The sequence below is a fragment of the Ramlibacter albus genome, from assembly GCF_014297445.1.
Taxonomy (GTDB): Bacteria; Pseudomonadota; Gammaproteobacteria; order Burkholderiales; family Burkholderiaceae_C; genus Ramlibacter; species Ramlibacter albus.
In genome coordinates, this window is the sequence record NZ_JACORU010000007.1 from 1 (window position 1) to 111,128 (window position 111,128).

Genomic DNA, 111,128 nt, shown 5'->3' on the forward strand with positions numbered 1-111,128 from the left:
CCGGCAAGCCGTTCGATCCTGGACGTCATAGCGCTTGACTTGAACGACAGCATCTGCGCGATTGGCGCGAACGCCAATCGCTCCGCTCAAACAAATGGCGCGAGTCAGAGCACGTACGCGTTGCTCGATATGCGCGCCTGCGGCACGCGCTCGTAGCAACGCTGGGCCGCAAGGCCAGCCACCGTGGGCGTCTGGGCTTGATTCGCGCCGCGAACCGGCCGGGCGCGGCGTTGCAGTGACACGGTAGCGCAGCACCAGTCGCGCACCAACATTGCGTCAGCAAATCCGCGCGTGGGCAGGCTGTGGCGCGGACGAGCGACATGCGAGCATGGATCCCGGGTCAAGCCCGGGATGACGCTCTGCGCGCTGCGCTACTCGTACACCACCTGCGCCGCGCCCTTGTCAGCCTGCGCCATCCAACTCGCCAAGGCAGCGTCGCTCGGATAGAACTTCGCCTGCTCGCCCAACTGCAGCTCGGCAACAGCTTCCGCGCGCTGCACCAGCAGGCGCACCGTCAAGCCGCGCACCAGCTCACCCTGCTCGCTCATCTCGCGCTTGGGCGGGAACTCCTTCACCAGCCGACCGATGTCCGGCGCAACCCCGTTGACCGCCACCTTGAGGTACTTGCCGAAACGGCAGCGCGCCGTCGCCAGGTCCCAGACCTGCTGCACGTTCAGCCGGAAGCCGCCCGAGAACCGGTCCGGCTGCAGCTTCGCCATCACGATGACCAGCTCGTCGTCCTTGATCCACGCACGGTGCGGTCCGAACACGTTCTCGTCGGCTGTCGCCTCGATCACGTCCGTCTTGTCGTCCAGCTTGAAGAGCGCGAGCTTGCCGCGCTGCCCATTGATGACGCGCCAGTCGCCGACGATCCCCGCCAGCAGCAGCGGCTCGCGCGTGTCCACCAGCTCGCCGATCTCGCGCTTGACGAAGCGGCGCACCTCCATCTGCACCTCGTCGAACAGGTGCCCGGAGAGGTAGAAGCCGATCGCCGTCTTCTCGAACGACAGCCGCTCCTTCACGCCCCAGGGCATCACGTCCACGAGGTCCGGCTCCTGCGTGCTCGCGGCGTGCGAGTCGCCCATGTCGAACAGGCCGCCCTGGTTGGCGTTGGCCTCCTGGGTGCTCGCGAAATCGAACGCGCGGTCGATCGACGCGACCAGCGACGCGCGATTGCGCTGCAGTGAATCGAAGGCACCCGCCTTGATGAGCGCTTCGACCGTGCGCTTGTTGATGCGCGTGCGGTCCACGCGGCAGCAGAAGTCGTACAGGCTGGTGAACGCGCCGCCCTCTTCACGCGCCGCGACGATGGCTTCGATCGCCGACTGCCCGGTGCCCTTCACCGCGCCCAGGCCATAACGGATCACCTTGTCCGAGATCGGCTCGAAACGGTACGTGCCGCGGTTGACGTCCGGCGGGTCGAACGTCATCCCGAAGTTCTTCACCGCGTCCTCGAACAACACCTTCAGCTTGTCGGTGTTGTCCATTTCGATCGTCATGTTGGCGCAGTAGAACTCCGCCGTGTAGTGCACCTTCAGCCACGCGGTGTGGTAGGCCAGCAGCGAGTACGCGGCGGCGTGCGACTTGTTGAAGCCGTAGCCCGCGAACTTCTCCATCAAGTCGAAGATCTCGTCGGCCTTGCCTTCGTCGATACCGTGGGTCTTCTGCGCGCCCTCGCGGAACTTGACGCGCTCCTTGGCCATCTCCTCGGGCTTCTTCTTGCCCATCGCTCGGCGCAGCAGGTCCGCACCGCCCAGCGTGTAGCCGCCCAGGATCTGCGCGGTCTGCATCACCTGCTCCTGGTAGACCATGATCCCGTAGGTCTCGCCCAGCATCTGCGCCACGGCCGGGTGCGGGAACTCCACCGGTTCGCGCCCGTGCTTGCGCGCGACGAAGGTGGGGATGAGGTCCATCGGGCCCGGGCGATACAGCGCGTTCAGCGCGATCAGGTCCTCCAGGCGCGTCGGCTTCGCGTCGCGCAACATGCCCTGCATGCCGCGCGATTCGAACTGGAACACCGCTTCGGTCTTGCCGTCGGTGAAGAGGCGGTAAGTGTGCGGGTCGTCGAGCGGCACATCCTCGAAGCGGAAGTTCTCCTGCCCCTTGTGCCGCGCCACGATGAACTTGCGCGCCAGCTCCAGGATCGTCAGCGTGGCGAGCCCCAGGAAGTCGAACTTCACCAGGCCCGCGGCCTCCACGTCGTCCTTGTCGTACTGGCTGACGGCGGAGTCGCTGCCCGGCTGCTGGTACAGCGGCGTGAAGTCGGTGAGCTTGCCCGGCGCGATCAGCACGCCGCCCGCGTGCATGCCGACGTTGCGCGTCATGCCTTCGAGCTTCTGCGCCATGTCCAGCAGCGTGCGGACCTCGTCCTCCTTGCGGTAGCGCTCCTCCAGCAGCGGCTCCTGCTTCAGCGCATCGGCAATCGTGATGTGCGTGCCCGGCTTGTTGGGGATGAGCTTGCTGATGCCGTCGCAGAACGTGTAGCTCATGTCCATCACGCGGCCCACGTCGCGCACGGCGGCGCGCGCCGCCATCGTGCCGAAGGTGGCGATCTGGCTCACCGCGTCGCGGCCGTACTTCTCCTTCACGTACTCGATCACGCGGTCGCGGTTGCCCTGGCAGAAGTCGATGTCGAAGTCGGGCATCGACACGCGCTCGGGGTTGAGGAACCGCTCGAACAGCAGGTTGTAGGCAAGCGGGTCGAGGTCGGTGATCTTGAGCGCGTACGCCACCAGCGATCCCGCGCCCGAGCCGCGGCCCGGACCCACGGGGCAGCCGTTGTCCTTGGCCCAGTTGATGAAGTCGCCCACGATCAGGAAGTAGCCGGGAAAGCCCATCTTCAGGATCGTGTTCAGCTCGAACTCGAGGCGCTCCTCGTAGCGCGGGCGCTGCTTCTCCCGCTCGGTGGGGTCGGGGTACAGGTGCTCCAGCCGCTCCTTCAAACCCTCATGCGACGCGAACCGGAAATACTCCTCGATCGGCATCCCGTTGGGCGTCGGGAAGTTCGGCAGCCGCGGCTTGCCCAGCTCCAGCACGAGGTTGCAGCGCCGCGCGATCTCCAGCGTGTTCGCCACCGCGGAAGGGACATCCGCGAAAAGCGCCTCCATCTGCGCCGCCGGCTTGAACCACTGCTCGCGCGTGAACTTGCGGATGCGGCGCTGGTTGCCGAGGATCTCGCCTTCGGAAATGCACACGCGCGCCTCGTGCGCCTCGTAATCGTCTTCGGCCGTGAACTGCACCGGGTGCGTCGCCACCACGGGCAGCTTCAGGCGCGCCGCGAGCTGCACGGCGGCCGCGACATGCAACTCGTCGTCGTTGCGGCCGGCGCGCTGCAGCTCGATGTAGAACCGGTGCGGGAAAGCGCCCGCCAGTTGCAGCGCGATCTCGCCCGCCTTGCCCTCGTCGCCCTGAACCAGCGCCTGGCCCACGGGCCCGGCCTGCGCGCCCGCGAGCACGATCAGCCCTTCGCCCAGCTCCTGCAGCCACGCGAACGCGACGACGCCCTGCGCCTTGACGACGTTGCGCGTCCACGCGCGCGCCAGCAGCTCGCAAAGGTTGAGGTAGCCCTGGCGGCTTTGCACCAGGACGACGATGCGGCTCACGGCGGCCGTGTCCTGCCCGAAGCCCTGAACCATCAGCTCGCAGCCGATGACGGGCTTCACGCCCTGGCCGCGCGCCTCCTTGTAGAACTTGATGGCGCCGAAGAGGTTGTTGAGGTCGGTGACGCCCAGCGCGGGCTGGCCGTCCGCGGCCGCCGCCTTGACGATGTCCTCGATCCGGTTGGTGCCGTCGACGATCGAGAACTCGGTGTGCAGGCGCAGGTGAACGAACATCACCCGATTTTACGAGGCGGTCACGGGCGTTTCGGCCAGCGCGGCCGCCGGCATCGGCTGCAAATAAACGATACGTTTGCGGTAATCCAGCGCCAGCGCGGCCTGCTTGAGCTCGCGCAGCAGCTCGGGCATCGGCGTGTCGGCGATGCGGCGGCGGCTGCAGGCCATGCGCAGGTCGAAGTCGCTCACCAGGTTCAGCGGCTGCGCGATGCGCGAGCAATGCGCGAGCACCTGCGTGGCGCAGTCGGCGAGTTCGATGGGCGTGAGCGGCCGCAGGCTGATCGCGGCGAAACGCGTGCGGCTCACGCGCGCCACCGCCCACTTCTGGCCCAGCAGCCCCTGCAGCGTGGCCGCGAAACGCACGAGCGCGCGCTCGGTGGCAGCCGAGCCGTACTGGATCGCGGCGTTGTCCAGCCCAGGCAGCGCGAAGAGGATCACCGACGACGTCCCCTGCCCCGCCGCCTCGCGCAGCGCTGCCTCGGCATGGCGCTGCTGGAAGCCGTCGTAGGACCACAGCGCGGTCAGCGGGTCGCGGTTGGCGGCCGTGGCGGCGCGGCCCAGCACGTCGCGGCCATAGCGGTCGCGCAGCATCAGCGCCTGCCGGATGAACAGCAGCGCCACGTAAAGCGAGGCCGCGAGCACCGCGGCGCGCAGGTCGAGGTTGGCCACCTGGTCCGGCGCGGCGAATGCCACGAAGGGCGCGATGGCCATCGACGCGATCGCGCCCGCCACCCAGCCCGCGTGGCGGCCGCCGCGCAGGTGGTTGACGGCGCACAGCGCGGCGGACCCGAGGACGGAGATTGCCGAGGCCACCACGATGGCGGGCACGCGCCACGGCGTGGGCAACCAGGCCACCTGCACGATGGCGTAGACGAGCGCCACCACGGGCGCGGCCAGCGCCAGCAAGCGCTCGAAGCGGCGCACGTGCAGCGCGTCGAGGGCTTCGGTGCACAGCAGCAGCATGAGGCCGGCGAGCACGATCCCCGCGAAGCTGCGCGACCAGTCGTTGAAGGCGGGCCACTCGCCGGTGAACCACACCGTAAGGTAGCCGTTGGCCGCCACGATGCCGAACAGCGTCCACAGCGAAACGCCCGCCAGCATCCAGCGCGAGCGCCCGCCGTAGCCGATGGCGCCGAGCACGCACACGATGGCGACCATCGCGCCCAGGCCCATCATCACGCCGGACAAGCTGGCGCGGCGCACGAGGTTCTCGCGGAACTCGGAATCGGGCAGCAGCGTGACCGGCGCGCGCAGGAAGGCGTCGTTCTCCACGGCAAGCACCACGTCGATGGGCTCCACGCCCACGGACAGCAGGAAGGCCGGGAACGGGTTGGCGAAGGGCCAGCGCGAGAGCGGCACGCGGTCGCCGGCTTCGGCCATGCGCCATTCCCCGCCGCTGCTGCGCCACCAGATGCGCACGTGGTCCACCTGCGGCATCGGCACCTGCACCACGTACTCTTCCACGCCGCGCGAGCCGCCCAGGCTCATGCGGCCCACCCAGCGCTCGCCGGCGCGCAGGTCCCAGGCGGCGGCGTCCTTCAGCCGCATGCCGCCGGGCGCGGACCACAGCGCCTCCGGGTCGAGCGGGCCGGAGACGGGCAGGCGCACGGTCTCCATCTCGCGCGCGATGTTCATCGGCGCCATGCGCGGCTCGCCCCGCACGACAGGCGTGGCCGCGCCCGCGCCGGCTGCGCAAAGCACGCACAGGACCAGGGCCCAGAAGGCCCGCACGATAATCACCCGCCCCGCTCCTTCGTTACAACTGCAGCCCCTATTGTGCGCATGTTGCCGCCCCATGCCCCCCGTCCTGAACGTTGCCGCCTACCGATTCGTCCGCATTGACGACACGCCCGCGTTGCGCGAGGCCTTGCTGCACGAGGCCGGGCGGCGCGGTTTGCGCGGCACGATCCTGCTGGCGGGCGAAGGCATCAACCTCTTCCTGGCGGGCCAGGAGGCGCCGCTGCGCGAGTTCATCGCGCTGCTGCGGCAGGACGCGCGTTTCGAAGGGCTCGAAGTGAAGGAGAGCTGGTCGGCCGAGGTGCCGTTCGGGCGCCTGCGCGTGCGAATCAAGCGCGAGATCATCCGCATGAACCACCCGGCGATCCAGCCGGCGCAGGGCCGCGCGCCGGCGATCGACGCGCCGACGGTGAAGCGCTGGCTCGATGCGGGCCATGACGATGCGGGCCGGCCGGTGGTGATGCTGGACACGCGCAACGCGTTCGAAATGGAGCACGGCACGTTCGAGGGCGCGCTCGACTGGCACCTGTCGAAGTTCAGCGACTTTCCCGACGCCTTGCAGGCGCACCGTGCCGAGCTCGAAGGCAAGACCGTCGTGAGCTTCTGCACCGGCGGCATCCGCTGCGAGAAGGCTGCTCTCTACATGGGCGAGCTGGGGTTGCGGAACGTGTGGCAGCTCGAAGGCGGCATCCTCAAGTACTTCGAGGAGGCCGGCGGCGCGCATTTCAACGGCACCTGCTTCGTGTTCGACGAGCGCGAAGCGCTCGATCCGGACCTGAAGCCTAGGACTTCGGCTCCGGAGGCGTAAAAGGCGTCGGCGGCAGCGGGATGAACTCGTCGTCGCCCGGCACCTTGCCCATGCGCCCCGCGCGCCAGTCCTCCGCCGCCTGCTGCACACGGTCCTTTCGGCTGGACACGAAGTTCCACCACATGAAGCGCGGCACTTCGAGCGCGTCGCCGCCGACGACGACGAAGCGCGACTCGCGTTGCGCGGCGATGCGCGCAGTACCGCCACCGAGGTAGCCCATGGTGCGCGCCGGCAGCGGCTCGCCGTCGACGGTGAGGTCCGCATCGACCGGGTACACCGCCATCTCCTGCGCCAATGCCGGCAACTCGAGCGCACCGCCCGCGGGCAATTGCACATCGAGGTACAGCGTGTTCGACAAGGCCGCCACGGGCGACTTCGCGCCGAACGCCTCGCCGACGAGCACGCGGACCTGCACGCCGCCCACGTCCACCTGCGGCAGCGCCGACGCCGGCGTGTGCGCGAACGAGGGCTCGTCCTCCTCGTGAGCGAGCGGCAGCGCGACCCACAGCTGCAGCCCATGGTTGGTGTATTCGCGGTCCCGCAGGTGGTCGGGCCGCCGCTCCGAATGCACGATGCCGCGGCCGGAAGTCATCCAGTTGATCGCGCCCGGCTCGATGAGCTGCCCGGACCCCAGGCTGTCGCGATGCATCATCGCGCCTTCGAAGAGATAGCTGACCGTGGCCAGCCCGATGTGCGGGTGCGGCCGCACGTCGTGATCGACGCCGGGCTTTTCGGTGGCGGGCCCGAAGTGGTCGAAGAAGATGAACGGGCCCACGCTGCGCCGCTTCGCATCCGGCAGCAGGCGCCGCACGAGGAAGCCGCCGCCCAGGTCCTTCTGGTGACCGGTGAGGGTTTGCATGTCAGGGCCTCACGTTTTGAGTTTCGCGGCGAAAGCGGCGACACGCTCGCCGAACAAGCGCGCCGTCTCCAGGTCGCCGGGCGACATCGCGTCGGCGCCCGCATCCGACGGGGCCTGCGCATACGCACCCGCGTAGGAGGCGAGGTAGTTCACGTCGTCGCGCCGCGACGCGCGCATCTGGCTGGGCATCAGGCCCTGGCTCACCCACACCATGCCGTGCTGCATGGCCAGCGAGAACATCGCGGTGATCGAATTGAACTTGTCGCCGTCCATGCCGGAGCTGCAGGTGAAACCGGCCGCCAGCTTGTCCTTCCAGTCCTGCACGTACCACTGCTTCGAGGAGGCGTCGGCGAATTTCTTGAACTGCCAGCTGGGGCTGCCCATGTAGGTGGGCGCACCGAAGATGATGGCATCCGCGGCCTTGAGGTGCTCCCAGCCGCCGGGCGGCAGGTTGCCGTCGGCGTCGATGGCGAGTAGCCGCGCGCCAGCGCCGGCGGCCACCGCCTGCGCCATGCGCTGCGTGTGGCCGTAACCGGAGTGGAAGACGACGACGATGTCGGTCATCTCCCAATACTAACTTCAGGCCTTGTTGCGGCGCCCGTCGAGGCTGAACGCACCGGCACCGAAAGCGGTGAGGACCAGCAGCCCGCCGACCACGGCCAGGTTCTTGTTGAAGGCCTGCTTCTGCATCATCACCTGCGCTTCCGGCAGCGCCCAGTAGTTGTGGAAGATGGGCGTGATCACCGCGACGAAGATCGCGAGGCCGAGCGCCGCCCAGCGCGCGCGCCAGCCGACCAGCAGCATCAGGCCGAGGCCGAGTTCGGCGGCGATGGCGATCGCTGCGCAGACCTCGGGGAACGGCACGCCCTTGGACGCGATGTAGCCCGCCACGCCGGAGAAGGCCATCAGCTTGGACCAGCCCGCCGGCACGAACAGCCACGCGAGCAGCACGCGGCCGATCAGCGCCAGCGTGTTCTGGCCCGGGGAAAGCGCCGCGGAAGGCGAGTTGAGGTTGAGGACAGCGGTGTTCATGGTTTTTCCTTCAATGGTTGGGGTTCAATTCATTCGCCGAGGTCGAACACGAGCACCTCGGCCGCTTGGCCGTTGGATACCGTGACGCGCGATTCGTTTTCCAGCAGGGCCGCGTCGCCGCCGCCGAGCTTTTGCCCGTTGACCTGCAATTCGCCCTTGACCAGGTGCACATACGCCTTGCGGCCTGCATCCAGATGCAGCTCGGCCGTTTCGGCGCCGTCGAAGAGGCCGGCGTAAACACGGGCGTCCGCGTGGATCTTCACCGAGCCCTGCGCCGCATCCGGCGAAGCGACCAGGCGCAACTTGCCGCGCTTCTCGCTTTCGGGGAACGACTTCTGCTCGTAGCTCGGCTCGATGCCGGTCACGTTGGGCTCGATCCAGATCTGCAGGAAGTGCGTCTGCTGCTCGGGCGCGTGGTTGAACTCGCTGTGCATCACGCCGCGGCCCGCGCTCATGCGCTGCACGTCGCCCGGCGGGATGCCTTTGACGTTGCCCATCGTGTCCTTGTGTGCCAGCTCGCCCGACAGCACGTAGCTGATGATCTCCATGTCGCGGTGGCCATGCGTGCCGAAGCCGGTGCCCGGCGCGATGCGGTCCTCGTTGATCACGCGCAGGTTGCCCCAGCCCATGTGCTTGGGGTCGTAGTAGCCCGCGAACGAGAAGCTGTGGTAGCTCTTGAGCCAGCCGTGGTCGGCGTAACCTCTGTCCTGGGATTTGCGCAAGGTGAGCATCGCGTGTTCCTTTCGTCAGCAGCGAATGTAGGCGCCCCAAGGGGTTTCGACAGTCAGCCGCCATTGATGGCATCATTCAAATCGTTTGAATGAAAGCCGCCCCACCGTGCAAACCCACCGCGAGGCCCTGACCCCCGACACGCTCGGCCTGCTCAAGTCCGTCGCCCAGAGCGGCAGCTTTGCCGCCGCGGCGCGCGAGCTCGGCCTGGTGCCCAGCGCCGTGACCTACCGCGTGCGGCAGGTGGAGGACGCGCTGGACGTGCTGCTGTTCGACCGCAGCTCGCGGCAGGCCAAGCTCACCGCGGCCGGCGCCGAGCTGCTGCGCTCGGGCGAGCACCTGCTGCAGGAGATCGATGCGGTTGCGCATCGCGTCAAGCGCGTGGCGACGGGGTGGGAATCGCAGCTCACCATCGCGGTGGATACGGCGCTGTCGTTTGGCACGGTGATGGAGCTGGCCGACGCCTTCTACCAGCTCGCGCCGACCACGCGGCTGCGGCTACGCGAGGAGTCGCTGTCGGGCACGCTCGACGCGATGCTCGCGGGCCATGCCGACCTCGCGCTCGGCGTGATCGTCGAGCCGGGCAACACGCCCGGCGTGCACAGCCGTGTGCTCGGCGACGTGCAGTTCGTCTACTGCGTGGCGCCGCACCATCCGCTGGCCGCGGCGAAAGAGCCGCTGCACGACGACCAGCTGCGCACGTGCCGGCAGGTGGCCGTGGCCGACTCGACGGATCACGGCACGGGGATCACGCGCGGTATCCTCGCCGGCCAGGACGTGCTCACCGTGCCCACGATGCGCGCCAAGCTCGACGCGCAGCTGCGCGGCATGGGCGGGGGCTTCCTGCCCGAGCCGATGGCGCGGCCCTATGTCGAGACCGGCCGGCTGGTGCTGAAGAAGGTCGAGCGGCAGAACCGCCACGTGCGCCTGCACTATGCGTGGTGCGCGCCGAGCGGCGGCGGCGGGCGCGCGCAGCAGTGGTGGCTCAAGCAGCTGGAGAGCCAGGCCACGCGCACGGCGCTGCTCGAGCGGCACCGGATGACATGACAGGTCCCGACGCCATCCACGGCGCGGCGCACAGCGGCTACCGCGGCCGCTTCGCGCCCTCTCCCACCGGGCCGCTGCACGCAGGCTCGCTCGTCGCTGCGCTGGCGAGCTGGCTCGACGCGCGCGCGCACGGCGGCACGTGGCTCGTGCGCATCGAGGACGTGGACGCGCCGCGCTGCGTGCCGGGCGCGGACGAGGAAATCCTGGGGCAACTGGCAGCGTGCGGCCTCACGCCTGACGAGCCGCCGGTGTGGCAGTCGCGTCGCACGGCCCTCTATCAATCCGCGCTCGACAAGCTCGTCGCGCAGCACCGCGCCTACCCCTGCGCGTGCTCGCGCAAGGACATCGAGGAAGCGTTGCGCGCACTCGGGCGCGAGCGCGCGCGTAACGAGGAGCTGGTCTACCCCGGCACCTGCCGCGACGGCCTGCACGGGCGCGAAGCGCGTGCATGGCGATTCCGCGTCGAACCCGGTGTCGTCGAATGGCACGACCGCCGGCTCGGCGCGCAGCGGCAGGACGTGGCCAGCGAAGTCGGCGACTTCGTCCTGAAGCGGGCCGACGGCCTCTTCGCCTACCAGCTCGCTGTCGTGGTCGACGACGCCGACCAGGGCATCACGCACATCGTGCGCGGCGAAGACCTCGCGGACAACACGGCACGGCAAGTGCTGTTGCAGCGCGCCCTCGGGTTCGCGACGCCCAGCTACCTGCACACGCCCCTCGTGCTCGGTGCCAACGGCGAGAAACTTTCCAAGCAGAACGGCGCGCAGGCCTTGGACCTCTCCGATCCCGTGGCGGCTCTGCGTGGCGCGGCCCAGGTGCTGGGTCTGTCCGTGCCTGCGGCCGCGAGCGTGGACGACTGGCTGCGCGGCGCGGTGGCGGCCTGGGCTGCAACGCCACGCGCTTGACGCCCGCATCGGCTGCGACGACACGCGCTTGACACCCGCCGCGGGCTGGGACAATACGCCCCATGACGTCCGCACCCGAGAAGAACACGCCCGAGAGCGTGCCGCACTACCGTGCCATCCGCAGCTACGTGCTGCGCACCGGCCGCCTTACCACCGGCCAGGCCCGTGCCATCGAGTCGCTGGGCCCTCGGTTCATCCTCCCCTACGAGCCGCGCGCCCTCGACCTCACCCAGGTCTTCGGCCGCGAAGCCCCCCGCGTGCTGGAGATCGGCTTCGGCATGGGCGAAAGCACGGCGCACATCGCCTCCGTGCTGCCCGACCACGACTTCATCTGCTGCGAAGTGCATACGCCCGGCGTCGGCGCGCTGCTGATGCGCATCGCCGAACGCGGCCTCACGAACGTGCGCATCGTGCAGCACGACGCCGTCGAAGTCGTGGACCACATGCTCGCGCCGGGCTCACTCGACGGCGTGCACATCTTCTTCCCCGACCCCTGGCACAAGCTGCGGCACCACAAGCGCCGCCTCGTGCAGCCGGCCTTCGTCGCGAAACTCGTCGAGCGCCTCAAGAGCGGCGGCTACATCCACTGCGCCACCGACTGGGAGAACTACGCGCAGCAGATGCTGGAGGTGCTTACGGCGGACCCGCACCTGCGCAACACCGCCGAAGGCTACGCGCCCAAGCCGCACTACCGGCCACTGACGAAATTCGAGAACCGCGGCCTGAAACTGGGCCACGGGGTGTGGGACCTCGTGTTTCGAAAGGCCTAGGCCGCGCCGCCGGGCCGCCCCAAGGCGCGGCAGCCCCCTCGGGGGGCAGCGAACCTCGCGAAGCGGGGAGCGTGGGGGCTCTAAACCTCGCGGGCGCGGATCGTGTACTTGAACAGGTCCGGCGTGTAGGAGTCGAAGCGGCCTTCCTTGTCCTCGCCCGTGGGGTACATGAGGAAGCCCAGCGGGCCTTTCTTCGAGCCGGGCAGCTTGACGTCGTGCGCGGTGTTCCACGCGACCCAGTTGCCCTCCCAGCCACCGAACAGGCCCTGCCGCACCGGCGTGATCAGCGGGTGGTTCAGGTCGCGTATCCACTGCGGCGTCTCCTGCCGCATCACCTTGGCCACGTCGGCCGGGTCCATGGCGGTCCAGCCGTGGGCCTTGAGGTACACCTCGGCGCGGCAATGCTGCGCGCCCTTGAGGTTGAGCGGGTTCCCGCCCAGTTCCTTGTAGCCGAACGCCGAAGGCGCCAGCCGCAGCCCATACACGTCGCGCGCGGGCACGCCCACCGAGCGGCAGAGCCCGACGAACAGCGCGTTGAGGTCGGCGCACTTGCCGCCCAGGTTGCCCGTCTCCAGCATGGTCTTGATGTCGCCCTCGCCGCAGCCGCGCACCTCGGGCTCGCGCCACGCGTTGGCCACCACCCACTGGTAGATGCGCTCGGCCTTCTGGTGATCGGCCGTGGCATTGCCGATGGCCTTGAGCGCCGTCTTGCGCACGATGCCGTCGGTGGGGATCAGCGTCGTCGGGCGCAGGTAGTACGCCAGCGTGTCGGGCGACTCGGCAACCGGCGTGCTCTTGTCCCACGTGGTGGCCCGGTTGCGCGTCTGCACCCGGCTCGTCACCTCGGCCCAGCGGTTGGCGCCCGGCGCGAACTCCACGTGCACCATGCGCGCGCCCTCGGCGGAATCGCCCGCGATGCGCGCCTCCCCGCTGCTCGCATACGTGCTGGACAGCGACAGCTGCCACCCGGTGTTGACCGAGGGGATCGGCAGCCACAGCTGGGTGGGGCCGTCGCCCTGCTCCAGGTCGACGCGCGTCGTCACCTCGAACGTGCGCCACGCGCCCGGCTGCGGATCGAACCGGCGCGAGGCCTCGGCGGCGAAGGACCACGGGGCCGCACCGGCGGCGGCGAGCGATGCGGAAGCCTGCAGGAGGTGGCGGCGGGTGGTGTTCATGGCGGCGATTATCGCCAAAGGCCCTCCACCAGCGCCAGCGCTTCCTTGCCGGTCCAGTCCATCTCGCCCTGCACGCGCCAGCGCGGGCGGCCCGCCGCGTCGATGAGGATGGTGGTGGGGAAGACCTTGACCTCCCAACGCTTCGCCACGTCGCCGTCGGGGTCAAGCGCGATCGGCAGGTCGAAGCCGCCCTGCCTGGCGAACCGCTGGGCCGTCGCGGCCCGCTCCTTGAAATTCAACGCGACCACGGCGAGCTTGTCGGCGTAGAACTCCGAGAGTTGCTGCAAGGTGGGCATCTCGCTGCGGCAGGGCTCGCACCAGGTGGCCCAGAAATTCACGGCCAGCGCCTTGCCGGCCCCGGGCGCGGACCAGCGCCGGCCCTGCAGGTCCGTCACGTCGAAAGCAGGCGCTGCACGCCCCGCCGGCCATGCGCGCACCTGCGCGCCCTGCTGGGCCATGGCCGCGGAAACGGCCACGGACAGGGGATATGCGAGCAATGCGCGGCGGGCATGACAAACGTGCATGGATGGACGGTCGAACGGCTGCATACCCGGATTGTCGGGCCTGCGCGAGTCGCGTATCGTCCGCAGCGGCTGCCAAGGCCCATCAGGAGTTGAAGTCAATGCATCGCGAGCGCAGGAAATTTTTGGGTGCGGCAGTTGCCGCTGGTGTGGGTAGTTTGGGTTACGGCGGCGCCTGGGCGCAGGCCAAGGCGGGGCGCAAGATCGTGCTGGGCCAGTCGGTGCCGCTCACCGGCGCGGCCGACCAGATCGGGCTGGCATTCGCCGGCGGCTCCAAGCTGTACTTCGATTCGTTCAATGCCCGCAAGGACAACCCGGGCTGGAGCTTCGAGCTGCGCCAGATGGACGACGGCTACGTGCCGGCCAAGGCCGCCGAGAACGCGAAGAAGCTGGTGTCCGAAGGCGCCGACGTGCTCTTCGGTTTCGTCGGCACCGGCAGCGGCGACGCGGCCGCGGAAGTCGCGGCCAAGGAAAGCACGATCTTCTTCGCGCCCTTTGCCGCTTCGGACAAGCTGCGCGACACCGCGCACGCCAACGTTTTCCACGTGCGCCCGAGCCTGGCGGACGAGGCCTTCCGCATCGTGCGCCACTGCGCGACGCTCGGGCAGACGCGCATGGCCGTGGTCGCGGAGGACGACGCGATGGGCCGCGCCGGCCTCGCCGCGATCCAGCAGGCCCTGGCCGAACAGAAGCTGCCGCCGCTGGTGGCGCAGGCTTTCGTGCCGGTCAACAGCGACAAGGTGGACGCCGCCGTCACGCAGCTGATGAAGGCGCCGCCGCACGCGGTGATCCAGGTGTCGCTCTTCAACACGACGGCCGCTTTCATCCGCAAGATGCGCAAGGCGGGCTACGCGGGCGCGTTCCTGAATTTCTCCGTCGTCGGCATCGACCCGCTCTTCACCGCGCTGGGCAAGGAGATCGGCGGCGTCGTCGTTTCGCAGGTCGTACCCCCGCCCAAGAAGACGACCGTGCCGATCGTCAAGGAATACAACGCCGCGATCGACAATTCCGACCAGACGCCCTCCTACGAGAGCCTCGAGGGCTTCATCGCCGCCAAGGCCTTCGCCGAGGCCGTGCGCCGCGCCGGCAAGAACTGGGACCGCGCCGGCCTGCAGAAGGCGATGGCGTCGATGACGGACTACGACGTCGGCGGCTTCCGCATCAACCTGCGCGCCGGCGTGCGCGACTCGGTGCGGGCGATCGACCTGGTGACGATCACGGCCGACGGGAAGGTCGTGCGCTGAACTCGACCAGGTAGTCCACGAAGGCGCGGACCTTGGGCGGCATGAACCGCCGGTTCGCCCACACGGCGAACAGGTCGGCGTCGATCGTGCGCCATGCCGGCAGTACCTGCACCAGCTTCCTGGCGCGCAGCATGTCCGCGGCCAGGAAGTCCGGCTCGTAGCAGACACCCAGCCCCGCCACGGCCGCATCGAGCAGCATGCGGCCGCTGCTCGCGCGCATGTTGCCCTTGACGGGGATGGCATGCGACTCCTTCCCGCGGCTGAAGTGCCAGGTGTTGCCGATCGGCGTGTGCGGGTGCCAGATGCAGTTGTGCGCGTGCAGGTCGGGCGGCGTGCGCGGCGTGCCATGGGCCTTGAGGTAAGCGGGCGACGCGAACGCCACCATCGAGAAACGCATGACGGGCCGCGCGATCAGCCCCGGGTCCACCTGCCGCGCGATGCGCAGCGCGAGGTCGAAGCCGCCTTCCACCAAGTCCACGATGCGGTCGTTCAGCTGCACGTCGGCCTCCACCTGCGGGTGCCGCTTCAGGTAACCCGCGATCGCCGGCGCGAGCACCGGCGCGAGGATGGCCGGCGCCGTGAGGCGCAGCAGCCCGCGCGGCGCGGCCGCCTCCTGCGCCACCGCCCGCTCGGCTTCGTCCACCGCCGTGAGGATCTGCGCCGAGCGCTGCAGGTACTCGTTGCCCGCGCCGGTGAGCGAGAGCGAACGCGTGGTGCGATGGAGCAGCCGCACGCCCAGGTGCGACTCCAGCTGGGCCACGTAGCGCGTTGCCATGCCGCGTGACAACTCCAGCCGGTCGGCCGCGCCGGCAAAGCTGCCCGCGTCCACGACCGCGTGGAACACCCGCATCGCCATCACGAGGTCGATCGCCATTGTTCGATAAAAGTCGACAGTGCATGGCGATTCTGTCCGTTGATGGAACGGCTTGCAACGGCTTCAATGCAGGCACCAACCACCCGCAAGGAGCAGATGCGATGAACAGGCAACCGATCGTGGTCTTCCCCGACAGCTACCCCGCCGCGCTCAACGTCGTGGGCGAGCGCATCACCGTGCTGGCCTCCAGGCACGACACCGGCGCGCACGAGGTCTTCCTGCAGCAGGGCCCCGAGGGCAGCGGGCCGCCACCGCACAGCCACCCGTGGGACGAGGTGTTCTACGTCACGCAGGGCGAGATCGCCTTCGGCCTCGGCGCCGACCAGCTCGTGGCCGTGCCGGGCACGATGGTGCAGATCCCCGCGGGCACGCCGCACTGGTTCCGCTTCGGCGCGGGCGGCGGGCAGATGGTGTCGTTCACCGGCAAGGGCAATGCGTCGGCGATGTTCGCGCATTTCGACCGCGAGATCGCGCCGGATGCGCCGGACCTGGGCAAGCTCGTGGCCATCGCGCAGGCCCACGGCGCGAAGCTCGAAGTGCCGATGCCCGCCTAGACGCGCTCGGCCACCCAGCCCTGCACCGACTGCAGGGCACCGGGCAGCTTGCTCGCGTCGTTGCCGCCGGCCATGGCCATGTCGGCCTTGCCGCCGCCCTTGCCGCCCACCTGCTGGGCGACGAAGTTCACCAGCTCGCCGGCCTTGACCTTGCCCATGCTGTCGGCGGTGACGCCGGCGGCGAGCTGGACCTTGCCGCCATCGACGCTGGCCAGCACGATTGCCGCGGACTTGAGCTTGTCCTTGAGCTTGTCCATGGTCTCGCGCAGCGTCTTGGCGTCGGCGCCTTCGAGACGCGCGGCAAGGACCTTCACGCCCTTCACGTCCACCGCCTGCGCGAGCAGCTCGTCGCCCTGCGAGGAAGCCAGCTTGCCCTTGAGCGCCGCAACTTCCTTCTCGAGCGACTTCACCTGCTCCTGCACCTGCGCGATGCGCGCCTGCAGCTCGGTGGCGGGCGCCTTCAGCGCGCCGGCCGCACGGTTCACGGTGTTCTCCAGCTGCTGCAGGTAGGCCAGCGCATTGGCGCCGGTGACGGCCTCCACGCGGCGGATGCCCGCGGCCACGCCGCCTTCGCTGGTGATCTTGAACAGGCCGATGTCGCCCGTGCGCGAAACGTGCGTGCCGCCGCACAGCTCGCGCGAGCTGCCGATGTCCAGCACGCGCACGGTGTCGCCGTACTTCTCGCCGAACAGCATCATCGCGCCGGTGGCCTTGGCGGCCTCGATCTCCATCACGCGCGCCTGCGTCGGCTGGTTCATCAGGATCTCGGCGTTCACGCGCTGTTCGATGTCGCGAACCTGCTCCTCGGTGACGGGCGCGTTGTGCGTGAAGTCGAAGCGCGTCTTGTCGGCGTCGACCAGCGAGCCCTTCTGCTGCACGTGCCCGCCCAGCACCTCGCGCAGCGCCTTGTGCATCAGGTGCGTGACGCTGTGGTTGCGCATCGTGGACTGGCGCTTGGCCATGTCCACCTTGGCCGCGACGCTGTCCCCCACCTTGAGCGAGCCCGCGGTAACCATGCCGTGGTGGCCGTACACGTCGGACTTGATCTTCTGGGTGTCCTCGACGACGAACTTCGCGCCCTGCGACTCGATCACGCCCTGGTCGCCGACCTGGCCACCCGACTCCGCGTAGAACGGCGTCGTGTCGAGCACGATCACGCCCAGCTCGCCGGTCTTCAGCTCGTCGACTTGCGCGCCCTCGGCGTACAGCGCCACGACCCTGGCCTGCTCCTCCAGCTTCTCGTAGCCGGTGAAGATGTTGGAAACGCCGGCGTATTCCAGCCCGCGGTCCATCTTGAACTTGCCGGCGGCGCGCGCCTGCGCCTTCTGCTTGTCCATGGCGGCGTTGAAGCCCGCCTCGTCCACCGTCACGCCGCGCTCGCGGCACACGTCGGCCGAGAGGTCCAGCGGGAAGCCGTAGGTGTCGTGCAGCTTGAAGGCCACGTCGCCGGGCAGCACCTTCGCGTTGCCCGCGAGCGCCGCGTCGAGGATCTCCATGCCGTTGGCGAGCGTTTCATAGAAGCGCTCTTCCTCGGCCTTCAGCACCTCCATCACGCGCTTTTCGCTCTCGCGCAGGTTGGGGTACGCATCGCCCATCAGCTTGACGAGGTCCGGCACCAGCTTGTGGAAGAAGGGCTGCTTCTGGCCGAGCTTGTAGCCGTGGCGGATGGCGCGGCGGATGATGCGGCGCTGCACGTAGCCGCGGCCTTCGTTGGACGGGATGACGCCGTCGGCCACCAGGAAGGACGTGGCGCGGATGTGGTCGGCGATGACGCGCAGCGACGGGTTCGACAGGTCCTTCGTGTGCGTCTCGCGGGCCGCGGCCTTGATCAGCGTGTCGAAGATGTCGATCTCGTAGTTGCTGTGCACGTGCTGCAGGATGGCCGCGAGGCGCTCCAGGCCCATGCCGGTGTCCACGCAGGGCGCGGGCAGCTTCTTCACGCTGCCGTCCGGCTGCATGTCGAACTGCATGAACACGTGGTTCCAGATCTCGATGTAGCGGTCGCCGTCGGCGTCCGGGCTGCCGGGCGGGCCGCCGGGGATGTGCGGGCCGTGGTCGTAGAAGATTTCGCTGCACGGGCCGCAGGGGCCGGTGTCGGCCATCATCCAGAAGTTGTCGCTCTGGTACTTGCCGCCCTTGTTGTCGCCGATGCGCACCACACGCTCGGGCGGCAGGCCGATCTCCTTCGTCCAGATGTCGTAGGCCTCGTCGTCGTCGATGTAGACGGTGGCCCAGAGCTTGTCGGCCGGCAGCTTGTAGACCTGCGTGAGCAGCTCCCAGCCCCACTTGAGCGATTCGCGCTTGAAGTAGTCGCCGAAGCTCCAGTTGCCCAGCATCTCGAAGAACGTGTGGTGGCGCGCCGTGTAGCCCACGTTCTCCAGGTCGTTGTGCTTGCCGCCGGCGCGCAGGCAGGCCTGCACCGAGGCCGCGCGCACGTACGGGCGCTTGTCGGTGCCGAGGAACACGTCCTTGAACTGCACCATGCCGGAGTTGGTGAACATCAGCGTGGGGTCGTTGCCGGGCACGAGCGGGCTGGAGGGCACGACCGTGTGCGCCTTGTCCTTGAAGAAGTCCAGGAAGGTCTGGCGGATGTCGGCGACGGTGAATTTCGGAGTGCTCATGGGGTCCTGCAGACTGAACCTTCAATTATCTCACTGCAGCCAATGGCCCGCGTCCATGGCCATGTGCAGCACCCGCCAGACATCGACCTCGTGCGGCTTCTCGAAATAGAAGACGAGGTACGGGAACCGGTTGAGAGGCCACGACCGCAGGCCCGGGATGCCGAGTTCGTGGCCGAGACGCGGCGAACCCATGGCAGGGTTGCGGCTGATATGCCGCAGCGCCACTTCGACAGCCTCGACGAAGGCAAGGGCGACAGGTACACCGGCTTGCTCGCGGTAATAGTCGATGGCCGACTCGACGTCGCGTTCCGCCAGCGAGAGCCGGACGACGGGTCTGGCAGCCACCGCCGCCTACTTTCGACCTGGGGACTTCCTGGCCGCGGGAGTGGCGCGCGGGGTCTTGCCGGCGGCACGCTGCCGCAGCTTCTCGAAGTAAGCGGGATCCGCCTCGCCCACGCGGGGCGATGCCATGCCTTCAAGGATGAGGCTGCGCAGGTGCTGCCTGTCCTGCTCCTTGCGGATGAGGTCGCGCAGGTACTCGCTCGTGGTGCCGTACCCGCGCTCGCTGACCTGCTGGTCGATGAACTGCTTCATGTCGTCCGGCAGGGAGATGTTCATCGTGCCCATGCGGAGCATGCTAGCGTATTTGCCATTATTTGGCAAAACCCGCGCATGCAGTAGATTCGCTGCCGATGAATCCCGATTCCCCCGCGCCAGCCATCTCCCTTGCCGACCTCCTGCCCAAGCTGCAGGGCTCCGGCCTCGAAGCCACGCTCGAAGGCAACGCGATCACCGCGAACCACGGCCCCTACGCCGTGCGCGCTGAGGTCGTGCCGGGCGAAGGCCCCACGCACCCCGGCCGCGAGATCGCGGGCGTGGTGCGCATCACGAGCGGCATGCCGCACGAGATCTCGCAAGGGCTCTCGACCCCGGAAGCGGCCCTCGCGGCCAACCGCCTCGCCACCTTCGGCGCGCTCACGCTCGACGAAGGCCACGGCTTCGTCGGCTCGCGCCTGACCATCTACAAGGGCGAGGAGCACGCCTGGCCCACGCTGCACCTGCCGCTGGTGCTGTTCGCGATGCTGATGGGCGCGGAGCCGATCCTCGGCGGGCTGCGCCGGCAGGCCGCGGGCGCGGCCGGCGAGAGCGGCTCCTCCGACTGGGGCGTGGACGACTTCACCGCGATCCAGGAGCGCATCAACGCCATGGCCGAGTGCAGCGTCGAAGGGGCGGCCCTCAACGCGGAGATCAACCTGGCCAGGCCGGGCGAAGCAACTGCCGAAGACGAGGAACCGCGCACCGCCCTGCTCCAGATGATGCTCGACCAGCCCCACCCGGAGCTCGGCGGCGGCCTGTTCTGCGTGCTGCAGTTGCCACACCGGGTGGAAGACCTCGCGCGCGTGTGCAACGTCCTCAACACGCGCGAGATGGCCGCGCAGGACCAGCCGCCGCATTTCGGCGCGTGGTGCGCCGGCGCGCTCGGCGACAACCCGGCCTACGTGCTCTTCCTGCCCAACGCGGTGCGCATGGTGCAGGGAGTGGCCATCAACGCGGCGTTCTGGCTGCTCAACCGCGCGCTGTGGGCCGACGCGCTGCTGGTGCCGCACACGGCCGAGCCAAAGCAGTCGCTGTAGCGGCTGATTCCTCCTACACGGAGGGCCGCGCCCATCCGACGGGGCCTCGGCGGGCAACGGATGAGAGTGAAGAAATTCACGAAAGTCTGGAGGTCCCGCCATGCCCACCACAGCCGTCTCCGATTGGGGCGACGCGATGCTGACATCGCTGTCGGCCGCATTCATCCTGTTCTTCTCGGCGATACCCAAGATCCTGGGCTTCGCGCTCATCGTCATCGTCGGCTGGTTCATCGCCACGCTGCTCGAGAAGGCGCTGGCCGGCGTGCTGCGCACGGTGCGCTTCAACGAGCTGGCCCAGCGCTCGGGCTTTGCCGAGTTCGTGCAGCGCATGGGCATGAACACCGACTCGGCCGGCATGATCGGCCTGGTGCTCAAGTGGTTCATCCGCCTGATCGCGCTTGTCGTGGCATTCGACGCGCTCGGCCTGCCCGCGGTGTCGGACGTGCTGCGCCAGCTGCTGCTGTGGCTGCCGAACGTGGTGGTCGCGCTCGTGGTCCTCGTCATCGGCGGCCTCGCCGCGCGCGGCCTGAGCAACCTCGTGCGCGGCACCGCCTCCGAAGCCGGGCTGAGCAACGCGCACATGCTCGCCAAGGTCGCCTCGGCGCTGGTGTGGGCCTTCGCGATCGTCGTGGCCGTCAACCAGATCGGTATCGCGACGACGCTGGTCAACACGCTGTTCATGGCCGTGGTGGGCGCCATCGCGCTCGCGGCGGGCCTCGCCTTCGGCCTCGGCGGCCGCGAAACGGCGGCCGAGATCGTGCGCAACTGGTACGAGAAGGCCAAGGTCGCCCCGCCGCTGGTGCCGCGCGAGATGGGCGACGTGTCCGCGCGCGCCGAGGCCGCGGACCGCGCGACCACCGAAACCGTGGAGAAGGATCCCGCGAGCTGGCCCACCGGCGGCTACCCGAGCGCGGGCGGCATGGGCGGCACGCCCGCCGACCGGAAGCACCCCGCCGAAGGCGGCTAACGCACCGAGTCGGTGATGTCGAAACCGACCATGATGTCCGACGTCAACTTGCCCGAACCCATGTACACGGAGAAGTTGACGCCGCTTGCCTCGAAGTAGCGCACCCGCTCGGCCGGCTGCACCACGGTCGGCACGAGGTAACGGGCGGCGGGTTGCCGCACCGTGCCCCAGGCGAGGAAGGTGCCGTCGAAGCGGCGCAAGCGCAGCATGTCGTACGCCACCGCCATCTGCGCGATGGACGTGAGGCCCGGCACCGCCGCCGGCCGCAGCGTGTGGCGTACCGTGCCCGCGCCCAGCAGCCCGAGGTGGTCGGCCCCCCAGGCCATGACGGTGCCGTCGCGCTGCAGCGCGTACACCGTGCCGGCGCTCTCCGCGAACTGGCGCACCTTGCCCAGGCCCGCGATGGGCGTCGGCGAGGCGATGGGCGAACCCATCAGGTTGCCGTCCAGCACCTGGCCGCTGGAGTTGGCGAGCTCGCCCCACACGCCCTCGCCCCAGCCATACAGCACGCCGTCGGCCGTGAGCGCGAAGAAGTTCGACCAGCTCGTCGCGACGTCGACCACGTTCGCGAGCGCGGCACGCTGGGGCTGCAAGTCGTAGGTCTGCGTGTACTGCGTGCCGTTGGCCAGGGTGGCCACGGGGCCGCAGCGCGCGCGGCCGGCCGGCACCGTGCCGTTCAACGGGATCCCGCCGCGCACCCCGTAGTAGTAGACCCCGCCCGCGTCGTCGCGCAGGATGGTGTTGGCGCTGTTGGTGGACGCGGCGGTGATGTTGCGCAGGCCCGGCAGCACCTGCGGCTGCAGGTACAGGCCGTCCGTGAACGACGGGTGGATCGAGCCGCAGAAACTGCGCCCCCACCCATAGACGGTGCCATCGCGCTTGACCGCGAAACCGGCCGTGCCACCCGTGGTGCTGATTGCCTTGATGCCGGTGAGGAAGTTGCGCGTCTTCACCACGCGCTCGTTCTCCGCCGCGCTGAAGGTGAAGCTGCAGGTGCCGTTGACGTTGGTCGGGAAACGGCGCTGCAGCGTCACGGAGCCGTCGCTCAGCAGCGCCACCGTGTCCATCACGTCCTCGCACGTCATCGCATTGGACATGTTGGTGCCGACGAAGCCCTGCTTGTCCACCGTGGGCTGCGCGGGCAGCAGCGTCGTGCGGCCGAAGCGCGTCACCATGGCGTTGGCGCCGATCGTGCCCACCTGCGGCAGCTCGATGTTGGAGTAGGCGAGCGACTCGGTCGTCGACACCGCGCTGCCGTCCAGCGCAAAGCCGTCGATGCGGCCGTCGGTGAGGTCGCGCGCCAGCGTGGCAACCAGGGAGAGCGCAGGGGCGGCCACGTTCTGGTTGAAGAAGTCGGTGGCCTGCACGAGGCCGCCGTTGACGGCGGCCGAACGCCCGTACGCGCTCGCCGGCAATGCGCTCGTGGCGCTCGAGGCATCGATCGGCGTCGGCAGCGTCTTGGCGGAAGCGAGCTGGTACGCATCCGGCAAGCGGGCATTGATCTCGCTCGCGGCGACTGCATTCGCCGCCCTCACCTGGGCGGCGGTCAGGCCGAGCAGGGAACCCGATTCGAGCAGCGGGGCCTGCCCTGCGGCAATGGCGCCCGGGTTGCCGCGCAGGTTGTTCAGCGCATAGCGGTAGGCGGCCTCGGTGATGGGCGACACACCCACGTGCTCGTCCCAGCGGTCGACCAGCGCGTGCAGCGCGGTGCCGGCCGGGAAGTCCAGCAGCGCGTTGCGGCCTTCGTCGAAGTAGCGCGCACCGGCGCGGCCTTCCAGCGTCAGCAGGAACGGGCCCGCGAGGCTGCAGGTGCGAATGGTCACGAGCCCGGTGTTCGCGTCGGTGATGCCTTGCCCCACCGTGGCCCCGGTCGAGAGGTCGACAACCGTCATCGTGCCGCCGAGCACCTTGCCGAGACCGCCGCCGGCCGCGGCGCCGCCGCCGCTGCCGCCGTCGCCGGAGCTGCCCGCATCACCCGTGGACGCGGCCGTCGTCTCTACGTTGCCGCTGAACCCCTGCGCCACGGACGGCAGGCAGTTGGAGTAACCGCCCGTGGATGCCGCGACGATGGCCCGCGTGCTGTTGATCGTGGTGTTGAACGCACGGGCCGCCGTGCCCCAGGTCGCGTCGCTTTCCAGGCCCGCGAGCAGCCCCACCAGGTTGTTCACGATCACGCCGCGCGCGGCCGCGCCGTTCGCCGCGAAGAACTGCGTGAGCGCCGCTTGCAGGATCTCCCTCGAAGCGGCGTTGACGGCCTGCGCGTTGACGCCGAGGTTCGCGAGCACGCTCGCGGCGAGCGACGCATCGGACAGCTGCGCGAAGCCGGCCGCGAAGCCGATCGCCAGGATCCGCGAGTCGGCGGACGAGAAGGCGTTGAATTCCGCCGCGGTGGGTGCGCGGCCGTTGAAAGCCTGGAACACCCGAAGCGCGCCCGTCGTCGGGTCCGTGGCCTGCTGCGCCTGCGCACTTGGCCGGGCACCTGCCGCGGCCTCGCTGCCCTGCTGCCCTCCCAACCCGCCTCCGCACCCCGCCACCGCCAGCGCGAGGAGCGTGCTCCCCCAGATTCGCCACCCCATGTACTACTCCTTCGTCAGCCGTCGCAATCTAGCGGAGCGGCGGGGCAATGGCAATCAGGGCGAGAAGATCACGCCGGGCGGCCGCTCCTTGCTCGGCGTGCACTCGAAACTGCCGACCTGCCCGCCGAGGATGGGCCCGGTGTAGCGCAGGCCCTCGACCTCGATGCTGCGCTCCTGCGGCTTGTCCGCGAAGCCCTGGGCCGGCGCGTTGCGCGCGGCCCAGCGCAGCGCGGTGCCCTCGATGCGGTAGGGCGTGTCGTTGACGGTGCCGGCCTTCAGGTCGATCTTCATCGTGGCGACGTAGCGGCCGTTCGCGCCGTCCTTGCAGTACACGCGAAACACGTACTTGTCGCCGTGCGTGCGCGCGACTTCGAGGAGGGGCGGCGGGGCATCGGCGAGGTTGGCAAACGCGGTGGCGGCAAGGAAAGCCGCGGCCGCGGCGGCAATGAAACGATGGCTCCGGGACATGGGGCGTATTCTGCGTGAGATGAACGACCAACTCCTCTGGCTGGCCAGCGCGGCCCTGATCCTCGTGGGGCTCGCCGGCATCGTGCTGCCCGCCCTGCCCGGCACGCTCCTCGTCTTCGGCGGCATCCTGCTCGGCGCCTGGATCGACAACTTCACGAAGGTGGGCGTGCTCACCGTCGCCGTCATCGCGGTGCTGGCCCTGCTCTCGTGGGCGATGGACTACGTAGCGGCGGTACTCGGCGCGAAGCGTGCCGGGGCAAGCAAGCAGGCCATCGTCGGCGCCGCGCTCGGCACCGTCGTCGGCATCTTCATGGGCCTCGTCGGCGTGTTCTTCATGCCCCTCGTGGGCGCGGCACTCGGCGAATTCCTCGCGCGGCGCAACCACCAGCAGGCCGTGCGCGTCGGTATCGCCACCTGGCTGGGCCTGCTCGCGGGCATGCTCGCCAAATTCGTGCTGGCGTTCATGATGATCGGCATCTTCGTCATAGCGCTCGTGCTTTGAGCGCAACTCATCAGTGATGGGGAGGGTGCCGTCGGCTTGACACACACGGCATGCGGCCCGAAGAATCGCCGCCCATGCCCGACAAAACCGACCAGCAGCGCTACGACCAGACCATCGCGTACATCCGCGGCCTGAACGATGCGCTCGCCACGCACGTCGACACCACCGTGCGCGGCGTGAAGTCGCAGATCGGCGCGGACCTCTCGCTCACCGGCTACAAGCGCTATGCCGTGTTCGGCAACACGAACACGGGCCACGCGGTGCGCGCGCTGATGCTCTGCCAGCGCGCGTACTTCGGCGACCACTGGGCCCGCATGAAGGGCGCGCCGGGCGTTTCGGTGCCGGTCAACTGGATGGGCAACCCGGTGCAAAGCCGCATCACCACCAAGAACGCGTACCTTCACAAGAGCACGGCCGTGGTGAACGAGGCCGTGCTGTCGTACACCGTGCCGGCCACGCCCGCGACCGCCACGCTGGCGGACACCGCGGAGCGCGTCGGCAAGGGCGGGCCCACGGTGCCCCCGATGGAACTCATGGCGCGCTCCAACCCGGTGCCGCCGATGGGCATCTGCTACGACGGCGTGTACTGGTGGCTGTACAAGGCGGGCTTCGTCTCGCTGCGCTGGCTGCTGCGCCACGGCATGCGCATCGACGCGCTCAATGCCAACGCGATCTGCGGCGACGGCGTGGAGCTGCAACTGAACGACGACGGCAGCTGCCCGAACGTGCCGCGCGGCATGATCGTCAACTTCCGCGGCAGCGAGCCCGGCTCGGAGAACACCTGCCACTGGACGGTGTCGCTGGGCAACGGCTGGCTGATCGGGGTGAACAACACGGGCGGCGGCGTGGTCGACGGCCAGCAGTTCAACGTGAACTTCCGCACCGGCGGCGGCCTCTTCGGCACCTTCCCGCTGCGCGACATGTGGCACCTGTACACGGGCGAGATCACGCGCTCGCACACCACCCACCGCACGGGCGTGAGGGTGGCCATGATCGACCCGTCGACGATCCCGAACCGGGATTCGGGCGGCACGCTGTAGCGCGCGCTTCAGCGCTTGCCGAACACGTCCACTGCGGCGGTGCGCTTCACGATTGCCGCGGCGTCACCGGGCAGCAGGAAGCGCTGTTCCTGCAGTGCGCGCGCTGCGGCCTCGACCCGCTTCGCGTAATCGTCGGCATCACGGTAACGCTCGGCAACCGAGGGCCGCGCATCGCCGCTCGCCGAGCGCTCCGCCGCCGTCACCTTGAACGGGATGTAGCCCGCGCCCAGCGAGCACAGGAAGTTCAGCGGCGGGTTCTGCACGGCGTGCGAGCCGAGCGGCACTTCGAGCTCCGGCAGCCGGATGCCGCCACGCGCGTTGCCGTCGGCGTCGAGCACCGGCACCTGCACTACCGCGCCTTGAAGGTGCTTGGGCGCCATCAACGCCTGCGAGCCCGTTGCGGCGGCTTGCAGCGGCATCAGCACGCTGTCCGGCGGCTGCTCGCCGGTGGCGATCCAGCGGTCCAGCGCGAGCATCGTCGAGCGCAGCACGGGGTGCCAGTCGAGCTCGGCGAACTTGTGCGTGCAGTTGCCGCGCCCGGGGAGGAGCGCATGCGAGGCACCGGCCACGTCATAGACGCGAATCCAACCGGGGAGCGGCAGGTCCTGCGTGCCGCTGCCGCCTGTGCGGCCCAGCGATGCGCGCAGGGAGAAGTAATCGGTGGTGGTGTTGACGAACACCATGCGCGGCGGCCGGCTCGCGCTGCGTTCCGCGCGCGCGGCGATCTGGGCGACGGCGAGCGGCTCCTCGGCGACGCCGCGAAACTCCGGGTCCTCGAAGGTCGGGATCTGCCCCGCGCCGGACGCCGGCCCCGCGAGCGTGCGCAGCTGGATGCCGCCGGACATCGCGCCGAAGATGTGCAGGCCTTCGAACAGCGGCCCCGACGCCGTGTGGTTGTACCCCTTGAGCAGGAAGCTCTTGAGGAAGCGCCCTGTCTGCGAATACCCGAACCCGATCGCGCGCTGCACCTTGCCCGCCAGCGGGTTGAGCTCGCTCGGCGACTTCTTCAGGAACTCGGCGACGTCGCGCACGATGGACAGCGCGGCTTCCTCGACGAAGAGAGGCTTGCCGTCCGCCCCTGCGACCGTGGGCAGTTCGATGCCATGCCCCAGCTCCCAGGCGATCGCGGCGACCGCGAACCCTTCGTCGTGCAGGAACCCGTTGCCCGGCTGCCATTGGCCGATCGGCACGCCCGGGCCGTTCAGCAGGCCGGCGGCGATCGGCCGGCCGCGATTCGGGATGTCCACGAGGAGCGTGCCTCGCCCGCCCGACACGGGCGCCACGACCGTCACGCGCGTTGCGTAGTCGACGCTGCCGCTCGCGTTGCGTTTGGCCTTTGCCAGGTCGCCGATGGCTTCACGTTCGGGGACGAGCTGGCCTTCCACGCGCAGCTCGTGCCGGGTGAACGCCATGCCTCGGAAGTTGCCGTACGGCGAACTCGAGATCACGGCGACCCCGGTGACGTCGGCGAGGGCGTGGGAGTGAAACGCGGCCGTCACTGCCAGCGCCGCGGCGAGGCGCAAGAGCTGCATGGATTTCATGGCTTCTCCTGGGAGTTCAGAGCCCATTCTGGCAAGCGCCCTTCGCGCTCGCCGTGCGATTTCGCACCTGCGGGTCATTGGTGGCCTCCACGTGTAGCGCTTCGCTGAAAACATATGCCGAAGGGCACGCTGCCGCCACATGCATTTGAGTGATCCTAGAATGCCGTCCAACCGACACGGAGGGCCCATGCACGAACGCATCACCCGCACCATTGCACCGCTGGCGATGGCATCCCTGGCCGCTGGATGCGCCGGCGTGGCACCTGACCCGAGCCGCCACGAGGGCCCGCGCCGCTTCGCGCTCACGCCCTACAGCGAAATGACGCCCGACCAGCGCGCCGTGGCGGACGCGATCCGCACCGGGCCACGCGCATCCGTCGGCAGCCCCGCCGCCGCGCAGGGCGCCACGTCCCTGTCGAGCCCCTTCAACGTGTGGAACCGCTCGCCCGAGCTGGCCGACCGCGTGCAGAAGCTCGGCGAATACCTGCGCTTTCGCACGTCGCTGCCGCCGCGGCTGAACGAGTTCGCGATCCTGATCACCGCGCGCCGCTGGGACTCGCAGTACGAGTGGTTCGCGCACCACCGGCTCGCCATGGCGGGCGGGCTGGACCCCGCCGTCGCCGAGGACCTGCGCAACAACCGCGTGCCCGCGAACATGAAGCCGGACGAGCAGGTGGTCTACGACTTCGTCACGGAGTACTTCGACCATCGCGGCGTGAGCGACGCCACGTACAAGCGCGCCGTGACGGCGTTCGGCGAACGCGGCGTCGCCGACCTCGTCGCCGTCACCGGCTACTACATGCTCGTGTCGATGACGCTCAACGTGGACCGCACGCCGATCCCCGACGGCGGGCCCAAGCCGCTGCCGGCTCGCTGACGCGCCTCAAGCCGCCTGCAGGCTCATGTCGAGGGCGGGCTGCACGTCGTCCGGGATCGGGCACACGTACGGCGTCTTCGCCGTGCGCGCCGCGTAGTCCGCCTTCGCGCGCGCGAGCAGCGCGGGGTCGGTCAACACCTGCACGGCCGTGCCCGCCATCGCCTTCGCCGCGTTGATCATGCCCTTGTGCGCCATCGGCAGCTTGCCCTGCGCGGTGAGCTGCCACGAGTGGCCCGGCGTGCCCAGGATGCACGTGGCGCCGCGGGCCTGCACGGTGGGCACGACCCAGCTGACGTCGCCGACGTCGGTGGAGCCGAGCATCGTGGACTTCGCGTCCAGCGGCATCACGAAGTCGCCGAGGATCTTGCCGCCCTGCGGCACGAGCCCGAAGCGGCGCCAGGTCGCGTCGATGTCGTTGTCCGTCACGGAGGGGCGGAAGCGCTGGGCGTCGGCGAAGTCCGCCTCGTCGAAGTAGTTGCCACCCAGGCGCGTCATCACGTCGTGCATCGCCTGTTCCAGCGGGGTGTTGCCCAGCAGGTTGGACACGGCGCTGATCACCTTCGCCTCCACCTCGGTCTCCGTCATCAGCGCGGCGCCCTGCGCGATCTTGCGCACGCGCGCCGCGAGCTGGTTCATCTGCGAGAGGTCGCCGGCGCGGATGAGGTAGCGCACCTTCGCCTGCGCCTGCACCACGTTCGGAGCGATGCCGCCCGCGTCGAGGTACGCGTAGTGCACGCGCGCGTCGCTCGGCATGTGTTCGCGCATGTAGTTGACGCCCACGCTCATCAGCTCCACGGCGTCCAGGGCGCTACGGCCCAGCTGGGGCGCGGCGGCCGCATGCGAGGCGCGGCCCTTGAAGCTGAAGTCGATGCGCGTGTTGGCCAGCGAGTTGGCGTCCCACACCCCCGTGAGCGCAGCCGGGTGCCAGGAGATCGCCACATCGGCATCCTTGAACAGGCCCGCACGCACCATGAAGGTCTTGGCCGCGCCGCCCTCTTCCGCTGGGCAGCCGTAGAACCGCACGCGGCCCGGCGTGCCGGTGCGAGCCAGCCAGTCCTTCACCGCGGCCGCGGCCATGAGTGCGCCGCTGCCCAGCAGGTTGTGGCCGCAGCCGTGGCCGTTGCAGTTCTCGGGCACGGGCTTGTACGTGGCCGTGCCGGCCTCCTGCGACAGGCCGGGCAGCGCGTCGTATTCGCCGAGGATGGCGATCACCGGCCCGCCGCTGCCCCATTCGCCCACCATCGCCGTGGGGATGCCCGCCACTTTCGTTTCGACGCGGAAGCCCTCTTCGCGCAGAACGGCTTCGACGTCGGCGGCCGAGCGGTGCTCGGTGTACGCGAGTTCGGCGTAGGACCAGATGCGGTCGCTGAGGTCGGTGTAGCGCTGGCGGCGCTCGTCGACGAAGGACCAGACGGATTGAAGGTTGTCATCGTGCATGCAGCGCCCATCGACGTTCGTGGTGGTAGGGCCATCCTAGCGCGGCACGGCCGGCATGGCCTTTGGGGATAGCACCGAGGCGCACGGCGGCATATAATCCGTACAGACTGTACAGGATCGGACCATGCGCAACCGCACCGTCGGGCTCGAAGAAGGCCGCAGGCAACTGCCGCAGCTGGCCGAGCTGGCCCACTCGGGCCAGGGCAGCTTGTTGACCAAGCACGGCAAGCCCTACGCCGCGATCGTTGCGCCCGACGTGCTGCTGAACGCACGCCGCCGGTCCTCGTTCCTCGCGCTGCGCGGCACGGGCAAGGGCTTGTGGGGCAAGGCGACATCCCATGTTGCCAAATTGCGGGACGAGTGGGACTAATGGCCGCGCCCGCGGCTTCGCCGCCCTGGGGCGGCCTCGCTGAAGGCGACCTCGTGGTCGTCGACACTGCGCCGCTGATCTACCTGCTGGAAGACCACCCGCGCTTCGCGAAGCAGTTTGCGGGGCTGTTCGAGGCGGCCGACCGCGACGTCGTGAGCATCGCCATTTCCACCATCTCCCTGGCTGAGGTCCTCGTCGGCCCGCTGAAGCAGGGCCTGGACGCGCTCGCCAAGCGGTACGAAAAGGCGCTGCGTGGGTTCGAGGTCGTGGCCGTGACCGAGGAGATCGCCGTCACCGCAGCGCGGCTGCGGGCAACGACCGGGCTGCGGCTGCCGGACGCCCTGCTCGCGGCAACTGCCCTCGAGACCGGCGCCGCCGCACTGGTCACGCATGACCGCGACTTCTCGAAGCTCAAGGGGCTGCGCGTGCTGACGGGTGGCGAGTAGCGATCGGCAGTTACCGGCAGGCTAGAATCACGCGAGTTCTGCGGGCGTCGTTCAATGGCAGGACCTGAGCTTCCCAAGCTCAAGACGTGGGTTCGATTCCCATCGCCCGCTCCAGCTGCTCACGGCTTGCAGATCAGGTCGCTCACGATCAGCTGCTGCCCCCAGTACCTTCCCCCCGTCGACGGCAACGAATAGAACGCGTTGTCGCGCAGGACCGTCACCGAGCGCGCGGCCGCGAGCAGTGCGGCATTCGGGCGGCTCGCCGACGCGTTCTGTTCCTTGACCACGGTGACCTGCTCGCGCAGCAGTTGCGGCGCGACCTGCGTTGCGCCGGCTCGCGTGGTGCCGGTGGTGGTGGTGGTGGAGGAACTCCCGCCGGTGCGAACCTGCGCCTGCTGCTGAGGTTGTGCCGCTGCTTGCGGCGCGACCGCGCCTGCGGGCGGACGTGCATCGTGCTGTGCTGCCCGTGGCGGTTCCGCCGCGCTCTTCGCGTCGTCCAGGAACGAACCGGAGACTGCGAACGCCGTGGCCCTCGAACCGGCCTGCGGCTGCTCGCTGGCTTGCAGCGCACCGCCCTCCGCTTCCGCGACCGCGTCCGGTTCGGCCGCGCTCTTCGCGTCGTCGAGGAACGACTTGGCCATCGCGGCCTGCGCGGTGACGAACCCACGCGGCCCGCTCGCGGCCGGTTGCCCGCTCGCGGCCGGCTGCGCGCCCGGCTCGCTTGCGGCAAGGTGCGCGCCTGGCTCGGTTGCGACAGGTTGCGTGTACGGCATCGACGCGGGCGGGTCGGCGGCACTCTTCGCGTCGTCGAGGAATGACTGCGCCGTCGGCGGCTGCGAATCGACGAGGGCGGGCGACTGCCCGGTCACGCGTTCGCTCGAGCCCGCCGCGGCTGCACTGGCTTCGGCCGGCGAAACGGCTGCGGGGTCCGGGTCGGCGGCACTCTTCGCATCGTCGAGGAATGACTGCACCTTCGGTGCCGGCGCGTCCACGAAGGCGGGCGACTGTCCGGCCACGGGTTCGCTCGAGCCCGCCGGGGACGCACCGGGTTCGGCCCGCGAAACGGCGGCGAGGTCCGGGTCGGCTGCCGCCCTCGTGCCGGGTTGCGTCGCATCGTCATGCGCGTAGAGCGCTTCGATCAGGTTGCGCAGTTCGGTGAGGAACAGCGGCACGTAGTTGGAATTGGTGTTGATCTTCTCGTTCGCGACCACTTCGAGCAGTCGCACCGGGACGGCCGGCACCACGTCCTGCAGGCGTTGCGCGGTCTGGGTCGCGAACGAACCCGGCGCCGGTGTTCCTGCCGCGGGCGGCTGGGGCGGCACGGGGGCGGGTCCAGCCGAGGCTGGGGTCGCGGAGCCAACGGTGGACGGCTGCGGTGCGCCGGGTACTGGAGACGGCGCGGTCGTGGCGGTCGCCGGCGCGGCCGTGCCTGTCGACGGGGGCGGTGTTGCCGGCGTTCCTGCGGGGGTCGAAGCCGCCGGCGTCGAAGTCGTCGGCCCCGGCGCCGGCGCTATGGCGGTGACCGGCGCGGGCGCTGGAGATGTCACGGGTGCGGCCGTGGTGCCGGGGCCCGGCGCGGGCGGTACGGCGGGAGCCGGGCCAGGCGCAGTCGAGGTTTGCGGTGCGGGCGCGGGTGCGGGTGCACTCGTCGGGTTTGGAGCGGGTGCAGCCGAGGCCGGGCCTGGCGCAGGGGCTGGCTGTGTCGCCGGCGCCGGAGCCGGCGCGGGAGAACTGGTTGGCGACGCAGCCGGTGCGCCTGCAGGTGATGGTGACGGAGACGATGACGTTGACGGTGGCGGCGAGTTCGACGGCGGTGTTGCCGCGCTCGGAGCCGGTGCGGGCGACGGCGCCGGAGCCTGCTCCTGCGGCTGTGCCGGACCCGGCGCGGTCGTCGGAGCGGGTGCGCTTGTTGGAGCTGGTGCGCTTGTTGGTGTCGGTGCGCTCGTCGTAGCGGGCGCACTCGTCGGAGCCGGTGCACTTGTCGGAGCCGGTGCACTTGTCGGAGCCGGTGCACTTGTTGGAGCGGGCGCACTCGTCGGCGCAGGTGCGCTCGTCGGAGCAGGCGCACTCGTCGGTGCCGGCGCGCTTGTCGGAGCAGGAGCGCTCGTCGGTGCAGGCGCGCTCGTCGGAGCGGGTGCGCTCGTCGGAGCTGGTGCACTTGTCGGAGCTGGTGCACTTGTCGGAGCTGGTGCACTTGTCGGAGCTGGTGCACTTGTCGGAACAGGTGCACTTGTCGGTGCTGGCGCACTCGTCGGTGCCGGCGCGCTTGTCGGAGCAGGAGCGCTCGTCGGTGCAGGCGCGCTCGTTGGAGCAGGCGCACTCGTCGGTGCCGGAGCACTCGTCGGTGCCGGTGCACTCGTCGGAGCGGGTGCGCTCGTCGGAGCGGGTGCGCTCGTCGGAGCTGGTGCACTCGTCGGTGCCGGTGCACTCGTCGGAGCAGGCGCACTCGTCGGAGCAGGCGCGCTCGTCGGTGCAGGAGCGCTCGTCGGTGCAGGAGCGCTCGTCGGTGTCGGTGCACTCGTCGGAGCAGGTGCGCTCGTCGGCGCGGGAGCACTCGTCGGCGCGGGAGCACTCGTCGGCGCGGGAGCACTCGTCGGCGCGGGAGCACTCGTCGGCGCGGGAGCACTCGTCGGAGCAGGAGCGCTCGTCGGAGCGGGCGCACTCGTCGGAGCAGGAGCGCTCGTCGGTGCCGGCGCACTCGTCGGTGCAGGCGCACTCGTCGGTGCAGGCGCACTCGTTGGAGCGGGTGCACTTGTCGGAGCCGGTGCACTTGTCGGAGCCGGTGCACTTGTCGGAGCCGGTGCACTTGTCGGAGCCGGTGCACTTGTCGGAGCCGGTGCGCTCGTCGGAGCGGGCGCACTCGTCGGAGCGGGCGCGCTCGTCGGAGCGGGTGCGCTCGTCGGTGCCGGTGCGCTCGTCGGTGCCGGTGCACTCGTCGGAGCCGGTGCACTTGTCGGTGCCGGTGCACTTGTCGGAGCCGGTGCGCTGGTCGGAGCGGGTGCGCTCGTCGGAGCTGGCGCACTTGTCGGAGCCGGCGCACTCGTCGGAGCCGGCGCACTCGTCGGAGCCGGCGCACTCGTCGGAGCCGGTGCACTTGTCGGAGCCGGTGCGCTCGTCGGAGCGGGCGCACTCGTCGGAGCAGGAGCGCTCGTCGGTGCAGGCGCACTTGTGGGAGCGGGCGCACTCGTCGGTGCAGGCGCACTCGTCGGTGCAGGCGCACTCGTCGGTGCCGGCGCTTCCACAGGCGCAGGTGCCGGCGCTTCCGTCGGCGTGGGCGCACTCGTCGGCTCAGGCGCAGGCGCAGGCGCCGGTGTCGGCGCCGGCGTCGACCCGGGCGGATCCACCGGCGCGCCGGCCGCCATGTACTGGATCGGCGAGCCGAACGTGAGCGCGCCAGGTCCGAACACGATCGAACCGCCGGCCGTCACGCTCACGCCGAACGGGCCGGTGATGGTCGAGTTCTGGAATACCGAATCCGCGGCGATGAGCGTGACCGTGCCGGCCGCGGAGGTCAGTGGTCCGTCGAGCGTGATGTCGCCCGGGCTCGTCGTGTTGCCCGTGACGAGCAGGATGTCGAACTGCGCGTAGATGCCGTCCTCGCCCACCCAGATCGGGCTGTGCGCCTTCAACGTCACCGACCCGCGCGGCGCGCTCACGAGCCCGCGCGTGAAGATGCCGCCGGTGTTGTCGATCGAGGCCGAGTCCACCGTCAGGCCTGTGATGATGAGCGGCGAACTGGTGTTGACCAGCACGAGCTCGCCCCCGGTGCCGCCGATCGTGGCAATGGCATTGCCGGTGTCCGTCAGCAACGCCTTCGAACCGATCGCCACGTTGAAACTCAACGAACCCGCCTTCAGCGGCCCCGCCTGAACGATGCCCCCCGGCGCATCGACAGCGACGGAACCCGCCGTGAACGCCCCGATCCGCAGCGGCGCCCCGCCCTTCTGCGCGAGCGACGCATGCCCGCCGACCTCGATGCTGCCGCCGGTCTGCGAGAACGCGTCGCCCACCACCATCGAGCCCGTTACCACCCGGCCGGCACTCTGCGAATAGGCCGCGCTCGACAACTGCTGCGCCACGGTCAGCGAGCCACCCGCCACCGAAAGCGCCCCGCCGCTGGCCAGCCCGAGCAGCGACGTGCCACCGGCGAGGTCGTAGTTGACGGAGGCGCCCGCGGGGATGGCCACGCGGCTCACGTTCGAGCCGTCCGGCAGCGCGTCCCAGTTGCCCGCGTTGCTCCACAACCCGTCTCCCGCCGCACCGTTCCACGTGGACAGCGGCCGCACGAGGATCGTGCCGGTTGCAGGAACGTACTTGACCTTGTAGTTGCGGCCGCCGTTGCCGTCGCTGATCGTCGCGCCGCCGACGGTCACCGACTTGCCGGAGCCGGCGTTGCGGTCGGCGAACGCGAACGTGCCGCCGGAGAGCGCGTCGGCGCCGAACAGCGTGCCGCCGGCGAGCACGAGCGAGCCCGGGGCCGCCGTGGTGCCGTCGTAGGTCTTCAGCACGGTCGAGGACGTGAGCGTGAGCGGCGCCGCCTCGATGCGCGCCAGCGCGCCGGTGAAATCCAGCGGGCCATAGCCCGGCGCAGCGAGCGAGCCGATGCCGATCGCGTACGAGCCGACGTTGCGCGACGCATTGAGGACGGCGAGCGACCCGGTGAAACGGTTGTCCTGGATGAACACGTTGCCGTACGCGGCGGGGTCCACCAGCCCGGAGACGGTGTACGCCAGCGCGCCGAAATTGCTCGTGCCGTCGTACGTGCGCGTGACGTCCTGCGCGGTGATCTTCAGCGACGGCAACCCGCTGAACAGGTACCGGTTGCCCGGTGCCACGGTCGCGGGCGGATTCTTCGCCAGCGTCGCGCCCCAGACGGCGGCCTGCCCAGACACAAGGCCGCCGAAGACATTCGCTTCGGGCTTGTCGGAGTAGACGAGCCAGCGCCCCGAACCCGCGTCGAGCACGCCGCTGCCCGCTTCATTGACGAAGCGGCTGCCGGAGATGACGATCGTGCCGCCGCCGTTCTTCGAGTTGCCGGGGCCGGACGCGTCGAGCGACGCACCGCTGCGGAGCTGGACGTCGCCGCCCGCTTCGACCTGCAGCCAGCCGCCGTGGTTCGGGTTGAGCGCGCGAACCGTGCCGGCCACCTCCGCAGCGCCCACCGCCCTGAGCAGCACCTTGCCGCCCTCCACGCTGGCGGCCGTTGCATTGACCACGCCGCTGTGCCGCAGCGTGCCCGCGAACACGCCGACCGCGTCGCCCTTGAGCGTGCCGAGGTTCACCGCGGAATCGGCCGGCGCCTGCACGTGCATCTGGATGCCTTCGAGCCCCGGACCCGTGATGGCGACCTTGCGGCCGGCGGCGAGCACCGTGGTGCCGTTGGGTGCCTCCACCAGCCCGGTGCCGCCGACCTTCACGATGGGCGCGATCAGCACGACGTCGCCCGAGCGCGCGGCGACCTGCCCGTCGATGGTGAGCGCGCCGGCCGCACCGCCGTCGCCGAAGACCAGCCGCCCGGCGATGGCGTCGGCTTGTGCCATGCGCAGGGTCGACGCCGTGAAACCTGCCGTGTCCACGACGGCACCCACCCCGACGGTGATCCCGGCCGGGTTGACCAGCACCAGCCGGCCGTTGGACGAGAGTGTCCCGAAGATGCCGCTCGGGTCCGGCCCGACGACGCGGTTGATCGAGGTGCTGCCCGAGCCGGGCTGCACGAAGTGCGTCGTGGTGCCCGTGGGGATGGAGAAGCTTTGCCAGTTGATCACCGACTGGCTGGTGCCGGCCGCGTTCTTCGTGTTGACCGTCGTGCGGCTGCCCTGCGTGGAGACCGTCGCGCTGCCCTGGACCACCTGGGCGCCGGACGGCTGCCCGTCGACCGGGTCCGATGCAAAGCACGCCGCGAGGGCGAGCGCCAGCGCTACCGGCGTGTGGCCGGCAACAGCGGGGCATCCGGCCGCAGCCGGAATGTTGGCGCGCGCACGGCGCAGAGACACAGTGACCTCACTTGTCTCCTCCCTGGGCGGCCCATGGTCGCCCGGGGGGCGGCAGCGTACATCGTGCAAATGGATGAAAGGGCACGCCTCACAACCACACCTTGCCGCGGGCTTCCGCGGCCCAGTCGTGGTTGCGGTCGGCCTTGTCCGGCCGCCCGACCCTGGGCCACGTCATGGGCGGCGAGAACTGCCCCTTCCAGCCCTTCTCGCGCACCCGCTTTGCCGCCTCGCCGACCGACCGGGCGGCGGCCCTGCGCTCCCCCGCGCGCCACTGCTGCCGGGCGAGCTTCAGCCACAGCTTCGCGGTGGCGAACTTCATCGCGATGGCCATGCGATATGACGCGATGGATTCGCGCACGTGGCCGCGCGCCGCGTGGAGGTCGCCGATGGCCGCGTGGATGGCCGCGTGCTCCGAGTCCCACAGCCCGAGGTCGAGGCTGCCCAGGCTGAGCGCATTGGTGCGCGCGCGATGGCCCATCAAGGCGAGCTTGAGCGACTGCTCGTACATCGCGGACGCGTCGTCGAACCGGCCGGCGTCCATCAGCACGGCGCCGAGGGCGCGGTACGCCTCGATGCAGCCCTTGTCCGCCGCGATGGCGCGGCGCAACGCAGCCTCGGCCTCCCCGTACTGCCGCTCCACGCGGTGCAGCAGGCCGCTGACGACGTGCAGGTGCGCCCCCGAGGGGTCGAGCGCCAGCATGCGGTCCAGGGCCACCCGCGCCTGGCGGAACCGGCCTTTCTCCAGGTACCAGAGGGCGCTGGTGTTGTGCGGCGTGCTGTACGCGGGGTCGCGCGAGCGGGCGGACGCCAGCAACTCGCGCGCCTTCGCCTCGTCGCCCCTGGCAAGCAGCACATGCGCGAGGTGGTACTCGGCGGCGGCCGGGTTGGGCGACGAAGCGAGCGCGCTTTCGTAGTGCTGCTTCGCGGCGTCGAGGTCGTTCCTCGCCACGGCTTGCGCCGCGAAACGCATCTCGTCGGCCCACGGCACCGGCCCGTCCGCCTGCAGGCGGGCAACGAATTCATCCCCCACGTACCGCCATTGCAGCGGCGTGTAGCCACCCTCCACGGACACCGAGACGGTCGCGAGGTCCGTCCGGACGCCCCGCGCTTCGAGCCTGGCAAGCAGTTCGTGCGGCCACATCCACGGCCCTACGCCGTACCAGCGGATGTCGCGGTAGCCCACGTTGGGGATCATCAGGTAGTCGATGTCGATGTCCAGCAGCACGGGCTGCGTGAACTTCGGCAGGTGGTCCACGGTGCACACGTTCACCGGGCAGCCGAGGGCCGTGCCGCGAATGACGTCGCGGCCGGCGTCCACGGGCGCGGGCTTGCGGTCCGATGGGCGGCCCTGGTCCAGCCGCTTGAGCTCCTTGACGACGTCGCGCCGCTGCTTCGCGGTGGACCAGGTCGCGTCGGGCACCACCCACCAGATCTCGCCGAAGCAGCCCTCCTCGATGGCGGCGTAGACGAAGTTGGCGATGTTGATGCGCGAGCGGCCGCCGTCCTTCAGGACCCAGCGGCCATACAAATCGTGGTGCGCGTCGATGTGCACGAGGACGCGCCCGCGCACGCCCGCGTCGTGCCACACCTGGTAGGCGCTGTCGTGGTTCTCCATCAGGTGGACGGCGGCCGGGCGCATGGCTGCCCAGCATAGCGCGTGCCGCGCGCGGTGGCGGGTGCGGGTGCGCTTACGCCACTTCGGGCATCAGCGGCTGCCAGGTGCGCAGCATTTCCTTGCGGTACTCGGTCATGCGGTCGGCGGCCACCTTGAGCGCGTCGTAAGGCTCGGTGCCGTCGGCCACGAGGCTGGCGTAGTCGCCCAGGCAGATGCTGGAAAGCGCGAGGAACACGCCGGACTCGATCGTCGCGCGCTCGCGGTCCGGCATGGTGTGGATCTGCGTCGCGAGCCAATTCAGCACCTCGACGGCATCCTTTACGCGTTTTGCATCCATGCACGAATGGTCGCCCCCGGCGCGGCCGCGAGCTGTAGGAGGCGTCTTCGCCGGGGTGTCGGCGCGGCCCGGGGCTTGGTGAGAGGTATTCGCGCCGGGCGTGAGGAATTTCCCTAGGCAGCGGGGCCGTAGGCGCCCTATGCTTCGCGCGTGCCGGCCGTCTTGATCTTCGTCAACAAACACGCGTTTCGCGCGCTCGTGGCGGGGGTGTTCCTGACGGCCGGTAGCGCGGCCTGGGCCGAGGCGCACGAGTGGCGCTGCTGGTACAACGCGCCCGAGCACGTGAGCTGCATGCCGAAGTCCCCGGCGGCGCGGGCATCGTGGCCGAACCGCTTCATGCACATCCCGCTGCACACCATCCCCTTCGACGCGAACGGCTTGAGCGTGCTGGCGCAGGCTGTGGTTTGCGGGCGGCGCGGGGATTGCGCGGTGCAGTTCTCGCGCGAGATGCCGGTGGCGGCGGAGCACGACGACCTGACGGACCCGCTGCTGGCAGCTTCCGACTGAAGCGGGTTCAGTGGAAGTCGCGGCTGGCGCTCTGGCGGCCCAGCCTTCCGAGCAGCGGCGTGAGGTCTTCCAGCTTTTCGGCGATGAGGTGGCGCACGTTGCCGCCGCTTTCCATGTCCCTTTGCCACACGCCTCGCACCGCGAGCAGGCGCGAGCGCAGCAAAGGCTCCCGCTGGTGCTCGCGCACGTGCCGCCAGACGATCACGTTCACGGGGCCGGTCTCGTCCTCGATCGTCACGAAGATGGTGCCGTTGGCCGTGCCCGGCTGCTGCCGCACCGTGACCATGCCGCAGGCACCGACGCGTCTTCCATCGGGCAGGTCGTGGAGTTCGTCGGCGCTGAGCAGCTTCATCTTCTTCAGCTTCGGCCTGAGCAGGGCGACGGGATGGCGGCGCAAGGTGAGGCCGAGCGAGGCGTAGTCGAAGACGATCTCCTCGCTTTCGTGCGCCTGCGGCAGCAGCAAGGTTTCTTCGGCAATCGGTGCTTCTTGCAGCAGCTCGGGGGCGCGGCGCTGGGCGGAGGCTTCCCACACCTGCTGACGTCGGTGGCCGGCGAGTGACATCAGAGCGTCGCCTGCGGCGAGGCAATTGAGGTCCTTGACGTCGAGGCGCGCACGCCGCGCCATGTCTTCGACGTCCTTGAACGGGGATTCCTCGCGTGCAGCAACGATGCGCTTGCCGCCCTCTTCGCTGAGCCCGCCCACCAACCTCAACCCAAGCCTGACAGGCGGCCGGAAATTGGAATCTGACCCCAATAAAGAATTGGGGTCAGATTCCAATTTCGAGTCCCAGTTGCTGTGGGAGACGTCGGGGGGCAGGACGACGACGCCGTGGCGCTTGGCGTCCTGCACGAGTTGGGAAGGTGCGTAGAAGCCCATGGGCTGCGAGTTGAGCATCGCGGCCAGGAAGGCTTCGGGCTCGTGGCACTTGAGCCAGCTGCTCTTGTAGGCCAGCAAGGCGAAGCTGTAGGCATGGCTTTCGGGGAAGCCGTAGTCGCCGAAGCCCTTGATCTGCTCGAAGATGCGATGCGCGAACTCCTCGCTGTAGCCGCGTGCGCGCATGCCGTCCTTGAGGCGCACCTCGAATTTCTCGAGGCCTCCCTTGCGCTTCCACGCGGCCATGGCGCGGCGCAATGCGTCGGCTTCCGCGCCGGTGAAGCCGGCTGCGATCATCGAGATCTCCATCACCTGCTCCTGGAAGATGGGGATGCCGAGCGTGCGCTTCAGGGCCTTCTCCAGGTCCGGCTTCTCGTAATGGATCGGTTCCCCCTTGCGGCGGCGGTCACGGGCTTTCAGGTACGGGTGCACCATGCCGCCCACGATGGGACCGGGCCGCACGATCGCCACCTGCACCACCAGGTCGTAGAACGTGGTGGGCCTCAGGCGCGGCAGCATCGACATCTGCGCGCGGCTTTCGATCTGGAACACGCCCACCGTGTCCGCCTTGCGGATCATCTCGTAGGTGGCGGGGTCCTCGTCGGGAATGTCGTAGATCGTGAAAGGCGTGCCGCGCCTTTGCGCCGCAAGGTCGATGCAACGCCGGATCGCCGTGAGCATGCCCAGCGCCAGCACGTCGACCTTCATCAGGCCCAGCGCCTCGAGGTCGTCCTTGTCCCACTGGATGACGGAGCGGTCGACCATGCTCGCCTTTTCCACCGGCACCAACCGCGTGAGCCTGGTCTGCGTGAGCACGAAGCCGCCCACATGCTGGCTGAGGTGCCGCGGGAAAGCCATCAGCTTCCAGGTGATGTCGAGCCACTGGCGCGCCTTGTATTCCGCCAGGGCGACACCCATGTCCTCGCCCAGCTTCGAAAGCCGCCCGGCATCCAGCTTGTCGTCGAACCAGTGGTGGTCCTTCGCGAATGCATCCACGAGCCTCTCGTCGATGCCCAGTGCGCCGCCCACATCGCGGATGGCGCTGCGCGTGCGGTAGCTGATGACCACCGCTGCAATCGCCGCACGGTCGCGGCCGTACTTGTTGTAGACGTACTGGATCACCTCCTCGCGGCGCTCGTGTTCGAAGTCCACGTCGATGTCCGGAGGCTCGTTCTTGCGGCTCTCGCTGATGAAGCGCTCCAGCAGCGGGTCGCTCAGCATCGGGTCCATCGCGGTGATGCCCAGGCAGAAGCAAACCACGGAGTTGGCCGCAGAACCGCGGCCCTGGCAAAGGATGCCCCGCTCCTTGCGCGCGAAATTCACGATGTCGTGAACGGTGAGGAAGAACATCTCGTAGCGGCAGGCCGCGATCAGCGCGAGTTCCTTGTCGAGGAGCTTCTTGACCTTGTCCGGAACGCCAAGCGGGTAGCGTTCCGCCGCGCCCTCCCACGTGAGTTTCGTCAGTGCCTCCAGCGGGGTCATACCGGCAGGGACAGTCTCCAGCGGGTAGTTGTAGCGGACCTCGTCCAGCTCGAAGCGGCAGCGGCGCATCACTTCGAGCGTGTTCGCGAGCGTGTCGGGCGGATAGGTTTCCGCCAGGCGCTTGCGTTGCCGCAGGTGGCGCTCCGCATTCGGCTGGATCTCGAAACCGCACTGGCCCACGGGCTTGCCCAGCCGCACGGCGGTCATCACGTCCTGCAAGGGCTTGCGAGAGCGCACGTGCATGTACACGTCGCCGGTGGCCAAGAGCGGCACACCGGATTGCTGCGACGCTTCCTGCATCGAAACCAGCCAGAGATCGTCGTCGATCAGGTGCGGCAGCTCCAGCGCCAGCCACAGGCTGTGGCCGTACAGGCTTTGAAGCATCGCCAGCCGCTGCTGCAAGGCGGCTCCATCGAAGCCCTTGCGTTTGGGAGCCAGCAGGATCTCGCAACCCTTGAGCAGCAGCAGGTCGCTCTCTTCCCAGCTCACGCGGTACTCGCCCTTGGGTGCATCCGTCATTCGCGCCGCGGTGATGAACTCGCACAACCCGCCCCAGCCCTCCAGATCGCGCGCGATCGCGATGAGCCGCGAGTCGCCGAAATCGAACTCGCTGCCGAACAGCAGCCTGAACTCGCGCAGGTGCCGCTTGCCGGTTTCGGTTTCGAGCTTCTCGATGAAGGCCTTGTATTCGTTCCAACCGGTCCACGCGCGCACAACCCCCGCAACCGAACATTCGTCGGTGATCGCGATGGCTTCGTACCCCAGGTCGTACGCACGCCGCACCAGCTCCTGCGGGTGCGAAGCGCCCCGCTGGAAGCTGAAGTTGCTGATGCAATGCATCTCCGCATAGCGCGGCAAGGGATCGGGGCCGCCGTACAGCTCGGGGGGAACGTCGCGTTCCTCGTCGAGCGCCGGCATGGGCTTGACCTGGTATTCAGGCATAGAGCCCCTGCAGGAACCACCGCGCCTGCCCGCCCGCTACGGGCCGTTCGCGGAAGACCCACACGAGGCCGGCACGTTCGCTGCGAGCGATGAAGTAGTCGCGGAAGACTGGCTTGCCTTCGTCCCACCATCCGGTTTCGATGCGATACAGGCGCACCGGCCTGCGCAGCGGCCCCTGGTAGTGCGGCACGTTGTTGCGCACCTCGAGTTCGATCGGACGTTTCAGCAGCCAGGGCGGGTAAAGCGCATCGGGGGACGTTTCCGGGTTGGGCTGGGACGTGTTGTGTCGAGCAGGCACCCAGCGCTGCATCTTCTCGGGCCGGTGGTCCTGCAGCATCTGCGGCACCAGCACGTTGTTCTCGCCGAGGCGCACGCTCAGGCGCTCGACGAGTTGGTGCAACGCCTCGCCCTTCTTGTTGTCCTCCGGCAGCAGGCTGGTGGTGCGGCCACCCCAGGGGGTGGTTTCCAGCGAACGCAGGCGCAGGTGGTTCGCAGGCGCAGAAATCGGCGTGCGCGTGAGGTGCTCGTTCACCAGCTTGCGCAGGTGCGCCATGTCCTGCGTGGGCTGCGCCGTGCGCACTTCGAGCATCTCGGAAGGCGGCAAGGGCTTGCCGTCGATGCGGCGCAGGTCGAGCGTCCATTCCAGCTCGAGAGCCAGCACGCCGCGGTTGCGCGACTGCAGCCAGACCTGCAGTTGCGACAGCAGTCGTTGTGCCGTCCACATCAGCTCGGGAGCACTCGTAGCAAGTGCCGTCAGTTCCACCTTCATGTCGAAGTCTTCCGGGAGCGTGAGCCAGTCGTAGGTTTCCGGCTGCTGGCCATACGCACGATCGAGCGCGTCGACGAGGACCGCACCGAAGCGGCGAGAAACACCGGCTCTGGGCAACTCACTCAACTGGCCCCAGGTTCGGCAACCCACTCGTTCCAGCGTGGCAACGTGCTCCGCTGCCTGGCTCAGCAACTCCAGGGACAAGTCATCAGGGACCTTGGCGGGCAGATCGCGGCCCTGCATCTGAGAGCGCAGTTTCGCAAGGGCGATGAGCGAAGTGTCCCCATCCGCCCACGTCGCAGCCGAAAGGACGTCGGACTTGCCCAGGAGTTGTTTCAGCAGCCGCCTGCGCCCACCCCAAAGCCGCTCGCAGGTGGACACCTCCAGCAGCAAGGCCTCTTCAACCGCGGCCACGCGGGGCGTGTAGCGCAGCGCGCGCCAGCCCCAGGCGGTGCGTTCGTCCTCACGCGAGGGACAAAGTGCGATCCAGTACATGCGATCGTTCCTCGGGTTGGGGGATGGCAGGTTGCGCCCTGCCCTTGCGCGACTGCAGAAGTGCCGCCAGCCGCTGCGGGTGTTCGGGCAACTCGACGGGCTGGTCGAGTGGCGGCCCTTTTCTCTTGAGGATGCGCACCTGCAGGCCTTGATCAGGCTCGATCTGCAACCGCAACTTCGCGGGCGACGACTCCTGCCGTGCCCTCACCGGCCGCATCACGAACAGCAGTTGCTTGTGTTCCGCGGCCACGAGTTGCAGCCGGCGCAGCTCCGCGCTCTTGCACTGGGGCAACCAGGCGAGCACGGCGCAGACGTCGGCGCAACGCAACGCCTGTTCCGCCGCCCACAGGCGTGGTTTGGGCTTGTCGGCCTCGATTCGAAGCAGGCGCGACGGATCCAGCCCGCGAGACTGAAGCGAAGGTGCGAACGGCTCGAAAGGGGAGCCGACCAGCACCACCGGCCCGGGCTGCTGCTGAGCCAACTCCGACAAGGCAGGCGCCACCAACTGCCAGACGTTGCGGGCCGGCTCGTCCTGCAGCAGCTCGACCATCGACCCCACCGGCCAGCCGCCGCCCGGCAGTTGCAAGTCGAGGAACCGGTGGCCAGTGGGCACCGCCTCCTCGTGGTGGGCGAGCTCGGACACACGTCGAACCTCCGGCAGGTTCAGGTCGGTGATCAGGCGAAGGCGGGTGGCGGCAAGCACGGGGGTCAACTGCGAAACACTACTGAACGTTTATACAGTAGTTTCGCCGGGAAGCAAGCCAGCCCTTCACCTTTTCATGAGTCCCAATTTGGGACTAAAATCCCATGCGTGTGATCAGCCTGAAGCCACTCCACGATTTCTGCCGCCTCCATCCCGACGCAGCTCAAGCAGCGATGGCGTGGGCGGACGAAACAAGCAAGGCTTCCTGGCGCACGCCCCAGGACATCAAGGACCAGTACCGCACTTCCAGTTTCGTGCGCAGCAACAGGGTGATCTTCAACATCAAGGGCAACGAATATCGTCTGGTCGTCGCAGTCGCCTACCGATTCGGTGCGGTCTACGTCAAATTCATCGGGACCCACCAGGAGTACGACGCCATCGACGCCGCAACCGTGGAACTGCCATGAGCCTGGACATCCATCCCATCCGCAACGACAGCGACTACGAAGCCGCCCTGAAAGCCGTTTCGCCTTACTTCGACAACGAACCCGAGCCGGGCTCCGAGGACGGCGACCGCTTCGAGATCCTCGTCACTCTCATCGAAGCCTACGAGAAAAAACACTTCCCGATAGCGCTGCCCGACCCTATCGAGGCCATCAAGTTCCGCATGGACCAGATGGGCCTCACGGTGAAAGACCTCGAACCGATGATCGGCCGCACCAACCGCGTCTACGAAGTGCTCAACCGCAAGCGCCCGCTGACGCTGCCGATGATCCGCCGCCTGCATCGCAGCCTTGGTATTTCCATGGAAGCCCTGGTTGCCGCGTGACCCGCACCCTCCACCCCGACGACTTCCTCCCCGACTCCCCCACCGTCGCACGCGAACTCATCGGCGCCATCCTGCTCGTGGACGGCATCGGCGGCCGCATCGTCGAGACCGAGGCGTACGACCGCGCCGATCCCGCCTCGCACACCTTCAACGGCCCCACGCCCCGCAACCAGGCGATGTTCGGCCCGCCCGGCCGCGCCTACGTGTACAGGTCCTACGGCATCCACTGGTGCCTCAACTTCGTGTGCCGCGAGGAAGGCCATGGCGCGGGTGTGCTGATCCGCGCGATCGAGCCGCTGGAGGGCCTGAAGGAAATGCGCAGGAGGCGCAGCCTCGACGACCCGAAACTGCTGTGCGCAGGCCCCGGCCGCGTTGGCGAAGCGCTGGGCATCGTGCTTGACATGAACGGCCTGCGGCTGGACCGCAAGCCGTTCAAGGTGCTCGCGCGAGACCGTGACTACGACATCGTCACCGGCCCGCGCATCGGCATCAGCAAGGCCATGGAATTGCACTGGCGATTCGGCCTCGCCGGCTCGCCATTCCTTTCCCGCCGCTTCAGTCCAGCTTCGCGCCCGACACCTTGATCAGGTTGGCCCAGGCCGGCACTTCCTTGTCGTAGCGGGCCTTGAAGACCTCGGGGTTGCTGTCCTGCACGTCGAAGCCCATCGCCTCGATCTTCGCCTTCACGTCCGGCTGCATCACCGCGGTGCGCACGTCGGAGGCGATGCGCTTGATCACCGTCTTGTTCGTGCCCGCGGGCACGGCCAGTGCGAGCCAGCCTGTCAGGCGATACGCATCGTCCTTCAGCCCCTGCTCGCCGAGCGTCGCAACGCCGGGCATCACCGCGATGCGCTTGTCGCCCGTCACGCCGATCGCCTTGAGCTTGCCGGCATCGACGTGCTGCTTCACCTGCAGCGCGCTTGCATAGGCCATGTGGATGTTGCCGCCCAGCAGCTCCTGCACCATCGGCGCTTCGCCCTTGTAGGGGATGTGCGTCATCTCGCCGCCGGTCACCTTGCTCATGTGCGCGCCGGCGAGGTGCGGATAGGCACCGAGCCCATAGGAGCCGTAACTGAGCTTGCCCTTCTGCGCCTTGATGTACTTCAGCAGCTCGGGGCCGTTGTTCGCGGGCACGCTTGGGTGCACCACCAGCACGAGCGGCGCCACGGCGATCTGGTAGACCAGCGACAGGTCCTTCTGAGTGTTGTACGGCAGCTTGGTGAAGAGGAACTGGTTCGTCAGCAGCGAGTTCGACAGGCCCAGCACGATCGTGTGGCCGTCCGGCGCGGCCTTGGCCACGGCATCGGTGCCGATGATGCCCGCGGCACCGGCCTTGTTGTCCACGACGACGGGCTGGCCGAAGCTCACCGCGAGCTTCTCGCCGAGCGTGCGCGCGAGTATGTCGGTCGCGCCACCGGGTGCGAAGGGCACGACCAGCCGTACGGGCTTGACGGGGAATGCCGCGACCTGCGCGTCGGCAACGCCGGCAGCAGCCAGCCCCGCGGCGATCATCAGGCCGCGTCGTGTCATGTTCGGGATCATCAGGAGCTCCTGGAAGTGGGGGATGGGGTCTGGCGCTGCGCCGCGAGTTCGCGCAGCTCGGGCTTGTAGATCTTCCCGACGGTGGTGACGGGCATCGTGGGCAGGATGGCAACCCACTTCGGGCGTGCCGGCGGCTCGTCGACTCGCGCCGACGTGAATTCGAGCAACTCCTGCTCGGTCACCTTCGCGCCCGGCACGAGCGTGGCGAAGGCCACGGGAAGTTCGCCCGCATACGGGTCGGGCGCGCCCACAGCGGCGCACAACTGCACGGCAGGGTGCGCGCCGAGCGCGTCCTCGATCACCTTCGGGTCGATGTTGTGGCCGCTGCGGATGATCAGGTCCTTGGAGCGGCCGCTCAGGTTGAGGCGGCCGTCTTCGTCGATCCAGCCGAGGTCGCCGGTCGCGAGCCAACCGTCAGGGGTGAAAGCGCTCTCGTTGTCCTTGGCGTCGACGAAACCGGAGAACAGGTTGGGCGACTTGAAGATCACCATGCCCTGCTCGCCCTGCGGCACGTCGCGGTTCGTCGCGCGGCCGTTCTCATCGAGTGCCACCACGCGCATCTGCGAATGCGGCATTCGCCAGCCGACGCAACCGGCGGGCCCGACCACGCCCGGCGGCGTGATGGTGGAGATGCCCGCCATCTCGGTCATCCCGAACGCTTCGTGAACGTGCAGGCCGAACGTCTTCTCAAAACGCTCCGCAAGATCGGGCGCGAGCGCCGCGGCACCCGTGCGGCAATAACGCACGGAGGAGATATCGGCGTCCGCAAGCGGCACTTCGCACAGCGCGGCGAGCACGGTAGGCACGCCCGACACGGTGGTCGTCTTGTACTTCTCGACCAGCTTCCAGTAGTTGGCGATGACCTGCTTGTTGCGGAACAGCGAGGTGGTGGGGATGATCTGCTCGGCTCCCGCGGAAAATGAAGTAAGCGCCCCAGGCAGCACACCGGCCACATGGAACAGCGGGTAGCCGTTGATGCCGCTGTCATCGGACGTCAGCCCCTGCATGTTCACGCAGGCCCACGCGGTGAAGACCTGCGCGCCATGGCTGTGGCGCGCGAGCTTGGGCGAGCCCGTCGTGCCGCCGGTGTGGAAGTAAGCCGCGATGTCGCTCGGCTGGATCTCGCGGCCGCTCACGAGGCGGTCCGCGGGCTGCCGCTGGCGCAGCATGTGGAAGTCCTCGAAGCCTTCGCGCAGGAAAGGTGCCTCATGCGACGCTTCGCCCCAAGGCGCGACACGCAGCACGGTGCGCAGCGTGGGCACCTGCGTGTGCAAACGCGCCGCCTTGGCCCACAGCTCCGGCTCGCCCCACGCGATGAGCACCTTCGCGCCCGACGCGTTCATCAGCGACGCGATCTTCTCTTCGGCCAGCAGCGGGTTGATCGGCTGCACGATGCCCGCGGCCGCCCCGCCCCACAGCGCGAGGTGGTACTCGTAGCAGCCGGGCAGCAGCACCGCGACCGCGTCGCGCGCACCCACGCCGAGCATGTGCAGCAGGTTGGCCGTCTGGTGCACGCCTTCGAGCAGCTCGCGGTAGCTCCAGCGCAGCGGCGGGTCCGCGGGATCGGCGGTGCGCAGGAAGGTCACGGCCGTCTTCTCGCCGAACGCGAGAGCCGAGTTGCGAATCACCTCGTAGGTGCTGCGAACCTGCGGCAGCGGCAGCTCGTCGAGGCGCTTGACCTCGGCGAGGCTGCGGACGGGGAAAGCAGGTGCGAAGGGCATGAGGCGCATTGTTTGCCTGACAAGCTGTCTTGACAATCCCATAGCCATTGAACAGACTGTCAAAAATCCTTTGACTCCATGGACCTCGGCTCGCTCACCATGCTCGTGGAAATCCTGGAAGCGGGCAACCTCAGCCAGGCGGCGCGCAAGCTGAAGATGACGCGCGCCAACGTGAGCTACCACCTGAACCAGCTCGAGAAGTCGGCCGGCGCGCAGCTCGTGCGGCGCACCACGCGCCGCGTCGAGCCCACGGAGGTCGGCTTGCGCCTGTACAAGCATGGCCTCGCGATCCAGAACGAACTGCTGGCCGCGCGCGAGACGGTCTCCAACCTCGGCCGCACGCTGCAGGGCCGCGTGCGCCTGAGCGTGCCCAGCGGCTATGGCCAGATGGTGATGGCCGACTGGCTGATCGAGTTCAAGCGCCTCTACCCCGGCATCGTCCTGCACGTGCAGTTCGAGAACCGCGTGGAAGACCTGATGCGCGACGAGATCGACGTCGCGATCCGCGTGATGACAGAACCGCCGCAGGCGCTGGTCGCGCGCGAGCTGGGGCCGATGCGTTACGTGGCTTGCGCGTCACGCGAATACGCCGCCGCGCACGGGCTGCCGAAGACGCTGGAGGAGTTGCGCACCGCGCCGCTCATCACGTCGCTGATTGCCGGGCGCGAGACGCGTGTCTCGGCCTACCTCGACCGCGTGCGGCAGGAGATCGCCGTGGAGCCCACGCTCATTTCCGAGCACTTTCCTTTCCTGCGGCAAGCCATCCTCGCCGGCCTCGGCGTGGGCCTCGTGCCCGACTACGTCGTGCAGGACGCCGTCGAGCGCGGCGAAGTCCTCACCACCCTTGACGAATACCGGTTGAGCATCTTCGGCACGCAGATGTATTTGCTGTACATGCCGCACCGCCACCAGACGCGCGCGATGCGCACCTTCGTCGACTTCGTGCTGGACAAGGCACGAGGCACCCCCGGCACGCCCTAGGATTCGGCATGGCTGCGGAGGACGACCCGAAACGCTGGCTCGGCGACACGCCGATGCTGAACCTGCGCGACGACAAGCTGCGCCTGCGGGTCAAGACCGTCACGCAGTTCAGCCGCAACGACCGCGAGAAGCTCGTCGCGATCGCGAACTACGTCTCGGGCATCCCGTTCGACGTGCCGCCCTTCGCGCCGGCGCGCTACACGCGGCAGGTGCTCTCGCGCCGCCATGCCGTGGGCTGGTACAGCAAGGCCGCCCTCTTCCAGGCGATGCTGCGCGTGGCGGGCTTCCCGGCGCGCGTGCGAATGATCCGCGTCGGCCATGACATGTACCGCGGGCTCGCGCCGGAAAGCGGCGTGTTCGTGCTGCCCGTGGTGGAGGTGCACACGGGTGGGCGCTGGATCGTGACGGACTGCTACGTCTACGACCTGCCCTACCTCGCCGTCGCGCGCGAGGCCGTGTTGCGCGCCGGCTGGCGCAGCGGCTATGGCGTGCACGTGGACGGCAATTCGGAATGGGACGGCGTGAACGATGCGCTCGTGATGCTCGGCCCCGAGCAGGCGCGCGACCCGGCCAACCACGCGGGCGTGTTCGATGACCCGCAAGGCTATGCGGAGACGCTGCGCTCGCGCTCGCCGGCGCTGGGGTGGTGGGCCGCCGCTCGCAACCGGCTCATGTCGATCCGGCTGCACAGGCAGGTGCGCAGGCTGCGCGCCGAGGCCGGCGGCTAACGCATGTACGGGCTGGTGCGCGCGGCAGGCGCAGCCGTCGGGGCGCGCGGCGTCGGCCCGGCGCCCATCATCGTTGTCGCAGCCGGGCGCGCCGCGGCCAGTGCAGTCGCATCGGCCGGGATCACCGTGTAAGTCGGCAAGTCGAGGCGCGCGGCCGCATAGCCGGGCACGAGCGCGATGGTGTCGGTCACGTTCGTGTGCGGCACGCGCAGCGCCGCGGCCGTGCTCACGTCGGTGAGCAGCGGTGCCGGCGCGCCGGTGGCGGGCCGCGCGGAAGCCAGCTGGTCCGTGTTGCCGTTGACGCGCGGGCACTCGCCGTTCACGTCGAACACCATGTGCCCGCCGGGGAAGCGGCGCGGCAGCGTCTGGTGCAGCGGCAGGCTCATGTCCACGGGCGGCCGCAGCTCGTTGTAGACGACCCGGTTGTTGCGGTCGTAGACGGTGTAGCAGGCCAGCGCATTGGCGCCCGCCAGGCCCAGCGCGCACAGCAGCGCGAGTTTGGCGATCTTCATGGTCTCTCCCATTCCTTCGAGGATGGGCCGATGATGGGCTGGCTGTGCGGCCCGGGTTCGCAGGCGGGGGCGACTTCGGGGTGTCAGCCGCCTTCGCCGCCGTGTTGCGAGGCGTTACCAGTGTGGCGGCGAGTAGCCCGGCGGTACTGATGGACGGGCGTAGCGCGCCGGGGTGCGGGAAAGCTGCGCGCTGTGGCGGATCGCGGTGAGCTGGCCGAAACCGGAGGCGCTCGTTTCGTGCCACTGTGCCCTGTCCGGCGCCTTGGCGTCGAGACCGCGTTCGATGCGGCCGAGACTGCGGAGCCACTGCCCCGTCTGCGCAAGCGCGACGCGCACATGCCAGCTGCCGCCTTCGCGCTGCTGGCGGCGCAGCGCAGTCGCGGCGCCGAAAGCGATGAGGTAGCCGGTGGCTTCGTCGAGCATCTGCATCGGCAGCGGCCGGGGCTTGCCGAGCGATTCGCCTTCGGCGAGGTTGAAGCCCATGGCCGTCTGCACGAGCGAGTCGAAGCCGCGGCGGCCGGCCCATGGGCCTTCGAAGCCATAGGCGGACAGGGACACGTAGACGATGCCGGGCCGCTTCGCCGCGACCTCATCGGGGCCGTAGCCGAGCGATGCGATTCCGCCGGGACGGTAGCCCTGGATGAACACGTGTGCGTCCTCCAGCAACGCGTCCATGGCCGCCTTGCCATCGCTGCCGCGCAAGTCGATGTGGCACGAGCGCTTCCCGCGGCTGGTGTCGGCGATGGCTTCGATGTTGGGCAGGTGCGGCGAGTTCACCAGCATCACGTCGGCGCCGTACGCCGCAAGCGCGCGGCCGCCGACAGGGCCGGCGAGGATGCGCGTGAGTTCGACGACGCGCACGCCGTCCAACGGTGTCATGCCGGACTCGATCCGGCATCCATCGGGGCGCGCTGCCATGGATCCCGGGTCAAGCCCGGGATGACCGAGTTGCAGGGGCGGCGCATCGCCGATGCGATCGATCGTGAAGAGCGGTGCACGTGCCACAGCCTGCCCTTGCGCCGTAGCGTCCCACTCTTCGAACGTGCGCATCGCCGTGGCGACGAGCCCGCGTTCCGCCGCAGCCGTCTCGAAATCGACAGCCTTCCACGCCCGCATCGCCGCTTCGGCATCCTTGCGCTCACAGGTCGCGGGGTCGAGCCCCAGCAAACGCAGTGCGCCTTCGCGGTGATGCAGGAAATTCGCGTGGATGCGCACCCACCCGTCCTTCGCTTCATACAAGCCGGAGAACTTGTCCCACAGCTCGGGCGTGCGCCCATCGACGGCGAACCACCCCGTGCACTCCGCGGCCGCATGCGCCATGTCCACCGTGACCGCCTGGCGCGGCGCACCGCGCTCGTGGCCCAGTTCGCACGCAGCCAGCGCGGCGGCCGCGACGGTGGTCTGCGCGGCCGCTCCGACGGCAAAGGTCGAGGGGTAGACGGGGTCGCTCCCCGTCAATCGCGCAAACGCCAGCGCCTCCTCGGGCAGCCTTGCGAGCCGCCACAGCTGCGCGAGCGTCTGCGAAGGTGTCACTGCAGCAGCTTGACCGCCGTCTTGGACTGGATTTCCTCGAAGGTCACGCCCGGCGCCAGCTCCACGAGCTTCAGGCCCAGCGGCGTCACGTCCATCACGCCGAGGTCGGTGATGACGCGGTCCACCACGCCCACGCCCGTGAGCGGCAGCGTGCACTGCGGCAGGATCTTCATGTCGGTGGTGCCGTCCTTCTTCTTCGCGACGTGCTCCATCAACACGATGACGCGCGGCACGCCGGCCACGAGGTCCATCGCGCCGCCCATGCCCTTGACCATCTTGCCGGGGATCATCCAGTTGGCGAGGTCGCCACGCTCGCTGACCTGCATCGCGCCGAGGATGGACAGGTTGATCTTGCCGCCGCGGATCATCGCGAAGCTGTCGTGGCTGCCGAAGATGGAAGAGCCCTTGATCGTGGTGACGGTCTGCTTGCCGGCGTTGATGAGGTCGGCGTCGACCTCGTCTTCCGTCGGGAACGGGCCGATGCCCAGCATGCCGTTCTCCGACTGCAGCCACACCTCCTTGTCGCCGGTGAAGTTGGCCACCAGCGTCGGGATGCCGATGCCGAGGTTGACGTAGAAGCCGTCCTTGAGTTCCTGCGCCGCGCGCGCGGCCATCTGGTCTTGGGTCCAGGGCATTTCAGTTCTCCTTAGGCCGGACGGGTGGTGCGCTTCTCGATGCGCTTCTCGGGATTCGCGTTCAACACGATGCGGTGCACGTAGATGCCGGGCAGGTGGATGTCGTCCGGCGCGAGCTCGCCCACTTCGACGATCTTCTCCACCTCGACGATGCAGACCTTGCCGGCCATCGCGACGGCGGGGTTGAAGTTGCGCGCGGTGAGGTTGAAGCGCAGGTTGCCGCTCTTGTCCGCGACGGCCGCCTTCACGAGCGACACGTCCGGCACCAGTGAACGCTCCATCACGTAGGTCTCGCCGTCGAACTCGCGCAGCTCCTTGCCTTCGGCGACCATCGTGCCGACGCCGGTCTTGGTGAAGAAGGCCGGGATGCCCGCGCCGCCGGCACGCAGCTTCTCGGCCAGCGTGCCTTGCGGCGTGAATTCGAGTTCCAGTTCGCCGGCGAGGTATTGCCGCTCGAACTCCTTGTTCTCGCCGACGTACGACGAGATCATCTTCTTGATCTGCCGCGTTTCCAGCAGCTTGCCGAGGCCGAAGCCGTCGACGCCCGCGTTGTTGGAGATGACGGTGAGGTCCTTCACCCCGGTGGCCTTGAGCGCCTCGATCAGCGCCTCGGGGATGCCGCACAGGCCGAAGCCGCCCACGGCCATGAGCTGGCCGCTCTTGACCACGCCGTCGAGCGCGGCTGCGGCGTTGGGATGGATCTTGTTCACGGGGGAGTTCTCCTGTTTAACCCTGAGGCGGGCGCCGAACGAGCCATACGATACTACCTACTTCGTTACGTAGTAACTCGTAAATGGCAGTACCGATGGACGTTGATTACAGGCTTGCCTTCGACCTTGCGCCGGTGGGCCTGTGCGTGTCGCGCAACCGCTCCATTGTGGACTGCAACCAGCAGCTTTGCGACATGTTCGGCTGGTCCCACGAGCTGCTCGTGGGCCAGTCCTTCCTCGTGCTGTACCCCAGCGCCGACGAGTACGAGCGGCTTGGCGCACGCATGGCGCCGATCCTCAACGCGAAGGGCCACTACGCCGACGACCGCATCATGAAGCGCGCGAGCGGCGAGGTGTTCTGGTGCCACGTGACCGGGCGCGCGCTCAACCGCGACGACCCGCACGAGGCGGGCATCTGGGCGTTCGAGGACCTGAGCTCGCAGCGGCCGGTGAAGGCGGAGCTCACGGCGCGCGAGCGCGAGGTGGCGGCGCGTTTGCTGGACGGCCTCACGTCGAAGGAGATCGGCAAGACGCTGAACATCAGCCACCGCACGGTGGAAATCTACCGCGCGCGTCTCATGCGCAAGTACCGCGCGAATACAACCGCAGATCTCGTCCACAAGCTGATGGCGGGCTCGTAAAGGCTGTCATCCCGGGCTCGACCCGGGATCCATGCCTTCACTGCGGAATCGTCATGCGGATCGTGACCTGCTCGCCCGCGCCGTGCTCGAGCTGCTCCTGCAACTGCCGCTTGCGCTGCGCATACCAGCGCAGCAGGCAATCCCGGTCCCCGCATTCCGATTCGCGGCGGCGCCACTCGCGGTCGCTCACGCGCTGGAAGGCCTCGGGGTCGCTCGCGGCGTTCTTGGCCCGCTTGTAGATCGCACCGAGTTCGCGGTCGAGCTGCGCGAGCTCGGCGTCGTTGCAGATCAGGTGTTCGGGCGTGGACCGCGCCTTCTCGCAGTCGAAGCTGGGCTGCGGCTGCACCACCTTGTCCGGCTCGCGAGCCGCGCCCATGGCTTGCGTGGGAGGGGGCACGGGCTGCGGCTCGGGCCGCGGCGCCACCGCGGGCGGGGTGGGCGCGCGCGCCGGCGGCCGCACGGTGGACTGTGCCACCTCCTGCCGCAGCGACGCGAGGCCTTCGGCCGCGAAGCGCGACTTCTCATGCCCGTCGCCGAAGCGCGCCAGGTAGATGCGCAGGCTGTCCTCGTAGAGCGGCTTGGCCCGCTTGAGCAGTTCGGCGCGGTTGGCAGGCCGCTCCTGCGCCAGCGTCGTGTAGTGGCGCGCGAGCTGGTACATCGAATCGGCGCGTTCCTGCGAGCCCGCGGGCGTGGCCTGCGCGGCGATGCGGCACGCGGAGAGGAAAGAGACCTCGGCATCGCGGTCACGCCCGGCGGCCATGGCTTCCTTGCCTTGCACCAGCGCCACGCCGACGTCCGCCTTGGTCTTCGAAGCACCGGGCTCGGTCCACGCGAGCTGACCGTCGCGCGGCCCTGCCTTCGCGACCACGGGCTCGAAGCTGCAGGCAGCCGTGCTTTGCGCCGCGACCTTGGGTGCCGGCGCCGCAGCTTTCACGGCCGGCGCGCGCGCGGGCTCGACAGCGGCAACGTCCTCACGGGATTGGGTGAAGACCGCAGCCGCGATCAGGCCGCCGGCCGCGAGGCCCGCCGCGAAAATCGCCCCCTGGCGCCATCGGGTGTCCATGGCGGCAACATACCGCCGCGCAGGCGCGGGCGGCGCTCACGGTGACCAGGTGTAGCTCGGCTGTGAGGCTGGGTCATTGCACCTGCGGTTCGGACTGGAGCACCTCGGCAACGGCCCGTGTCATGGCGCGGATCACCCTCGCGTCCTCGGCAACGGCCAGGCCGGCGAACTCACCCTGCACGCCCCAACGCTGCGCCGCCTCGACAAACCGCGTGACGTGCTGCCTCGAATCCTTCGACATCGAGTTGCGTAGTTCAACATACCGGACGCACGGCGCGAGGATCGCGCTCGCCTTCTCGGACAGCCCGGCACCGCGATCGAGCAGTTCGCGATACGTGGCGAGGCGATCCACGAGGTCTCCCCGGCCGCGAAGGGCCCGGTCCGGCCACAGGGCTTCTTCACCCACTCGCGAGCCTTGGTGAAGAGCCCCCTGAAATGAAGGACGGATTGCTTCTCCTCTTCCACCCAGCCGAAAACGTGCACCACCAGCTCGTCGGCGGCGGGGCGGTAGACGAACCGCCACTCGGTGTGGCTCCCCACCGCACGCAGCGTCAGCGGCCTGAGCGGGAGCACCTCGCTCGCGCCGCCGCATGCAAGGCCGGCGAGCACTTCCCTGCGATCCAGCGAGTATTCGCTTTGCACCAGCAGCAACAGCTTGCGGCCCGGGGTGTCCCGGAACGCCTCCCAGGCGACCTCGGGACGGCTCATGAAACCAACGCCGGGCGCGCAGGGGCGGTGACGGCCGCTGTCGTGGTGAACGCACCACACACTGGGTTGCCTTTCCTGCGCGTCGATGTTCACGGCCAGAAAGGCGGAACAGCGGGTGAAGCCTGCGCAGGCCAACGTCCGGTCGCCTGCGGAAACGCAGGCCATCCCCATGGGAACGAAATCGAACTCTCGCACCTCGTCTTTTCGCATGACCGCGCTCCACCTGCCGCGCTGCATCGTCAGCAATTCGCGGCTGTGCTCCTCGCTGGGGCACGGTTCGACCCGGTCCGGCACGTAGCCGCCGCCGACCGGCATCCCGTGCACCGGTTGCGCTGCGGCGGCAGCCTCGGCGAGAGCGCTTGCCTTCGTTTCCGTGGGTAGTGCCCCCTGCGCGGGTTGAGGCATTGCGCCCCCTTGCCCGGCGTGCCTCGGCAGCAAGACCTCTTCGTCGACCGCGACGCGCAACGCCCTCTGCGGCGACACCGCACGCGGCAGAGGGGTTGCCCGATTCACGTCGGGCCGCGCAACGTGGAGCCTCACCGGCTCGGGATCGGGTTGCTGCAGGGCAGCACCGGTTTTCTTCTCGGATGGGAACCAGGCCATTTCGCTGGGTGACGCACGGCTGTATTCCTATCCGTCGCGAGGTAACCCCGGAAGTCTGTCTATTTATGCCGTGGGTCGAGGGCGTCGCGCAGCCCGTCGCCGAGAAGGTTGAAGCTCAGCACGAGCAGGAAGATCGACAGCCCCGGCCAGATCGCCATCCACGGCGCCTGGTCCACGAAGTTCTTCGCGGTGTTGAGCATGCTGCCCCAGCTCGGCGCCGGCGGCTGCTGGCCAAGGCCGAGGAACGAGAGGCTTGCCTCTGCAATGACGGCGGCGGCGATCGCCAGCGTCGCCTGCACGATCAGCGGCGGTAGCACGTTCGGCAGGATGTGCCGCAGCGCGATGCGCCAGTGCGGGTTGCCCACCGCCCTCGCCGCTTCGACGAAGTCCTCCACCTTCACGGCGAGCACCTGCGCGCGCGTGAGCCGGATGAAGATGGGGGTTGCCGACACGCCAATCGCGATCATGGCGTTGGTGAGGCTCGGCCCGAGAAAGGCCGCAAGCGCGATGGCCAGGATGAGGAACGGCACCGCAAGCATCGCATCGGTGAAGCGCGAGATGACGCCATCGGTCCAGCCGCCCACGTACGCGGCGAGCAGCCCGATCGGGATGCCGAGCATCAGCGAAATGGACACCGACACCACGCCCGCCAGCAGCGAAGCGCGGGCGCCCCACACCACGCGCGAGAGCACGTCGCGGCCGATCTCGTCGGTGCCGAACGGATACTCCGCGCTCGGCGCCTTGCGCACGGCGCTCCAGCTCGTCTCGATGGGGTCCTTCGGCGAGATCTCCGGCGCGAAAACCGCCATCACCACGAAGAAGACGACGATGACGAGCCCGAACATCGCCGCACGCCTGCGAATCAAGCGGCGCAAGGCGCGCCGGCCCGGAGAGTCCGCCTTGATCATCCGCGCAGCCTCGGGTTGACGAGGAAGTAGGCGAGGTCGGCCAGCAGGTTGAGCACGATGTACACCGTGGACGTGAACAGCACCACGCCCTGCACCACCGCGTAGTCGCGGTTGAACACCGCATCGACGATCAGCTTGCCGAAGCCGGGAATCGAGAACACCTGCTCAGTGAGAACGGCGCCGGAAAGCAGCGTGCCGAACTCCAGCGCGCCGAGCGTGATGATCGGCGTGAGCGCATTGCGCAGCGCATGCTTGAGCACCACCTTGCGCTCCGCGATGCCCTTCGCGCGCGCGGTGCGCACGTAGTCGGTGGACAGCACCTGCAACATGGCGCTGCGCGTGTGCCGCATCAGCACCGCGGCGAGCGCGTTGCCGAGCACGAACGCCGGCATCACCATCGATGCGAGGTTGCCCTTCAGGTCCTCGAACGGGCTCACGTAGCCCGATGCCGGCAACCACCCCAGCTGCACCGAGAACAGCAGGATCAGCAGGATCCCCAGCCAGAAGTTGGGCGTCGACAAACCCCACAGCGCGACGACGTTGGCAACGTAGTCCCACACCGTGTCCTTGCCCACGGCCGCGACGATGCCGGCAGGGATGCCGATGACCAGCGCCACGAACATCGCCATCGCCGCCAGCTCCAGCGTCACGGGCAGCTTCTGCAGGATCAACGACGCCACCGGCTCCTGGATGCGCAGCGACTCGCCCAGGTCGCCGTGCAGCACGCCCCACAGCCAGTAGCCGTACTGCACCGGCACCGGCTCGTCCAGGTGCAGCTTCTTGCGCAGGTACTCGATGACCTTCGGGTCCTGCTCCTCGCCGGCCAGCATCTGCGCGGCGTCGCCCGGCAGCAGCTGCTGCAGGCTGAAGATGATGACCGTGACGAGGAAGATCGTCGGCAGGATCGCCGCGACCCGGCCGATGAAGTAGCGCCCCAATCAGCCTCCCGACGCGAACTTGAGCCCTTGCACGCGCACCAGGCCATCTGGAACAGGACGCATGCCCGTCACCTTCTTGTTGAACGCATACAGCCAGTGGCGATGGAACAGGTAGACGATCGGGCGCACCTTCTCCACTTCCGCCGCCATCGTCGCGAACACCTTGATTCGCTCATTGGTGTCCAGGTTCGTGCGCGAGCGCGTCAGCAGGTCGTCCCAGTTGGCGCGGCACTCGCCGTGGTAGTTGAGAGGCTGCTTGCAGCCGTAGAAGCTGAAAAGGTTGCCGTCCGGGTCGGCGCGGCCGCTCCAGGCAAGCACGTAGGCCTCGTAGTCGCCCTTGTCGGCGAGGTTGAGCGACGTGGCGAATTCGGTCGACTGGATCTTCACGTCGAAGCCGGCTTCCTTCGCCATCGCCTGGACAACCTGCGCGATGCGCTGCGCGTCGGAGGTCGTCGGCGTCATCAAGGTGAAGCTCGGGTTCGGCACGCCGGCCTCCTTCAGCAGCTGCTTCGCACGTGCGACGTTGCGCTTCGGGATCGGCACGTTCTTCGCGTAGAAGGAGTTGGTGGGCGGCACCCATTGGTTGCCGACGTCCGCCTCGCCGTCCATGGCGACTTTCACGATCCCTTCGCGGTCCAGGGACAGCTCGAAGGCCTCACGCACGCGCGCGTCGCGGCCCAGCGGGTTCTGCTTGGCCTTGTCGCTCTTGGCGGTGTTGATCGTGATGCCCTGGTAACCCAGCTCGGTGATCTTGGACATGCCGAGCTTCGCGTCTTTCTTCACCGACGCCACGTCGGACGGGGCCATCCGCTCGATCAGGTCGAGCTGCCCCGAGCGCAGGTTCGCCAGGCGCACGGTGGCATCGATGATCGGCAGGTAGGTGATCTTGTCGAAGTGGATCCTGCCCTTGTCCCAGTAGTCGGCGAACTTCTCCAGCACGATGCGATCCTGCGCGACGCGCTCGGCGAACTTGAAGGGGCCGGAGCACACAGGCCTGGCGCCGAAGTTGGTCGGGTTGGCCTGCGCGGCCTTGGGCGACACCATCATGCCGGCGCGGTCCGCCAGCACGGTGAGCAGCGGCGAGAACGGCGCGGAGAGGTTCATGCGCACGGTCATCGGGTCCACCACGTCCACGGTGGTCACGGGCAGCAGCTCGCCTCGGCGGTTGGAACCGGCGATGGTCTTGTGCCGCTCGATGTTGTACTTGACGGCCGCGGCGTCGAATTTCTCGCCGTCGTGGAAGGTCACGCCGGGCCGCAGCTTCATCGTCAGCTGCTTGTTGTCCGGCGACCACTGCCAGGACGTGGCGAGCTGCGGCACGATGTTCAGCTTTTCGTCGATGTCGACGAGCTTGTCGCACAGCGCCGAGAACACGATGCGGCCCACGAACGTGCGCGCGAGCGACGGGTCGAGCGCGTCGGGGTCTTCGGCCAGGCCCACGCGCAGGTGCTGGGCGGAGGCGGCGGTGGCGAGTAGCGCGATGGCAAGTGCGGCGAGTTTCTTCATGCGACTTCTCCTGTTGCTCGTAGGACGGTATCCGGCATTGCGTCTTCGGCAAGCGTGTTTGCCCGAGGCCCGCGGAAGGCGGCCTGCAGGCGCGTAAGGCGTTCGTTTACGGGCACGTGCACGGCAATGTCCGCCGGCGGCGCGATCTGCTCGAAGAAGTGGCACGCCACCGTGTGCCCCAAGCCCGCGCTGCGCAGCACCGGCACCTCGGCCGCGCAACGCTCCTGCGCGTGGGGGCAGCGCGTGCGGAAGCGGCAGCCCGAAGGCGGCGCGATGGGGTTGGGCACGTCGCCCTGCAGCAGCGCGCGTTCGCGTTTGGCCCCCGGCTGCGGCAGCGGGATGGCCGACAGCAGCGCCTGCGTGTACGGGTGGCGTGGGGCCGCGAAGAGCGTGCGCTTGTCGGCGTACTCGACGATGTGCCCTAGGTACATCACTGCGACGTGCGACGCGATGTGCTTCACCACGGCGAGGTCGTGCGCGATGAAGACATACGCGAGCCCGAAGCGCCGCTGCAGGTCCTGCAGCAGGTTGACGATCTGCGCCTGGATCGACACGTCCAGTGCGGACACGGGCTCGTCGCACACCACGAGTTTCGGCTCCACGGCGAGGGCGCGCGCGATGCCGATGCGCTGCCGCTGCCCGCCGGAAAACTCGTGCGGGAAGCGCTGCAGGTATTCGGCGGGCAGGCCCACCAGCTCCAGCAGCTCGGCCGTGCGCTCCTTGCGGCGGCCTTCCGCCAGCCCATGCAGCACCAGCGGCTCGGCGAGCGTCTGGCCAACCGTCATGCGCGGGTTGAGCGACGAGTACGGGTCCTGGAAGATGATCTGCAGCTGGCGGCGCTTCTCGCGCATCGCGGCGGGAGGCAAAGCGCTGATGTCCTCGCCTTCGAAGAGGACGCGCCCCGAGGTCGGCTCGAGCAAACGCAGCACCAGGCGGCCCACGGTGGACTTGCCGCAGCCCGATTCGCCCACCAGCGCCATCGTGTCGCCGGCGCGCAGTTCGAAGCTCACGCCGTCCACCGCGTGCACCACCTGCTCACTGCGGCCGAACAGGCCCTTGCGCACCGGGAAGTGCTTGACGAGGTTCTCGACGCGCAGCAGCGGGGCGTTCATGCGGCGAGGACGGAAAACTCCAGCGGCGCGCGCCAGCACGCCGCCTGCTGGTGCGATCCCATGTCCATGAGCGGTGGGTCCTCCGCCCTGCACTTCGCCACGGCGAACGGGCAGCGCGGCGCGAAGCGGCAGCCCTGCACCTGCGTCGACGGCGTGGGCACCTGCCCGTCGATCGCATGCAGCCGTTCCTGCTCCAGGTGCATGCTGGGGATCGAGCCGAGCAGCCCGATCGTATACGGGTGCTGTGGGTGCGCGAACAACCGCTCCACCGGCGCCTTCTCCACGATGCGCCCCGCGTACATCACGGCCACGTCGTCGGCCAGTTCCGCAACGACGCCGAGGTCGTGCGTGATCAGGATGATCGCGGTGCCCGTTTCCTCGCGCAGGGTGCGCATCAGGTCGAGCACCTGCGCCTGGATCGTCACGTCGAGGGCGGTGGTCGGTTCGTCCGCAATGAGCAGCCGCGGCTCGCACGCGAGCGCCATCGCGATCATCACCCGCTGCCGCATGCCGCCCGAGAGCTTGTGGGGGTACTCGTCGATGCGCACCTCGGGCGAAGGGATGCGCACCTTGCGCAGCATCCCGATCGCATGCTCGCGCGCCTGCGCCTCGCTCATCGCGCGGTGCGCGCGCACCGCCTCCACCAGCTGGTCGCCGATGGTGAAGGCGGGGTTGAGCGAGGTCATCGGCTCCTGGAAGATCATGGCCATGCGGTTGCCGCGCAGCTCGCGCATGCGGTCCGCGGACAGCGTTGCAAGGTCCGTGCCCTCGAAGCGCACCGTGCCGGCGCTGATGCGGCCCTGCCCTTTCGGCAGCAGGCCCATGATGGACAGCGAGGTCACGCTCTTGCCGCAGCCGGATTCGCCGACGATGCCGAGCGTGCGGCCGGGCTGCAGCGAGAAGCTCACGCCGTCGACGGCATGGAACTCGCCGCCGCGTTCCATGCGGAAACTGGTGCGAAGGTTCTCGACTTCGAGCAGCGCTGTCATCGCCGGCGTTGCGCGTGGAAGGCTTCGATACCCGCTTCGATCACCGCGCGGTCGGTGGTGCCCGCCGGGTTGGCGCGCGTCGGCAGGAACTGCGAGAACGGCACGAAGCGCTCGAGGCTCTTCGCGCAGAGCCGCCGCAGCTGCGCGATCGGCTCCTCGTGGTCATCGACGCGGATGTCGAGCGCGGGGTAGTCCTCGGTGGTATGGATCCGCAGTGCAGCGGCCTGCTTGCCGCGCTTGTCGCCACCGGCGGTTTCTCCGGCCGCCAGGGCTTCGACCAGCCTTTCTGCAAACTCGAGGTGCCCGTTCGCGCGCCAGGCTTGCGCAGTGGCTTCGATGACCTGCGGGCCTGCAAGCATGTTGCCCGCCACCGAGAAGCCCTCGCCGGTGAAGTGGCCGCACCACTCGATGCAGGACGCACCGGTACGCGCATACGTGGCTCCGTCGGCGGCGACGGCGTGCAGTTGCCGGTGCTCGCGGCCATCGTCCGGTTCGACCGCGGCTTCGACCGCATCGCGAGGCGTGGCGCCTGCCGCCAGCGAGTCGAGCACGCGGGCCCCATACATCGGGTTGCACAGCGCCTGCGTGGACACGGCGCCGATGCCGCTGCGAATGTGCAGCGTCAGCGCCCCGACCGCGAAAAACCTGCTCGCGATCGCGATGCCAAGCGCCCCCGACCCATCACGCGCGATGATCGACCACGTCAAAGAAATCTCCAGGCTGCGCCTTCCGATGCGCCGCCTTCGGGCGGCCGTGCGGCGGCTGCCCGGTTAGCATACTACCGATCAGCTCTTCGCGTCGATGACCTCGGACCCGACGCGGAATGCATCGAGGGCCGAAGGAAAGCCGCAGTAGACCGTCGCATGCAGGAAGATCTCCTGTAGTTCCTCCGGCGTCACGCCGTTGTTCAGCGCACCGCGCACGTGCACCTTCAGCTCGTGCGTCTTGCCCGCTGCGACCAGCATGGACACGGTGACGATGCTGCGGGTCTTCAGGTCCAGCCCGGGCCGCTGCCATGTGTTGCCCCACGCGTGCTTCGTCACCAGTTCCTGCAGAGGCGCCGTGAACGGCGTCGAGCGGTTCAGTGCCGCGTCGACGTACTCGTCGCCGAGAACGGCTCGGCGGGTCTTGATGCCCGCCTGGGTGTCGGGGTGGTTGGAAAGGTTTGCCGGCATGTGCTGCTCCTGGTTCGGGGGAGCGCCACATGCTACGCGGATCAGGTCTCCTGTGCGCGCGCGACCTGCGCCTCGGGGATCGCGTAAAACAGGCCCCTCTCGCCCTGCCGCCAGCCGCGCTGGTCCAGCGCGGGGATGCCGGCCGTCGCCGCACACAGCGCCACCCATTCCCCGTGCGTCCACTGCCATTCGACGAATTCAAGGCCTTGCGCCAGGGGCGCGGCGGGCTGGCCAACGGTCACGCGGTCGCGCATGCTCAGGCGTGACGCGGGCCCCTGCGAGGCCGCGCCTGCGCGGGCGCCCACTGCGGGCGTGACGGCGACTGCATGCTGCCTGGGCGCATCGACTTCGCCGAGACGCTGGTAGGCGCGCGCATCGTCCGCATCGTCCGCTTCGGCTGCGTTGGGTTCCTTGGGTTTCTTGCTGAACATTTTCCGGATTCCGGACAGCCTGGGCATGTGCATGTGCGCTCCTTGGTGGTGCCGGGCCCGCGACCCCGCGGCCGGCCCGCAGGCACTGTGCAAGTCCGGTGCCACGAGCAGCCCGACCAAGGTAGGGGTGGTGCTAACCTGCGCCCCATGAACACCGCCCGCTACCCCGCCCCCACGCTCGCCGACGTGCCCGACGACATCCGCGCCCGCATCCTCGAGGTGCAGGAGAAAGCCGGCTTCGTGCCCAACGTCTTCCTCGCGCTCGCGCGCCGCCCCGCCGAGTGGCGCGCGTTCTTCGCGTACCACGACGCGCTGATGCTCAAGGAGACCGGCTCGCTCACCAAGGGCGACCGCGAGATGATCGTCACCACCACCAGCGCGGCCAACAACTGCCTCTATTGCGTGGTGGCGCACGGCGCCATCCTGCGCATCTACGAGAAGAAGCCGCTCGTGGCCGACCAGGTGGCGGTGAACTACCGCAAGGCGGACATCTCGCCGCGCCAGCGCGCGATGCTGGACTTCGCGATGAAGGTGTGCCTGCGCTCGCACGAGGTCGAGGACGCCGATTTCGAGGCGCTCAAGGCGCACGGCTTCGACGACGAGGACGCATGGGATATCGCCGCCATCACGGCGTTCTTCGGGCTCTCGAACCGCATGGCGAGCTTCTCGAACATGATGCCCAACCCCGAGTTCTACCTCATGGGGCGCGTACCGAAAGAGAAGAAGTAATCAGGAGAGCAGCGCCCGGAACCACTCGGGCATCGGCTTGCTCTTCTGCGCCGGGAAGTCCGTCCACACGGTCGTGGCCCCGCCCGACGCGTACACCACGCCGGGCGCATCCGCACGCTCCAGCGTGCACCAGCTCTCGAAGCTGCTGCGCCCCGGCTCGCTCACGTAGTACTTCGCCACCACGTCGCCGGGGTATTCCAGCTGCCGGTGGAAGGTGCAGAACGCGTTGATGATGATCGGCCCCTCGCCTTCAGGGTCCAGGTTGCAATCCACCGAGCGCATCCACTCGATGCGGATGATCTCCAGGTAGCGGAAGTACAGCGTGTTGTTGACGTGCCCCATGGCGTCCATGTCGCCCCAGCGGATGGGCATCGTCATTTCGTGGACCAGTTTCTTCTTCTCGGGGATGTCGAATTTCATCGGTGGGCTCGGATGGAGGCAAGGATGCCGAGGGTGAACAGCACGCAGGCCGCGCCCTGCGCGGGCGTGGGCCAGCGGCCGTCCCAGGCGAAAGAATAAGCCAGGGCGAAGAGCGTTTCACTGACGATCAGCTGGCCGCAGAGGCTGGCCGAAAGGCGCCGGCTGGCGATGTTCCACAGTATCGTGGCAAGCCATGCGGCACCGAACCCGGTGCCGATGCAAAGCAGCGCGAAGAGCCCGCGGCCTTCGCGCGAGACGAGTTCCCTCGCGGGACTGCCCGCGACCGCCCACAGCACGATCGCGCCGAGGCCGGTGGCGATGCCGAGCCAGTTGGCCCAGTCCGTGGCGTTGACCTCCGGGTGCTTCTTCAGCCACTTCGAGTTGAGCAGCGCGAAGGCTGTCCAGCACACGAGTGAAGCAACCGCGAGCAGGACGCCGCGCAGGACGTTCGCACCCTCCGCGTGCGGCGACGAGATCATCAGCGCCAACCCCGCCGCGGTGAGCAGCAGCCCCGGCACGAGCGCCTTCCAGCTCAGGTGCGCGGGCTTGCCGAGCAGCATCACCCAGATCGGGATCGTGCCGATGACCAGGCTGGGCACCTCGGTGCCCGCGTCGCGAATTGCGAGCACGAGCAGCAGGTAATAGCCCGTGAACCCGAGCAGGCTCATGCCGAAGGATGCCAGCGCCTGCGAAGCCGTGGGCAAGGGCCGCCCGCGCGTCACCAACATGACAAACGCGGCCACCGCCCCATACGCGACGAAGCGCCCGGCCGTCAGGTCCACGGACGAATAGCCGCCCACCATGCGCGGTGCGACGAACACGAGGCCCCACAGCGCGCCGGCTGCAAGCCCCGCGAGGATCCCCTGGAGCACCTAGCCGCCGCCGGGCCGCCCCAAGGCGGCTGCTGCCCCCTCGGGGGGCAGCGATCCTCGCGAAGCGGGGAGCGTGGGGGCCCTCACAGCGCGAAGCCGTCGTCGGCCGCAATGACCGCGCCGTTGACGAAATGGCTCTTGTCCGATGCCAGCAGCACGATCAGCCCGTCCAGGTCCTCGGGCTTGCCCACGCGCTTGCGCGGCAGCATGGCGATGAGCTTCTGCCCCTGCTCGCTGGACCAGTGGTGGTGGTTGATCTCGGTGTCGATGTAGCCCGGGCACAGCGCGTTGACGTTGATGCCGAAGCGGCCCCACTCCAGCGCCATCGCGCGCGTCATGTGCACCACGGCCGCCTTGCTCATCGCGTACACGCCGATCTGCGGCAGCACGCGCAACCCCGCCATCGAGGCCACGTTGATGATGCGCCCGCCCGTGAAGCTGCCCGGCGCCGCGCCGCGCGAACGGGCCAGCATGCGCTTGCCCACTTCCTGCGCGACGAAGAAGGCGCCCTTGGCGTTGACGTCGAAGACGTAGTCGTAGTCCTCCTCCGTCACGTCCTGGATGCGCTGCGTGGTGCTCACGCCGGAGTTGTTGACGAGGATGTCGATGGAGCCCACCTCCGTCTCCGCGTGGGCGACGGCGGCGCGGATGCTGGCAAGGTCCGTCACGTCCATCTCGTAGACGTGGGCGTCGCCGCCCTCGCCCTCGATCTGCGCACGCAGGCTCTTGAGCTTCTCCACGCGGCGTGCGGCCAGCACCACGGCGGCGCCCGCCCGGGAGAGGACGCGCGCGAATTGCGCACCCAAGCCGCTCGATGCACCTGTAATGAACGCGACACGGCCTGAAAGATCGATGCTGTAGCTCACTGGAGTCTCCAACCGAAAACGAGGGACGCCGCCCCTCTAGAATCCATGCGAACCATTATCAGCGAGAGACCATGACCCCAGAAGAAATCCTGGCCCAGTTCGGGCCGCGCGAAGCGATGGAGTACGACGTGGTTGTCGTGGGCGGCGGCCCCGCCGGCCTGTCCACCGCCATCCGCCTGAAGCAGCTCGCCGCCGAAAGAGGCCAGGACGTTTCGGTCGTGGTGCTGGAAAAAGGCTCCGAGCCGGGCGCGCACATCCTCTCCGGCGCGGTGATGGACCCGCGCGCGCTCACCGAGCTCATTCCCGACTGGAAGGAAAAAGGCGCGCCGCTGAACCAGCCGGTCAACGACGACGCGATGGTGTTCCTGTTCGGCGGGGACCGGTCGCTGCGCGTGCCCAACTTCGCGCTGCCCGCCATCTTCCAGAACCACGGCAACTACATCGTGAGCCTGGCCAACGTCACGCGCTGGCTCGCGTCGCAGGCCGAGGCGCTGGGCGTGGAGATCTTCCCCGGCTTCCCCGCGGCCGAGATCCTCCACAACGAGAACGGCTCGGTCAAGGGCGTGGCCACCGGCAACATGGGCATCGGCAAGGACGGCGAGCCCACCGAGAACTTCCAGCTCGGCATGGAGCTGCACGCCAAGTACACGATCTTCGCGGAAGGCTGCCGCGGCCACCTGGGCCGCCAGCTCATCTCGCGCTTCAAGCTGGACGAAGGGCGCGACCCGCAGGCCTACGGCATCGGCATCAAGGAGCTGTGGGAGATCGACCCGAAGCGGCACGAGCCGGGCCTGGTGCTGCACACCGCCGGCTGGCCGCTGCCGGACGACACCTACGGCGGCGCGTTCATGTACCACATGGAGAACAACCAGGTGGCGCTGGGCTACGTGGTGGGCCTCGACTACAAGAACCCGTACCTGAGCCCCTTCGAGGAGATGCAGCGCTGGAAGACCCACCGCAACATCCGCTGGTACCTCGAAGGCGGCAAGCGCGTGGCGTACGGCGCGCGCGCGATCACGGCGGGCGGGCTGCTCTCGCTGCCGAAGCAGGTCTTCCCCGGCGGCGCGCTGGTCGGCGACGACGCGGGCTACCTCAATGCCGCGCGCATCAAGGGCAGCCACGCGGCCATCAAGAGCGGCATGCTGGCGGCCGAAGCGGCCTATGCCGCGGTGACGTCCGGCAGGCAGCACGACGAACTCACGGCCTACCCCGAAGCCTTCGAGAACTCGTGGCTGTACCAGGAGCTCAATCGCTCGCGCAACTTCAAGGCGTGGTTCAAGAAGGGGCTGTGGCCGGCAACGATCATGAACGGCATCGAGCACAAGCTGCTGGGCGGCCACGTGCCGTGGACGAAGCACCGCGACACGCCCGACCACGCGTCGCTGCGCCCGGCCGCGGAGTTCCAGCCGATCGCGTACCCCAAGCCAGACGGCAAGCTCACCTTCGACCGACTCTCGTCGGTGTTCATCTCCAACACCAACCATGCCGAGGACCAGCCGCCGCACCTGACGCTGAAGGACCCCGGCGTGCCCACCGGCGTGAACCTGCCGAAGTACGCGGGCCCCGAGAGCCGCTACTGCCCGGCGGGCGTCTACGAATTCGTCGAGGCCGAAGGCGGCCAGCCGCGCCTGCAGATCAACGCGCAGAACTGCGTGCACTGCAAGACCTGCGACATCAAGGACCCCACGCAGAACATCGTGTGGGTGACGCCCGAGGGCGGCGGCGGGCCGAACTACACCAACATGTAGCCGTTGGCCGCGGCGCACCTCTACCAGCGCAAGGGGCTGCTGATCCAGCTGCCCATTGCCCTTGCCGCGCTGGTGGCGATGGCGGTGCTGTGGCAGCTGTTCCTGCCCATGCCCGCGGCGCGGGTGGTGCTCAGCTCGGGCGACGCCAACGGCGCGTACCACGCGCATGCGCTCAAGTACGCCGAGTTCATGGGCCGGCACGGCGTGGACGTGGACGTGCAGACCTCGGGCGGCTCGGTGCAGAACCTGCGCCGGCTGCAAGGCCTGGAGCAGCCCGCTGCGCAGCTCGCGATCGTGCAGGGCGGCGCGTCCGCGGGGCCGCGGGAAGCGGGCGCCGCCAAGCTGGTGACGCTGGCGCGCGTGGACGTGGAGCCGGTGTGGATCTTCGCGCGCACGGGCGGCATCGATTCCTTGCAGCAGCTGCAGGGCCAGCGCGTCTCGCTGGGGCCGAAGGGCAGCGGCACGCGCCAGCTCGCGCTGCTGCTGCTCCAGCAGGTGCGGCTCACGCCCCGCGACATCGTCGACACGGACGTGAGCAACATGGCGGCGGTGGAAGCGTTCCGCGCGGGCACGCTCGATGCCGCGATCATGGTCGGCTCGCCAGGCTCGCCGGTCGTGCGCGCGATGCTGCAGACACCGGGCGTGCAGATCGTGCAGCTCAGCCGCACCGCGGCGCTGCTGGAGCGCCTGCCTTACCTGCAGGTGCGCCTGCTCCCCGCGGGCTCGCTCGACCCCGCCGCGCGGCTGCCCGCGCGCGATCTCTCGCTGCTGGTCACCACCGCCAGCCTCGTGGCTCGCGCGGACCTCGCTGCGCCGCTGCAGCGGCTCGCGGCTGCTGCCGCCCTGGAGGCACACGGCGGCAGCGGCCTGTTCCACCGCGCTGGTGAGTTCCCTTCGCTGCGGCGCGTGGAGTTCCCGGCTTCCATCGAAGCGCGCCACACGCTCGCGCAGGGCCTGCCGTGGCTCGAGGAGCAACTGCCCTTCTTCTGGGCGCAGCTGCTGGTGCGGCTGCTCGTGATCTGCCTGCCGGTGGCGCTCGTGGCGTGGTGGGCCGCGCGCCTGCTGCCCGCCTACCTGCACTGGCTGCTGGAAAGCCGGCTCGTGCGCTGGTACGGCGAGCTCAAGTACATCGAGAACGACCTCGCCAACGACGCGGTTGCCGGCATCCAGATCTCCCGCCACCTCGCGAGCCTCTACGACATCGAGCGGCGCATGAACGCGCTTGCGGTGCCGTCGGACCTGATGCCGCGCTGGTTCACGCTCAAGCAGCACGTCGACTTCGTGCGAGTGGGGCTGCGCAGGAGGTCCGGGCGATGATGCTGCTCTACCGGCGCCGCTGGGGCCTGTGCTACCTGCCCGTGCTGGCCGCGTGCGCGCTCGCGATCTGGGCCGCGGCCACGTACGTGCTGCCCTTGCCGCCCCGCACCCTGCCGCTGGCGGTCGGCACGCCGCAGGGCGGCTATGCGCAGGCCGGCGAGCGCTACCGCGCCGAGCTGGAGCGGCAAGGCATCAACGTCGAGCTCGTCACCACCGAGTCCGTCGGCGCGCTCGGCCCGCTGCAGCGGCTGGCCACGCGGGAAGACCCGTCGCAGGCAGGCTTCGCGCACGGCCTGCTTGCCGACCGCGGCCCCGAAGCCAAGGTGCTCGCGCTCGCCGTCGTCGGCCGGCAGGCGCTGTGGGTGTTCACACGCGACGCGGCGGTCACGCAGGTGCAGATGCTGCGCGGCTTGAAAGTCGCCGCGGGCCCGGCGGGCAGCCCCACGCGCGCGATCGCCGAGCGCCTGCTCGCGCAGGCGCAGGTGCCCGCGAAGGAGGTGGACTGGCAGCCGCTGCAAGGCATGCGCGCGGCCAACGAGCTGCTGGAGCAGCACATCGATGCGTACGTCACCATCGGCAGCGGTGATGCGCCCACGGTGCGCCTGCTCTCGCGCTCGCCGGGCATCTCGATGCTGGGTGTCGAGCGCGTCAACGCCATCGCGGCCGTCGAGCCGCGCCTGCGACCCTTCGTGCTGCCGCAAGGCGCCATCGAGCTGCGCGGCAACATCCCGCCGCGCGACCTCACCTTGCTGACCACCGGCACGCACCTGCTCGTGCGCGACCACGTGCACCCGGCCCTGCAGCGCGCGCTGCTCGACGCCGCGAGCGACATCCATGCACTGCCCAACTTCATCCAGCAGCAGGCGGAGTACCCGGAGTTCCAGACCGACTTCCCGCTGTCGCCCGTGGCGCGCCGCTTCGCGAATGGGGACCGGCCGTGGATGGAGACCGTGCTGCCCTACTGGTGGGCGCAGCTGGCCGAGCTGCTGCTCTATGCCGTGTTCCCCATCGTGGTGCTCACCGTCCTCATCCTGCTGCTCGTGCCGCGGCTTTTCAGCCTGCGGGTGGATGCGATGCTGTCGCACTACTACGGCGAGCTGAAGTTCCTGGAGAACGACGTGGACCAGGCCAGCGAGAAGCCCATCGCGGTGCGCGCGCTCGTGCAGAAGCTGGACCAGATGGAGCTGGACGTGGCGGGGCTGGACCTGCCGGACCGCTATGCGGACCGGTGGTACACGCTGCGGGAACACTTGCGCGCGGCGCGCTCGCGGTTGATGAACCTGCGCGGGCGCTGAAGTCCGCGGTCGTCAGGCCCTGCGACCGTCGCCGTCGTGCGCGAGCACCACGTCGAGCGCACCCTCGAACATCGCGCGCGCCGAGCCCGCCACCGAGCGCAGGTGGGCGTGTACGCGCGCATCCTCGTCGCTGCGATTGAGGCATTCGGCGCTGTAGGCCTCGAAGCTCGCCAGCTGCTCGATGATCTCCGCGAGGTGCCGCGGGCACTCGCAAAGCATGCGCGTCGGGCGCGCGGCGATCTCGGCGAGGAACTCCTCCGAGTGCCGGCGCACGGGCAGCGCCGCGTCCGCCGCGGCAGGCGCGTCCCGCTGCGTCCAGGTCGTCGAGCGAAGCAGTTCCGCGAGTTCGGCATCGTCGACCGGCTCGCGCCGCACGAGGAAGCCCGACTCGCGCACCGCGGCGATGCTGGCCTGCGCACCGAAGTTGTAAAGCAGGATGCCGTGTTTCGCGCCGACGTGCGCGGCAAGCTGCTGCAGCGCCTGGGCGCCGCCCGGCGGCACCGCGTTCACGCGCGCGATGAGCAGGTCCGCTCCCGCGCCGGCCGCTTCGGCGTCGGCGAGCGCGTTGTCGACGGTTGGGAACGCCGCGCGGATGTCGAGCAGCGCGCCACCCAGCCGCGCGGACCACCCGGGCAACAACAGGCGTGTTGCCAGCGCACTGCCGACAACGACCAGCGACAGCCGGCTCGGCTCGGCATCCCGCGTGCCGCGCGCGGACACGCTTCGCGTCTCCACCACCAGCCGCTGCAGTTCCTGCGCCGGCAGGCGCGCGATGCCGCCGATGCTGTGCCCGTTTTCGCTCAACTGCCGCAGCAACCGCGCGCGCAAGACGTCTTCGTCGGAATAGAGCCGGTGCCGCCCCTGCGACTTGCCCGGGGAAAAGGCGCCGTAGCGCCCCTCCCACATGCGAAGCGTGGAGACCGGCACCCCCGTCAGGCCCGAAACGCCGCCGATGCGGTGGATTTGCGTGTTTAGGTTTTGTGTAGACATAGTCGAAGCAGGCGAGGGACTCAATCGCATTCCTCTTTGATCACGGACAGAATCTTGCAAATTATCTAAACCAACGCCAAGGAATTGCTGATGAACGGTCGAGCAAATAGATTATGTGTAGCTGTCGCGCTGCTCACGTCCACCTGGGCGCACGCCGGCTTCGAATCGCCGACGCACCCGTGGGTTGTTCCGCCGACCGACTTGCAGCCTCACGCGCATTTCACGAACCTGAAGGATGGCGACACGGTGCAGTCACCCTTCGTCGCCAAGTTCGGGCTCGCCATGCGGGGCCTGGTGCCGGCGGGGCAGACGGCCGGCCAGGCCGGCCACCACCATCTGCTGGTCAACCAGGCGCTGCCGCTCGACTTCAAGAAGCCGCTGCCCTTCACGGACCAGTACATCCACTTCGGCAAGGGGCAGATGGAGACGGTGCTCGACCTCAAGCCGGGCACGTACAACCTGACGCTGCTGCTCGCGGACAAAGGCCACATCCCGTACTTCGTCTACAGCAAGCCCGTGCGGGTGAAGGTCACGCAGCGGGACGCCACGCGCACGCCGCAGCAGGCGGCGGGGCCTGCGCGCGTCGAGCTCCTCTCGCCCGCCGACGGCAGCACCGTGCGCAACGCGTTCCGCGTCCTGTTCCACGCCAGCGGCTTCAATGTGGCCCACCCGGCCGCGCGTACGGCGGGCACCGGGCACTTCGTGCTGAATGTGGCTGCGAAGGGCGGCAAGCCGGAGACGATCGCGTTCGACGCCGGCCAGACGGAAACCTGGCTGCAACCGCCTGCCGGCGATTACCAGCTCGCTCTGCAGCTCGTGGACAACATCACGGGCAAGGTGCTCGCCAGCGCCACGCCGGTGCGCATACGCGCCGAGTCGATGAAGGCCGGTGCCGAAAGCCTCGCGCGCGTCATGGGTGCATCGCGGCGATGAACACGCCTTGAAGGGGCGGTGAATGAACGTTCGCACGCATCGAGAGGGAGGAGACAAGCCCCCTCGCCCCCGATAGACTCCCGCGCCAGCATTAGCCGGGCCCCACGCATCTTTCAGGCGCCCGGTCGTCGTACCGGGGGGACACCGCGCATTGCGCAGGCCCATGCCTGCGAGGTCTCGCCTCCAAGCGTGAGCGTCGGGACCTGAAGGGGCGGGCAGTACATCCCAGGCGCTCGGAACCTCCGCATGCCACGGCCCGTGGCGGTGCGGGTTGCAGTTTCCCGAGAGTCGAATCCATGGAAGACGAAGGAGTCCACAAACTCCAGCGGCTGGTGCGCGCCGTGCGCATGGCCGCGAGCGCAACAGCCCCGCTTGCCCTTGCCGCACTGGCAGCGGCGCTGCAGACAGCACCGATCCTTGCGCGTGCGCAGACCTCGTCCGGTGAGCTGAGGGCCAAGGCCGCATGCGAAGCCGGTGCAGCGGAATTCAACAGCGGCGACACCGGCGGCTGGACCTACTACTGCCAGACGGCGTATCCGCCGATCCCGTGCTACCGCATGTTCAGCACGAATGGGGCGGGCACCATCAAGCAGGTGGATGGCGTGAGCTCGTGCTGGGACCCGAATGCGGCTGCGCCACCGCCGCCTCCGCCGCCGCCCCCACCGCCACCTTCGCCGCCCCCTTACCCGCCGGAAGGCTGCGCGGCAGGTGCAAACGGCTTCTTCATGTGTGTACCTTCCACACCGATCACGCCGCCGCCGGTGACGACGCCGACGCAGAACTTCGGCCCGCCCGTCGTGCCGAAAGGCGATGCGACCGTCACCGCCGACAGCGGTGATGGGTCGAACCCCGGCACGCTCGAAACGCTGGAGTCGTCGTGCCGCGCGGATGCGACCCCGCAAAGTGCCGGCGATCCGATCCATGTCGGCGTCGGCAACAACTACCAGCGCGAAGTCGACTTCGCTGCCGGTGGTTTCGAGTTCGCGCGGCACTACAACTCGGGACTGAAGGGCTGGACGCACAGCTACTCGATGCGGGTGATGGTGTCGGGCAGCAGTGCCATCGTCGTGCGGCCGGAGGGGCGTGCGCTGGTCTTTACGGGCAGTGGCGCCGGAGATTGGACCTCGAATGCCACCGTGAAGGATCGCCTGGTCAGGTTGAATCCCTCGCTGGCTTCGCAACCCACGTGGCAATTAATCGGCACCGACGACACGACGGAGTTCTACGACGCGTCCGGCTTGCCGATGTCGATGATCCTTCGCGGCGGGCGCGCCGTGAAGATTACGTTCGCTTCAGGGGCCTTGCAGGCAGTTTCGAGCTTCGGCCGCGAGATGCAGTTTGCGTACAGCGGTGGGCGGATTGCTTCCGTCACGTTCCCGGACGGGACACGCGCCGATTACGGATACGGTCCGAACGGGCATCTCGCGTCGGCGACCTACGCCGACGGCACGAGCCGCCGCTACCTTTACGAAGACGGCCGTTACCCGTGGGCGCTGACCGGCCTCGTCGACGAAAGCGGCACGCGCTTCGCAAGCTGGAGCTACGACGACCGCGCACGCGCCAACAGCAGCACACAGGCCGGCGGCGCGATCCGCTACCTGGTCGATTACCTCGCCGACAACCTCACCGTGCGCGTGAGCGACCCGCTGGGCGCGCAGCGCCTGCTGCAGCAGCAGGACATCGGGGGGCGCATCCTCTTCGCCGGCAGCTCGGCGCCCTGCGCGGACTGCTCGGGCGACGCCGCCGCGAAATCGCTCGACTCGCGCGGCAACACCACGCAGCGCGTCGACCATGCAGGGGTTGCGTCGCTGTACCAGTACGACCAGCGTGGGTTGCCGGTCTCGTACACGGTTGCCGCCGGCAAGCCCGAGGCGCAGACGACGCAGGTCCAGTGGCACCCCACCTTGCACCTGCCCGAAGTGGTGACCGAAGCCGGCCGCACGACGTCTTTCACGTACACGAGCGCCGGTAACGTCCTGAGCCGCGCGGTCCTGGACACGCACACCGGTGAGGGCCGCACGTGGACATGGACGTACAACGACCTCGGTCTCGTCACAACAGCCACCGACCCACGCGGCGCGACATGGAGCTTCGCGTACAACGGCTTCGGGGACCGCATCGAAGCGATCAACCCGCGCGGCGAGCGCACGACGTTCTCTCACGACAGTGCCGGCCGGGTGTTGCGCAGCACCGCACCGAATGGGCTCGTCACGGTCTACTCGTACGAGGCACGCGGGCGCCTTGCAAGTGTGATCACAGGCGACGAGCGCACCACCTTCACCTACACGCCCACAGGCCTGCTCGCGGGTGTCACGATGCCGGACGGCTACACCGTCTCCTACTTCTACGACTCCGCCCAGCGCATCGTCTCGTCCGGCGACAACCGCGGTGCGACAGTCCGGCACACGCTCGACGGCATGGGCAACCGGGTACGCAGCGAGGTGCGCGATGCGAACAACAACCTCGCGTTCGGCACGTCGCAGGTCGTCAATGCGTTCAACCAGGTGACCGCGACGCTCGACGCGGCAGGGCAAGGCACGCAGCTGCTGCGTGACGCCAATGGGGCGGTGGTCGCGATCACCGACCCGCTCAACCAGACCACCCGCTTCACCCAGAACAGCTTGCGGCGCGACGTCGCCACGACGTTCCCGGACAACGCCTTCATGACGCAGGCGTGGTCCGCGCAGGGCGAGCTCGCGGAAGTGGTCGATCCGAAGGGCGTGGCGACACGCTTCACACGCAACAACTTCGGCGAAGTGCTCACGGAGTCGAGCCCCGACATCGGCACCGTCCGCTACACGCGCGATACCGCAGGCAACGTCAGCGGCATCGAGGACGCCAAGGGCCAGCTCACCCGAATCGAGCGGGACAGCTTGCATCGGCCCATCGCCTTCGCGTTCGCGGACGGCAAGTCCGCCGCGCTCTCCTACGACACGACCGGCGCGATGAGTTCGATCACGGATTCCTCCGGCAGCACGGTCTATTCGCGCGACCTGCATGGGCGCGCCATTGCCAAGACCCACAACGTCGCGGACAACCCAACGAGCCCCACGGCGTACAAGGTGGGCTACGAGTATTCGGGCGGCGCCCTGGCTTCGATCAGCTACCCGAGCGGGCTCAAGGTCTACTTCACTCGCACGGCTGGCCGCATCACGCAGGTGAACGTAAGCACGGCACGCTCAGGGCCGACACCCTTCGTGACCGGACTGGCCTATACCGCGCTCGGCCAACCCAAATCCTGGGCTTGGGCAAGCGGGGATTCGGCTCAGCGCACCTTCACCGCTGGCGGCCACATGAGCGCGAATGAGATCGCCAGCTATACGAGGGATGCAGCCGGACGCGTGACCAGCGTGACGCAGCAGCTATGGACACAGTCAGGCCGCAACGCACCGACAAAGACCTCCATCGCATGGACTGCCAACTACGACAGCCGCGGGCGCATGGTGGCACTTCTTCGCGCCGGCGCCGGCAGCACCTTCGTGTTCGACTCCAACGGGAACCGGTTGCAAGGCACCGAGACGGCGTCCAGCAGCGTGGACCTCGAAGGCGAGTTCGCAACCGAAGGCGCCACGCGCACCAGCGTGCAGGCGCAAGCCGTCGATCCCGCCAGCAACAGACTGCTCGGCTCCACGGTGCGCACGACCACGGCCGCCGGCACAGCGACGAGCGTGGTGACCACGCAAGTCGGCTACTCGCCGGATGCCAACGGTGCGATGACAGGCGACGGCCTGCGCAAGTTCCAGTACGACGCGACCGGGCGCTTCTCGAAAGTCGAGCTGCTGAAGGATGGCGAAGCGGCCAGCGTCATCTACCTGACCAATGCCCTCGGCCAGCGCGTCTTCAAATCAGAACCCCAGGTCGAGCAACTTGCACCCAGCGAAACCCGATTGAGCCGGGGCTTCGTGACCTGGCTGAAGGACAACTTCGGCTGGCTGTTCGGCAAGGGAGGCTCGCGCGCGATGCTCGGGACGGCTTTCGTCTATGACGAGGGCGGCAGGCTTCTTGGTGAATACGACAACGGCACTTCAACCGCCAAAGGCGCCAGCGAGTACATCTGGCTGCCCACCGAAGACGGCCGCGCGATTCTGATCGGCATGTATCGCGGCGGAGTCTTCTACGCGATCCACACCGACCATCTCGGCACGCCTCGCCTGCTCACCGACGCCGCCAACAAGCCAGTCTGGCAGTGGCCGTACAGCGCCTTCGGGAACAACAAGCCAACAGGCGTGCTCCAGGTGCTGAGCGCAACGCGGCTGAAGGCCACTGTACCCGCTGTCGAGTTCAACCTGCGATTCGACGGGCAGTACTTCGACTCGGAGACGAACCTTGCGTACAACTTCATGCGGACATACTGCTCCGAGTGTGGCTCATATACGCAGCCTGACCCTATCGGTCTGGCAGGTGGCATGAACAGGTTTCTCTATGCACTCGATAACCCCTTGCGTTATGTCGACCCGTTTGGCCTTGATGTACTCGATGCCATCGCCAATCGCGCTGCGGGCATTGCGGAATCGAAACCTAGTACATTCACAAGGAGCGGGAATCTCTCCATGAGTCTCCCCCTTACCGGCCCGTTCGGTGTTTATGCAAGCTACAAGAATGACGGAGGCGGGGCGTCGTTGTACCTCGGAGGTGGTGTTGTTCTTGGATCGAATTTCAGCTTTGCCCCGCGCATCTCGCAGCAGTTGAATACTTCGAACGGGTCGACGGCAGGTATGTGCATGAAGTACGCGGCTTCAACTCCATTGGGGCTTGGGCCGCTTGGCCTGACAGGGAGCTTGACTCTTTCTCCCAATGCGATCTCCTCGGCATTCGGGCCCGCCATCGTAGGCGGCACGCCTTCGGTGTCATTGACGGGAGGTTGGAATTTCGAATGGAAATCGAAATGAAGGACTCATCAATGATCTGGGCGATCGCATGCATGCTCGCCATGTTGGTGAACTTCTGGACAACGCACAGGCTGCTGGATCGACTGCAGCGACAACATCCCGGAACGTGGACGCTGTTGGGCAGTCCGCGACTGGGGGAATCGAATCTCGGTCCGCGCTGGTTGGAGTTCGCAAAGTACATCTGGACCTTGCGTTTCAGGGAAGCCCACGACTCGGAACTCAACAGACTGGGGTGGGCGTCACTGACAGGCGAGGCCGCTGCGCTCATGTTTTTTCTCATGTCGCTTGTCGCTTGAGGGGCCTCCAGGATGATGTACATCGTCACCATCGAAGGCAGGAACTGCATGGTTCCCGTTCTGACGCAACTCGAAGTACTTCAAATCGAACCTGCCGAGCGCCTGGGGTTCATCACCACCCGTTGCGTCAAAGCCCTCGATGAAAGGCACGCCGGCTTCCTCGCCGCCGCCCTCGTCACGGACGAACTCGCGCGCACCAAGTACCTGCGCAACCCAGACTCCACGCCGCCGGTTTTTCGAATCGACTCCCTCAGGCAGATGCAGCCCGGCGACGACCCGGTGGTGAACAGGGGCTTCACCTTCTTCCCCGAAAGGGCCCCGCAAACCACCGCTGAACTTTCCTAGTAGGGACCACCCCTCGCAGACTCCCCGCCGTTCTCGTGCTACAAGCACGGGCAACTCGAAAACGACGGAAACACATGGCATCGGTTCAGATCGTGGGCGTCGAAAAGTACTTCGGCTCGACGCACATCATCCGGGGGGTGGACATCGACATCGAGGACGGGCAGTTCACCGTGCTCGTCGGCCCTTCCGGCTGCGGCAAGTCCACCCTGCTGCGCATGATCGCCGGGCTGGAGCAGATCACCGGGGGCGAGATCCGCATCGGCGGGCGCGTGGTCAACGACATGCCGCCCAAGCAGCGCGACATCGCCATGGTGTTCCAGAACTACGCGCTCTACCCGCACATGACCGTGCGCGAGAACATGATGTTCACGCTCAAGCTGGCCAACGTGCCCAAGGCCACCGCGGACGAGAGCATCCGCAAGGCGGCCGAGATCCTGGGCCTGGGCGAGCTGCTCGACCGCTACCCGCGCCAGCTCTCGGGCGGCCAGCGCCAGCGCGTGGCCATGGGCCGCTGCATCGTGCGCAACCCGCAGGTGTTCCTGTTCGACGAGCCGCTCTCCAACCTGGACGCCAAGCTGCGCGTGCAGATGCGCACCGAGATCCGCGCCCTGCACCAGCGGCTGAAGACCACGTCCGTCTACGTCACCCACGACCAGATCGAGGCCATGACGATGGCCGACAAGATCGTTGTGATGCGCGACGGCATCGTCGAGCAGATGGGCACGCCGCTGGAGCTGTACGACCACCCGGCCAACCAGTTCGTGGCGGGCTTCATCGGTTCGCCCGCGATGAACTTCCTGCCCGGCACGCTGCGCCGCGCCAACGGCACCGCGTATGTCGAATTCGGCGGGGGCGCGCGCGTGCCCGCCCCGATGTCGAACGCGCAGGACGGCCAGCCCGTGATCTACGGTACGCGGCCCGAGCACCTGTCCCTCGCCGGCGAAGGCGGCATCCCGGCCGAGGTCGTGGTGCTGGAGCCCACCGGCATGGACACCTTCATCGCGTGCAAGCACGCCGACATGGAGATTTCCGCCGTGATGCGCGAGCGCCACCAGTTCGCCCCCGGCACCCCCATCCACCTCGTGCCCGACCTCGCGCGCTCGCACCTTTTCGATGCGCAGACCGGGCAACGGATTCCCGCGTAAGAAAACTTCAACACCAGGAGACCCGCCATGAGCGATATCAGCCGCCGCAAAGTCCTCGAAGGGGCCGCCGGCCTTGCCGCCGCCACCGTGTTCGCGCCCAGCGTGCACGCGCAGACCCTCGCGCTGAAGCCCGAGAAGGGCGCCAAGCTGCGCGTGCTGCGCTGGAGCCGCTTCGTGCAGGGCGACATCGACCAGTACATGAAGAACGTCGCGGCCTTCACGGCCAAGACGGGCATCGAGGTGCGCGTGGACAACGAAGGCTGGGAAGACGTGCGCCCGAAGGCTGCCGTGGCCGCCAACACCGGCGCGGGCCCGGACATCATCCTGTCCACCAACGACGACGCCAACCTGTACCCCGAGAAGCTGCTCGACGTGACGGACCTGTCGGAGTACCTCGGCAAGAAGTACGGCGGCTGGTATCCGGCCGTGCAGCAGTACCTCAAGCCGGACGGCAAGAAGTGGATCGGCGTGGGCCTGGGCGCCGCCGGCTCGATGATGGTCTATCGCGACAGCATGCTGAAGGCTGCCGGCTACAACGCCTTCCCGAAGACCACCGACGACTTCCTGAAGATGGCGCAGGCGCTGCACGCCAAGAACACGCCCATCGGCATGGCGCTGGGCAACGCCACGGGTGACGGCCTGTGGTGCAACTGGCTGATCTGGGCCTTCGGCGGCAAGCTGGTGGACCAGAACAACAAGGTGGTGATCGACAGCGCCGAGACCGCCAAGGCGCTCGAGTACGGCAAGCAGCTGTACGCCACGTTCATCCCCGGCACGCTGTCGTGGCTGGACCCGAACAACAACAAGGCGTTCCTCGACGGGCAGATCAGCGCCACCAACAACGGCATCTCGATCTACTACGCGGCGAAGAACTCCACCGACGCGAAGATCAAGGAAATGGCCTCCGACATCCAGCACGCCACGTTCCCGGTGGGGCCGGTGGGGCAGCCGACGGAGTCGCACCTGTTCTTCAACCAGATGATCATGAAGTACACCAAGTACCCGCAGGCCGCCAAGGAGTTCCTGCGCTTCATGATGGAGAAGGAGCAGTTCGACCCGTGGCTCACCGCCGCCGGCGGCTACATCGCGCCCCCGCTGGACGCCTACTCCAAGATCGCCGTGTGGACTGCGGACCCGAAGAACACGCCGTACCGCGACGCCGTCAAGAACATGCGTCCCACGGGCTACGCGGGCAAGCTGGGTTATGCATCGGCCGGCGCCGGCGCCGACTTCATCGTGGTGAACATGGTGGCCGAGGCGATCAGCGGCAGCAAGAGCGTCAAGGAAGCGATGGAGCGGGCGCAGAAGCGTGCAGAGCGTTATTACAAGGTCTGACGCAGGCGAGCCCGCGAAGGGCTCGCTGCTCGAGCGCTTCCAGAACAGCCGCAACGCCCTCGGGCTGGCTTTCATGCTGCCCGCGGCGCTGCTGCTGCTGCTGTTCCTCACCTACCCGCTCGGCCTGGGCGTGTGGCTCGGTTTCACCGACGCCAAGGTCGGCCGCGCGGGCGAGTGGGTGGGGCTGGAGAACTACCAGTTCATCTGGGGCGACTCGGTCACGCGCCTGGCCCTGTTCAACACCCTCTTCTACACGTTCGTCGCGAGCGTGGCCAAGTTCGGCCTGGGGCTGTGGCTCGCGCTCATCCTCAACCGCAACATCCCGCTGAAGGCGTTCTTCCGCGCGGTGATCCTGCTCCCGTACATCGTGCCGACGGCGCTGTCCGCCATCGCGTTCTGGTGGATCTACGACGCGCAGTTCTCCATCATCAGCTGGGTGCTGCTCAAGCTGGGCTGGATCGACAAGTACATCGACTTCCTCGGCGTGCCGTGGAACGCGCGCATCTCCACCATCGTGGCCAACGTGTGGCGCGGCGTGCCCTTCGTGGCGATCACGCTGCTGGCGGGTTTGCAAACGATCTCCCCCAGCTACTACGAGGCTTCGGCCATCGACGGCGCCACACCGTGGCAGCAGTTCCGCTACGTGACGCTGCCGCTGCTCACGCCGATCATCGCGGTGGTGATGACGTTCTCGGTGCTGTTCACCTTCACCGACTTCCAGCTGATCTACGTGCTCACGCGCGGCGGCCCGCTGAATGCGACGCACCTGATGGCGACGCTGTCGTTCCAGCGGGCGATCTCGGGCGGTGCACTCGGCGAAGGCGCGGCGATCGCGATCGCGATGGTGCCCTTCCTGCTGGCGGCGATCATGTTCAGTTATTTCGGCCTGCAGCGGCGGGCGTGGCAGCAAGGCGGCAAGGACTGATGGCAAGCACGGACGACACCACGCTCAACCCGGGCGGCATGGGCTACCTGGACACGCGCGCAAGCAAGGTCCTGAAGGTGTACCTGCCCCTCGGCGCCTTCGTCTTCGTGCTGCTCTTCCCGTTCTACTGGATGGGCATCACGTCGTTCAAGCCGAACAACGAGCTGCTCTCGCGCGAGGGCAACCCGTTCTGGGTGGCGTCGCCGACGCTGGCGCACTTCCACAAGCTGCTGTTCGAGACGAGCTACCCGCAGTGGATGTGGAACACGCTGCTGGTCTCGGTGGTGTCGACGTTCGCGTCGCTCGCCGCATCGGTGTTCGCGGCGTATGCGATCGAACGGTTGCGGTTCTCCGGGGCGAAGCACGTGGGCCTCGCGATCTTCCTCGCCTACCTCGTGCCGCCATCGATCCTCTTCATCCCGCTCGCGTCGGTGGTGTTCCAGCTGGGGCTCTTCGACACGCGGCTCGCGCTGATCCTCACCTATCCCACGTTCCTCATCCCGTTCTGCACCTGGCTGCTCATGGGGTACTTCCGCTCGATTCCGCACGAGCTGGAGGAATGCGCGCTGATCGATGGCGCGAGCCGCTGGCAGATCCTCACGCGGATCATCCTGCCGCTGGCCGTGCCGGGGTTGATCTCCGCGGGCATCTTCGCGTTCACGCTGTCGTGGAACGAGTTCATCTACGCGCTGACCTTCGTGAGTTCGAGCGAGATCAAGACGCTGCCGGTCGGGGTGGTGACCGAGCTCGTCGAAGGCGACGTTTACCACTGGGGTTCGCTGATGGCGGGTGCGCTGCTGGGGTCGCTGCCGGTGGCGGTGATCTACTCGTTCTTCGTGGAGTATTACGTGTCGGGCATGACGGGGGCGGTGAAGGAGTAGCGGGGGAACCTATGGCCGGTGGTCGTCACTGAGGACGTGCCACCCCAAGGATGACTCCATGAACCAAGAGCAATACCTGGCGCTGCTGCGAGACCTCGCGCACGTCGCCTGCCTGTCCGACGCGTCCAGCCTGCTCACCAGCGGTCGCATCGTCATCGGCGAGCTTGCCACCCTGCTCGTGCACGACCCGAGGTACGACCCCGGATTGCTGCAGGTGCGCTACCGCCTGGGCGCCGTGCCCGCCGAGTTGCGCGAGGTTGTCCTGCAGGCGCTGCTCGAGGCCAACTATGCGGCAGGCTATGGCGGCGAATGCGTCTTCAGCCTCATGCCCGAGTCCGGCGACGCGGTGCTCACCGCCAGGCTCGCGCTTGCTCCCTCGCTATCCGCGCAGGACCTCTGGCAGTCGCTGTCGGACATGGCGCGCCATGGCCAGGAAATGTGGCAGCAAATACGCGACGTGGCGCAACCGCCGGTCCAAGGTGTCATGCAGGCCGAGGAGGCGCGGGCATGATCCCCGGAAATCCAACCGGCGCGCAGGGGATGACACAGCCCCTTCTGCGTCCGGAAAGCAAAGCAGACGGGCTGTCCGACGACCTTGCTCCTGCAGCAAGCGAAGCACGCACGGGCATCGGCGCGCTGCAGCCGGGCGCGCCTGCTGTCTTCGACAGTGGAATGCCGGCGCCGCGGCGGCGCTGACCGCCCTCGACACCATCATCGCGGTCGACGACGACAGAGTGCTGCCCTTCCAATATCTGCACCCAAGACTGAACGTGCTGACGTTACGGCTGGCTGAAGCGCTGCCCCTCGAAGAGGCAATGCCGTATTACCAAGCGAACTGCCGCCACGTGCCTGCGGGCCGGCGCGATCTCCTTGCGCGGCTGCTCGAACGCGTGCCGCCCGACACGGCACCTGGCGACGGTGTGGACAGGTGGATCGCCAACCTCAGCCTGGTGGCCGACTACGACGGCAAGCTTCGCCACCCGCAGACTCAAGCACCGCTGCAGTATCCGCAATGGCTGCATGACCTTCGGACTGACGGCCGCGCGGAATGGGAAAGGAACCTGCGGCAGGGCATCGCGCGCGATGCGCAAGTGCGGTGGAGTCCCCCAACCGCGGTCGAGCTCGACCGCAGGGGTAATTTCCAGTGGAGGTAGACGGCTCACATACTCAGGCGCCGTCCCACATCGCCGACAGTGGCACCGCAAACATGTCCTCGCCGAACCGCAGCACCCTCTCGCCGTCGTAGAGCACGACGCCTCTGCGGAAGCTCGGCCCGGCGATTTCCCGCAGCTTGCTCAAGCCCTTGAAGTCGGCTTCGCGCACGGTGCCCCCCGCCTTCACCTCCACACCGACAACCGCACGAGCGCCGTGTTCGATCACGATGTCGACTTCGTGCCCGTCGCGGTTGCGGAAATGGTGGAACGCCAGCTCACCGAGGCCGGCGCTGGCCTGGCGGCGCAGTTCCTGCAGCACGAACGTTTCCAGCATGTGACCCAGCAGCTCACGGTCGGCCGCAAGGTCGGCCTCGCTCACGCGCAGCAGCGCGCACGCAAGGCCCGTGTCGCACAGGTGCAGCTTGGGTGTCTTGACGAGGCGGTCCATGCGCCGCAAGTTCCAGGGGGGCAGCAGCTCGACCAGGAAGAGCCGCTCCAGCAGCAGCACGTAGTCACGAATGGTGGGCCGGCTGACCTGGAAGGGGCCGGCCAGGTCGCTGATGTTCGCCAGCTGCGCCGTGCGCGCCGCGCCAAGTTCCATGAGGCGGGGCAGCACGTCGAGCGCCGCGACACGCGCCAGGTCCCTGACGTCGCGTTGCAGCAGGGCCTGAACATAGGCCCGGTACCAGTCGCGTCGCCGCCCGGGCGGCCGCGCGAGGGCCGCGGGATACCCGCCGCCCGCGACGCGTACAGCGAGTTCGCTGCCGAGCCGCGCGTGAGGGGCCCCGGACTCGAATCTCCCCGACAACAGCTCCCCGAGAAAGCCGGCGCCCGTGCGTTCGACCTCGCATTGTGCGAGCGGATGCAAACGCACTGCCTCCAGCCGGCCGGCGAGCGAGTCCGCCAGCGTGGGCAGCAGCAGGATGTTCGATGATCCCGTCAGCAGGAAGCGGCCCGGCGCACGGTCCTTGTCGGCGGCCACCTTGAGCGACGTGAACAGGTCGGGCACACGCTGGACTTCGTCGAGCACCATCTTCGCGGGCAGGTCCGCGACGAAGCCGACAGGGTCGGCTCGTGCCGCATCGGCCAGGTTGTCGTCGTCGAAAGTCAGGTAGCCGTAACCCAGCGGCTCGGCAATCGACTGCGCCAGCGAGGTCTTGCCGCTCTGGCGGGGGCCGTGCAGCAGCACGACGGGTGTGTCGGCCAGCGCGGTGCGCAGGCTTTCGGCGGCCAGGCGGGGGTAGAAGCCAGCCTCGGGAGCGGGGGAGGACATGGCGGCTGATTGTAGATTTGGTCTCCGCTAATTGAAAGTATTTGGTCCGCTGATTGAAAGTTTCGATCCGGCTGATTGAAAAGGTTCGAGCTTGGGTACAATCGCGCCCGTTCAGGAGAGAGCTTCTTCGCCGAAGCCGCCGAAGGCGACCCAACGCTCAGGCAAAAGGACTGACGAGCATCCCGCAAGGGGTGTCACCTTGCTGGAGAGAGAACCGTTCACGACGGTTCCACCGAAGGAGCAAGCCGCGGTAAGCGGTGAATCTCTCAGGTAAAGCGGACGGCAGGGGCGACCCATCGTGGAGTACGATGGCCCACAAGCCCCTTTGCCGGAGAGCCGCTTGAACGCTCCAGAAGAAGAGCTACACAAGACCCCCCTGCATGCGCTGCACCTCGAACTCGGTGCGCGCATGGTCCCCTTCGCGGGCTACAGCATGCCCGTCCAGTACCCCGCCGGCCTCATGGCCGAGCACCTGCACACGCGCAGCAGTGCCGGGCTGTTCGACGTCTCGCACATGGGCCAGCTGAGGCTGGAAGGTCCCGAAGCTGCCACAGGATTCGAGACGCTCATGCCTGTCGACGTGATCGACCTGCCCGTCGGCAAGCAGCGCTACGGGCTGCTGCTCACGGATGAGGGCACGATCATCGACGACCTGATGTTCTTCAACCGCGGCAAGGACATCTTCGTCATCGTCAACGGCGCGTGCAAGGCGGGCGACATTGCGCACATCAAGGCAGGCATCGGCTCGCGCTGCGAGGTGATCCCGATGCCGGAGCGCGGACTGCTCGCGCTGCAAGGCCCGAAGGCCGTCGACGCGCTGAAGCGCCTCGTCCCCGGCGTCGAGAAGCTCGTCTTCATGACGGGCGGCGAATTCCAGTGGCAGGGCAAGGACCTGTTCATCACCCGCAGCGGCTACACCGGCGAGGACGGCTTCGAAATCTCGGTGCACGAGGATGCCGCCGATGCGTTTGCACGAGCACTGCTCTCGCAGCCCGAGGTGAAGCCCATCGGCCTCGGCGCCCGCAACTCGCTGCGCCTCGAAGCGGGCCTGTGCCTCTACGGCAACGACATCGACACCACAACGACGCCCGTCGAAGCCGCGCTCAACTGGGCGATGCAGAAGGTGCGCCGCACGGGTGGCGCGCGCGCGGGCGGCTTCCCGGGCGCCGACAAGGTGCTGGGCCAGCTCGCCGGCAGCACGCCCCTCGAGCGCAAACGCGTCGGCCTCGTCGCGCTCGAGCGCGTGCCCGTGCGGGACCACACCGAGCTGCAGGACGACGCCGGCAACAAGGTCGGCGAGGTCACGAGCGGCCTGCTCGGGCCGAGCGTCGACAAGCCGATCGCAATGGCCTACGTGCGCAGCGACCTTGCCGCGAACGGCACGCGCCTGAACGCCATCGTGCGCGGCCGCAAGGTCCCCATGGAGGTGACGGCCATGCCGTTCATCCCGCCGAATTACCACCGGGGCTGAACAAGCCCCTTCAACTCAGGAGAGACCCATGACCGTCAAGTACACGCCGGAACACGAATGGATCCAGCTCGAAGACCACGAGTCCGCGGTCGTCGGCATCACGCTGCATGCGCAGGACGCACTCGGTGACGTGGTGTTCGTCGAGCTGCCTGAAGTGGGCCGCGTCTACAAGAAGGGCGAAGTGGCCGGCGTCGTCGAATCCGTGAAGGCCGCGGCCGACGTGTACATGCCCATCTCCGGCGAGGTCACCGAGGTGAACGAGGAGCTGCGCAAGGACCCCGCGCTCGCCAACAAGGACCCCATGGGCAAGGGCTGGTTCTTCACCATGCTGATCCAGGACATGGCCGAGTTCGACGTCCTGATGGACGAGCCTGATTACCAGAAATTCGTCAAGGAAAACAGCTAAGTGTTGATGCAGACCGCCCGGCCGCTCGGCGAGCTGGAAAACCCCACCGAGTTCATCCCCCGCCACATCGGCATCGAAGAAGCCGACGAGCAGCACATGCTGTCGGTCATCGGCGAGGCGTCGCGCCGCGCGCTGGTCGAGAGCATCGTGCCGCGCTCCATCGCGCGCGCCAAGCCGATGCAGCTGCCGCCGCCCGCCACCGAGGCCGCGGCGCTGAAGGAGCTGCGGCAGATCGCCAACCGCAACCAGGTCTTCAAGAGCTTCATCGGCCAGGGCTATTACGGCACGCACACGCCGGGCGTCATCCTGCGCAACATCCTCGAGAACCCTGCCTGGTACACGGCCTACACGCCTTACCAGGCCGAGATCAGCCAGGGCCGCATGGAGGCGCTGGTGAATTTCCAGACGATGGTTTGTGACCTCACGGGCATGCCCATCGCAAACGCGTCGATGCTCGATGAAGCCACGGCGGCTGCCGAGGCGATGACGCTCGCCAAGCGCAGCGTGCGCAGCAAGAGCAACACCATCGTGGTGGCGGGCGACTGCCATCCGCAGACGATCGAAGTCGTGCAGACGCGTGCCGCGCCGCTCGGCCTGCAAGTCGTGCTGGCGAACTCGCATGAAGAGTGGGTGAAGTGCCTTGAAGGCGATTACTTCGCCGTGCTCGCGCAGTACCCCGCCACCAGCGGCCGCATCGACGACCTGCGCGCCGATGTCGAGAAAGCGCATTCGAAGCAGGCCGCGTTCATCGTCGCCGCCGACCTGCTGGCGCTGACGCTGCTCGTGCCCCCTGGTGAATTCGATGCGGACATCGTCGTCGGCACCACCCAGCGCTTCGGCATGCCGATGGGCGCGGGCGGCCCGCACGCCGCCTACCTCGCCTGCCGCGACGACTTCAAGCGCTCGATGCCGGGCCGGCTCGTCGGCGTGAGCGTCGATTCGCACGGCAACCCGGCTTACCGCCTTGCGCTGCAGACGCGCGAGCAGCACATCCGCCGCGAGAAGGCCACGTCCAACATCTGCACGGCGCAGGTGCTGCCGGCGGTGGTCGCAAGCATGTACGCGGTGTACCACGGGCCGCAGGGCTTGAAGCGCATCGCACTGCGCGTGGCGAGCTACACCGCCATCCTTGCGAAGGGGCTGGAGCAACTCGGGCACAAGCCCCGCCGCGAGAGCGCGTTCGACACCATCTCGCTGCACACCGGCGAAGCGACGAAGTCCTGCGCGGCTCGCGCCGTGTCGATGAAGGCCAACATCCGGGTGGCGTGGGAAGAGTACATCTGCATCTCGCTGGACGAGACCACGACGCGCGAGGACATCGAGCTGCTCTGGAGCGTTTTCGCCAAGCCGGGCCAGGCATTGCCCAAGGTGGCCGACTACGAGAAAGGCATCGAGCCGCTGATCCCGCAGGCATTGCGCCGCACGAGCGACTTCCTCACCCATCCGGTCTTCAACACGCACCACAGCGAGACCGGCATGCTGCGCTACATCCGCGCGCTCTCGGACAAGGACCTCGCGCTGGACCGCAGCATGATCCCGCTGGGCAGCTGCACGATGAAGCTCAATGCCACGAGCGAGATGATCCCGATCACGTGGCCCGAGTTCGCGCACATCCACCCGTTCGCGCCGCGCGAGCAGCTGCAGGGCTACGCCATGCTCGACGAGCAGCTGCGTGCGTGGCTCTGCGAGGCCACGGGCTACGCGGGCATCAGCCTGCAACCGAACGCCGGTTCGCAAGGTGAATACGCCGGCCTGCTCGCGATCAAGGCGTGGCACGAAAGCAAGGGCCAGGGCCATCGCAACGTGTGCCTGATCCCCTCCTCCGCGCACGGCACCAACCCCGCGAGTGCGCAGATGGTGGGCATGCAGGTGGTGGTGACGGCCTGCGACGACAACGGCAACGTGGACATGGCCGACCTGCAAGCCAAGTGCGAGCAGCACAAGGACAAGCTGGCCTGCATCATGATCACCTATCCCAGCACGCACGGCGTGTTCGAGATGCAGGTGAAGGAACTGTGCGCGATGGTGCACAAGTACGGCGGTCGCGTGTATGTCGACGGCGCCAACATGAACGCACTGGTGGGCGTGGCCGCGCCGGGCGAGTTCGGCGGCGACGTGAGCCACCTCAACCTGCACAAGACCTTCTGCATCCCGCACGGCGGCGGCGGCCCGGGCGTCGGCCCCGTGTGCGTGGTGGAAGACCTCGTGCCCTTCCTGCCCGGGCATGCGACGGGTGGCGTTGCGGACCATGGTGTCGGCGCGGTGTCGGCCGCGCCTCTTGGCAATGCCGCCGTGCTGCCCATCAGCTGGATGTACTGCCGCATGATGGGCGCCGAGGGCCTGCGGCAAGCGACCGAAGTCGCCATCCTCAGCGCCAACTACATCAGCGCGAAGCTGCGCGACCACTATCCCACGCTGTACGCCAGCGAGAACGGCCACGTGGCGCACGAGTGCATCCTGGACCTGCGCCCGCTGAAGGAAACGAGCGGCGTCACCGCGGAAGACGTGGCCAAGCGCCTCATCGACTACGGCTTCCATGCGCCCACGCTCAGCTTCCCGGTGCCCGGCACGCTGATGGTGGAGCCCACCGAGAGCGAGACGCTCGACGAGCTGGACCGCTTCATCGGCGCGATGGTCGCCATCCGCGAGGAGATCCGCCGCGTGGAAAAGGGCGAGTGGCCGCAAGACGACAACCCGCTGAAGAACGCGCCGCACACCGCCGCCGCCCTGATGAAGGGCGAGTGGCAGCATGCGTACCCGCGCGAGGCGGGCGCCGCCGTCCTCGATGAACGCCGCCACGCGAAGTACTGGCCGCCGATCGGCCGCGTGGACAACGTGTACGGCGACCGCAACCTGTTCTGCAGTTGCGTGCCGCTCGCGGCGTACGAGGACTGAACGGGGTTTGCAGCCGCGCCCGGCTCGCCTATATTGAGCGGGTGGAGGCCTACCGCATCAAGGACAGCCAGATCGTCGCGCAGGCCGAGGGCCTGCGCGTGATCGACCAGACACTCGCGCCCGGCGAGTGCGTGCCCTGGCACCTGCACCCCGACACCGACGACTACATCATCTGCCTGCGCGGGGTGGTGGAAATCCGCGAGCTCAACCCCGCGAAGGTCACCACGCTCAAGGCCGCCCAGCGCTATCGCGTCCTCAAGCGCCAGCCGCACACCACCATCAACACGTCGGCCGAAGACTGCGAGATCCTCATCGTGCAGGGGCCGGGCCCGATCGACTCGCGCACCGTCCCCGGCGTCGCTCGCTAAGCCGGTTGCGCGTTGCATCCGCGCCGCTTATAGTGGCCCGCCACTACCGAGCACGCGAATGAGAAACAGCCACAAGGCAGTCCACGTCCTCGCATTTGCCGCCGCCCTTTTCGGGTGCAGCGCGGCGTCCTCCCAAAGTTCCAATCCCCTCGCCGTCGCGCAGCTCGCATCGAGTTGCGCCAACTGCCATGGCACGCAGGGGCGCGCCGCGGACGGCTCGGCGCTGCCGTCGCTGGCGGGCATGCCGAAGGCACAGACGATGGAAAGCCTCAGGGCCTTCAAGGCCGGCACCAAGCCTGCGACGATCATGCACCAGCTGTCCAAGGGCTACACCGACGCGCAGCTGGAACAGATCGCCGACTACTTCGCGGGGCAGAAGAAATGAAACGCCGCACACTTCTTCATGCATCTGCAGCATTGGGCGTCGCCGCGGGTCTCGGCGGCTGCGCGACGGCCGTGCCGGCGAAGGCCCGCGTACTCGTCGTCGGCGGCGGCTACGGCGGCGCCACCGCAGCACGCTACGTGCGCATCTTCTCCGACCACAAGGTCGACGTGGTGATGGTGGAGCCCAACGCCGCCTTCGTTTCCTGCCCGCTCTCGAACCTCGTGGTCGGCGGCAGCAAGCAGATGGCCGACATCACGGTGCCCTACTCCGGCCTCACGCGCGCGCACGGCGTGCAGTGGGTGCAGGACACAGTGGCCGCGATCGACTTCGACACGAAGACCGCACGGCTGGCCAATGGCGCCACCATCGCCTACGACAAGCTCGTGCTCTCGCCGGGCATCGACTTCATGCCGGACCGTGTCGAAGGCCTCGCCGCGGCCTATACCAGCGGTGCCGCCATCCACGCATGGAAGGCCGGCCCCGACACGTTGGCCCTGCGCCGCCAACTGGAGGCCATGCCCGATGGCGGCACCTTCGTCATCGCCATCCCCGAGGCGCCCTACCGCTGCCCGCCCGGCCCGTACGAGCGGGCCTGCCAGGTGGCGTGGTACCTCAAGCGCGCCAAGCCGCGCGCCAAGCTGCTGGTGCTGGACGCCAACCCGGACGTCACTTCCAAGCCCGCGCTGTTCAAGAAGGCCTGGGCGGACAACTACGCCGGCATCCTCGAATACCGGGCCAACCACAAGCTCACGCGCGTCGATGGCGCGAAACGCACGCTCGCGTTCGAAGTGCACGACGAGGTGCGCGCGGACGTGCTGAACGTGCTGCCGCCCATGCGCGCGGGTGCGATCGCCACGCCGCTGGCCACGATGGCCGGCAACCGCTGGTGCGGCGTCGACTTCCGCACGTTCGAATCGACGGTGCGCAAGGACGTGCACGTGCTGGGCGACTCCACGCTGTCGGCCAGCGGCATGCCCAAGAGCGGCCACATGGCCAACCAGCACGGCAAGGTGGCGGCCGCCGCCATCGTGTCGCAGCTCAATGGCTGGGAGCCGCCCGCGGCGCCCGTCATCAACAACACCTGCTACAGCTTCGTGGACGACCGCAACGTCATCCACGTCGCGAGCGTGCACGAGTACTTCGCGCCCGAAAAGACCTTCCGCATCGTGGCGGGCTCGGGCGGCGTGAGCACCGCACCCAGCGAAACGGAAGGCTCCTACGCCTTCAACTGGGCGCGCAACATCTGGAGCGACATGCTCGCCTGAGCAACCCCTCCCGCAGTAAAGGCAGTAACCCCGCAGTAACCCCGAGGAGTACCAGCAGTATGGCCACGCTCAACGTGAACGGAGCGGTGCGCTCGTTCGACGCCGAACCCGACACCCCCCTGCTCTGGGCGCTGCGCGAGCAGCTCGGCCTGACGGGCACCAAGTACGGCTGCGGCATCGCCGCATGCGGTGCCTGCACCGTGCACATCGACGGCGTGCCCACGCGCAGCTGCGTGCGGCCGATCTCCACCATCCAGCCGAACGAGAAGATCGTCACCATCGAGGCGCTCTCGCCGCGCGGCGACCACCCGATCCAGAAAGCCTGGGTGGCGCTGGACGTGCCGCAATGCGGCTACTGCCAGAGCGGCATGGTGATGGCCGCTGCCGCGCTGCTGAAGGAAAAACCCAACCCCACCGACGCCGACATCGACGCGGCGATGAGCAACATCTGCCGCTGCGGCACCTACAACCGCGTGCGCGCTGCCATCAAGGCCGCCGCGCAGGGCAGCACGAAGAACGCGGGCCTGGCGATCCAGCACACCGACGGGAGCGTGTCATGAAGCGCCGCGCCTTCCTGCAGGTAGCCGCCTCCACCGGCCTGACGCTCGGCTTCCACATCCCCTTCGCGCAGGCGCAGGCGGACGCACCCGAGATCAACGCCTGGGTCGTCGTGAAGCCCGACGACACCGTGGTCGTGCGCGTCGCGCGCAGCGAGATGGGCCAGGGCTCCTTGACCGGCCTCGCGCAACTCGTGGCCGAGGAACTCGAGGCGAACTGGGCCAAGGTGACGTGGGAGTACCCCACGCCCGGCCAGAACCTCGCGCGCAACCGCGTGTGGGGCAACTACTCCACCGGGGGCAGCCGCGGCATCCGCGAGTCGCACGAGTACGTGCGCAAGGGCGGCGCGGCCGCGCGCATGATGCTCGTGCAGGCCGCGGCGAACGAATGGAAAGTGCCCGTTGCCGAATGCCGCGCTGCGAACAGCGTCATCACGCACCAGCCCACCGGCCGCACCGTCACGTACGGCAAGGTGGCCGCTGCCGCGGGCAAGCTCACGCCGCCCGCGGACGTGCCGCTGAAGGACCCGAAGGACTGGAAGATCGTCGGCAAGCGCCTGGCGCGCATCGACACCGCCGACAAGGTCACCGGCAAGCAGGTGTACGGCGCGGACCTGAAGCTGCCCGGCATGCTCAACGCGGCCATCAAGGACTGCCCGGTGTTCGGCGGCAAGGTGAAGAGCTACAACGCCGCTGCAATCTCCGGGCGCCCCGGCGTGAAGAAGGTGGTGCCGGTGGGCGACAGCGCCGTGGCCGTGGTCGCGGACACGTGGTGGCGCGCCAAGACCGCGCTCGACGCGCTGCCCATCGAGTGGGACGTGGGCCCGAACGGCAAGACCTCGCAGGAGCAGGTCAACGCCATCCTGAAGGCCGGCCTCGACGCACCCGAGGCGGCCGTGGGCAACAGCAACGGCGACGCGAAGGCGGCGCTGGCGAGTGCCGCGCGCCGCATCGAGGCGGTGTACAGCTACCCGCACCAGAACCACGCGACGATGGAGCCCATGAACGCCACGGCGCGCTGGACCCCCGAGAAGTGCGAGGTATGGACACCCACGCAGAACGGCGAAGCGGCCCTGGCGGCCGCTGCCGAAGCCGCGGGCCTGCCGGCCCGGCAGTGCGAGGTCTACAAGATCCACCTCGGCGGCGGGTTCGGGCGGCGCGGCGCGGTGCACGACTGGGTGCGGCAGAGCGTCGAGATCGCGAAGCAAATGCCGGGCGTTCCCATCAAGCTGCTGTGGACGCGCGAGGAGGACATGCTGCACGGCCGCTTCCACCCGCTCACGCAGTGCAAGCTGCAGGCCGGGCTGGACGCCAGCGGCAACCTCACCGCGCTGCACATGCGCATCTCGGGCCAGTCGATCCTCGCGGGCGTGGCGCCGCAGAACATCCAGGGCGGCAAGGACCCCGTGGTGTTCCAGGGCCTGAACCCGCCGGGGCCGGAGGCGTCCATCGGCTACAGCGTGGCCAACCTGCTCGTCGACCACGCGATGCGCAACCCGCCGGTGCCGCCGGGCTTCTGGCGCGGCGTGAACCTGAACCAGAACACGGTCTACCTCGAGTGCTTCATGGACGAGCTGGCCGCCGCCACGCGCACCGACCCGCTCGAGTTCCGCCGCAAGCTGATGGCGAACCATCCGAAGCATCTCGCGGTGCTCAACGCCGTGGCCGACAAGGCCGGCTGGGGCAAGCCCGCGCCGGACGTGAACGGCATGAAGGTGTACCGCGGCCTCGCGCAGACCATGGGCTTCGGCAGCTACGTCGCTGCGTGCGCCGAGGTTTCCGTCAACAAGGAAGGCGAGCTGAAGATCCACCGCATCGTCGCGGCCACGGACTGCGGCTACGCGGTGAACCCGCAGCAGATCGAGGCGCAGGTGGAAGGCTCGTTCGCGTACGGCCTGTCGGCCGCGCTCTTCGGCGAGTGCACGCTGAAGGACGGCCGCATGGAGCAGGACAACTTCAGCACCTACCCGGTGGTGCAGATGCAGCACATGCCGAAGGTGGAGACGATCGTGATGCCCAGCGGCGGCTTTTGGGGCGGCGTGGGCGAGCCCACCATCGCTGTGGCGGCCCCCGCGGTGCTCAACGCGATCTTCGCCGCGACGGGCAAGCGCATCCGCGACCTGCCTTTGAGGAAGCACAGCCTGAAGGCGTGAAGCGGGTCGCCTTGCTCCTTGCGCTGGCCGCGTGCTGCCGCGGCGCGGCGGCGCAGGAGGTGGCGCCCTATGTCGTTCGCGGCGACCGGATCGAGGAGCCGCTTGGCGGACTGGCCGGCGTTGCTTCGCGCGGGCGCGCGATCGTCGCCAGCCGCGCGCAGGGTTTGTGCCTGCTGTGCCACCCTGCGCCGATTGCCGAGGAGCGCTTCCAGGGCAACCTCGCGCCGGACCTGGCGAATGCAGGCGCGCGCTACACGGTGGGCCAGCTTCGGCTTAGGATCGTCGATCCGCGACTCGTGAATCCATCGACCTTCATGCCGGCCTTCCACAGCACCACCAACCTCTCGCGCGTCGGCGGCGCGTGGCAGGGCAAGCCCGTGCTGACGGCGCAGCAGGTGGAGGACGTCGTGGCTTATCTCGCGAGCCTGAAATGATGCGCAGGCGTGCCCTCCTCGCTTCTTCCCTCGTTGTCGTTGCGACGCCGTCGTTGGCGCAGCCGAACGGCCAGCTGGACCAGGCTGTCGCGGAATTCGCGCAAGGCAAGCCGGTGCAGCGCGGCCGCGTGAAGCTGGAGATGGAAAAGCTCGTCGACAACGGCAACCTCGTGCCGGTGAGCGTCACCGTCGAATCGCCGATGACGGCGGCCGACCACGTGGTCGCCATCGGCATTTTCAACGACCGCAACCCGCAGCGCGACGTGGCGCGGTTCGTATTGGGGCCGCGCTCCGGCAAAGCGGCAGTCGCAACGCGCATGCGCCTCGCGACCAGCCAGAAGCTCGCCGCCGTGGCGCGGATGAGCGACGGCAGCGTGTGGATCGACACCGTCGATGTCGTCGTGGCGCTCGCAGCGTGCATCGAAGGAGACGTGAACTAGATGGCCCGCGTGCTGATCACCCTGCCGCCGAATCCTCGCAAGGGCGAGGTGATGGAGCTGCGCGTACTGATCGCGCACGTGATGGAGAGCGGCTTCCGTCCGGGTGCGGACGGGCGCACGCTGCCGCGCGACATCATCCGCAGGTTCAGCTGCCGGTACAACGGCGAAACGGTTTTCAGTGCGGAGCTTTCGCCGGCCATCTCGGCGAATCCGTATTTGTCCTTCCACACCGTTGCCACCGAAAGCGGCACGCTGGAATTCGAGTGGCAAGGGGACAACGGCTTCAGCCAGGTGGAGCGGCGCGCCTTGCAGGTGGCATGACACCTCGCGTCTTGCGCCCGGCTGCGCTTGCCGCGGCCTTGCTGGTGGGCTGCGCCACGCCCTCCGCGCCTGTGGCACCGCAGCGCTCCGGCTTCGACGACATGAGCCCTGCCCTGCAGGCGATGCAGCGTGACGACACGGCCAACCCGGCGATGTTGTCCGTGCAGGAGGGTGAGCAGCTGTGGAAGCGCGGGGACAAGTCGTGCGCGAACTGCCATGGCGACATCACCCGGATGAAGGGCGTGGCGGCGCGCTATCCGGTGTTCGATGAATTGCTGAAAAGGCCGGTGAACCTGTCGACACGGATCAACTTGTGCCGCGAACGGCACCAAGGGCAGGCGCCCCTGCCGTTCGAGCACGCCGATTTGCTGGCGCTGGAGGCGGCTGTGGCGATGCAGTCGCGCGGGATGCCGATTGCGCCGTCTTCCGATGTGCGGATGGTGCCTTTTCGCGAGCGCGGGGCTGTGTTCTTTTCGCGGCGGATCGGTCAGTTGAATCTGTCTTGCGCGCAGTGCCACGACCAATTGGTGGGCGGCAAACTTGCCGGTTCCGTGATCCCGCAAGGGCAAGCAACGGGATATCCGGTGTACCGGCTGGAGTGGCAGGCAATGGGATCGCTGGGCCGGCGCCTGCGCGGCTGCATGACAGGGGTGCGAGCCGAACCGCTGGCGTGGGGGAGTATCGAGATGGCGGAGCTCGAAGTCTATTTGGCGGCTCGCGCGATGGGCATGCCTGTGGAGAGTCCCGGGCTTCGGCCTTGATGTCGCCTTGGACGGCACGTACTCGCGCAGAGCACCGATTTATAGCGTATTTGCTATAATTCCTCAGGATGACATGGGAGATCGAGTACCACGACGAGAAGCTACAGGACGCCGTTCTTGGCCTGCCTGCAGGCCTCCTGGCACGGTACCTTCATCTCACCGACCGAATGCTTGAGTTCGGGCCAGACCTCGGGATGCCCCACACCAGGTCAATGGGGGACGGCTTGCTCGAGCTTCGGTTGAAGTCAAAGGAAGGCATTGGACGGGTTTTCTACTGCACATTGTTGCGGCGCCGGATCATGATGCTGCATCAGTTCGTGAAGAAGACTGAAAAGACACCGCCCAGGGAACTTGCAGTTGCGCGCAGGCGCATTAAGGAGTGGAAAGATGCTGACGCATAAGCAGTTGCGTGCGAAGGCGCTTCGCAGGACCGAAGTAAAGGCCGAATTCGAGAAGTCGAGTGAAGAGTTCGCGCTGTTGGACGAGTTTTTGAAGGCCCGCTCCGAGCAGGGCTTGACCCAGGCTCAAGTGGCCGAGCGAATCGGCACCACGCAGTCGGCCGTGGCACGAATGGAATCCGGCCGGGGCAAACATTCACCTTCGATCGCAACGCTCAGTCGCTACGCGGAGGCGCTCGGCTGCGCTCTTGAGATCAGGCTCGTTCGCAAGCGCGGCACTCGCAAACTTGCGAGCCCGGCGGCTCGCGCGTCCAAGAGCACCCGCGCCTGATCGCCCGATCGCGTGAAGCACTTCGCCTGCTCACTTTTGCTTGTTGCGCTCGACGGGACGCATTTCAAACGCCGTTTCCTCACCGAAAACGGCCGCCAGTACGCAGGCGGCAAGATTCGCTACGCAACGTTTGCGCTCGTCTCCGTTTCGCCCTCAGAATTCGTAGTCGACGACAACATCCAGAACGCCAAGGTGGCATTTCGACGCGTGCCCGAGGGAACCGCGCCGTAGGGCCCAGCGCGCACCCGCTCAACAACCAGCGATGGAGACCCACCCATGTTCAGCCACGTCATGGTCGGCACCAACGACATCGAACGCTCGAAGCGCTTCTACGACGCCGTGCTCGCGGTGCTCGGTGCGGGCGAGCCCGTGCACAACCGCAACGCGACCGGCCAGAACCGATTGTTCTATCGCCACGACGGCATGTCGTTCTGCATCAGCGAGCCGATCAACGGCGAGCGCGCATGCGGCGCCAACGGCGGCACCATCGGCTTCAAGTGCAGCTCACCCGAGCAGGTGCAGAAGTTCCATGATGTGGCGGTCGCGCACGGCGGCACGTCGATCGAACAGCCGCCCGGGCTGCGCGAGGGAAACCTCGGCCCTCTGTACCTGGCTTATGTGCGCGACCCCGACGGCAACAAGCTGTGCGCACTGCACCGGCCGGCGTCATCCAGGCGCTGACGGAGCCCGCGCCGATGCAGATCGAAATCGACGACCCCGCCCGCCCCGACGTGTTCGCGCTGCTGGACGAGCACCTGCGCAACATGCGCGAACTCTCGCCGCCCGAAAGCGTGCACGCGCTCGACGTGAGCGGCCTGAAGATCCCTGCCATCACGTTCTGGTCGGTCCGCAGCGACGGCGTGCTGCTCGGGTGCGGCGCCCTCAAGGAGCTCGCGCCGGACCATGGCGAGATCAAGTCGATGCGCACGCCCGCGGCCCACCGCCGGCGCGGTGCAGGCCGGGCGATGCTGAACCACATCCTCGCCGAGGCCAAGCGGCGCGGCTACCGGCGCCTGAGCCTGGAGACCGGGTCAGCGCAGGCATTCGAGGCCGCGCAGCAGCTGTATCGCAGCGTGGGCTTCCAGCCATGTGGGCCTTTCGGCGACTACAAGCCGGACCCGCACAGCGTTTTCATGACGTTGGCGCTGCCCGGCGACCATGCTGCATAGCAATGGACGAGGTCGACGGTCGAGAGGTGCCGCGGTTTGCGCTTCTGGCGAAGTAGTGCCATTTCGGCTCCCCGGCTGTATAAAGCAGGAAACAAGGAGCCCCGCATGATCGACAAAGCCCAGACCGAACTCGCGAAGACCCTTTGGGAGCAATCCCGGACGGCGGCCGTGCAGGCCCACCAGGCCTGGGACCTCGTCATGAAGTCGCAGAAGTCCCTGATGGACTCCATGCGCAGCGCGGGCGCCCCGTTCGCCATGGCCGCCGACCAGTTCGACAAGCTGATGGACTTCCACTCCAAGCAGTACAAGGCTGCGCTGGAGTACATGGACAAGATGTCCGAGGAATACCGCAAGCTGCTGGACCAGCAGAAGAAGAAGTAGCGCCGCCGTGGCCCCCACGCCTGCACGCCCCTCGTGCATGCGCCGGCGGGCGTTCGTGGCGGCGGGCGCGGCTTCATGGCTGGCGGCTTCCGGCGCACGGGCACAGGCCGACGGCGGACGCCCCCGGAAAGTCGGTTTCCTCGCGTTCTCGCGCCCGAGCGAAGGCGGCCTTGCCGGCCCGGACCCCTTCGTCGACGCGCTGCGGCAGCTGGGGTGGTCCGAAGGCCGCAACATCGTTTTCGAACACCGCTCGTCGGAGGGGCGCAACGAGCGCCTGCCCGAGCTGGCAGCGGACCTCGTGCGCGCCCAGGTCGACGTGATCGTCGTCACTTCGGGCGCCACCGGTGCGAAAGCGGCGCGCGAAGCCTCGAGCCGCATCCCGGTCGTGATGGCGGTGGTGGCCGATCCACTCAAGTTCGGCCTCGTTGCCAGCTTCGCCCGCCCGGGCGGCAACGTCACCGGCGTGGCCCTGCCCCTGGTCGACTGGGGCAAGTGGCTCGAGCTCGCCAAGGAATGCGGGCGCGGCTCGCGACCCGTGGCCGTCATCGCCAATTCGACGAACATCGTCTACGCGGACTACGTCGCCCGCAACCAGGAGGCGGCCCAGCGCCTGGGCTTGCAGCTGCAGATGGTGCCCCTGGCCAGCGCGGAGGCGCTGCCGGATGCATTCGCGGCCATCAGGCGGGTCAATGCGGGTGCGCTCATCGTCGGGCCCGATCCCCTGCTCTTTGCAAGCATGCAGCGCATCCTCGAGCTGGCCCGCGCCAGCCGCGTGCCGGTCTTCGCCTCGAACCGTCGCTACGCGGAGCAAGGCGCGGTGGTCTCCTTCGGCACCGACCTCAACTTCGTCCTGCGCCGCGCCGCGTCGTACGTCGACAGGATCCTGCGCGGGGCCAGCCCCGCCGACCTCCCGGTGGAGCAGCCGGAGCGCTTCGAGCTGGTCGTCAACCTGAGCGCCGCCCGGGAATTCGGCGTGGCCGTCCCGCAGTCGCTGCTGTTGCGCGCGGATGCGGTCATCCAGTAGCGGCTCCCTTGCGAGGTCTTGCTCCTGACGGCGTAGTGTCAGCTGGATGACCACGGCACGCGGCCCGGCGGCGATTCGCCTGTATAAATTCTGCCGCGCCTGCACGCGCATTCACTCAGGGAGCCACATTGACCACCACCGAACTGGCCCAACCCGCCGCGCTCGCGCGGCACGAAGTCCGCGAGCCGCTGCGCCCACATGATCCTTCGCCGGCGGGCATCGCAGCCGCATGGGCCGTCGAGATCAGGCGCCGCGTCGCGGCTTTCGAACGCGGGAACGTCAAGGCGTATGCCGCCGAAGACGTCTTTGCGGAAGCGCACAGGCTCGCCCGATGACAGCGGCCCGCTTCACCGAACCGGCGCTCGCCGAATTCCTCGCCGAAACCGCGGCGCGCAGCACCCGCGACAAGGCGCTGGCCTCGCGGTACGCGAGCGCGGTGGAACGCACCACGCGGCTCGCCATCGCTGCGCCGCATGCCGCGCCGCTGACGGCCGCGGGGACGAGAAGCAGAGCCGTACGGTCGTTTCCGTTCCACATCGTCTACACGCACGACGAATCCGGCGTGCTGGTCCACGCGGTCGCGCACACGAAGCGCATGCCCGGCTACTGGCTCATGCGCGACCTTCCACCACCATCAGCAACGTCTCCCCCGTTGCCACCAGCGTCTCCTCCCCCTTCGCCTGCGCGTAGAGCTCGCAAGCGGTGAACACCTGCGTCTTGCCCGGCTTCACCACGCGCGCCCGTGCCACGAAGCGCTCGCCCACCGCCGGCCGCAGGCAGTTCACCGAATAGTGCGAGGCGAGCACACGGCCGCATTGCGTGACGGCAGCGAAGCCGCACGCGGTGTCGATGAGCGCGCCCACCATGCCCGCGTGCAGGAAGCCCGAATACTGGCCCGCCTCGGGGCGCCACGGCATCGCGATCTCCACGCGGCCCGATTCCGCGCTCACCACCTCGATACCGAAATATCGGTTGAACGCCGCCGTCTCGTTGATCCCGCGGACGGTGTCGATGAAACCCATGGCTGCTCCTTCGATGTTGGACAGCCCAATCTAGGCAGGGCGGCCGACGGGAGCTATCAACGCGGCGACGGAATGTCGCTCGGGTGACGCGCGAGCGCACTAGCATGGCCGCATGGAGAAGCTGCCGGGCTTCAACACCGTCTTCGAGATCGACCGCTGGAGCAACGGCCTGCTGGCGGACGAGCTCTTCCGGCTCGGCATCGGCGTCGTGGCACTCGTGGGCAGCGCCTCGTGGGCCGTGCGGCTCTGGCGGCGGCACGACGGCTCGGTGTGGCGGCATGGCTTCGGCGTTGCGTTCACGTTCCTGTGGGCCGTCGCATGGCTCGTGCTGCATGACTTCCCGGCCGCTTTCTCGCGCGGGGAGCGGCTCGTGCAGGCCTATCGCAACGGCACCTGCGAGGTGGCCGAGGGCGTGGTGAGCGTCCAGTTCGAACAGTCGCGGCATGGCCACTCCTCGGGCGATCGCATCACCATCGGCGGCACGAAGCTGGTCGTGAACTACTTCTACGCCACGCCCGCCTACCGGGACACCATCGCCCACGGCGGCGTGCTGCGCGCCGGCACCTACGCGCGCGTGTGCCACGTCGACGGCGCGATCGTGCGCGTGGACGTGCGGGCTTGAGCACGATAAGCCAACCGTCTAATGGACGGCTTGACGCAACTCCCCGAGATTCGCTTGTCCAAACTCAGGGAGAAGACATGCGCCAGACCGACTGCAGTCCCCCGTCCATATGCGCCACGCGCTCGGCAGCCGAGCTTGGCATGGACTCGAATCGCATCTACAATTTGCCGTGATTACCTGGGACGAGCCCAAGAGGCGGGCGAACCTGGGCAAGCATGGAATCGACCTCGCAGAGCTTGAGCAGGTCTTTGACCTCCCCATGGTCACCGTGGACGACGACAGCGAAGACTACGGAGAGTTGCGGCTACAGAGCCTCGGCATGCTCCGGGACCGCGTGGTCTTCCTGGTGTGGACACCACGCGGTGACGACACCGCACACCTGATCTCCTGCCGATATGCCGACCGACAAGAAACGGACGAATACTTCCAAGCCCTTTAGCGCAGCGCAGGTTGCAGCTGCCAAGGCTGCAGCCGCAAGCGTCAGCCCTGCACCGGCAACGGACTGGAGCAAGGCCACTGTTACGCGCGGCGGCGGTGTCGAGGCCACCATCGAAGGAGTTCGACGCGCGAGAGGCCCGAACAGGCGACCCACCAAGGAGCAGGTAGCAATACGGATCGACCGCGATGTGCTGGGTGCTTTCCGAGCGGCTGGTCCCGGCTGGCAGACACGCATGAACTCGGCCCTCAAGGAGTGGCTGGCCGAACATCCACTTCGCGCGAAGGCCAAGCGCACGAGCTAGGAGCGTGCGCGTGGACGTGCGGGCTTGATGCAGGCGCGCGCCGCGAGTAACTTGCGTGCATCGATGGATACGCAAGCGGCCAGCGAAGCAGCACCCTCACGCAATGCGTCCGAACGCAGGCGAGTCCTCGGCAGCTCGGCCTGGCTCACTGTGCCGGGAACGTTTGCGATACTCGCCGGCGGCTATGCGGCCATGCCGCCGCTGGACGGCGCAGGGGATGCGGCCGGGCGCATCGTGCTCGCGGTCCGCTGGCTTCTCGTGGCCTTCCTGCCCTACGCGGCCGTCTGCCTGCACATCCTCTACCAGCGCTTCGCCGAAGGCGCGCACAACCCGCTCGCGCACACCGCCACCGAGAACCTGCAGATCCACTGCCGCGTGATGCAGAACACGCTGGAGCAGCTGGTCTGGTTCGCGATCTGCATCCTCGCGCTGGCAACATGGCTCTCGCCGGCACAGGCGCGTTTCATCCCCGTCGCCTGCGTCTTCTTCGCATTCGCGCGGCTGGTCTACTGGTGGGGCTACCTGCGAAACGGCACGCTCGGCCGCGGGCCGGCGGTGCAGATGACGTTCACGCTCAACGTGTCGCTCATGCTCGGCGCGATCGTGCAGTCGGTGCGCGGCATGATGGGCTGACGGCGCGGCGGCCAAAATGACCGTTCCGCTCGTCTCCTCCTGACGCATTTGATCGGCCCGGCTGGCTAATATCCGGCCCATGAGCACACCCCGCCCCTCCGTCAGCGACAAGCGCCGCACCTTCCACCAACTGCACCAGTCGGGCTGCTTCGTCATCCCGAATCCCTGGGACATCGGCAGCGCACGCTTCCTGCAAAGCCTGGGCTTCAAGGCGCTCGCGTCCACGAGCGCGGGGTTCGCGTGGTCGCAAGGCCATGCGGACAACGGCGTCACGCGCGACATGGTCGTGGAGCACCTCGCGGCGCTCGTCGAGGCCACGGACGTGCCGGTCAACGCCGATTTCGAAAGCGGCTTCTCCGCCGATGCGGCGGGTGTGGGCGAGAGCGTGCGCCTCGCCGTGCAGGCCGGCGTGGCGGGGCTGTCCATCGAGGACTCCACCGGCAACAAGGACAACCCCCTCTACGACATCGACACGGCCGTCGAACGCCTGCGCGCGGCTCGCAAGGCCATCGACGCGACCGGCGGCGACACGCTGCTCGTGGGGCGCGCCGAAGGCCTGCTCGTCGGGCGGCCCGACATGGGCGACCTCGTTGCGCGGCTGAAGGCCTACGCCAACGCGGGCGCGGACTGCCTCTACGCGCCGCTGCTCAAGACGCGCGAGCAGATCCTCACCGTCGTGGAAGCCGTCGCACCCAAGCCGGTCAACCTGCTCATGGGCTGGCCCGGCGGCATGACCGTGGCAGACATCTCGGCCCTCGGCGTGCGCCGCATCAGCGTCGGCGGCGCGCTTTCGAGCGTGGCGTACAGCAGCTTCATGAACGCCGCGCGCCAGCTCGCCGAAGGCCGGTTCGACGCGCTCACGGGCGCCGCCGGCAAGGAGCTCAACCCGCTCTTCCGCGGCTGGGGCCGTGAAGCGTGAGAAGCCCCGCCCGGCGCCCGATCGCACACCGGCGATCGTGATGTCGCTGCTGGGCGCCGCCGCGTTCGGCTGGGGCGGCATTTCGACGTTGATCGACCACACCATCTCCTGGCCCGCGCGCGACGGCACACCGGTGCGCCTGACCGGCAGCAACGCGGACATGCTGGCCTGGATCCTCCTGGCTGCCGCCACCGCTTGCATTTCGCACTTCGCGCAGGCTTTGCGCCCCGGTGTAGCGGGCCTGAAGTGGACCGGCTCGGCGTTCGCTGTGTGGGCCGTTGCGGCTGCGACCTACTACCTCGCCCGATGAAATCCGCCGCACTGGAAATCCGCGCGGCGCAGCCAACGGACTTCGCGGCCGTCCTTGCGCTCAATGACGCTTCCGTGAAATTCCTCAGCGCTCTCTCAGCGCAACGGCTGCAGAAGCTGCACGAGCAAAGCGCGCTGCACGTCGTCGCGCAGGTGCAGCGCACCGTGGTCGGCTTCCTGCTCGCCTTCCGCGAACGGTCCGGCTACGACAGCATCAACTACCGCTGGTTCGACTCGCGCCACGACCGCTTCCTCTACATCGACCGGGTCGTCGTGTCCGACAAGCATCGCGGCCACGGCATCGGCGCGGCGCTCTACCGCCATGTCTTCGACCAGGCCGCACGCGAACACGTGCCCTGGGTCACGTGCGAGTTCGACGTCGACCCGCCCAACCCCGCGTCGGAGCGCTTTCACGCGCACTACGGTTTCCGCGAGGTGGGCCGGCAGTCGGTCGACTACGCCGACAAGGTTGTGGCCCTGCAGGCGGCCCCAGTCAGGCTCTAGAACTTCGTGTACCCGCCGTCGATCACGAACTGCTCACCCGTGGTGTACGCAGCCGCATCGCTCGCGAGGTAGACCGCGATCCCGCCGAAGTCGTCGATTTCGCCCCAGCGCCGCGCCGGGATGCGCGGCAGCACGGCGTTCGCGAACTTCTCGTTGCCGACGGACTTCTCCGTCATCTCGGTCACGATCCAGCCCGGCAGGATGGAGTTGACGCGGATCTTGTGCCGCGCGAGTTCCACCGCCAAGGCACGCACGAACGAAGTCACCGCGCCCTTTGACGCGCCATAGTGGCTGTTGCGCGCCGCGCCTTCGACGGCGGCCGTGCTCGCCGTCGCGACGAGCGAGCCGCCCTGCCCGTGCTGCGCCATGTGGCGCGCGGCGGCGCGGAACGTGAGGAACACGCCCTCGACGTTGATCCGCTGCACGCGCCGGAACTCCTCCAGCGGCATGTCGACGAGCATCGTGCCCTTGCTCGACACGCCCGCGTTGGCGAAGCACGCGTCGACACGGCCGCCGAGCGCAGCGACGGAAGCGGCGAACGTCGCTTCCACCTGCGTCTCGCTACCCACGTCGCACACGAACGCATGCACGCGCGAGGCATCGCCGCATTCCTGCGCGAGCTGCGCCTTCGCGGCCTGCGTCTTCTCGTCGCGGCTGCCCCAGATGGCCACGCTGGCGCCGGACGCGAGCAGCGCCCGCGCCATGCCCAGGCCGATGCCGCCGTTGCCGCCGGTGACGATGGCGGCCTTTCCGCTCAGGTCGAAGGGCGAGTACATGGTCAGCCGCCGCCGGGCCGCCCCAAGGCGGCTGAAGCCCCCTCGGGGGGCAGCGATCCACACGAAGTGGGGAGCGTGGGGGTGAACATTTAGCGCTTGTTGCGGATGGGGATCTGCATCTCTTCCGGCTTGATCTCCTTGACCAGCTCGGGAACGCCCCATGCGAACGCCGGGTCCACCTTGATCCGGAAGTGATACATCGACTGCATCGCCTGGTGGTCTTCCTTGCGGAACCACATGCGACCCTTCGGCGTGTCGAAGGGCATGCCCTCCATGGCGGCAATCAGCTTGTCCGAGGACGTGTCGCCGTTGGTCTTCTTCAGCGCCGTCACGAGCGCCATCGCGGCCGTGAAGCCACCCGCGGTGAAGAAGTCCGGCGGCTGCTTGAATTGCTTGTAGTGCGCGGCGACGAGCGCCTCGTTCACCGGGTTCTTCGGGATGCCGAAGTAGTAGTAGGTCGCGCCCTCCATGCCGGGGAACTGCTTGTACGCCACCATGGCCGGCAGGATGTTGCCGCCCGTGCCCACGTCGATGTTGTAGCGCTGCTTGAGGTTCTGCGCGGCCAATGCGTTGAAGGGCGGCGTGGCGCCGGCCCACACGACGGCGATGAACTTGCGGCCCGGCTTGTCCTTCAGCTGGTCGACGATGCGCTGGATGCCCGCCGTGAAGTCCGTCGTGTTCTGCGGCAGGTATTCCTCGTGCACCACCTTGGCCTTCTTCAGCGCCTCCTTGAACGCCTTGATGCCGTCGCGGCCGAACGCGTAGTCCTGCGCGAGCGTGGCGATGGAGACGTCCGGGAAGTCCGCGATGGCCGCATTGCTGATCGCGTCCTGGCTGCTGTTGCGGCCCGTGCGGAAGATGTACTTGTTCCAGCGCTCGCCGGTGATCGCGTCCGCGACGGCGGGCTCCACGAGCAGGATCTTCTTGTACTCCTCGGCGACGGGCAGCATGGCCAAGGCCACGGCGCTCGACGTCGGCCCGATGGCGAGGTCCACCTTGTCGTCGGCGTAGGCGGCAGCGAGCAGGCTCTTGCCCACGTCGGGCTTGCCCTGGTCGTCCTTCTCGACGATGACGATCTTGCGGCCGGCCACCGTCATGGTGCCGCCGGTGGCGTAGTCCAGGCCCATCATCAGGCCGGTCTGCGTCTGCTTGGCGTACGCCTCCAGCGGGCCCGTCTTGCTGTAGACGTGGGCGACGCGGATTTCCTTGCCCTGCGCGGCGGCGCCGAACGCGGCGGCGGCGGCGATGGCCGCGACGGCGGCCTTGAACAACTTGGTTTTCATTTGCCTTGTCCCTCGGGTGTTTCGAGTGCGGGCGAGTGTAGCCTGCACCTGCGCCGGGGACCACCGGGCTTCACCCGGCAGCGGCAGCCGTGGCGATGCTCGCGAGCTCCCTGAGCACCACGCCGGGCTGCGAGAGCTGGGGAAAGTGGCCGCGGGCATGCAGGACGCGGCATGGCACGGGCGGACGTGGCCCGGCCGAGCGCAGCTGCTGCAGCGTGATTTCGAGCGAAGCGAGCTCCAGGTGCAGGTTGGCCTCCAGCATCGGTTGCGGCAGCCCGAGCGCCTTGCTCGTGCCGTGCGCGAATTCGCCCTCCCGTTCGCGCAAGTCCGCCGGTTCGTCCGGCAACGTGGGCTCCACGAGCAGCATCGCAGCGGTTTCGCCGGGATGCAGGCGCGCGAACAAGTCCACGTAGAGGCAGCCGAGGGAGTGGCCGACCAGCACGCAAGGCGGCTCGAGCCCGGCATACGCGAGCAGCTCGCGCAACGTGGCGACGATCACGGCGCCGCTTTGCGGCTGGCCGGCGGCGTCGCTGCCCTTGATGCCGAGGCGGTTGTACGCGAACACGGTGCCGAGCTGCTCGATATCCGGGTACAAGGCCTCCCAGCCTTCGAGCGACATGCCCGCGCCGTTCACCAGCACGATGTGCGGCTTGCCCGAGCCCGAGACGATGTAGCCCAGGCGCCCGGCGCGCGTCTGGGCTACCTGCAGTGGAGGAAGGTTCATGCGTCGGGGCCGAAGCCCCTTGCGCACGAAGCGGCCTCAATCCTTCTTGTGCTTGTTCTTGTCATGGCCCTTCGCTTTGCCATGACCGCGCTTGCCGGGGCCGTCGCTCATGTCGACGGAACCCGCGGCGGCCGCACCGGCCGGGCCCGCACCCGCTGCTGCCGCGCCACCCATGGTTGCGGTGGAACCCGTGGCAGCCTGGGTGTTGCTCGACGTGCTGGTGTTCTGCGACGCGATGGTGTTCTGGGTCGTCGTGCCGCTCGGGGCGATCGTCACGTTGCTGTGCGGCATCGCCCGGAAGGTCGAGTCCGTGTTCACCGTCGTGCTTGCGCTGGGGACGACCGCCTGCGTGGCGGTGCTGCTCGTCGTGCTCGCCGCGCGATTCTGGGTCTTGCCGTTCTTTCCGCTCGTGCCCGAACCCGTTGCGGCTTGCGTGTTGCTCGACGTCGCGGTGCTCTGGGACACGGACGTGTTCTGCGTCGTGGTGCCGCTCGGGCTGATCGTGACGTTGCTGTGCGGCATCGCGCGGAAGGTCGAGTCCGTGTTCACCGTCGTGCTCGCGCTCGGTGCAACCGCTTGCGTGGCGGTGCTCCCGGTCGTGCTCGTCGTGGTGTTGGAAGTCTGGGCGAATGCCGCGCCGCCGGCCAGGACGGCGACGGCAACGAGCGTCAGCTTGTTTCGATTCATGGGCATCTCCTGTTGTCGATTCACCGACTCTCAGGGGCTCGGACCGGCCGTGACGTCAGCCCACGGGCAGCATTCCGCCCGGCCTTTTCCTACAGCGCGCGGGAACCGGAAACAGCGAGCCGACGCCCGCGCGTGCGCGCGATCTGCAGCGGTGGCACCGCGGCCTCAGGCGCCGCCGATGCCGACGGTCACCTTGCCGCGGCCTTGGCACTCGGGGCACGTGGTGCCCGCGAGCTTGCCGCTGCCACCGCAGCGCGGGCAGACATCTTCGCCTGTGCCGGGTGTTCCTGGGGGCGCTTCATCGCCCGGCGCCATGGGTGCCTGGCTCATGTCGATCGAAGCGCCGGGGTCTTCCTCGCCGGCGACGGACTCGGCGGCAAGATCGACCGGCGCAGGCTCGTGTTCGCGGTTCATGCGTCCATGCTAGGAAGCGCGGCAGGCGGCGCGCGTAGGACGACTGCACTTCCCTACGCGCCCTGCCAGGCGGGCGGCCGGCTGGCCGGCATGCCGCGCAAGGCCCCGGATGAGTCGATGCCGCGCGGGCTCGTGGCCCAGTTGCCGTCCCAGTCGCGGTGCATCTCGCATTGCGCGCGCGCCAGCTCCGTCATGTTCAGCACGGCACCCGTCTGCGAGTGACGGATCTCGTTGCAATGCGCGACGTTGCCGCCGTGGTGCAGGAACTCCGCGCATCGGTAGAACTTGAAGGAGCTGGTGGTGAAGTCCCTCACCTCCACGGCCGTGCGGCTGAGGTCGGTGCACTGCGCCAGCAGCTTGAGCGAGTTGTAGAACATGGGGATGGAACACATGTAGTGCCCCGTCTTGTGGGTGACCAGCAGCACCTTGCCCGCCGTCACCACCCACTCGCCGGCCCCCATCACGCGCCCGCCGGCCAGGAACGTGGAGTGGTGGAACTCGCCGACGGCGTGGCTGTCACTGTAGAAGATGCCGCCGGCGCTGCACACCCAGATGGCGTAGTTCTTGCCGTTGAAGGCGGTCTTGCGATCGAAGGTCGTGAAGCGCTCGAGCGGGATGCTGCCCTTGCCGCGAGCGTCCACCGGCGCGGGCACGTGGCGGTAGGCGATCTTGTCGTCGCCGAACACGATCATGAATTTCCAGCGCTCCTTCGGGTCGAGGTAGCGCACCGAGTGCACGCCGGTGGCCTCGCCCTTTTCCTCGCACCACTCGAAGAAGCCCAGCTGGGTGCCGGTGTCCGCCAGCCAGCGGTTGAAGATCGCCTTGTCCATGTGGCCCCAGGAGCGGTGCTTCGGGTCCAGGCATTCGAGCCAGTAGTTGCCCTCGCTCGTGGGTACCGGGCCCTTGGCACCGCGGTGCACCAGGTGGTGCGTCTCGCCCCCGTGGCTGCCGTGCGCGCTGGGCACGAAGATGCGGCGCGCCTTTCGCAGGGCCGACTGCGCCTTGTCGATCGCCTGCAGCTGCTTGGAGGCGTTGCTGCCCAGCGCGAAGTACGCAGGGAAACAGGGGTGGGTGGCGTTGTGGCGGGACGTGAATTGCCTGCCCAGGTCCTCCAGCTCGGCGAGCAGCGCCTTGCGCCCCTCGACGTCGGTGCCATCGCGCATCCAGTAGTGGCGCAGCTTGTATTCGACAAGGCCGGCCTCGTCGGTGCGCGGCTTGCCTTTCATCGATGCGACCCAGGCGGCGACCGCCGGGACATGGCTGCTCAGGGGGGCGCGGGACTTGGCCGGACCGGGCATCTTGTTTCCTCTCTTCGCCGCAGCTGCGCGGCCGGGCGAGTATGGCAAACAAAACGTCCAGTCTGCGGACTTTCAGGAGGTATTTCCTCCTACTGACCACTCCATTTGGGCGACCTCTTTTCCACGAAAGCATTCACCCCTTCATGGAAGTCAGCACTGCCGTATGCACGGCGTATCAGGTCTTCTGCGTCAGGGAGGTCGCGCGCGAGCAACCGGTTGAGCGCCGCCTTGCTGACCTGCTGCGTCACGGGCGCGAGCTGCGCGAGCTTGTTGCACAGACGGTCCGACGCGGCGTCGATGTCCGCAGGCGCCGCCAGCTCGGCGACGTAACCCGCGGCGAGCCCGTCCTCGGCCGACACCATTTCGGCGGCCAGCAGCATGCGCAGCGCGCGCGGGCGGCCCAGCGCCGCGACGAGGCGGGCCAGGTTCGACATCGACAGGCAGTTGCCCAGCGTGCGCGCGATCGGCACGCCGAACTTCGAGCCCGGCGTCGCGATTCGGAAATCGCACGCCGTCGCGATCGCGAGGCCGCCGCCGATGCACCAGCCTTCGATCACCGCAACGGTCGGCATCGGCAGCGACTCGAGCAGCGCCATGCACGCATCGATGCGCTTCTCGTACGCCACGCCGTCCTCGCCGGTCTTGAAGTCGCGGAACTGCGCGATGTCGGTGCCGGCCACGAACGCTTCGCCACCCGCACCGCGGAAGCGCACGACACGGATGCTCGTGTCGTCACGCAGCTGCGTGCAGATGGCCGTGAGCTGCTCGTACATCGCCCAGGTCATCGCGTTGCGCGCTTCGGGCCGGTCGAAAGTGACCGACGCGATCGCGCCCTCGATCGCAAGACGCACCGTCATGAGAAAGCCCCTTCCCCTGCAAGCTGTTCGTAATCGAGGCCGGCTTCTTCCAGCACCTCGCGCGTGTGCTCACCCAGCAGCGGCGGATGCCGGCGCACCTGCTGCGGCGTGCCGGAGAGCTTCACCGCGAAGCCGATGTTCGGGACCTTGCCTTCCACCGGGTGGTCGATGTCCATGCGCATGCCGCGCGCCTTGCCGTGCTCGCTGTCGAAGGCCTCGGGGTAGCTGAGGATCGGCCCCGCGGGGATGCCGTTGTCCAGCAGCGTCTGCACCCAGTAGTCCTTGGGGTGCTGCTTGAACGTCTTCTCCAGCTCGTCCTGCAGCGCCTGCCGGTTGTTCAACCTCGACGCGATGGTCGAGAAGCGGGCATCCTGCAGCAGGTCTTCGCGCCGCATGAGCGTGCACAGCTGCACCCACAGCTTCTGGTTGTTCGCGCCCATCACGAAGTGGCCGTCGCTGCACGCCATTGCCTGGTACGGGGCCGTCATCTTGTTCGACGTGCCGAGCGGCACGGGCGGCTTGCCGGTGCCCCACCAGTCGCACGTGTCCCACACGCTGAACGCCATCGCCGAGTCGAACAGCGCCGCGTCCACGTACTGGCCTTGCCCCGTATTCTTCGCGCCGATGTACGCGGCGAGCGTGGCGTAGACCGCGAACAGCGCGCAGCCGATGTCGGCCA

Annotated in this window: 114 protein-coding genes, 1 tRNA gene and 2 riboswitches (1 of these 117 running past the window's edge); of the genes, 63 read left to right on the plus strand and 52 right to left on the minus strand. The window is 68.3% G+C overall.

All coding sequences use genetic code 11. The annotated features are described in order from the left end of the window. Positions 1-371: 371 nt before the first annotated feature. Together dnaE and H8R02_RS18310 are read right to left on the minus strand one after the other, a co-directional pair. Positions 372-3,833, minus strand: coding sequence for a DNA polymerase III subunit alpha (dnaE, locus tag H8R02_RS18305; protein WP_187082926.1), 3,462 nt, complete (start codon positions 3,831-3,833; stop codon positions 372-374). 9 nt (positions 3,834-3,842) lie between these two features. Next, complete coding sequence (locus H8R02_RS18310; RefSeq protein ID WP_187082927.1) at positions 3,843-5,573, minus strand: 7TM-DISM domain-containing protein; 1,731 nt, start codon at positions 5,571-5,573, stop codon at positions 3,843-3,845. A 55-nt stretch (positions 5,574-5,628) separates the two neighbouring features. On the opposite strand from H8R02_RS18310, the gene H8R02_RS18315 reads away from it, so the two are divergent. Continuing rightward, positions 5,629-6,378, plus strand: a complete 750-nt coding sequence (locus H8R02_RS18315; RefSeq protein ID WP_187082928.1) for a sulfurtransferase — start codon at positions 5,629-5,631, stop codon at positions 6,376-6,378. Here H8R02_RS18315 and H8R02_RS18320 read toward each other — a convergent pair. From H8R02_RS18320 to H8R02_RS18335, 4 genes are read right to left on the minus strand one after another with little or no spacing between them, the layout of a single operon-like run. Further along, positions 6,353-7,237, minus strand: coding sequence for a pirin family protein (locus H8R02_RS18320; protein WP_187082929.1), 885 nt, complete (start codon positions 7,235-7,237; stop codon positions 6,353-6,355). The two genes, H8R02_RS18315 and H8R02_RS18320, sit on opposite strands and share 26 nt — an antisense overlap. A 9-nt stretch (positions 7,238-7,246) precedes the next feature. Next, complete coding sequence (locus H8R02_RS18325; RefSeq protein WP_187082930.1) at positions 7,247-7,801, minus strand: flavodoxin family protein; 555 nt, start codon at positions 7,799-7,801, stop codon at positions 7,247-7,249. Between the two features lie 15 nt (positions 7,802-7,816). Continuing rightward, positions 7,817-8,269 (minus strand): DoxX family protein, encoded by a 453-nt coding sequence (locus H8R02_RS18330; protein WP_187082931.1) that lies wholly within the window; start codon positions 8,267-8,269, stop codon positions 7,817-7,819. A gap of 29 nt (positions 8,270-8,298) precedes the next feature. Next, positions 8,299-9,000 carry a pirin family protein gene (locus tag H8R02_RS18335; protein ID WP_187082932.1) on the minus strand — a complete coding sequence of 234 codons (702 nt, stop codon included), beginning with the start codon at positions 8,998-9,000 and terminating at the stop codon, positions 8,299-8,301. Between the two features lie 106 nt (positions 9,001-9,106). Between H8R02_RS18335 and H8R02_RS18340 the strand changes: the two genes are divergently transcribed. The 3 genes from H8R02_RS18340 to trmB all read left to right on the plus strand — a co-directional run bounded on the left by H8R02_RS18340 (position 9,107) and on the right by trmB (position 11,720). Next, positions 9,107-10,045 (plus strand): LysR family transcriptional regulator, encoded by a 939-nt coding sequence (locus H8R02_RS18340; RefSeq protein ID WP_187082933.1) that lies wholly within the window; start codon positions 9,107-9,109, stop codon positions 10,043-10,045. Further along, a complete protein-coding gene (gluQRS, locus tag H8R02_RS18345; protein WP_187082934.1) occupies positions 10,042-10,950 on the plus strand; it encodes a tRNA glutamyl-Q(34) synthetase GluQRS in 909 nt (302 codons plus the stop codon). Before H8R02_RS18340 ends, gluQRS begins: the two co-directional genes overlap by 4 nt. Before the next feature lie 62 nt (positions 10,951-11,012). Then, positions 11,013-11,720 carry a tRNA (guanosine(46)-N7)-methyltransferase TrmB gene (gene trmB, locus H8R02_RS18350; protein WP_187082935.1) on the plus strand — a complete coding sequence of 236 codons (708 nt, stop codon included), beginning with the start codon at positions 11,013-11,015 and terminating at the stop codon, positions 11,718-11,720. 80 nt (positions 11,721-11,800) lie between these two features. On the opposite strand, the gene H8R02_RS18355 is transcribed toward trmB, so the two are convergent. Further along, entirely contained in the window at positions 11,801-12,895 is a 1,095-nt protein-coding gene (locus H8R02_RS18355; protein WP_187082936.1) for a transglutaminase-like domain-containing protein, read from the minus strand. 8 nt (positions 12,896-12,903) lie between these two features. Next, a complete protein-coding gene (locus tag H8R02_RS18360) occupies positions 12,904-13,443 on the minus strand; it encodes a TlpA family protein disulfide reductase (RefSeq protein WP_255429415.1) in 540 nt (179 codons plus the stop codon). A 122-nt stretch (positions 13,444-13,565) separates the two neighbouring features. On the opposite strand from H8R02_RS18360, the gene H8R02_RS18365 reads away from it, so the two are divergent. Then, on the plus strand, positions 13,566-14,660 hold the full coding sequence (locus tag H8R02_RS18365; protein ID WP_354004946.1) for an ABC transporter substrate-binding protein: 1,095 nt from the start codon (positions 13,566-13,568) through the stop codon (positions 14,658-14,660). Here H8R02_RS18365 and H8R02_RS18370 read toward each other — a convergent pair. After that, positions 14,632-15,534: a LysR family transcriptional regulator gene (locus tag H8R02_RS18370; protein ID WP_187082938.1), complete on the minus strand. Its 903-nt coding sequence runs from the start codon at positions 15,532-15,534 to the stop codon at positions 14,632-14,634. The two genes, H8R02_RS18365 and H8R02_RS18370, sit on opposite strands and share 29 nt — an antisense overlap. A gap of 101 nt (positions 15,535-15,635) precedes the next feature. On the opposite strand from H8R02_RS18370, the gene H8R02_RS18375 reads away from it, so the two are divergent. Further along, complete coding sequence (locus tag H8R02_RS18375) at positions 15,636-16,088, plus strand: cupin domain-containing protein (protein WP_187082939.1); 453 nt, start codon at positions 15,636-15,638, stop codon at positions 16,086-16,088. On the opposite strand, the gene alaS is transcribed toward H8R02_RS18375, so the two are convergent. The 3 genes from alaS to H8R02_RS18390 are packed head-to-tail and all read right to left on the minus strand — an operon-like array spanning position 16,085 to position 19,336. Then, a complete protein-coding gene (gene alaS / locus H8R02_RS18380; protein WP_187082940.1) occupies positions 16,085-18,709 on the minus strand; it encodes an alanine--tRNA ligase in 2,625 nt (874 codons plus the stop codon). The genes H8R02_RS18375 and alaS overlap by 4 nt on opposite strands. 30 nt (positions 18,710-18,739) lie before the next feature. Further along, entirely contained in the window at positions 18,740-19,054 is a 315-nt protein-coding gene (locus H8R02_RS18385; protein WP_187082941.1) for a type II toxin-antitoxin system RelE/ParE family toxin, read from the minus strand. A gap of 6 nt (positions 19,055-19,060) precedes the next feature. Continuing rightward, positions 19,061-19,336, minus strand: coding sequence for a type II toxin-antitoxin system ParD family antitoxin (locus tag H8R02_RS18390; RefSeq protein WP_187082942.1), 276 nt, complete (start codon positions 19,334-19,336; stop codon positions 19,061-19,063). A 65-nt stretch (positions 19,337-19,401) separates the two neighbouring features. Between H8R02_RS18390 and H8R02_RS18395 the strand changes: the two genes are divergently transcribed. Both H8R02_RS18395 and H8R02_RS18400 read left to right on the plus strand, forming a co-directional pair. Beyond that, positions 19,402-20,343: a hypothetical protein gene (locus tag H8R02_RS18395; protein WP_187082943.1), complete on the plus strand. Its 942-nt coding sequence runs from the start codon at positions 19,402-19,404 to the stop codon at positions 20,341-20,343. A 100-nt stretch (positions 20,344-20,443) separates the two neighbouring features. Next, positions 20,444-21,310: a mechanosensitive ion channel family protein gene (locus H8R02_RS18400; RefSeq protein WP_187082944.1), complete on the plus strand. Its 867-nt coding sequence runs from the start codon at positions 20,444-20,446 to the stop codon at positions 21,308-21,310. On the opposite strand, the gene H8R02_RS18405 is transcribed toward H8R02_RS18400, so the two are convergent. Continuing rightward, positions 21,307-23,886: an RCC1 domain-containing protein gene (locus H8R02_RS18405; protein WP_187082945.1), complete on the minus strand. Its 2,580-nt coding sequence runs from the start codon at positions 23,884-23,886 to the stop codon at positions 21,307-21,309. The genes H8R02_RS18400 and H8R02_RS18405 overlap by 4 nt on opposite strands. A gap of 54 nt (positions 23,887-23,940) precedes the next feature. After that, complete coding sequence (locus H8R02_RS18410; protein WP_187082946.1) at positions 23,941-24,354, minus strand: hypothetical protein; 414 nt, start codon at positions 24,352-24,354, stop codon at positions 23,941-23,943. A gap of 19 nt (positions 24,355-24,373) precedes the next feature. Between H8R02_RS18410 and H8R02_RS18415 the strand changes: the two genes are divergently transcribed. Then, positions 24,374-24,856, plus strand: coding sequence for a DUF456 domain-containing protein (locus H8R02_RS18415; protein WP_187082947.1), 483 nt, complete (start codon positions 24,374-24,376; stop codon positions 24,854-24,856). Between the two features lie 74 nt (positions 24,857-24,930). Continuing rightward, complete coding sequence (locus H8R02_RS18420) at positions 24,931-25,896, plus strand: hypothetical protein (protein WP_187082948.1); 966 nt, start codon at positions 24,931-24,933, stop codon at positions 25,894-25,896. Positions 25,897-25,904: 8 nt separating this feature from the next. Here H8R02_RS18420 and H8R02_RS18425 read toward each other — a convergent pair whose 3' ends face one another. Then, the gene (locus tag H8R02_RS18425) at positions 25,905-27,437 is read right to left on the minus strand and encodes an alpha/beta hydrolase domain-containing protein (protein ID WP_187082949.1); all 1,533 of its coding nucleotides are present in this window, start codon (positions 27,435-27,437) and stop codon (positions 25,905-25,907) included. 187 nt (positions 27,438-27,624) lie between these two features. Here H8R02_RS18425 and H8R02_RS18430 point away from each other — a divergent pair, with 187 nt between their 5' ends. Beyond that, positions 27,625-28,314: a carboxymuconolactone decarboxylase family protein gene (locus H8R02_RS18430; RefSeq protein ID WP_255429416.1), complete on the plus strand. Its 690-nt coding sequence runs from the start codon at positions 27,625-27,627 to the stop codon at positions 28,312-28,314. A 6-nt stretch (positions 28,315-28,320) separates the two neighbouring features. Here H8R02_RS18430 and H8R02_RS18435 read toward each other — a convergent pair whose 3' ends face one another. Next, complete coding sequence (locus H8R02_RS18435) at positions 28,321-29,751, minus strand: M20 family metallopeptidase (protein WP_187082950.1); 1,431 nt, start codon at positions 29,749-29,751, stop codon at positions 28,321-28,323. Between the two features lie 124 nt (positions 29,752-29,875). On the opposite strand from H8R02_RS18435, the gene H8R02_RS18440 reads away from it, so the two are divergent. The 3 genes from H8R02_RS18440 (at position 29,876) to H8R02_RS18450 (ending at position 30,681) form a co-directional block, all read left to right on the plus strand. After that, complete coding sequence (locus tag H8R02_RS18440) at positions 29,876-30,121, plus strand: type II toxin-antitoxin system Phd/YefM family antitoxin (protein ID WP_187082951.1); 246 nt, start codon at positions 29,876-29,878, stop codon at positions 30,119-30,121. Further along, entirely contained in the window at positions 30,121-30,567 is a 447-nt protein-coding gene (locus H8R02_RS18445; protein WP_255429437.1) for a type II toxin-antitoxin system VapC family toxin, read from the plus strand. The genes H8R02_RS18440 and H8R02_RS18445 overlap by 1 nt, the downstream gene beginning before the upstream one ends. Positions 30,568-30,607: 40 nt before the next feature. After that, positions 30,608-30,681 (plus strand) — tRNA-Gly (locus H8R02_RS18450). 5 nt (positions 30,682-30,686) lie between these two features. Here the strand turns inward: H8R02_RS18450 and H8R02_RS18455 are convergent. From H8R02_RS18455 to H8R02_RS18465, 3 genes are all read right to left on the minus strand, one after another. Next, positions 30,687-36,560: a two-partner secretion domain-containing protein gene (locus H8R02_RS18455; protein WP_187082953.1), complete on the minus strand. Its 5,874-nt coding sequence runs from the start codon at positions 36,558-36,560 to the stop codon at positions 30,687-30,689. Positions 36,561-36,648: 88 nt separating this feature from the next. After that, complete coding sequence (locus H8R02_RS18460; RefSeq protein WP_187082954.1) at positions 36,649-38,199, minus strand: tetratricopeptide repeat protein; 1,551 nt, start codon at positions 38,197-38,199, stop codon at positions 36,649-36,651. Between the two features lie 49 nt (positions 38,200-38,248). Next, entirely contained in the window at positions 38,249-38,512 is a 264-nt protein-coding gene (locus H8R02_RS18465; protein WP_187082955.1) for a hypothetical protein, read from the minus strand. A gap of 150 nt (positions 38,513-38,662) precedes the next feature. Here H8R02_RS18465 and H8R02_RS18470 point away from each other — a divergent pair, with 150 nt between their 5' ends. Further along, the gene (locus H8R02_RS18470; RefSeq protein ID WP_187082956.1) at positions 38,663-39,019 is read left to right on the plus strand and encodes a hypothetical protein; all 357 of its coding nucleotides are present in this window, start codon (positions 38,663-38,665) and stop codon (positions 39,017-39,019) included. Between the two features lie 7 nt (positions 39,020-39,026). Here H8R02_RS18470 and H8R02_RS18475 read toward each other — a convergent pair whose 3' ends face one another. The 3 genes from H8R02_RS18475 to imuA are packed head-to-tail and all read right to left on the minus strand — an operon-like array spanning position 39,027 to position 44,284. Continuing rightward, positions 39,027-42,317: an error-prone DNA polymerase gene (locus H8R02_RS18475; protein WP_435531285.1), complete on the minus strand. Its 3,291-nt coding sequence runs from the start codon at positions 42,315-42,317 to the stop codon at positions 39,027-39,029. After that, positions 42,310-43,581, minus strand: coding sequence for a Y-family DNA polymerase (locus tag H8R02_RS18480; RefSeq protein ID WP_187082957.1), 1,272 nt, complete (start codon positions 43,579-43,581; stop codon positions 42,310-42,312). The genes H8R02_RS18475 and H8R02_RS18480 overlap by 8 nt, the downstream gene beginning before the upstream one ends. Next, positions 43,550-44,284 carry a translesion DNA synthesis-associated protein ImuA gene (imuA, locus tag H8R02_RS18485; protein WP_354004950.1) on the minus strand — a complete coding sequence of 245 codons (735 nt, stop codon included), beginning with the start codon at positions 44,282-44,284 and terminating at the stop codon, positions 43,550-43,552. The genes H8R02_RS18480 and imuA overlap by 32 nt, the downstream gene beginning before the upstream one ends. 104 nt (positions 44,285-44,388) lie before the next feature. On the opposite strand from imuA, the gene H8R02_RS18490 reads away from it, so the two are divergent. From H8R02_RS18490 to H8R02_RS18500, 3 genes are read left to right on the plus strand one after another with little or no spacing between them, the layout of a single operon-like run. After that, positions 44,389-44,691: a type II toxin-antitoxin system HigB family toxin gene (locus H8R02_RS18490; protein WP_187082959.1), complete on the plus strand. Its 303-nt coding sequence runs from the start codon at positions 44,389-44,391 to the stop codon at positions 44,689-44,691. Then, entirely contained in the window at positions 44,688-45,053 is a 366-nt protein-coding gene (locus tag H8R02_RS18495) for a helix-turn-helix domain-containing protein (RefSeq protein WP_222622551.1), read from the plus strand. Before H8R02_RS18490 ends, H8R02_RS18495 begins: the two co-directional genes overlap by 4 nt. After that, positions 45,050-45,637 carry a DNA-3-methyladenine glycosylase gene (locus H8R02_RS18500; protein WP_187082960.1) on the plus strand — a complete coding sequence of 196 codons (588 nt, stop codon included), beginning with the start codon at positions 45,050-45,052 and terminating at the stop codon, positions 45,635-45,637. The genes H8R02_RS18495 and H8R02_RS18500 overlap by 4 nt, the downstream gene beginning before the upstream one ends. On the opposite strand, the gene H8R02_RS18505 is transcribed toward H8R02_RS18500, so the two are convergent. Then, positions 45,609-46,583 (minus strand): Bug family tripartite tricarboxylate transporter substrate binding protein, encoded by a 975-nt coding sequence (locus H8R02_RS18505; RefSeq protein WP_255429417.1) that lies wholly within the window; start codon positions 46,581-46,583, stop codon positions 45,609-45,611. The two genes, H8R02_RS18500 and H8R02_RS18505, sit on opposite strands and share 29 nt — an antisense overlap. A gap of 11 nt (positions 46,584-46,594) precedes the next feature. Next, positions 46,595-48,316 carry an acyl-CoA synthetase gene (locus tag H8R02_RS18510; RefSeq protein WP_435531286.1) on the minus strand — a complete coding sequence of 574 codons (1,722 nt, stop codon included), beginning with the start codon at positions 48,314-48,316 and terminating at the stop codon, positions 46,595-46,597. Between the two features lie 78 nt (positions 48,317-48,394). On the opposite strand from H8R02_RS18510, the gene H8R02_RS18515 reads away from it, so the two are divergent. Then, positions 48,395-49,297: a LysR family transcriptional regulator gene (locus tag H8R02_RS18515; RefSeq protein WP_187082963.1), complete on the plus strand. Its 903-nt coding sequence runs from the start codon at positions 48,395-48,397 to the stop codon at positions 49,295-49,297. A gap of 8 nt (positions 49,298-49,305) precedes the next feature. Continuing rightward, positions 49,306-50,025: a transglutaminase-like domain-containing protein gene (locus H8R02_RS18520; protein WP_187082964.1), complete on the plus strand. Its 720-nt coding sequence runs from the start codon at positions 49,306-49,308 to the stop codon at positions 50,023-50,025. Here H8R02_RS18520 and H8R02_RS18525 read toward each other — a convergent pair. The 4 genes from H8R02_RS18525 to H8R02_RS18540 form a co-directional block, all read right to left on the minus strand. Then, entirely contained in the window at positions 50,022-50,537 is a 516-nt protein-coding gene (locus H8R02_RS18525; RefSeq protein ID WP_187082965.1) for a hypothetical protein, read from the minus strand. The two genes, H8R02_RS18520 and H8R02_RS18525, sit on opposite strands and share 4 nt — an antisense overlap. Before the next feature lie 114 nt (positions 50,538-50,651). Then, positions 50,652-52,070, minus strand: coding sequence for a CoA transferase (locus tag H8R02_RS18530; RefSeq protein WP_187082966.1), 1,419 nt, complete (start codon positions 52,068-52,070; stop codon positions 50,652-50,654). Further along, complete coding sequence (locus tag H8R02_RS18535; protein ID WP_187082967.1) at positions 52,067-52,705, minus strand: 3-oxoacid CoA-transferase subunit B; 639 nt, start codon at positions 52,703-52,705, stop codon at positions 52,067-52,069. The genes H8R02_RS18530 and H8R02_RS18535 overlap by 4 nt, the downstream gene beginning before the upstream one ends. 11 nt (positions 52,706-52,716) lie before the next feature. Continuing rightward, positions 52,717-53,415 (minus strand): CoA transferase subunit A, encoded by a 699-nt coding sequence (locus tag H8R02_RS18540; RefSeq protein ID WP_187082968.1) that lies wholly within the window; start codon positions 53,413-53,415, stop codon positions 52,717-52,719. A 95-nt stretch (positions 53,416-53,510) separates the two neighbouring features. On the opposite strand from H8R02_RS18540, the gene H8R02_RS18545 reads away from it, so the two are divergent. Then, entirely contained in the window at positions 53,511-54,056 is a 546-nt protein-coding gene (locus H8R02_RS18545; protein ID WP_187082969.1) for a PAS and helix-turn-helix domain-containing protein, read from the plus strand. A gap of 37 nt (positions 54,057-54,093) precedes the next feature. On the opposite strand, the gene H8R02_RS18550 is transcribed toward H8R02_RS18545, so the two are convergent. The 10 genes from H8R02_RS18550 to H8R02_RS18595 form a co-directional block, all read right to left on the minus strand. After that, positions 54,094-55,119 (minus strand): lysozyme inhibitor LprI family protein, encoded by a 1,026-nt coding sequence (locus tag H8R02_RS18550; protein WP_187082970.1) that lies wholly within the window; start codon positions 55,117-55,119, stop codon positions 54,094-54,096. A gap of 73 nt (positions 55,120-55,192) precedes the next feature. Then, positions 55,193-55,471: a hypothetical protein gene (locus H8R02_RS18555; protein ID WP_187082971.1), complete on the minus strand. Its 279-nt coding sequence runs from the start codon at positions 55,469-55,471 to the stop codon at positions 55,193-55,195. Between the two features lie 1,018 nt (positions 55,472-56,489). Next, entirely contained in the window at positions 56,490-57,338 is an 849-nt protein-coding gene (locus H8R02_RS18560; RefSeq protein ID WP_187082972.1) for an ABC transporter permease, read from the minus strand. Then, positions 57,335-58,276, minus strand: coding sequence for an ABC transporter permease (locus tag H8R02_RS18565; protein WP_187082973.1), 942 nt, complete (start codon positions 58,274-58,276; stop codon positions 57,335-57,337). The genes H8R02_RS18560 and H8R02_RS18565 overlap by 4 nt, the downstream gene beginning before the upstream one ends. After that, the gene (locus tag H8R02_RS18570; RefSeq protein WP_187082974.1) at positions 58,277-59,782 is read right to left on the minus strand and encodes an ABC transporter substrate-binding protein; all 1,506 of its coding nucleotides are present in this window, start codon (positions 59,780-59,782) and stop codon (positions 58,277-58,279) included. It lies immediately after the preceding gene. Next, positions 59,779-60,894: an ABC transporter ATP-binding protein gene (locus H8R02_RS18575; RefSeq protein WP_187082975.1), complete on the minus strand. Its 1,116-nt coding sequence runs from the start codon at positions 60,892-60,894 to the stop codon at positions 59,779-59,781. Before H8R02_RS18575 ends, H8R02_RS18570 begins: the two co-directional genes overlap by 4 nt. Beyond that, on the minus strand, positions 60,891-61,883 hold the full coding sequence (locus H8R02_RS18580; RefSeq protein WP_187082976.1) for an ABC transporter ATP-binding protein: 993 nt from the start codon (positions 61,881-61,883) through the stop codon (positions 60,891-60,893). The genes H8R02_RS18575 and H8R02_RS18580 overlap by 4 nt, the downstream gene beginning before the upstream one ends. Continuing rightward, a complete protein-coding gene (locus H8R02_RS18585) occupies positions 61,880-62,590 on the minus strand; it encodes a DUF1028 domain-containing protein (protein WP_187082977.1) in 711 nt (236 codons plus the stop codon). Before H8R02_RS18585 ends, H8R02_RS18580 begins: the two co-directional genes overlap by 4 nt. Before the next feature lie 78 nt (positions 62,591-62,668). Next, a complete protein-coding gene (locus H8R02_RS18590) occupies positions 62,669-63,058 on the minus strand; it encodes a carboxymuconolactone decarboxylase family protein (protein ID WP_187082978.1) in 390 nt (129 codons plus the stop codon). Positions 63,059-63,099: 41 nt separating this feature from the next. Then, entirely contained in the window at positions 63,100-63,489 is a 390-nt protein-coding gene (locus tag H8R02_RS18595) for a hypothetical protein (RefSeq protein ID WP_187082979.1), read from the minus strand. A gap of 147 nt (positions 63,490-63,636) precedes the next feature. Here H8R02_RS18595 and H8R02_RS18600 point away from each other — a divergent pair, with 147 nt between their 5' ends. Then, positions 63,637-64,218: a peroxidase-related enzyme gene (locus H8R02_RS18600; RefSeq protein WP_187082980.1), complete on the plus strand. Its 582-nt coding sequence runs from the start codon at positions 63,637-63,639 to the stop codon at positions 64,216-64,218. Here the strand turns inward: H8R02_RS18600 and H8R02_RS18605 are convergent, their stop codons facing one another. The 3 genes from H8R02_RS18605 to H8R02_RS18615 all read right to left on the minus strand — a co-directional run bounded on the left by H8R02_RS18605 (position 64,219) and on the right by H8R02_RS18615 (position 66,376). Then, positions 64,219-64,638, minus strand: coding sequence for an acyl-CoA thioesterase (locus H8R02_RS18605; protein ID WP_187082981.1), 420 nt, complete (start codon positions 64,636-64,638; stop codon positions 64,219-64,221). It abuts the gene before it with no gap. Then, the gene (locus tag H8R02_RS18610; RefSeq protein WP_187082982.1) at positions 64,635-65,510 is read right to left on the minus strand and encodes a DMT family transporter; all 876 of its coding nucleotides are present in this window, start codon (positions 65,508-65,510) and stop codon (positions 64,635-64,637) included. The genes H8R02_RS18605 and H8R02_RS18610 overlap by 4 nt, the downstream gene beginning before the upstream one ends. An 83-nt stretch (positions 65,511-65,593) precedes the next feature. Then, positions 65,594-66,376 carry an SDR family oxidoreductase gene (locus H8R02_RS18615; protein WP_187082983.1) on the minus strand — a complete coding sequence of 261 codons (783 nt, stop codon included), beginning with the start codon at positions 66,374-66,376 and terminating at the stop codon, positions 65,594-65,596. A 71-nt stretch (positions 66,377-66,447) separates the two neighbouring features. On the opposite strand from H8R02_RS18615, the gene H8R02_RS18620 reads away from it, so the two are divergent. Genes H8R02_RS18620 through H8R02_RS18630 form a run of 3 tightly spaced genes read left to right on the plus strand, consistent with a single transcriptional unit; the run spans position 66,448 to position 70,736 of the window. Then, entirely contained in the window at positions 66,448-68,124 is a 1,677-nt protein-coding gene (locus H8R02_RS18620) for an electron transfer flavoprotein-ubiquinone oxidoreductase (RefSeq protein WP_187082984.1), read from the plus strand. Positions 68,125-68,127: 3 nt separating this feature from the next. After that, positions 68,128-69,441 (plus strand): TAXI family TRAP transporter solute-binding subunit, encoded by a 1,314-nt coding sequence (locus tag H8R02_RS18625; protein ID WP_187082985.1) that lies wholly within the window; start codon positions 68,128-68,130, stop codon positions 69,439-69,441. Further along, entirely contained in the window at positions 69,438-70,736 is a 1,299-nt protein-coding gene (locus tag H8R02_RS18630) for a TAXI family TRAP transporter solute-binding subunit (RefSeq protein ID WP_187082986.1), read from the plus strand. Before H8R02_RS18625 ends, H8R02_RS18630 begins: the two co-directional genes overlap by 4 nt. A gap of 12 nt (positions 70,737-70,748) precedes the next feature. Here the strand turns inward: H8R02_RS18630 and H8R02_RS18635 are convergent, their stop codons facing one another. Beyond that, a complete protein-coding gene (locus tag H8R02_RS18635; protein WP_187082987.1) occupies positions 70,749-71,726 on the minus strand; it encodes a MerR family transcriptional regulator in 978 nt (325 codons plus the stop codon). 90 nt (positions 71,727-71,816) lie between these two features. On the opposite strand from H8R02_RS18635, the gene H8R02_RS18640 reads away from it, so the two are divergent. From H8R02_RS18640 to H8R02_RS18690, 11 genes are all read left to right on the plus strand, one after another. Further along, positions 71,817-72,659 carry a DUF4399 domain-containing protein gene (locus H8R02_RS18640; protein ID WP_187082988.1) on the plus strand — a complete coding sequence of 281 codons (843 nt, stop codon included), beginning with the start codon at positions 71,817-71,819 and terminating at the stop codon, positions 72,657-72,659. 296 nt (positions 72,660-72,955) lie between these two features. Next, positions 72,956-77,548 (plus strand): RHS repeat-associated core domain-containing protein, encoded by a 4,593-nt coding sequence (locus H8R02_RS18645; protein WP_187082989.1) that lies wholly within the window; start codon positions 72,956-72,958, stop codon positions 77,546-77,548. A gap of 11 nt (positions 77,549-77,559) precedes the next feature. Next, positions 77,560-77,844 (plus strand): hypothetical protein, encoded by a 285-nt coding sequence (locus H8R02_RS18650; protein WP_187082990.1) that lies wholly within the window; start codon positions 77,560-77,562, stop codon positions 77,842-77,844. 12 nt (positions 77,845-77,856) lie between these two features. Continuing rightward, complete coding sequence (locus tag H8R02_RS18655) at positions 77,857-78,189, plus strand: hypothetical protein (RefSeq protein ID WP_187082991.1); 333 nt, start codon at positions 77,857-77,859, stop codon at positions 78,187-78,189. Positions 78,190-78,263: 74 nt separating this feature from the next. Next, on the plus strand, positions 78,264-79,334 hold the full coding sequence (locus H8R02_RS18660; RefSeq protein WP_187082992.1) for an ABC transporter ATP-binding protein: 1,071 nt from the start codon (positions 78,264-78,266) through the stop codon (positions 79,332-79,334). A gap of 27 nt (positions 79,335-79,361) precedes the next feature. After that, a complete protein-coding gene (locus H8R02_RS18665) occupies positions 79,362-80,669 on the plus strand; it encodes an ABC transporter substrate-binding protein (protein WP_187082993.1) in 1,308 nt (435 codons plus the stop codon). Between the two features lie 25 nt (positions 80,670-80,694). Beyond that, positions 80,695-81,594, plus strand: coding sequence for a carbohydrate ABC transporter permease (locus H8R02_RS18670; RefSeq protein ID WP_187083251.1), 900 nt, complete (start codon positions 80,695-80,697; stop codon positions 81,592-81,594). Positions 81,595-81,632: 38 nt separating this feature from the next. Beyond that, complete coding sequence (locus H8R02_RS18675; RefSeq protein ID WP_187083252.1) at positions 81,633-82,475, plus strand: carbohydrate ABC transporter permease; 843 nt, start codon at positions 81,633-81,635, stop codon at positions 82,473-82,475. A gap of 58 nt (positions 82,476-82,533) precedes the next feature. Further along, complete coding sequence (locus tag H8R02_RS18680; protein ID WP_187082994.1) at positions 82,534-82,986, plus strand: type III secretion system chaperone family protein; 453 nt, start codon at positions 82,534-82,536, stop codon at positions 82,984-82,986. Continuing rightward, complete coding sequence (locus H8R02_RS18685; RefSeq protein WP_187082995.1) at positions 82,983-83,171, plus strand: hypothetical protein; 189 nt, start codon at positions 82,983-82,985, stop codon at positions 83,169-83,171. Before H8R02_RS18680 ends, H8R02_RS18685 begins: the two co-directional genes overlap by 4 nt. 38 nt (positions 83,172-83,209) lie before the next feature. Further along, positions 83,210-83,629 (plus strand): hypothetical protein, encoded by a 420-nt coding sequence (locus H8R02_RS18690; protein WP_187082996.1) that lies wholly within the window; start codon positions 83,210-83,212, stop codon positions 83,627-83,629. Positions 83,630-83,642: 13 nt separating this feature from the next. On the opposite strand, the gene H8R02_RS18695 is transcribed toward H8R02_RS18690, so the two are convergent. Beyond that, entirely contained in the window at positions 83,643-84,902 is a 1,260-nt protein-coding gene (locus H8R02_RS18695) for an ATP-binding protein (protein WP_187082997.1), read from the minus strand. 101 nt (positions 84,903-85,003) lie between these two features. Continuing rightward, a riboswitch (glycine riboswitch) is annotated at positions 85,004-85,085 on the plus strand. A gap of 9 nt (positions 85,086-85,094) precedes the next feature. After that, positions 85,095-85,195: riboswitch (glycine riboswitch) on the plus strand. A gap of 47 nt (positions 85,196-85,242) precedes the next feature. On the opposite strand from H8R02_RS18695, the gene gcvT reads away from it, so the two are divergent. The 20 genes from gcvT (at position 85,243) to H8R02_RS18795 (ending at position 99,996) form a co-directional block, all read left to right on the plus strand. After that, on the plus strand, positions 85,243-86,373 hold the full coding sequence (gcvT, locus tag H8R02_RS18700; protein WP_187082998.1) for a glycine cleavage system aminomethyltransferase GcvT: 1,131 nt from the start codon (positions 85,243-85,245) through the stop codon (positions 86,371-86,373). A gap of 28 nt (positions 86,374-86,401) precedes the next feature. Then, complete coding sequence (gcvH, locus tag H8R02_RS18705; protein WP_187082999.1) at positions 86,402-86,779, plus strand: glycine cleavage system protein GcvH; 378 nt, start codon at positions 86,402-86,404, stop codon at positions 86,777-86,779. A 6-nt stretch (positions 86,780-86,785) separates the two neighbouring features. Further along, positions 86,786-89,674 carry an aminomethyl-transferring glycine dehydrogenase gene (gcvP, locus tag H8R02_RS18710; protein ID WP_222622561.1) on the plus strand — a complete coding sequence of 963 codons (2,889 nt, stop codon included), beginning with the start codon at positions 86,786-86,788 and terminating at the stop codon, positions 89,672-89,674. Positions 89,675-89,715: 41 nt separating this feature from the next. Further along, on the plus strand, positions 89,716-90,042 hold the full coding sequence (locus tag H8R02_RS18715) for a cupin domain-containing protein (RefSeq protein WP_187083001.1): 327 nt from the start codon (positions 89,716-89,718) through the stop codon (positions 90,040-90,042). Between the two features lie 58 nt (positions 90,043-90,100). After that, the gene (locus H8R02_RS18720) at positions 90,101-90,427 is read left to right on the plus strand and encodes a c-type cytochrome (RefSeq protein WP_187083002.1); all 327 of its coding nucleotides are present in this window, start codon (positions 90,101-90,103) and stop codon (positions 90,425-90,427) included. Continuing rightward, complete coding sequence (locus tag H8R02_RS18725; RefSeq protein ID WP_187083003.1) at positions 90,424-91,692, plus strand: FCSD flavin-binding domain-containing protein; 1,269 nt, start codon at positions 90,424-90,426, stop codon at positions 91,690-91,692. Before H8R02_RS18720 ends, H8R02_RS18725 begins: the two co-directional genes overlap by 4 nt. Positions 91,693-91,751: 59 nt before the next feature. Continuing rightward, the gene (locus H8R02_RS18730; protein WP_187083004.1) at positions 91,752-92,252 is read left to right on the plus strand and encodes a (2Fe-2S)-binding protein; all 501 of its coding nucleotides are present in this window, start codon (positions 91,752-91,754) and stop codon (positions 92,250-92,252) included. Further along, a complete protein-coding gene (locus tag H8R02_RS18735; protein ID WP_187083005.1) occupies positions 92,249-94,402 on the plus strand; it encodes a xanthine dehydrogenase family protein molybdopterin-binding subunit in 2,154 nt (717 codons plus the stop codon). The genes H8R02_RS18730 and H8R02_RS18735 overlap by 4 nt, the downstream gene beginning before the upstream one ends. Next, positions 94,399-94,836 (plus strand): sulfur oxidation c-type cytochrome SoxX, encoded by a 438-nt coding sequence (gene soxX, locus H8R02_RS18740; RefSeq protein ID WP_187083006.1) that lies wholly within the window; start codon positions 94,399-94,401, stop codon positions 94,834-94,836. Before H8R02_RS18735 ends, soxX begins: the two co-directional genes overlap by 4 nt. Then, entirely contained in the window at positions 94,836-95,276 is a 441-nt protein-coding gene (locus tag H8R02_RS18745; RefSeq protein ID WP_255429419.1) for a SoxY-related AACIE arm protein, read from the plus strand. Before soxX ends, H8R02_RS18745 begins: the two co-directional genes overlap by 1 nt. Then, positions 95,277-95,597 (plus strand): thiosulfate oxidation carrier complex protein SoxZ, encoded by a 321-nt coding sequence (gene soxZ / locus H8R02_RS18750; protein ID WP_187083008.1) that lies wholly within the window; start codon positions 95,277-95,279, stop codon positions 95,595-95,597. Beyond that, complete coding sequence (gene soxA, locus H8R02_RS18755) at positions 95,594-96,358, plus strand: sulfur oxidation c-type cytochrome SoxA (protein ID WP_187083009.1); 765 nt, start codon at positions 95,594-95,596, stop codon at positions 96,356-96,358. Before soxZ ends, soxA begins: the two co-directional genes overlap by 4 nt. A 68-nt stretch (positions 96,359-96,426) precedes the next feature. Then, complete coding sequence (locus H8R02_RS18760; RefSeq protein WP_187083010.1) at positions 96,427-96,759, plus strand: type II toxin-antitoxin system RelE/ParE family toxin; 333 nt, start codon at positions 96,427-96,429, stop codon at positions 96,757-96,759. Next, complete coding sequence (locus tag H8R02_RS18765) at positions 96,746-97,087, plus strand: helix-turn-helix domain-containing protein (protein WP_187083011.1); 342 nt, start codon at positions 96,746-96,748, stop codon at positions 97,085-97,087. Before H8R02_RS18760 ends, H8R02_RS18765 begins: the two co-directional genes overlap by 14 nt. Positions 97,088-97,099: 12 nt before the next feature. Continuing rightward, complete coding sequence (locus H8R02_RS18770; protein ID WP_187083012.1) at positions 97,100-97,318, plus strand: hypothetical protein; 219 nt, start codon at positions 97,100-97,102, stop codon at positions 97,316-97,318. Positions 97,319-97,363: 45 nt separating this feature from the next. Continuing rightward, on the plus strand, positions 97,364-97,768 hold the full coding sequence (locus H8R02_RS18775; RefSeq protein WP_187083013.1) for a VOC family protein: 405 nt from the start codon (positions 97,364-97,366) through the stop codon (positions 97,766-97,768). Between the two features lie 14 nt (positions 97,769-97,782). Next, on the plus strand, positions 97,783-98,256 hold the full coding sequence (locus H8R02_RS18780) for a GNAT family N-acetyltransferase (protein WP_187083014.1): 474 nt from the start codon (positions 97,783-97,785) through the stop codon (positions 98,254-98,256). A gap of 105 nt (positions 98,257-98,361) precedes the next feature. After that, complete coding sequence (locus tag H8R02_RS18785) at positions 98,362-98,637, plus strand: hypothetical protein (RefSeq protein ID WP_187083015.1); 276 nt, start codon at positions 98,362-98,364, stop codon at positions 98,635-98,637. Between the two features lie 7 nt (positions 98,638-98,644). After that, a complete protein-coding gene (locus tag H8R02_RS18790; protein WP_187083016.1) occupies positions 98,645-99,661 on the plus strand; it encodes an ABC transporter substrate-binding protein in 1,017 nt (338 codons plus the stop codon). A 128-nt stretch (positions 99,662-99,789) separates the two neighbouring features. Continuing rightward, on the plus strand, positions 99,790-99,996 hold the full coding sequence (locus H8R02_RS18795) for an addiction module protein (protein WP_187083017.1): 207 nt from the start codon (positions 99,790-99,792) through the stop codon (positions 99,994-99,996). Between the two features lie 276 nt (positions 99,997-100,272). On the opposite strand, the gene H8R02_RS18800 is transcribed toward H8R02_RS18795, so the two are convergent. Further along, complete coding sequence (locus H8R02_RS18800; protein ID WP_187083018.1) at positions 100,273-100,683, minus strand: PaaI family thioesterase; 411 nt, start codon at positions 100,681-100,683, stop codon at positions 100,273-100,275. Between the two features lie 112 nt (positions 100,684-100,795). Here H8R02_RS18800 and H8R02_RS18805 point away from each other — a divergent pair, with 112 nt between their 5' ends. The 7 genes from H8R02_RS18805 to H8R02_RS18835 all read left to right on the plus strand — a co-directional run bounded on the left by H8R02_RS18805 (position 100,796) and on the right by H8R02_RS18835 (position 104,410). Beyond that, positions 100,796-101,305, plus strand: a complete 510-nt coding sequence (locus H8R02_RS18805; RefSeq protein WP_187083019.1) for a hypothetical protein — start codon at positions 100,796-100,798, stop codon at positions 101,303-101,305. Positions 101,306-101,474: 169 nt separating this feature from the next. Then, a complete protein-coding gene (locus H8R02_RS18810; RefSeq protein ID WP_187083020.1) occupies positions 101,475-101,744 on the plus strand; it encodes a BrnT family toxin in 270 nt (89 codons plus the stop codon). After that, positions 101,701-102,045 carry a BrnA antitoxin family protein gene (locus tag H8R02_RS18815; protein ID WP_187083021.1) on the plus strand — a complete coding sequence of 115 codons (345 nt, stop codon included), beginning with the start codon at positions 101,701-101,703 and terminating at the stop codon, positions 102,043-102,045. Before H8R02_RS18810 ends, H8R02_RS18815 begins: the two co-directional genes overlap by 44 nt. Positions 102,046-102,108: 63 nt before the next feature. Further along, complete coding sequence (locus H8R02_RS18820) at positions 102,109-102,678, plus strand: MAPEG family protein (protein ID WP_187083022.1); 570 nt, start codon at positions 102,109-102,111, stop codon at positions 102,676-102,678. 79 nt (positions 102,679-102,757) lie between these two features. Beyond that, positions 102,758-103,597, plus strand: coding sequence for an isocitrate lyase/PEP mutase family protein (locus H8R02_RS18825; RefSeq protein ID WP_187083023.1), 840 nt, complete (start codon positions 102,758-102,760; stop codon positions 103,595-103,597). After that, positions 103,587-103,907, plus strand: coding sequence for a hypothetical protein (locus H8R02_RS18830; RefSeq protein ID WP_187083024.1), 321 nt, complete (start codon positions 103,587-103,589; stop codon positions 103,905-103,907). Before H8R02_RS18825 ends, H8R02_RS18830 begins: the two co-directional genes overlap by 11 nt. Beyond that, a complete protein-coding gene (locus H8R02_RS18835) occupies positions 103,904-104,410 on the plus strand; it encodes a GNAT family N-acetyltransferase (protein WP_187083025.1) in 507 nt (168 codons plus the stop codon). The genes H8R02_RS18830 and H8R02_RS18835 overlap by 4 nt, the downstream gene beginning before the upstream one ends. On the opposite strand, the gene H8R02_RS18840 is transcribed toward H8R02_RS18835, so the two are convergent. The 8 genes from H8R02_RS18840 to H8R02_RS18875 form a co-directional block, all read right to left on the minus strand. After that, positions 104,407-105,186 carry an SDR family NAD(P)-dependent oxidoreductase gene (locus H8R02_RS18840; RefSeq protein ID WP_187083026.1) on the minus strand — a complete coding sequence of 260 codons (780 nt, stop codon included), beginning with the start codon at positions 105,184-105,186 and terminating at the stop codon, positions 104,407-104,409. The genes H8R02_RS18835 and H8R02_RS18840 overlap by 4 nt on opposite strands. Before the next feature lie 89 nt (positions 105,187-105,275). Further along, positions 105,276-106,469, minus strand: coding sequence for a substrate-binding domain-containing protein (locus H8R02_RS18845; protein ID WP_187083027.1), 1,194 nt, complete (start codon positions 106,467-106,469; stop codon positions 105,276-105,278). Positions 106,470-106,539: 70 nt separating this feature from the next. Next, positions 106,540-107,193 carry an alpha/beta fold hydrolase gene (locus tag H8R02_RS18850; RefSeq protein WP_187083028.1) on the minus strand — a complete coding sequence of 218 codons (654 nt, stop codon included), beginning with the start codon at positions 107,191-107,193 and terminating at the stop codon, positions 106,540-106,542. Between the two features lie 36 nt (positions 107,194-107,229). Then, the gene (locus H8R02_RS18855) at positions 107,230-107,880 is read right to left on the minus strand and encodes a hypothetical protein (RefSeq protein ID WP_187083029.1); all 651 of its coding nucleotides are present in this window, start codon (positions 107,878-107,880) and stop codon (positions 107,230-107,232) included. Positions 107,881-108,045: 165 nt separating this feature from the next. Then, positions 108,046-108,294, minus strand: a complete 249-nt coding sequence (locus H8R02_RS18860) for a hypothetical protein (RefSeq protein ID WP_187083271.1) — start codon at positions 108,292-108,294, stop codon at positions 108,046-108,048. A 53-nt stretch (positions 108,295-108,347) separates the two neighbouring features. Beyond that, a complete protein-coding gene (locus tag H8R02_RS18865; protein WP_187083030.1) occupies positions 108,348-109,592 on the minus strand; it encodes an IQM protein middle domain-containing protein in 1,245 nt (414 codons plus the stop codon). An 89-nt stretch (positions 109,593-109,681) separates the two neighbouring features. Further along, complete coding sequence (locus H8R02_RS18870; RefSeq protein ID WP_187083031.1) at positions 109,682-110,449, minus strand: enoyl-CoA hydratase/isomerase family protein; 768 nt, start codon at positions 110,447-110,449, stop codon at positions 109,682-109,684. Continuing rightward, positions 110,446-111,128 carry the 3' portion of a CaiB/BaiF CoA transferase family protein gene (locus tag H8R02_RS18875; protein WP_255429421.1) on the minus strand. The gene runs 508 nt beyond the window's last position, so only the last 683 of its 1,191 coding nucleotides appear in the window; its start codon lies beyond the right edge, outside the window — the gene reads right to left on this strand; the stop codon is at positions 110,446-110,448. Before H8R02_RS18875 ends, H8R02_RS18870 begins: the two co-directional genes overlap by 4 nt.

Coding starts and splice junctions, on each gene's coding strand:
- dnaE (WP_187082926.1), bottom strand. CDS start 3,833: ATGTTCGTTCACCTGCGCCTGCACACCGAGTTCTCGATCGTCGACGGC.
- H8R02_RS18315 (WP_187082928.1), top strand. CDS start 5,629: ATGCCCCCCGTCCTGAACGTTGCCGCCTACCGATTCGTCCGCATTGAC.
- H8R02_RS18320 (WP_187082929.1), bottom strand. CDS start 7,237: ATGCAAACCCTCACCGGTCACCAGAAGGACCTGGGCGGCGGCTTCCTC.
- H8R02_RS18325 (WP_187082930.1), bottom strand. CDS start 7,801: ATGACCGACATCGTCGTCGTCTTCCACTCCGGTTACGGCCACACGCAG.
- H8R02_RS18330 (WP_187082931.1), bottom strand. CDS start 8,269: ATGAACACCGCTGTCCTCAACCTCAACTCGCCTTCCGCGGCGCTTTCC.
- H8R02_RS18335 (WP_187082932.1), bottom strand. CDS start 9,000: ATGCTCACCTTGCGCAAATCCCAGGACAGAGGTTACGCCGACCACGGC.
- gluQRS (WP_187082934.1), top strand. CDS start 10,042: ATGACAGGTCCCGACGCCATCCACGGCGCGGCGCACAGCGGCTACCGC.
- trmB (WP_187082935.1), top strand. CDS start 11,013: ATGACGTCCGCACCCGAGAAGAACACGCCCGAGAGCGTGCCGCACTAC.
- H8R02_RS18355 (WP_187082936.1), bottom strand. CDS start 12,895: ATGAACACCACCCGCCGCCACCTCCTGCAGGCTTCCGCATCGCTCGCC.
- H8R02_RS18360 (WP_255429415.1), bottom strand. CDS start 13,443: ATGCAGCCGTTCGACCGTCCATCCATGCACGTTTGTCATGCCCGCCGC.
- H8R02_RS18370 (WP_187082938.1), bottom strand. CDS start 15,534: ATGGCGATCGACCTCGTGATGGCGATGCGGGTGTTCCACGCGGTCGTG.
- H8R02_RS18375 (WP_187082939.1), top strand. CDS start 15,636: ATGAACAGGCAACCGATCGTGGTCTTCCCCGACAGCTACCCCGCCGCG.
- alaS (WP_187082940.1), bottom strand. CDS start 18,709: ATGAGCACTCCGAAATTCACCGTCGCCGACATCCGCCAGACCTTCCTG.
- H8R02_RS18390 (WP_187082942.1), bottom strand. CDS start 19,336: ATGGGCACGATGAACATCTCCCTGCCGGACGACATGAAGCAGTTCATC.
- H8R02_RS18395 (WP_187082943.1), top strand. CDS start 19,402: ATGAATCCCGATTCCCCCGCGCCAGCCATCTCCCTTGCCGACCTCCTG.
- H8R02_RS18400 (WP_187082944.1), top strand. CDS start 20,444: ATGCCCACCACAGCCGTCTCCGATTGGGGCGACGCGATGCTGACATCG.
- H8R02_RS18405 (WP_187082945.1), bottom strand. CDS start 23,886: ATGGGGTGGCGAATCTGGGGGAGCACGCTCCTCGCGCTGGCGGTGGCG.
- H8R02_RS18410 (WP_187082946.1), bottom strand. CDS start 24,354: ATGTCCCGGAGCCATCGTTTCATTGCCGCCGCGGCCGCGGCTTTCCTT.
- H8R02_RS18415 (WP_187082947.1), top strand. CDS start 24,374: ATGAACGACCAACTCCTCTGGCTGGCCAGCGCGGCCCTGATCCTCGTG.
- H8R02_RS18420 (WP_187082948.1), top strand. CDS start 24,931: ATGCCCGACAAAACCGACCAGCAGCGCTACGACCAGACCATCGCGTAC.
- H8R02_RS18425 (WP_187082949.1), bottom strand. CDS start 27,437: ATGAAATCCATGCAGCTCTTGCGCCTCGCCGCGGCGCTGGCAGTGACG.
- H8R02_RS18430 (WP_255429416.1), top strand. CDS start 27,625: ATGCACGAACGCATCACCCGCACCATTGCACCGCTGGCGATGGCATCC.
- H8R02_RS18435 (WP_187082950.1), bottom strand. CDS start 29,751: ATGCACGATGACAACCTTCAATCCGTCTGGTCCTTCGTCGACGAGCGC.
- H8R02_RS18440 (WP_187082951.1), top strand. CDS start 29,876: ATGCGCAACCGCACCGTCGGGCTCGAAGAAGGCCGCAGGCAACTGCCG.
- H8R02_RS18445 (WP_255429437.1), top strand. CDS start 30,121: ATGGCCGCGCCCGCGGCTTCGCCGCCCTGGGGCGGCCTCGCTGAAGGC.
- H8R02_RS18460 (WP_187082954.1), bottom strand. CDS start 38,199: ATGCGCCCGGCCGCCGTCCACCTGATGGAGAACCACGACAGCGCCTAC.
- H8R02_RS18465 (WP_187082955.1), bottom strand. CDS start 38,512: ATGGATGCAAAACGCGTAAAGGATGCCGTCGAGGTGCTGAATTGGCTC.
- H8R02_RS18475 (WP_435531285.1), bottom strand. CDS start 42,317: ATGCCTGAATACCAGGTCAAGCCCATGCCGGCGCTCGACGAGGAACGC.
- H8R02_RS18480 (WP_187082957.1), bottom strand. CDS start 43,581: ATGTACTGGATCGCACTTTGTCCCTCGCGTGAGGACGAACGCACCGCC.
- H8R02_RS18490 (WP_187082959.1), top strand. CDS start 44,389: ATGCGTGTGATCAGCCTGAAGCCACTCCACGATTTCTGCCGCCTCCAT.
- H8R02_RS18495 (WP_222622551.1), top strand. CDS start 44,688: ATGAGCCTGGACATCCATCCCATCCGCAACGACAGCGACTACGAAGCC.
- H8R02_RS18505 (WP_255429417.1), bottom strand. CDS start 46,583: ATGACACGACGCGGCCTGATGATCGCCGCGGGGCTGGCTGCTGCCGGC.
- H8R02_RS18510 (WP_435531286.1), bottom strand. CDS start 48,316: ATGCCCTTCGCACCTGCTTTCCCCGTCCGCAGCCTCGCCGAGGTCAAG.
- H8R02_RS18515 (WP_187082963.1), top strand. CDS start 48,395: ATGGACCTCGGCTCGCTCACCATGCTCGTGGAAATCCTGGAAGCGGGC.
- H8R02_RS18520 (WP_187082964.1), top strand. CDS start 49,306: ATGGCTGCGGAGGACGACCCGAAACGCTGGCTCGGCGACACGCCGATG.
- H8R02_RS18525 (WP_187082965.1), bottom strand. CDS start 50,537: ATGAAGATCGCCAAACTCGCGCTGCTGTGCGCGCTGGGCCTGGCGGGC.
- H8R02_RS18535 (WP_187082967.1), bottom strand. CDS start 52,705: ATGCCCTGGACCCAAGACCAGATGGCCGCGCGCGCGGCGCAGGAACTC.
- H8R02_RS18545 (WP_187082969.1), top strand. CDS start 53,511: ATGGACGTTGATTACAGGCTTGCCTTCGACCTTGCGCCGGTGGGCCTG.
- H8R02_RS18550 (WP_187082970.1), bottom strand. CDS start 55,119: ATGGACACCCGATGGCGCCAGGGGGCGATTTTCGCGGCGGGCCTCGCG.
- H8R02_RS18560 (WP_187082972.1), bottom strand. CDS start 57,338: ATGATCAAGGCGGACTCTCCGGGCCGGCGCGCCTTGCGCCGCTTGATT.
- H8R02_RS18570 (WP_187082974.1), bottom strand. CDS start 59,782: ATGAAGAAACTCGCCGCACTTGCCATCGCGCTACTCGCCACCGCCGCC.
- H8R02_RS18575 (WP_187082975.1), bottom strand. CDS start 60,894: ATGAACGCCCCGCTGCTGCGCGTCGAGAACCTCGTCAAGCACTTCCCG.
- H8R02_RS18580 (WP_187082976.1), bottom strand. CDS start 61,883: ATGACAGCGCTGCTCGAAGTCGAGAACCTTCGCACCAGTTTCCGCATG.
- H8R02_RS18590 (WP_187082978.1), bottom strand. CDS start 63,058: ATGCCGGCAAACCTTTCCAACCACCCCGACACCCAGGCGGGCATCAAG.
- H8R02_RS18595 (WP_187082979.1), bottom strand. CDS start 63,489: ATGTTCAGCAAGAAACCCAAGGAACCCAACGCAGCCGAAGCGGACGAT.
- H8R02_RS18600 (WP_187082980.1), top strand. CDS start 63,637: ATGAACACCGCCCGCTACCCCGCCCCCACGCTCGCCGACGTGCCCGAC.
- H8R02_RS18605 (WP_187082981.1), bottom strand. CDS start 64,638: ATGAAATTCGACATCCCCGAGAAGAAGAAACTGGTCCACGAAATGACG.
- H8R02_RS18620 (WP_187082984.1), top strand. CDS start 66,448: ATGACCCCAGAAGAAATCCTGGCCCAGTTCGGGCCGCGCGAAGCGATG.
- H8R02_RS18630 (WP_187082986.1), top strand. CDS start 69,438: ATGATGCTGCTCTACCGGCGCCGCTGGGGCCTGTGCTACCTGCCCGTG.
- H8R02_RS18635 (WP_187082987.1), bottom strand. CDS start 71,726: ATGTCTACACAAAACCTAAACACGCAAATCCACCGCATCGGCGGCGTT.
- H8R02_RS18640 (WP_187082988.1), top strand. CDS start 71,817: ATGAACGGTCGAGCAAATAGATTATGTGTAGCTGTCGCGCTGCTCACG.
- H8R02_RS18645 (WP_187082989.1), top strand. CDS start 72,956: ATGGAAGACGAAGGAGTCCACAAACTCCAGCGGCTGGTGCGCGCCGTG.
- H8R02_RS18650 (WP_187082990.1), top strand. CDS start 77,560: ATGATCTGGGCGATCGCATGCATGCTCGCCATGTTGGTGAACTTCTGG.
- H8R02_RS18655 (WP_187082991.1), top strand. CDS start 77,857: ATGATGTACATCGTCACCATCGAAGGCAGGAACTGCATGGTTCCCGTT.
- H8R02_RS18660 (WP_187082992.1), top strand. CDS start 78,264: ATGGCATCGGTTCAGATCGTGGGCGTCGAAAAGTACTTCGGCTCGACG.
- H8R02_RS18665 (WP_187082993.1), top strand. CDS start 79,362: ATGAGCGATATCAGCCGCCGCAAAGTCCTCGAAGGGGCCGCCGGCCTT.
- H8R02_RS18675 (WP_187083252.1), top strand. CDS start 81,633: ATGGGCTACCTGGACACGCGCGCAAGCAAGGTCCTGAAGGTGTACCTG.
- H8R02_RS18680 (WP_187082994.1), top strand. CDS start 82,534: ATGAACCAAGAGCAATACCTGGCGCTGCTGCGAGACCTCGCGCACGTC.
- H8R02_RS18685 (WP_187082995.1), top strand. CDS start 82,983: ATGATCCCCGGAAATCCAACCGGCGCGCAGGGGATGACACAGCCCCTT.
- H8R02_RS18695 (WP_187082997.1), bottom strand. CDS start 84,902: ATGTCCTCCCCCGCTCCCGAGGCTGGCTTCTACCCCCGCCTGGCCGCC.
- gcvH (WP_187082999.1), top strand. CDS start 86,402: ATGACCGTCAAGTACACGCCGGAACACGAATGGATCCAGCTCGAAGAC.
- gcvP (WP_222622561.1), top strand. CDS start 86,786: ATGCAGACCGCCCGGCCGCTCGGCGAGCTGGAAAACCCCACCGAGTTC.
- H8R02_RS18720 (WP_187083002.1), top strand. CDS start 90,101: ATGAGAAACAGCCACAAGGCAGTCCACGTCCTCGCATTTGCCGCCGCC.
- H8R02_RS18725 (WP_187083003.1), top strand. CDS start 90,424: ATGAAACGCCGCACACTTCTTCATGCATCTGCAGCATTGGGCGTCGCC.
- H8R02_RS18730 (WP_187083004.1), top strand. CDS start 91,752: ATGGCCACGCTCAACGTGAACGGAGCGGTGCGCTCGTTCGACGCCGAA.
- H8R02_RS18735 (WP_187083005.1), top strand. CDS start 92,249: ATGAAGCGCCGCGCCTTCCTGCAGGTAGCCGCCTCCACCGGCCTGACG.
- H8R02_RS18745 (WP_255429419.1), top strand. CDS start 94,836: ATGCGCAGGCGTGCCCTCCTCGCTTCTTCCCTCGTTGTCGTTGCGACG.
- soxZ (WP_187083008.1), top strand. CDS start 95,277: ATGGCCCGCGTGCTGATCACCCTGCCGCCGAATCCTCGCAAGGGCGAG.
- soxA (WP_187083009.1), top strand. CDS start 95,594: ATGACACCTCGCGTCTTGCGCCCGGCTGCGCTTGCCGCGGCCTTGCTG.
- H8R02_RS18760 (WP_187083010.1), top strand. CDS start 96,427: ATGACATGGGAGATCGAGTACCACGACGAGAAGCTACAGGACGCCGTT.
- H8R02_RS18765 (WP_187083011.1), top strand. CDS start 96,746: ATGCTGACGCATAAGCAGTTGCGTGCGAAGGCGCTTCGCAGGACCGAA.
- H8R02_RS18775 (WP_187083013.1), top strand. CDS start 97,364: ATGTTCAGCCACGTCATGGTCGGCACCAACGACATCGAACGCTCGAAG.
- H8R02_RS18780 (WP_187083014.1), top strand. CDS start 97,783: ATGCAGATCGAAATCGACGACCCCGCCCGCCCCGACGTGTTCGCGCTG.
- H8R02_RS18785 (WP_187083015.1), top strand. CDS start 98,362: ATGATCGACAAAGCCCAGACCGAACTCGCGAAGACCCTTTGGGAGCAA.
- H8R02_RS18800 (WP_187083018.1), bottom strand. CDS start 100,683: ATGGGTTTCATCGACACCGTCCGCGGGATCAACGAGACGGCGGCGTTC.
- H8R02_RS18805 (WP_187083019.1), top strand. CDS start 100,796: ATGGAGAAGCTGCCGGGCTTCAACACCGTCTTCGAGATCGACCGCTGG.
- H8R02_RS18815 (WP_187083021.1), top strand. CDS start 101,701: ATGCCGACCGACAAGAAACGGACGAATACTTCCAAGCCCTTTAGCGCA.
- H8R02_RS18820 (WP_187083022.1), top strand. CDS start 102,109: ATGGATACGCAAGCGGCCAGCGAAGCAGCACCCTCACGCAATGCGTCC.
- H8R02_RS18825 (WP_187083023.1), top strand. CDS start 102,758: ATGAGCACACCCCGCCCCTCCGTCAGCGACAAGCGCCGCACCTTCCAC.
- H8R02_RS18835 (WP_187083025.1), top strand. CDS start 103,904: ATGAAATCCGCCGCACTGGAAATCCGCGCGGCGCAGCCAACGGACTTC.
- H8R02_RS18840 (WP_187083026.1), bottom strand. CDS start 105,186: ATGTACTCGCCCTTCGACCTGAGCGGAAAGGCCGCCATCGTCACCGGC.
- H8R02_RS18845 (WP_187083027.1), bottom strand. CDS start 106,469: ATGAAAACCAAGTTGTTCAAGGCCGCCGTCGCGGCCATCGCCGCCGCC.
- H8R02_RS18850 (WP_187083028.1), bottom strand. CDS start 107,193: ATGAACCTTCCTCCACTGCAGGTAGCCCAGACGCGCGCCGGGCGCCTG.
- H8R02_RS18855 (WP_187083029.1), bottom strand. CDS start 107,880: ATGAATCGAAACAAGCTGACGCTCGTTGCCGTCGCCGTCCTGGCCGGC.
- H8R02_RS18860 (WP_187083271.1), bottom strand. CDS start 108,294: ATGAACCGCGAACACGAGCCTGCGCCGGTCGATCTTGCCGCCGAGTCC.
- H8R02_RS18865 (WP_187083030.1), bottom strand. CDS start 109,592: ATGCCCGGTCCGGCCAAGTCCCGCGCCCCCCTGAGCAGCCATGTCCCG.
- H8R02_RS18870 (WP_187083031.1), bottom strand. CDS start 110,449: ATGACGGTGCGTCTTGCGATCGAGGGCGCGATCGCGTCGGTCACTTTC.